98 protein-coding genes, 2 tRNA genes and 1 pseudogene (1 of these 101 running past the window's edge) are annotated in these 115,343 nt (G+C 71.0%); 45 read left to right on the forward strand and 56 right to left on the reverse strand.

Annotated features, from left to right (window positions below; translation table 11 throughout):
• Positions 1–584: 584 nt before the first annotated feature.
• From HHX41_RS40985 to HHX41_RS40995, 3 genes are all read left to right on the forward strand, one after another.
• Positions 585–2,132 carry a serine protease gene (locus tag HHX41_RS40985; RefSeq protein WP_259401328.1) on the forward strand — a complete coding sequence of 516 codons (1,548 nt, stop codon included), beginning with the start codon at positions 585–587 and terminating at the stop codon, positions 2,130–2,132.
• A gap of 624 nt (positions 2,133–2,756) precedes the next feature.
• Positions 2,757–4,328, forward strand: coding sequence for a serine protease (locus HHX41_RS40990; protein ID WP_259401329.1), 1,572 nt, complete (start codon positions 2,757–2,759; stop codon positions 4,326–4,328).
• Positions 4,329–4,529: 201 nt separating this feature from the next.
• Positions 4,530–6,110, forward strand: coding sequence for a serine protease (locus HHX41_RS40995; RefSeq protein WP_259401330.1), 1,581 nt, complete (start codon positions 4,530–4,532; stop codon positions 6,108–6,110).
• Positions 6,111–6,167: 57 nt separating this feature from the next.
• Here the strand turns inward: HHX41_RS40995 and HHX41_RS26190 are convergent, their stop codons facing one another.
• From HHX41_RS26190 to HHX41_RS26220, 7 genes are all read right to left on the reverse strand, one after another.
• The gene (locus HHX41_RS26190; RefSeq protein ID WP_182908125.1) at positions 6,168–7,973 is read right to left on the reverse strand and encodes an ABC-F family ATP-binding cassette domain-containing protein; all 1,806 of its coding nucleotides are present in this window, start codon (positions 7,971–7,973) and stop codon (positions 6,168–6,170) included.
• 12 nt (positions 7,974–7,985) lie between these two features.
• Positions 7,986–8,924 (reverse strand): 4-(cytidine 5'-diphospho)-2-C-methyl-D-erythritol kinase, encoded by a 939-nt coding sequence (locus HHX41_RS26195; RefSeq protein WP_182908126.1) that lies wholly within the window; start codon positions 8,922–8,924, stop codon positions 7,986–7,988.
• Between the two features lie 249 nt (positions 8,925–9,173).
• Complete coding sequence (locus HHX41_RS26200; RefSeq protein WP_182908127.1) at positions 9,174–10,685, reverse strand: serine protease; 1,512 nt, start codon at positions 10,683–10,685, stop codon at positions 9,174–9,176.
• 654 nt (positions 10,686–11,339) lie between these two features.
• Positions 11,340–12,194 (reverse strand): 16S rRNA (adenine(1518)-N(6)/adenine(1519)-N(6))-dimethyltransferase RsmA, encoded by an 855-nt coding sequence (gene rsmA, locus HHX41_RS26205; protein ID WP_211592242.1) that lies wholly within the window; start codon positions 12,192–12,194, stop codon positions 11,340–11,342.
• Between the two features lie 26 nt (positions 12,195–12,220).
• Entirely contained in the window at positions 12,221–13,078 is an 858-nt protein-coding gene (locus tag HHX41_RS26210) for a TatD family hydrolase (protein WP_182908128.1), read from the reverse strand.
• A 2-nt stretch (positions 13,079–13,080) separates the two neighbouring features.
• A complete protein-coding gene (gene metG / locus HHX41_RS26215; protein ID WP_182908129.1) occupies positions 13,081–14,667 on the reverse strand; it encodes a methionine--tRNA ligase in 1,587 nt (528 codons plus the stop codon).
• 55 nt (positions 14,668–14,722) lie between these two features.
• Entirely contained in the window at positions 14,723–15,961 is a 1,239-nt protein-coding gene (locus HHX41_RS26220; RefSeq protein WP_310742179.1) for a glycosyltransferase family 2 protein, read from the reverse strand.
• 396 nt (positions 15,962–16,357) lie between these two features.
• Between HHX41_RS26220 and HHX41_RS26225 the strand changes: the two genes are divergently transcribed.
• Positions 16,358–17,794 (forward strand): hypothetical protein, encoded by a 1,437-nt coding sequence (locus HHX41_RS26225; protein ID WP_310742180.1) that lies wholly within the window; start codon positions 16,358–16,360, stop codon positions 17,792–17,794.
• 32 nt (positions 17,795–17,826) lie between these two features.
• Here HHX41_RS26225 and rsmI read toward each other — a convergent pair whose 3' ends face one another.
• Positions 17,827–18,657: a 16S rRNA (cytidine(1402)-2'-O)-methyltransferase gene (rsmI, locus tag HHX41_RS26230; protein WP_182908131.1), complete on the reverse strand. Its 831-nt coding sequence runs from the start codon at positions 18,655–18,657 to the stop codon at positions 17,827–17,829.
• A gap of 106 nt (positions 18,658–18,763) precedes the next feature.
• Between rsmI and HHX41_RS26235 the strand changes: the two genes are divergently transcribed.
• Complete coding sequence (locus HHX41_RS26235) at positions 18,764–20,371, forward strand: phospholipid carrier-dependent glycosyltransferase (protein ID WP_182908132.1); 1,608 nt, start codon at positions 18,764–18,766, stop codon at positions 20,369–20,371.
• A gap of 103 nt (positions 20,372–20,474) precedes the next feature.
• Positions 20,475–21,827 (forward strand): hypothetical protein, encoded by a 1,353-nt coding sequence (locus HHX41_RS26240; RefSeq protein ID WP_182908133.1) that lies wholly within the window; start codon positions 20,475–20,477, stop codon positions 21,825–21,827.
• A gap of 54 nt (positions 21,828–21,881) precedes the next feature.
• Here the strand turns inward: HHX41_RS26240 and HHX41_RS26245 are convergent, their stop codons facing one another.
• Positions 21,882–22,733, reverse strand: a complete 852-nt coding sequence (locus HHX41_RS26245; RefSeq protein WP_182908134.1) for a cellulose binding domain-containing protein — start codon at positions 22,731–22,733, stop codon at positions 21,882–21,884.
• Positions 22,734–22,862: 129 nt separating this feature from the next.
• Positions 22,863–23,273: a VOC family protein gene (locus HHX41_RS26250; RefSeq protein ID WP_182908135.1), complete on the reverse strand. Its 411-nt coding sequence runs from the start codon at positions 23,271–23,273 to the stop codon at positions 22,863–22,865.
• Positions 23,274–23,356: 83 nt separating this feature from the next.
• Here HHX41_RS26250 and HHX41_RS26255 point away from each other — a divergent pair, with 83 nt between their 5' ends.
• Together HHX41_RS26255 and HHX41_RS26260 are read left to right on the forward strand one after the other, a co-directional pair.
• Positions 23,357–24,319 carry a YafY family protein gene (locus tag HHX41_RS26255; protein WP_182908245.1) on the forward strand — a complete coding sequence of 321 codons (963 nt, stop codon included), beginning with the start codon at positions 23,357–23,359 and terminating at the stop codon, positions 24,317–24,319.
• A gap of 4 nt (positions 24,320–24,323) precedes the next feature.
• Positions 24,324–25,241 carry an amidohydrolase family protein gene (locus HHX41_RS26260; protein WP_182908136.1) on the forward strand — a complete coding sequence of 306 codons (918 nt, stop codon included), beginning with the start codon at positions 24,324–24,326 and terminating at the stop codon, positions 25,239–25,241.
• On the opposite strand, the gene HHX41_RS26265 is transcribed toward HHX41_RS26260, so the two are convergent.
• The 10 genes from HHX41_RS26265 to galU form a co-directional block, all read right to left on the reverse strand.
• The gene (locus tag HHX41_RS26265) at positions 25,225–25,599 is read right to left on the reverse strand and encodes a VOC family protein (protein WP_182908137.1); all 375 of its coding nucleotides are present in this window, start codon (positions 25,597–25,599) and stop codon (positions 25,225–25,227) included. The genes HHX41_RS26260 and HHX41_RS26265 overlap by 17 nt on opposite strands.
• Positions 25,596–26,246 (reverse strand): TetR/AcrR family transcriptional regulator, encoded by a 651-nt coding sequence (locus HHX41_RS26270; protein ID WP_259401331.1) that lies wholly within the window; start codon positions 26,244–26,246, stop codon positions 25,596–25,598. The genes HHX41_RS26265 and HHX41_RS26270 overlap by 4 nt, the downstream gene beginning before the upstream one ends.
• Before the next feature lie 25 nt (positions 26,247–26,271).
• A complete protein-coding gene (locus tag HHX41_RS26275) occupies positions 26,272–27,705 on the reverse strand; it encodes a cell wall metabolism sensor histidine kinase WalK (protein ID WP_182908138.1) in 1,434 nt (477 codons plus the stop codon).
• 234 nt (positions 27,706–27,939) lie between these two features.
• A tRNA-Ala gene (locus tag HHX41_RS26280) sits at positions 27,940–28,016 on the reverse strand.
• Positions 28,017–28,066: 50 nt separating this feature from the next.
• Entirely contained in the window at positions 28,067–28,771 is a 705-nt protein-coding gene (locus HHX41_RS26285) for a hypothetical protein (RefSeq protein WP_182908139.1), read from the reverse strand.
• A gap of 370 nt (positions 28,772–29,141) precedes the next feature.
• On the reverse strand, positions 29,142–29,783 hold the full coding sequence (locus tag HHX41_RS26290; protein WP_079313233.1) for a GNAT family N-acetyltransferase: 642 nt from the start codon (positions 29,781–29,783) through the stop codon (positions 29,142–29,144).
• A 55-nt stretch (positions 29,784–29,838) separates the two neighbouring features.
• The gene (locus HHX41_RS26295; RefSeq protein WP_182908140.1) at positions 29,839–30,315 is read right to left on the reverse strand and encodes a molybdenum cofactor biosynthesis protein B; all 477 of its coding nucleotides are present in this window, start codon (positions 30,313–30,315) and stop codon (positions 29,839–29,841) included.
• Positions 30,316–30,318: 3 nt separating this feature from the next.
• Entirely contained in the window at positions 30,319–30,810 is a 492-nt protein-coding gene (gene moaC, locus HHX41_RS26300) for a cyclic pyranopterin monophosphate synthase MoaC (RefSeq protein WP_182908141.1), read from the reverse strand.
• Positions 30,807–31,991 (reverse strand): gephyrin-like molybdotransferase Glp, encoded by a 1,185-nt coding sequence (gene glp / locus HHX41_RS26305; RefSeq protein WP_169983523.1) that lies wholly within the window; start codon positions 31,989–31,991, stop codon positions 30,807–30,809. The genes moaC and glp overlap by 4 nt, the downstream gene beginning before the upstream one ends.
• A 4-nt stretch (positions 31,992–31,995) precedes the next feature.
• Positions 31,996–32,901, reverse strand: a complete 906-nt coding sequence (galU, locus tag HHX41_RS26310) for a UTP--glucose-1-phosphate uridylyltransferase GalU (RefSeq protein ID WP_169983524.1) — start codon at positions 32,899–32,901, stop codon at positions 31,996–31,998.
• A gap of 33 nt (positions 32,902–32,934) precedes the next feature.
• On the opposite strand from galU, the gene HHX41_RS26315 reads away from it, so the two are divergent.
• The 3 genes and pseudogenes from HHX41_RS26315 to HHX41_RS41970 all read left to right on the forward strand — a co-directional run.
• On the forward strand, positions 32,935–33,501 hold the full coding sequence (locus HHX41_RS26315; RefSeq protein WP_182908247.1) for a 5-formyltetrahydrofolate cyclo-ligase: 567 nt from the start codon (positions 32,935–32,937) through the stop codon (positions 33,499–33,501).
• Between the two features lie 33 nt (positions 33,502–33,534).
• Positions 33,535–35,040: a potassium/proton antiporter gene (locus tag HHX41_RS26320; protein ID WP_182908142.1), complete on the forward strand. Its 1,506-nt coding sequence runs from the start codon at positions 33,535–33,537 to the stop codon at positions 35,038–35,040.
• Between the two features lie 52 nt (positions 35,041–35,092).
• A pseudogene (locus tag HHX41_RS41970) lies at positions 35,093–35,314 on the forward strand (FmdB family zinc ribbon protein); the annotation flags it as partial.
• Positions 35,315–35,328: 14 nt separating this feature from the next.
• Here HHX41_RS41970 and HHX41_RS41975 read toward each other — a convergent pair.
• Complete coding sequence (locus tag HHX41_RS41975; RefSeq protein ID WP_310742198.1) at positions 35,329–35,502, reverse strand: hypothetical protein; 174 nt, start codon at positions 35,500–35,502, stop codon at positions 35,329–35,331.
• A gap of 75 nt (positions 35,503–35,577) precedes the next feature.
• Between HHX41_RS41975 and HHX41_RS26330 the strand changes: the two genes are divergently transcribed.
• The gene (locus HHX41_RS26330) at positions 35,578–36,381 is read left to right on the forward strand and encodes an S-methyl-5'-thioadenosine phosphorylase (protein WP_182908144.1); all 804 of its coding nucleotides are present in this window, start codon (positions 35,578–35,580) and stop codon (positions 36,379–36,381) included.
• 127 nt (positions 36,382–36,508) lie between these two features.
• Positions 36,509–37,117 carry an SAF domain-containing protein gene (locus HHX41_RS26335; protein ID WP_182908145.1) on the forward strand — a complete coding sequence of 203 codons (609 nt, stop codon included), beginning with the start codon at positions 36,509–36,511 and terminating at the stop codon, positions 37,115–37,117.
• A 24-nt stretch (positions 37,118–37,141) separates the two neighbouring features.
• On the opposite strand, the gene HHX41_RS26340 is transcribed toward HHX41_RS26335, so the two are convergent.
• Positions 37,142–38,266 carry a D-alanyl-D-alanine carboxypeptidase family protein gene (locus tag HHX41_RS26340; RefSeq protein WP_182908146.1) on the reverse strand — a complete coding sequence of 375 codons (1,125 nt, stop codon included), beginning with the start codon at positions 38,264–38,266 and terminating at the stop codon, positions 37,142–37,144.
• A gap of 130 nt (positions 38,267–38,396) precedes the next feature.
• Positions 38,397–38,984: a hypothetical protein gene (locus HHX41_RS26345; protein WP_182908147.1), complete on the reverse strand. Its 588-nt coding sequence runs from the start codon at positions 38,982–38,984 to the stop codon at positions 38,397–38,399.
• A gap of 158 nt (positions 38,985–39,142) precedes the next feature.
• Between HHX41_RS26345 and HHX41_RS26350 the strand changes: the two genes are divergently transcribed.
• A tRNA-Arg gene (locus HHX41_RS26350) sits at positions 39,143–39,215 on the forward strand.
• Positions 39,216–39,498: 283 nt separating this feature from the next.
• Positions 39,499–40,416, forward strand: coding sequence for an endonuclease/exonuclease/phosphatase family protein (locus HHX41_RS26355; RefSeq protein WP_310742181.1), 918 nt, complete (start codon positions 39,499–39,501; stop codon positions 40,414–40,416).
• A gap of 141 nt (positions 40,417–40,557) precedes the next feature.
• On the opposite strand, the gene HHX41_RS26360 is transcribed toward HHX41_RS26355, so the two are convergent.
• Positions 40,558–41,361 carry a helix-turn-helix domain-containing protein gene (locus tag HHX41_RS26360; protein ID WP_182908148.1) on the reverse strand — a complete coding sequence of 268 codons (804 nt, stop codon included), beginning with the start codon at positions 41,359–41,361 and terminating at the stop codon, positions 40,558–40,560.
• A gap of 116 nt (positions 41,362–41,477) precedes the next feature.
• Between HHX41_RS26360 and HHX41_RS26365 the strand changes: the two genes are divergently transcribed.
• From HHX41_RS26365 to HHX41_RS26380, 4 genes are all read left to right on the forward strand, one after another.
• The gene (locus tag HHX41_RS26365; protein ID WP_182908149.1) at positions 41,478–41,900 is read left to right on the forward strand and encodes a hypothetical protein; all 423 of its coding nucleotides are present in this window, start codon (positions 41,478–41,480) and stop codon (positions 41,898–41,900) included.
• 5 nt (positions 41,901–41,905) lie between these two features.
• A complete protein-coding gene (locus tag HHX41_RS26370) occupies positions 41,906–42,937 on the forward strand; it encodes an NAD(P)-dependent alcohol dehydrogenase (RefSeq protein WP_220504443.1) in 1,032 nt (343 codons plus the stop codon).
• Positions 42,938–43,173: 236 nt separating this feature from the next.
• Positions 43,174–44,010 carry a prolipoprotein diacylglyceryl transferase gene (lgt, locus tag HHX41_RS26375; protein WP_169986341.1) on the forward strand — a complete coding sequence of 279 codons (837 nt, stop codon included), beginning with the start codon at positions 43,174–43,176 and terminating at the stop codon, positions 44,008–44,010.
• Between the two features lie 331 nt (positions 44,011–44,341).
• Positions 44,342–45,766: a cellulase family glycosylhydrolase gene (locus tag HHX41_RS26380; RefSeq protein WP_182908151.1), complete on the forward strand. Its 1,425-nt coding sequence runs from the start codon at positions 44,342–44,344 to the stop codon at positions 45,764–45,766.
• A gap of 118 nt (positions 45,767–45,884) precedes the next feature.
• On the opposite strand, the gene HHX41_RS26385 is transcribed toward HHX41_RS26380, so the two are convergent.
• Positions 45,885–46,208: a hypothetical protein gene (locus HHX41_RS26385; RefSeq protein WP_182908152.1), complete on the reverse strand. Its 324-nt coding sequence runs from the start codon at positions 46,206–46,208 to the stop codon at positions 45,885–45,887.
• A 761-nt stretch (positions 46,209–46,969) separates the two neighbouring features.
• Here HHX41_RS26385 and HHX41_RS26390 point away from each other — a divergent pair.
• From HHX41_RS26390 to HHX41_RS26415, 6 genes are all read left to right on the forward strand, one after another.
• Complete coding sequence (locus tag HHX41_RS26390; protein ID WP_182908153.1) at positions 46,970–48,475, forward strand: endo-1,4-beta-xylanase; 1,506 nt, start codon at positions 46,970–46,972, stop codon at positions 48,473–48,475.
• Between the two features lie 491 nt (positions 48,476–48,966).
• Positions 48,967–50,892 (forward strand): BTAD domain-containing putative transcriptional regulator, encoded by a 1,926-nt coding sequence (locus HHX41_RS26395; RefSeq protein ID WP_182908154.1) that lies wholly within the window; start codon positions 48,967–48,969, stop codon positions 50,890–50,892.
• Between the two features lie 148 nt (positions 50,893–51,040).
• Positions 51,041–52,474, forward strand: coding sequence for an aspartate aminotransferase family protein (locus HHX41_RS26400; protein ID WP_182908155.1), 1,434 nt, complete (start codon positions 51,041–51,043; stop codon positions 52,472–52,474).
• Positions 52,456–53,496, forward strand: a complete 1,041-nt coding sequence (locus HHX41_RS26405; RefSeq protein WP_169986352.1) for an NAD-dependent epimerase/dehydratase family protein — start codon at positions 52,456–52,458, stop codon at positions 53,494–53,496. The genes HHX41_RS26400 and HHX41_RS26405 overlap by 19 nt, the downstream gene beginning before the upstream one ends.
• Positions 53,497–53,580: 84 nt before the next feature.
• Complete coding sequence (locus tag HHX41_RS26410) at positions 53,581–54,495, forward strand: UbiA prenyltransferase family protein (protein ID WP_182908156.1); 915 nt, start codon at positions 53,581–53,583, stop codon at positions 54,493–54,495.
• Positions 54,496–54,516: 21 nt separating this feature from the next.
• Complete coding sequence (locus HHX41_RS26415; protein WP_169986356.1) at positions 54,517–55,314, forward strand: BTAD domain-containing putative transcriptional regulator; 798 nt, start codon at positions 54,517–54,519, stop codon at positions 55,312–55,314.
• Here the strand turns inward: HHX41_RS26415 and HHX41_RS26420 are convergent.
• The 5 genes from HHX41_RS26420 to HHX41_RS41980 all read right to left on the reverse strand — a co-directional run bounded on the left by HHX41_RS26420 (position 55,295) and on the right by HHX41_RS41980 (position 60,305).
• Positions 55,295–56,455 (reverse strand): endonuclease/exonuclease/phosphatase family protein, encoded by a 1,161-nt coding sequence (locus HHX41_RS26420; RefSeq protein ID WP_182908157.1) that lies wholly within the window; start codon positions 56,453–56,455, stop codon positions 55,295–55,297. The two genes, HHX41_RS26415 and HHX41_RS26420, sit on opposite strands and share 20 nt — an antisense overlap.
• 64 nt (positions 56,456–56,519) lie before the next feature.
• Positions 56,520–57,560, reverse strand: coding sequence for a glycosyltransferase family A protein (locus HHX41_RS26425; RefSeq protein ID WP_182908158.1), 1,041 nt, complete (start codon positions 57,558–57,560; stop codon positions 56,520–56,522).
• Position 57,561: 1 nt separating this feature from the next.
• Positions 57,562–58,593, reverse strand: a complete 1,032-nt coding sequence (locus HHX41_RS26430; protein WP_182908159.1) for a glycosyltransferase family 2 protein — start codon at positions 58,591–58,593, stop codon at positions 57,562–57,564.
• Positions 58,590–59,291 (reverse strand): sulfotransferase family protein, encoded by a 702-nt coding sequence (locus tag HHX41_RS26435; RefSeq protein ID WP_182908160.1) that lies wholly within the window; start codon positions 59,289–59,291, stop codon positions 58,590–58,592. Before HHX41_RS26435 ends, HHX41_RS26430 begins: the two co-directional genes overlap by 4 nt.
• Before the next feature lie 6 nt (positions 59,292–59,297).
• Positions 59,298–60,305 carry a glycosyltransferase family A protein gene (locus tag HHX41_RS41980; protein WP_182908161.1) on the reverse strand — a complete coding sequence of 336 codons (1,008 nt, stop codon included), beginning with the start codon at positions 60,303–60,305 and terminating at the stop codon, positions 59,298–59,300.
• Between the two features lie 208 nt (positions 60,306–60,513).
• On the opposite strand from HHX41_RS41980, the gene HHX41_RS26445 reads away from it, so the two are divergent.
• From HHX41_RS26445 to HHX41_RS26470, 6 genes are all read left to right on the forward strand, one after another.
• Positions 60,514–61,725, forward strand: coding sequence for an endonuclease/exonuclease/phosphatase family protein (locus tag HHX41_RS26445; RefSeq protein ID WP_182908162.1), 1,212 nt, complete (start codon positions 60,514–60,516; stop codon positions 61,723–61,725).
• 57 nt (positions 61,726–61,782) lie between these two features.
• A complete protein-coding gene (locus tag HHX41_RS26450; protein ID WP_182908163.1) occupies positions 61,783–62,865 on the forward strand; it encodes a glycosyltransferase family A protein in 1,083 nt (360 codons plus the stop codon).
• Positions 62,862–63,857 carry a lysylphosphatidylglycerol synthase domain-containing protein gene (locus HHX41_RS26455; protein WP_182908164.1) on the forward strand — a complete coding sequence of 332 codons (996 nt, stop codon included), beginning with the start codon at positions 62,862–62,864 and terminating at the stop codon, positions 63,855–63,857. Before HHX41_RS26450 ends, HHX41_RS26455 begins: the two co-directional genes overlap by 4 nt.
• A 64-nt stretch (positions 63,858–63,921) precedes the next feature.
• Positions 63,922–64,818: a cellulose binding domain-containing protein gene (locus HHX41_RS26460; RefSeq protein WP_182908165.1), complete on the forward strand. Its 897-nt coding sequence runs from the start codon at positions 63,922–63,924 to the stop codon at positions 64,816–64,818.
• A 415-nt stretch (positions 64,819–65,233) separates the two neighbouring features.
• Positions 65,234–66,226, forward strand: coding sequence for a hypothetical protein (locus tag HHX41_RS26465; protein ID WP_182908166.1), 993 nt, complete (start codon positions 65,234–65,236; stop codon positions 66,224–66,226).
• A 154-nt stretch (positions 66,227–66,380) separates the two neighbouring features.
• Entirely contained in the window at positions 66,381–67,697 is a 1,317-nt protein-coding gene (locus tag HHX41_RS26470; protein ID WP_182908167.1) for an MATE family efflux transporter, read from the forward strand.
• A 242-nt stretch (positions 67,698–67,939) separates the two neighbouring features.
• Here the strand turns inward: HHX41_RS26470 and HHX41_RS26475 are convergent, their stop codons facing one another.
• The 8 genes from HHX41_RS26475 to HHX41_RS26510 all read right to left on the reverse strand — a co-directional run bounded on the left by HHX41_RS26475 (position 67,940) and on the right by HHX41_RS26510 (position 85,398).
• Positions 67,940–70,177: a hypothetical protein gene (locus tag HHX41_RS26475; RefSeq protein WP_182908168.1), complete on the reverse strand. Its 2,238-nt coding sequence runs from the start codon at positions 70,175–70,177 to the stop codon at positions 67,940–67,942.
• Between the two features lie 14 nt (positions 70,178–70,191).
• On the reverse strand, positions 70,192–79,548 hold the full coding sequence (locus HHX41_RS26480; RefSeq protein ID WP_182908169.1) for a calcium-binding protein: 9,357 nt from the start codon (positions 79,546–79,548) through the stop codon (positions 70,192–70,194).
• Between the two features lie 258 nt (positions 79,549–79,806).
• Positions 79,807–80,259, reverse strand: a complete 453-nt coding sequence (locus tag HHX41_RS26485) for a hypothetical protein (RefSeq protein WP_182908170.1) — start codon at positions 80,257–80,259, stop codon at positions 79,807–79,809.
• Between the two features lie 234 nt (positions 80,260–80,493).
• A complete protein-coding gene (locus HHX41_RS26490; RefSeq protein WP_182908171.1) occupies positions 80,494–81,411 on the reverse strand; it encodes a TIGR03619 family F420-dependent LLM class oxidoreductase in 918 nt (305 codons plus the stop codon).
• Between the two features lie 277 nt (positions 81,412–81,688).
• Positions 81,689–82,132, reverse strand: a complete 444-nt coding sequence (locus tag HHX41_RS26495; RefSeq protein WP_182908172.1) for an Lsr2 family protein — start codon at positions 82,130–82,132, stop codon at positions 81,689–81,691.
• Positions 82,133–82,160: 28 nt separating this feature from the next.
• On the reverse strand, positions 82,161–82,688 hold the full coding sequence (locus tag HHX41_RS26500) for a hypothetical protein (protein WP_182908173.1): 528 nt from the start codon (positions 82,686–82,688) through the stop codon (positions 82,161–82,163).
• A 126-nt stretch (positions 82,689–82,814) separates the two neighbouring features.
• Entirely contained in the window at positions 82,815–84,839 is a 2,025-nt protein-coding gene (locus HHX41_RS26505) for a hypothetical protein (RefSeq protein ID WP_182908174.1), read from the reverse strand.
• Between the two features lie 70 nt (positions 84,840–84,909).
• Positions 84,910–85,398, reverse strand: coding sequence for a nucleoside deaminase (locus HHX41_RS26510; RefSeq protein ID WP_182908175.1), 489 nt, complete (start codon positions 85,396–85,398; stop codon positions 84,910–84,912).
• 43 nt (positions 85,399–85,441) lie between these two features.
• Between HHX41_RS26510 and HHX41_RS26515 the strand changes: the two genes are divergently transcribed.
• Complete coding sequence (locus tag HHX41_RS26515) at positions 85,442–86,197, forward strand: DNA-formamidopyrimidine glycosylase family protein (RefSeq protein WP_182908176.1); 756 nt, start codon at positions 85,442–85,444, stop codon at positions 86,195–86,197.
• A 38-nt stretch (positions 86,198–86,235) separates the two neighbouring features.
• A complete protein-coding gene (locus HHX41_RS26520) occupies positions 86,236–87,303 on the forward strand; it encodes a spore photoproduct lyase family protein (protein WP_182908177.1) in 1,068 nt (355 codons plus the stop codon).
• 86 nt (positions 87,304–87,389) lie between these two features.
• Here HHX41_RS26520 and HHX41_RS26525 read toward each other — a convergent pair whose 3' ends face one another.
• Entirely contained in the window at positions 87,390–87,572 is a 183-nt protein-coding gene (locus tag HHX41_RS26525; RefSeq protein WP_182908178.1) for a TetR family transcriptional regulator, read from the reverse strand.
• On the opposite strand from HHX41_RS26525, the gene HHX41_RS26530 reads away from it, so the two are divergent.
• Entirely contained in the window at positions 87,493–88,257 is a 765-nt protein-coding gene (locus HHX41_RS26530; protein WP_310742182.1) for an SDR family NAD(P)-dependent oxidoreductase, read from the forward strand. The genes HHX41_RS26525 and HHX41_RS26530 overlap by 80 nt on opposite strands.
• Here the strand turns inward: HHX41_RS26530 and HHX41_RS26535 are convergent.
• Positions 88,232–88,924, reverse strand: a complete 693-nt coding sequence (locus HHX41_RS26535; RefSeq protein WP_182908180.1) for a glycerophosphodiester phosphodiesterase family protein — start codon at positions 88,922–88,924, stop codon at positions 88,232–88,234. The two genes, HHX41_RS26530 and HHX41_RS26535, sit on opposite strands and share 26 nt — an antisense overlap.
• 82 nt (positions 88,925–89,006) lie before the next feature.
• Positions 89,007–89,807 carry a trans-aconitate 2-methyltransferase gene (locus tag HHX41_RS26540; protein WP_182908181.1) on the reverse strand — a complete coding sequence of 267 codons (801 nt, stop codon included), beginning with the start codon at positions 89,805–89,807 and terminating at the stop codon, positions 89,007–89,009.
• Between the two features lie 75 nt (positions 89,808–89,882).
• On the opposite strand from HHX41_RS26540, the gene HHX41_RS26545 reads away from it, so the two are divergent.
• A complete protein-coding gene (locus HHX41_RS26545; RefSeq protein WP_182908182.1) occupies positions 89,883–90,476 on the forward strand; it encodes a TetR/AcrR family transcriptional regulator in 594 nt (197 codons plus the stop codon).
• A gap of 38 nt (positions 90,477–90,514) precedes the next feature.
• Here HHX41_RS26545 and HHX41_RS26550 read toward each other — a convergent pair whose 3' ends face one another.
• Positions 90,515–91,132 carry an HAD family hydrolase gene (locus tag HHX41_RS26550; RefSeq protein WP_182908183.1) on the reverse strand — a complete coding sequence of 206 codons (618 nt, stop codon included), beginning with the start codon at positions 91,130–91,132 and terminating at the stop codon, positions 90,515–90,517.
• Positions 91,133–91,187: 55 nt separating this feature from the next.
• The gene (locus HHX41_RS26555) at positions 91,188–92,141 is read right to left on the reverse strand and encodes a Gfo/Idh/MocA family protein (RefSeq protein ID WP_182908184.1); all 954 of its coding nucleotides are present in this window, start codon (positions 92,139–92,141) and stop codon (positions 91,188–91,190) included.
• Between the two features lie 194 nt (positions 92,142–92,335).
• Here HHX41_RS26555 and HHX41_RS26560 point away from each other — a divergent pair, with 194 nt between their 5' ends.
• The gene (locus HHX41_RS26560) at positions 92,336–92,905 is read left to right on the forward strand and encodes an Ohr family peroxiredoxin (protein ID WP_182908185.1); all 570 of its coding nucleotides are present in this window, start codon (positions 92,336–92,338) and stop codon (positions 92,903–92,905) included.
• An 85-nt stretch (positions 92,906–92,990) separates the two neighbouring features.
• Here the strand turns inward: HHX41_RS26560 and HHX41_RS26565 are convergent, their stop codons facing one another.
• The gene (locus tag HHX41_RS26565) at positions 92,991–93,749 is read right to left on the reverse strand and encodes a lytic polysaccharide monooxygenase (RefSeq protein WP_182908186.1); all 759 of its coding nucleotides are present in this window, start codon (positions 93,747–93,749) and stop codon (positions 92,991–92,993) included.
• A gap of 160 nt (positions 93,750–93,909) precedes the next feature.
• Positions 93,910–94,350 (reverse strand): hypothetical protein, encoded by a 441-nt coding sequence (locus tag HHX41_RS26570; RefSeq protein ID WP_182908187.1) that lies wholly within the window; start codon positions 94,348–94,350, stop codon positions 93,910–93,912.
• Between the two features lie 91 nt (positions 94,351–94,441).
• Between HHX41_RS26570 and HHX41_RS26575 the strand changes: the two genes are divergently transcribed.
• The 8 genes from HHX41_RS26575 to HHX41_RS26610 all read left to right on the forward strand — a co-directional run bounded on the left by HHX41_RS26575 (position 94,442) and on the right by HHX41_RS26610 (position 102,392).
• Entirely contained in the window at positions 94,442–94,849 is a 408-nt protein-coding gene (locus HHX41_RS26575) for a metalloregulator ArsR/SmtB family transcription factor (RefSeq protein WP_310742183.1), read from the forward strand.
• Entirely contained in the window at positions 94,842–95,969 is a 1,128-nt protein-coding gene (locus HHX41_RS26580; RefSeq protein ID WP_182908189.1) for a cation diffusion facilitator family transporter, read from the forward strand. The genes HHX41_RS26575 and HHX41_RS26580 overlap by 8 nt, the downstream gene beginning before the upstream one ends.
• A gap of 194 nt (positions 95,970–96,163) precedes the next feature.
• Positions 96,164–96,997: a glycosyltransferase gene (locus HHX41_RS26585; RefSeq protein WP_182908190.1), complete on the forward strand. Its 834-nt coding sequence runs from the start codon at positions 96,164–96,166 to the stop codon at positions 96,995–96,997.
• A complete protein-coding gene (locus HHX41_RS26590; protein ID WP_182908191.1) occupies positions 96,985–98,031 on the forward strand; it encodes a glycosyltransferase family 9 protein in 1,047 nt (348 codons plus the stop codon). Before HHX41_RS26585 ends, HHX41_RS26590 begins: the two co-directional genes overlap by 13 nt.
• A 63-nt stretch (positions 98,032–98,094) precedes the next feature.
• Positions 98,095–98,604: a hypothetical protein gene (locus HHX41_RS26595; RefSeq protein WP_182908192.1), complete on the forward strand. Its 510-nt coding sequence runs from the start codon at positions 98,095–98,097 to the stop codon at positions 98,602–98,604.
• Between the two features lie 254 nt (positions 98,605–98,858).
• Complete coding sequence (locus HHX41_RS26600; protein WP_182908193.1) at positions 98,859–99,317, forward strand: DUF6220 domain-containing protein; 459 nt, start codon at positions 98,859–98,861, stop codon at positions 99,315–99,317.
• Positions 99,314–101,446 carry a multicopper oxidase family protein gene (locus tag HHX41_RS26605; RefSeq protein WP_182908194.1) on the forward strand — a complete coding sequence of 711 codons (2,133 nt, stop codon included), beginning with the start codon at positions 99,314–99,316 and terminating at the stop codon, positions 101,444–101,446. Before HHX41_RS26600 ends, HHX41_RS26605 begins: the two co-directional genes overlap by 4 nt.
• A 175-nt stretch (positions 101,447–101,621) precedes the next feature.
• Entirely contained in the window at positions 101,622–102,392 is a 771-nt protein-coding gene (locus HHX41_RS26610) for a hypothetical protein (protein WP_182908195.1), read from the forward strand.
• A gap of 108 nt (positions 102,393–102,500) precedes the next feature.
• On the opposite strand, the gene HHX41_RS26615 is transcribed toward HHX41_RS26610, so the two are convergent.
• The 11 genes from HHX41_RS26615 to HHX41_RS26665 form a co-directional block, all read right to left on the reverse strand.
• Entirely contained in the window at positions 102,501–103,325 is an 825-nt protein-coding gene (locus tag HHX41_RS26615) for a GNAT family N-acetyltransferase (RefSeq protein WP_182908196.1), read from the reverse strand.
• Between the two features lie 125 nt (positions 103,326–103,450).
• A complete protein-coding gene (locus HHX41_RS26620; protein WP_169986426.1) occupies positions 103,451–104,308 on the reverse strand; it encodes a carbohydrate ABC transporter permease in 858 nt (285 codons plus the stop codon).
• Positions 104,305–105,231 carry a carbohydrate ABC transporter permease gene (locus tag HHX41_RS26625; RefSeq protein ID WP_169986428.1) on the reverse strand — a complete coding sequence of 309 codons (927 nt, stop codon included), beginning with the start codon at positions 105,229–105,231 and terminating at the stop codon, positions 104,305–104,307. Before HHX41_RS26625 ends, HHX41_RS26620 begins: the two co-directional genes overlap by 4 nt.
• A 7-nt stretch (positions 105,232–105,238) precedes the next feature.
• Positions 105,239–106,525, reverse strand: a complete 1,287-nt coding sequence (locus tag HHX41_RS26630) for an extracellular solute-binding protein (protein ID WP_182908197.1) — start codon at positions 106,523–106,525, stop codon at positions 105,239–105,241.
• Positions 106,526–106,885: 360 nt separating this feature from the next.
• Positions 106,886–107,485 (reverse strand): ATP/GTP-binding protein, encoded by a 600-nt coding sequence (locus tag HHX41_RS26635; RefSeq protein WP_169986433.1) that lies wholly within the window; start codon positions 107,483–107,485, stop codon positions 106,886–106,888.
• Positions 107,466–107,840, reverse strand: coding sequence for a DUF742 domain-containing protein (locus HHX41_RS26640; protein ID WP_169986435.1), 375 nt, complete (start codon positions 107,838–107,840; stop codon positions 107,466–107,468). The genes HHX41_RS26635 and HHX41_RS26640 overlap by 20 nt, the downstream gene beginning before the upstream one ends.
• Positions 107,837–108,259, reverse strand: a complete 423-nt coding sequence (locus HHX41_RS26645) for a roadblock/LC7 domain-containing protein (RefSeq protein WP_169986437.1) — start codon at positions 108,257–108,259, stop codon at positions 107,837–107,839. Before HHX41_RS26645 ends, HHX41_RS26640 begins: the two co-directional genes overlap by 4 nt.
• Positions 108,256–110,505, reverse strand: coding sequence for a nitrate- and nitrite sensing domain-containing protein (locus HHX41_RS26650; protein WP_310742196.1), 2,250 nt, complete (start codon positions 110,503–110,505; stop codon positions 108,256–108,258). Before HHX41_RS26650 ends, HHX41_RS26645 begins: the two co-directional genes overlap by 4 nt.
• Positions 110,506–110,775: 270 nt before the next feature.
• Positions 110,776–112,362 carry a prenyltransferase/squalene oxidase repeat-containing protein gene (locus HHX41_RS26655; protein ID WP_310742184.1) on the reverse strand — a complete coding sequence of 529 codons (1,587 nt, stop codon included), beginning with the start codon at positions 112,360–112,362 and terminating at the stop codon, positions 110,776–110,778.
• Positions 112,359–113,252, reverse strand: a complete 894-nt coding sequence (locus HHX41_RS26660) for a terpene synthase family protein (RefSeq protein ID WP_169986441.1) — start codon at positions 113,250–113,252, stop codon at positions 112,359–112,361. The genes HHX41_RS26655 and HHX41_RS26660 overlap by 4 nt, the downstream gene beginning before the upstream one ends.
• A gap of 17 nt (positions 113,253–113,269) precedes the next feature.
• The gene (locus HHX41_RS26665) at positions 113,270–114,634 is read right to left on the reverse strand and encodes a cytochrome P450 (RefSeq protein ID WP_182908199.1); all 1,365 of its coding nucleotides are present in this window, start codon (positions 114,632–114,634) and stop codon (positions 113,270–113,272) included.
• Positions 114,635–115,226: 592 nt separating this feature from the next.
• Between HHX41_RS26665 and HHX41_RS26670 the strand changes: the two genes are divergently transcribed.
• Positions 115,227–115,343, forward strand: partial view of a cellulose binding domain-containing protein gene (locus HHX41_RS26670; protein ID WP_182908200.1) — the 5' end (the start) only. Its footprint extends 987 nt past the window's final position; 117 of the gene's 1,104 nt are visible here — the first part of the coding sequence; it begins with the start codon at positions 115,227–115,229; the stop codon falls past the right edge of the window.

The raw sequence follows: 115,343 nt of genomic DNA on the forward strand, positions 1-115,343 counted from the left end.
CCAGCGTCTCCCCGTACTTCGACGGTGAGACCCTGGCCGTCTACCAGTACGCCGCGAAGTTCGCTTCCGGCAAGATCGTCTGAGACTCCCTCTGACGCTCTGACTGGACCACAGGAAAGGGCCCGGCTTCCAGCCGGGCCCTTTTCGCATGCCCGGACAGTCTCCGCGAGCCACCCGTCCCGACGGCGATGTCCGATCGACGCGGGTGAAACTGCGCGTGAAGGCGGTGCCTCTCGCTCCCGATCGTGACGCATCGACCTATGCGGAGGCGACCGAGGCGAAGGAAGAGTGACCGTTTTGACGGTATTGGAACCCTTCCTGGTTTCATCTAAAACTGTGATTTGCGTCACATTCAACATGAACCGTTCCATCACCCAAGGTGATCACCCATGGAACGGGCCATAGATGATCAGCCAAAACGCCACCGAGGCCTCTGAGCGCGGCCGCGCGTGGGGCTTGGCGGCCGGAGAACGAAGGCCGCGGAACCACTTACACCACCCTTATTCCTCCTATACCTTTCTCCTCGTTCCTTCACTGACGCATGGGGCGCAAGTGACGTCCCACGACAGACCAGGGAGAAATCCATGAAGCGCACTCTCGCCCTCGGCGGGATCGCGGCGGGCCTGCTGGCCGCTGCCGCCGTCGCCGCGCCGGCTCAGGCCGACTCGGACGTCGCCCCGCCGGTCAACCTCGCCAACACGAACTTCGCCGCCAAGCAGGTGGCGGCGTTCTGGTTCGGCGAGTCCCGGGCAAACCTGATCAACGCGACGCCGTACAACGTCGAGACCACGCTGCCCGCCAAGCACGTCTCGACCGGTGGCGCTTCCGCCGACAGCAAGGCCGGCGTTGTCGGCTCCAGCGGCGACCAGAAGCCCGCCACGGCGAACCTGAAGAACATCAACCTGCCGAAGACCACCGGCAAGGTGTTCTTCATCGGTGCGGACAACAAGCCGCACTGGTGCTCGGCGACCTCGGTCCAGAGCCAGTGGAAGAACCTGGTCGCGACCGCTGGTCACTGTGTCTACGACACGGTGAGCAACAAGGCCACGCTGGACAAGTGGGTCTTCATCCCCGGTTACTACGAGGGCAAGACCCCGTGGGGCATCTACGTGGGTAAGACCGCGTACACCCACTACGACTTCGACAACTACGAGGACGGCGACCGCAACTACGCGTTCGTCACCGTCTACAACGGTGTCCAGGTCACCGACGTGTCGGCCGACAAGGTCAGGAACTGGGTCAAGGACCGCTACTTCGACAACCGCGCGGACGCCGAGAAGGCTCGCAAGGACCTCGAGCTCAAGACCACCGGCTGGGCCGGCGAGATCGTGGCCTTCGGCCCGAACGACGTGAAGTACCCGTGGTCGGAGCGGTGGGACTGGGAGCTGGCCAGGCACGGCCAGGAGTCCCAGAAGGTCTACGTCCCGGTCACCGACTGGTGCACGTGGACCAAGCTCGACCCCGCGCAGGTCGGGCCGCTGGTTCGCGGCGGAAAGACGGACAACTCGTGGCACGGCAAGGCCGGCTACGAGGTCACCCGGATCTCCAAGGAAGAGTTCAAGAAGGCCACCGGCGCCTACGACGGCGACGCCGTCGTGGACGGTGTCTACTACTACGCCGAGAACAACGGCTGGTACAAGGCCAAGTTCTGGGTGAACATCGCCAAGAAGTTCAAGCTGACCGGCAAGATCGTGGACATCGCCCTCAAGGACGTCGGCACCCTGGGTGCCAACGTCGGCGGGCAGGGCCTGGCCTACAACCAGAAGATCGGTTCCGCGGTCTTCGTCTTCGGTTACCCGAGCGGGTCGCACCCCGACGGCAACTACGCCTTCACGGGCAAGACCCTCAAGTGGGCCTACGGCAAGACCTTCAAGGCGGCTGCTCCGGCTGTCAAGGCCGAGGAGCTGGTGGGCGTCAAGGCCTCCTTCACCGGCGAGGGCTCGATCGGTTCCTCGTGGATCTACCGCTACAGCAACACCAAGCGGCTCGGCTACCTCAACGGTGTGACCATCGGGGTCTCCGACACCGACGGCAACAAGCGCATCGACACCAGCGTCTCCCCGTACTTCGACGGTGAGACCCTGGCCGTCTACCAGTACGCCGCGAAGTTCGCTTCCGGCAAGATCGTCTGAGACTCCCTCTGACGTTCTAACTGGACCAAAGGAAAGGGCCCGGCTTCCAGCCGGGCCCTTTTCCTATTTTCGTCCCTTTTGCCGCATGACTATGCGGAAAGCGCAGTCACGAGAACGTCACCGAGCCCCCGAACGGCCCTGCCGGCGCCGTGCCACCCGCCCGCACAGAAGCGCCCGAGAACCCACCTCCCGGCCGGCCTCTCGCCTGCCACCCCGGCCCACGGCCCGCGCCCTGAGCACTCGTACTCCTCCCCTGCGGACCTGCCAGGATCCACCTCCCCCAGGCACGGTGCGGAGCGTCCCTCAGGGGCGCACGGCAGGAGCGAGCCCGACTTTGACGCGGCTCGACCTCCCCTCGGTTTCACCCACGCAGTGTGATTCGCATCACACAGATGCCTGAACCGTTCCATGACTGAGGGTGACAAAAACCGAACAAGGCCACCCTTGATCAGCGGAAATACGGTCAGCACCGCCAGATCGGAACCTCTAACTGTCATTGGTGCCTTACTGGCATACCTCATGAATCGCCTTACATACCCCTTCTTTCTCCTATAGCTTTTTCCTCGATCCTTCACTGACGCATGGGGCGCAAGTGGCGTCCCACGACAGACCTGGGAGAAATCCATGAAGCGCACCCTCGCTCTGGGCGGGATCGCGGCGGGCCTGCTGGCCGCCGCCGCCGTCGCCGCGCCGGCTCAGGCCGACTCGGACGTCGCCCCTCCGGTCAACCTGGCCAACACGAACTTCGCCGCCAAGCAGGTCGCGGCGTTCTGGTACGGCCAGGGCAAGGCCAACCTGATCAACGCGACGCCGTACAACGTCGAGACCACGCTGCCCACCAAGCACGTCTCCACGGGTGGCGCTTCGGCCGACAGCAAGGCCGGCGTCGTGGGCTCCAGCGGTGACCAGAAGGCCGCCACGGCGAACCTGAAGAACATCAACCTGCCGAAGACCACCGGCAAGGTGTTCTTCATCGGTGCGGACAACAAGCCGCACTGGTGCTCGGCGACCTCGGTGCAGAGCCAGTGGAAGAACCTGGTCGCCACCGCCGGTCACTGCGTCTACGACACGGTGAGCAACAAGGCCACCCTCGACAAGTGGGTCTTCATCCCCGGTTACTACCAGGGCAAGACCCCGTGGGGCATCTACGTGGGTAAGACCGCGTACACCCACTACGACTTCGACAACTACGAGGACGGCGACCGCAACTACGCGTTCGTCACCGTCTACAACGGTGTCCAGGTCACCGACGTGGCCGTCGACAAGGTCAAGAACTGGGTGGACAACCGCAAGTTCGAGACCAAGGCGGACGCGGAGAAGGCCCGCAAGGAGCTGGAGCTCAAGACCACCGGCTGGGCCGGCGAGATCAAGCCCGTCGTGGACTACCGCACGGTGGTTCGCAACCGGCACGACGAGTCCCAGAAGGAGTACGTCAACATCCTCTGGTGGGCGTACGCCCAGGGCTGGGGTGACAACTACACCACCCTCAGCAGCCCGTCCGAGCAGGACATCAAGGACATCGCGTCCAAGATCAACACCCAGCGCGGCGGCACCACGGAGTTCAAGGTGTCCCGGGGCACCGGCGTCACCGTGACCCGCGTCAGCAAGGAAGAGTTCAACGGCGCCAAGTACGGCGACGACGAGATTCGCGTCTCCGCGGACTACAAGACCGTGTACTTCGCCTACAACAACGGCTGGTACAAGGTCACCTTCTGGGTGAACTTCGACATCGACTACATCCTCAAGGGCAAGATCGTCGACATCGCCCTGAAGGACGTCGGCACCCTCGGCGCCAACGTCGGTGGCCAGGGCCTGGCCTACAACCAGAAGATCGGGACCTCGGTCTTCGTCTTCGGTTACCCGAGCGGGTCGCACCCCGACGGCAACTACGCCTTCACCGGCAAGACCCTCAAGTGGGCCTACGGCAAGACCTTCAAGGCCGCTGCCCCGGCGCTCAAGGCCGAGGAGCTCGTCGGCATCAAGTCCTCCTTCACCGGCGAGGGCTCGATCGGCTCGTCCTGGCTGTACCGCTACAGCAACACCAAGCGGCTCGGCTACCTCAACGGTGTGACCATCGCGGTCTCCGACACCGACGGCAACAAGCGCATCGACACCAGCGTCTCCCCGTACTTCGACGGTGAGACCCTGGCCGTCTACCAGTACGCCGCGAAGTTCGCTTCCGGCAAGATCGTCTGAGACTCCCTCTGACGCTCTGACTGGACCACAGGAAAGGGCCCGGCCTTGAGCCGGGCCCTTTTCTTATATCCCGGGACGGCTGTCACGCATCGCTCCAGTAACGGCCCTTACGTCCCACTGATCTTCTCCGATAACTTTATTTTCATCCTTTACTGACGCATGGGGCAAATGTCACGCCCCACGCCAGACCTGGGAGAACAAGTGAAGCGCACCCTCGCTATCGGCGGCGTGGCGGCCGGCCTGCTGGCTTCCGCACTCGTCGCCTCCCCCGCACAGGCGGAGAAGGTTCCGGTCGTGCCCCTGGCCGATACGAACTTCGCCGCCAAGCAGGTGGCCGCGTTCTGGTACGGCCAGAAGATGGCCAACCTGATCAACGCCACGCCGTACAACGTCGAGACCAAGGTCTCCTCCAAGGTCGTCGCCCACCTGCCGAAGGAGCCCGCCTCCGTCAAGGCGGGTGTCGTCGGGTCCAGCGGCGACCAGAAGCCCACCGGCACCTCGAAGAACGTCAACCTGCCCCGGTCCTCCGGCAAGGTGTTCTTCGTCGGCGCCGACAACAAGCCGCACTGGTGCTCCGCCACGGCCATCCAGAGCGGGCACAAGAACCTCGTGGCGACCGCCGGGCACTGTGTCTTCAGCACGGCGAAAGAGAAGGCCACGATGAACAAGTGGGTCTTCGTCCCCGGCTACTACCAGGGCAAGACTCCGTGGGGCATCTACGTCGGCAAGACGGCCTTCACCCACTTCGACTACGAGGTCTACGCCGACGGCGACTACGACTACGCGTTCGTCGCCGTCTACAACGGTGTCCAGGTCACCGACGTGAAGACCGACAGCGTCAAGAACTGGGTCGACAAGCGGGTCTTCAAGACCCTGGCCGAGGCCGAGAAGGCGCAGCAGGACGTCGAGATCAAGCAGACCGGCTGGGCCGGCAAGATCGTGCCGTTCGTGTCGAAGCCCGAGACGGTCGTCAGGGACAAGAAGAACAAGGAATACCAGCAGACGTGGATCGACGTCTGCAGCTGGGCGCACTGGCAGAACCTCCAGGCGCCGGCTCTCACCGCCGAGAACAAGGCCCCCGTGACCAAGGACGCCGTGGAGATCCTGAACAAGGGCCGCGGTCAGACGACGGACTTCAAGACCGCGCCCGGCACCGGGATCAAGGTCACCCGCGTCTCGCTGACCGAGTACAACTCGGCCAAGGACGAGGTGAAGATCGGCGACGTCGTGTTCCGCGTCTCGGAGGACGGCAAGAGCGTCTACTTCATCTACGACAACGGCTACTACAAGGTCAACTTCTGGGCCAAGTACGACCTGGACTACAAGCTGACCGGCAAGATCGTGGACATCACGCTGAAGGACGTCGGCCGCCTTGGCGACAACGTCCCCGGCCAGGGCCTCGCCTACAACCAGAAGGTCGGCCAGCCGACCTTCGTGTTCGGCTACCCGAGCGGGTCGCACCCGGACGGCAACTACGCCTTCACCGGCAAGACCCTCAAGTACAGCTACGGCAAGACCTTCCCCGCCGTGGCGCCGTCCATCAAGGGCGAGGCCCTGCAGGGCATCAAGTCGTCCTTCACGGGTGAGGGCGCCCTCGGCTCCGGCTGGCTGTTCAAGTACGACAACAACAAGCGGTTCGGCTACCTGAACGGCGTCACCATCGGCGTCTCGGACACCGACGGCAACGACCGGTACGACACCAGCATCTCGCCGTACTTCGACGGCGAGACCCTGGGCGTCTACAAGGTCGCCGCGGCCACCGCGTCCGGCAAGATCGTCTAGTCGCCGATCGCATGCGAAGGGCCCGGCAGCCTGCCGGGCCCTTTCCTTTTCATCCGCCTACTGGTCGAGACGTTCGGCGAGCGTCATCCACTCCAGCTCGGCCGCCTCCTTCTGCGCGGCGATGTCGCGCAGCTCGGCGTCGAGCTTGGCCAGGCGCTCGAAGTCGCTCGCCGCCTCCGCCATCTCGGCGTGCAGCTTCGCCTCGCGCTCGCCGAACTTGTCGATCTGCCGTTCCAGCCGGTTGAGCTCCTTCTGCAGCTCGCGCAGCTCCTTGGCGGACAGCCCACCGGCCTGCACCGGCTGACTGTCCGGCGGCGCCAGCTCGGGAGCGCCGGCGCCGGAGGCCGCGCGGGCCGACAGGGCCTGGCCCGCCGCGCGGCGCTCCAGGTATTCGTCCACTCCGCCCGGCAGCATCGACAGCGTGCCGTCTCCGAGGAGCGCGACGCAGCGGTCGGCCACCCTCTCCAGGAAGTACCGGTCGTGGCTGACCAGCACGAGCGTTCCCGGCCACGCGTCGAGCAGGTCCTCCAGCTCGGTGAGCGTCTCGATGTCGAGGTCGTTGGTCGGCTCGTCGAGCAGCAGCACGTTCGGCTCATCCATGATCAGCCGTAGGAGCTGCAGCCGCCGGCGCTCGCCGCCGGACAGGTCGCCGACGACCTTCCACTGCGCCTCGCCCCGGAAGCCGAGACGTTCCAGCAGCTGGGAGGCCGACCACTCCTTCTTGCCCACCTGGACGTACTTGCGGATCTCCTCGACCGTCTCCAGCACCCGCCGCGTGGGGTCCAGCTCGACGAGCTCCTGCGACAGGTGCGCGAGCCGCACGGTCCTGCCGCGTACGACGCGGCCGGAGTCGGGCTCGACCGTGCCGGACAGCAGGCGCAGCACCGACGACTTGCCCGAGCCGTTGACCCCGATCAGGCCGATCCGGTCCCCCGGCCCGAACTGGTACGTGCAGCGGTCGAGCACCAGCGGACCCGATCCCGGGCCACCGGCGTGGAGCGTCACGTCCTCCAGGTCCGCGACGGTCTTGCCGAGCCGCGCCGAGGCGAAGTTGAGCAACTCGACCGTCTCCCGCGGCGGCGGCTCGTTGGCGATGAGCGCCTCGGCGGCGTTGATCCGGAACTTGGGCTTGGAGGTCCGGGCCGGCGGTCCGCGCCGCAGCCACGCGATCTCCTTGCGCATGAGGTTCTGCCGGCGGTCCTCCGCGGCCTGCGCGATCCGCGCCCGCTCGGCCTTGGCCAGCACGTACGCCGCGTAGCCGCCCTCGTATCGCTCGACCGAGCCGTCGACGACCTCCCACGTGCGGGTGGAGACCGCGTCGAGGAACCACCGGTCGTGGGTGACCACCAGCAGCGCGGACTTGCGCTGGACGAGATGCCCGGCGAGCCAGGCGATGGCCTCGATGTCGAGGTGGTTGGTGGGCTCGTCGAGGATCAGCAGGTCGTGCTCTTCGACCAGCAGCCGCGCCAGTGCCGTACGGCGGCGCTCACCGCCGGACAGCGCGCCGGCGGGAGCCGCGAGGTCGATGTCGCCGAGCAGGTTGGCGAGGATCTCCCTGATCGCGGGATCGCCGGCCCACTCGTGCTCGGCCCGTCCGGCCAGCACGATGTCCTTCACGGCCGTGTCCGGATCGAACTGGTCACGCTGGGAGAGCGTGCCGACGCGCAGGCCGCGCGTATGCGTGACGCGGCCGCTGTCGGGCTTCAGCGTTCCCGCGATGATCGAGATGAGCGTGGTCTTGCCACCGCCGTTGCGGCCGACGACGCCGATCCGGTCGCCCTGCTCGAGCCCGAGCGAGATGTCGGCGAGCAGCGGCTTGGGCCCGAAGGCGTGGGAGACGGACTCCAGATTGACCAGATTCATGGCCTGTAAAGCTTATCCGGCCCCCGCACCGGCAACGGTCGCGCCGGGGACGGGACCATGCGCGGTGACGACGGCCCGGCAGCCGTCGACGTCCGTGATCAGGCCGGCCAGCTCGTGCGCGTGCTCGGCCGACTCGGCCAGGAACGCGCAGGTGGGGCCGGATCCGGAGACGAGCGCGCCGAGCGCGCCGCGCTCACGCCCGGCGGCGAGCGTGTCCGCGAGCGAGGGACGCAGCGCCAGCGCCGCGGGCTGAAGGTCGTTGGCCAGCGCCTGTCCCAGCGCCTTCGCGTCGCCCCGGCGCAGGGCGTCGAGCAGCGACTCGCTCACCGCGGGACGCGGTGCGGCCACTCCCGCCTCCTCGCGCAGCCGGTCGCACTCGCCGTACACCCTCGGGGTCGACAGGCCGCCGTCGGCGAGCGCGAAGACCCAGTGGAAGACCCCCGCGGTCTCCAGCGGCGCGAGCCGCTCGCCGCGTCCGGTGCCCACGGCGGTGCCGCCGAGCAGCGCGAACGGCACGTCGCTGCCGATGTCGGCGGCGATCTCCATCAGGTCCTCGACCGGCAGCCCGAGGCCCCACAGCTCGTTGCAGGCGACCAGGGCCGCGGCGGCGTCGGCGCTCCCCCCGGCCATGCCGCCCGCCACGGGAATCGACTTGCGGATCAGCAGATCGGCCCGGTACGTACGGCCCGCCCGCCCGGCCAGCGCCATGGCGGCCCGGACGGCGAGGTTGTCGTCGCTCACCGGAACCTCGCCGGTGTGGTCCCCCTCGACCCTGACCCTGAGCGGGGCGGCGGTGACGTCCCCGTCCGCCGGCTCGGCGGCGGTGACCTCGTCGAACAGCGAGACCGCGTGGAAGACGTTCACCAGGTCGTGGTAGCCGTCCTCGCGCAGCGGGCCGACCGCGAGCTGGAGGTTGACCTTCGCCGGCACGCGCACCGTGATCGCGCTCATCGCCCGCTCCCCCGCTCGTGTCGTCCTCGCGTGTGACGTCCTGGTGCGTGACGTCCTGGTTGTGGGCGACGGGCGAGGCCACGTCGTCTGTGCCTGACCATGGGACCCGAGCTTAGCGGCACCCGCCCATGGGGACATCGCACGGATTTCCGCTGGTCATCGGTTGGTCATCCGGGCCCGTACATGCGGAAAGGGCCCGGCTGGACGCCGAGCCCTTCCCTCAGTTCACCCGATGGCCGCGGGAGAACCTCAGACGATCTTGCCGGAAGCGAACTTCGCGGCGTACTTGTAGACCGCCAGGGTCTCACCGTCGAAGTACGGGGAGACGCTGGTGTCGATGCGCTTGTTGCCGTCGGTGTCGGAGACCGCGATGGTCACACCGTTCAGGTAACCGAGACGCTTGGTGCTGCTGTAGCGGTAGAGCCACGAGGAACCGATCGAGCCCTGGCCGGTGAAGGAGGACTTGATGCCGACGAGCTCCTCGGCCTTCATGGCCGGGGCGGCCGCCTTGAAGGTCTTGCCGTAGCTCCACTTGAGGGTCTTACCGGTGAAGGCGTAGCTGCCGTCCGGGTGCGACCCGCTCGGGTAACCGAACACGAAGACGTTCGTGCCGATCTTCTGGTTGTAGGCCAGGCCCTGACCACCGACGTTGGCGCCGAGGGTGCCGACGTCCTTGAGGGCGATGTCGACCAGCTTGCCCTTGAGCTTGTAGTCGACGTCGAAGTTGCCCCAGAAGGTGGCCTTGTACCAGGCGTTGTCCTTGGCGAAGTAGTAGGCCTTGCCGTCGGACGACCAGCCGCCGGCGCCGAACTCCCGCTTGGAGACCCGGTTGACGACGACGCCCCACGTCTTGTCCGAGTAGGTGGAGGTGCCGTACTTCTCAGCCTGCTCCGCCAGGGTCTTCTTGGCCGAGTCGATGGTGTTCGGGTCGACCGCGATCTGGGCGACGCTGGCCTCGACCTTCTTCGAGTCCGGGGTGCGCAGCGGCACCTTGTGGGCCCAGTCGATCCGGCTGACGATCTTGCCCGCGAAGCCGGTGCTCTTGAGCTCCAGCTCCTTGCGGGCCTTCTCCGCCTCGGCCAGGGTCTCGAAGTTGCGGTTGTCGACCCAGTTCTTGACCTTGTCGGTCTTGACGTCGGTGACCTGGACGCCGTTGTAGACCGTCACGAACGCGTAGTCGCGGTCGCCGTCCTCGTAGTTGTCGAAGTCGTAGTGGGTGTACGCGGTCTTACCCACGTAGATGCCCCACGGGGTCTTGCCCTGGTAGTAACCCGGGATGAAGACCCACTTGTCGAGGGTGGCCTTGTTGCTCACCGTGTCGTAGACACAGTGACCAGCGGTCGCGACCAGGTTCTTGTACTGGCTCTGCACCGAGGTCGCCGAGCACCAGTGCGGCTTCTTGTCGGCGCCGATGAAGAACACCTTGCCGGTGGTCTTCGGCAGGTTGACGTTCTTCGACGTGCCGGTGGACGCCTTCTTGTCACCGCTGGAGCCGACGACGCCGGCCTTGCTGTCAGCGGAGGCACCGCCGGTCGACACGTGCTTGGTGGGCAGCGTGGTCTCGACGTTGTACGGCGTGGCGTTGACGAGGTTGGCCTTGCTCTGGCCGTACCAGAACGCGGCGACCTGCTTGGCGGCGAAGTTCGTGTTGGCCAGGTTGACCGGCGGGGCGACGTCGGTGTCGGCCTGGGCCGGGGTGGCGACAGCAGCGGCGGCCAGCATGCCGACCGCGATGCCGCCGAGGGTGAGGGTGCGCTTCAACTTACTACTCCCTGGTCTGATCGTCGGGCGCCGATTGCGCCCCATCCGTCAGTAAAGGACGGGTAAGAAGCTATCCGAGGTTTTGCCAGTTGTGACCCCGTCTAGTGGTTTCAGTCTGATCAGCTGGTCAAGATCGAACCCCTGGCCGCCGCTCGAATCGCCCTGCGCGCCGTCACGTTTTCGCTGATCACGGAGGCCGCCGTCGCGACGTCGTCACTCAACGTCACTGATCCACGCACGCCACCAATGTGACCCAAATCACATTAATCTGATGGAACGAGATGGCTAGTTGATCACGTCAAAATCGGTCCGACAGAGCACCCGCGGGCCCCGGCGCGCGTATGCCCGGGACTCCGTCCAGCGCGCCCCGCCCGGAGCCCAGCCGCGCGGTCAGGGCCGCGGTCAGGGCCGCGCGGAACACGGCCACAGGGGTCCTGGGCGCTCACCCGCGCCACAGCGGGCCGAGGCCGGCGACCAGATCGCGTTCGCCGCGGCGATCACGGGTGGGCCATGACCGGGACATCGCGACGGCCACCGAACAGCCCTCGCCGCTCACCCCGCAATGGCCCGGCCGCTGATAGAGGTCGCCGCCCGGCGCTCACGGCCTCACGGCGCGCTCCAGAAGATCCGCACGCCCTGGGAGATTCGCGCGGCCTAGGCGATCGCGGCGGCCCGCTGCTCGGCGATGCGCGCGAAGTCCTCGATCCGCAGCTGCTCCCCGCGCGCGGAGGGGTCGATCCCCGCTCCGACCAGAGCCTTCTCGGCGGCGGCCGGCGTGCCGGCCCAGGAGGCGAGCGCGGCGCGCAGCGTCTTGCGGCGCTGCGCGAAGGCCGCGTCGACGGCGGCGAAGACCTCCTGGCGGGTCACCGTCGTCGCCGGCGGCTCCCGCCGTACGAGCGAGACGAGTCCGGAGTCGACGTTCGGCGCGGGCCAGAAGACGTTGCGCCCGACCGGTCCGGCCCGGCGCACGTCGGCGTACCAAGCCGCCTTCACCGAGGGAACCCCGTAGATGCGCGACCCCGGCGACGCGGCGAGCCGGTCGGCGACCTCCGACTGCACCATCACCAGCCCGCGCCGCAGCGACGGCAGCACCTCGAGCAGGTGCAGCACGACCGGCACGGACACGTTGTACGGCAGGTTGGCCACGAGCACGGTCGGCTCGGCCCCGAGGTCGGCGGGCCCGACCTTGAGCGCGTCGGCGTGCACCACCTTCAGCCGGTCGGCCACCTCGGGGGCCCGCTGCGCGACGGTCAGCGGCAACTGCTCCGCCAGCACCGGGTCGATCTCCACCGCGACGACCTCGGCGACCTCCGGGAGCAGGGCGAGGGTGAGCGAGCCGAGCCCCGGGCCGACCTCGATCGCCACGTCTTCCGGGGTGACCTCGGCGAGCCGGACGATCCGGCGGACGGTGCCGCCGTCGATCACGAAGTTCTGCCCCAGCTTCTTCGTCGGCCGGAGGTTCAGCTTCTCCGCCAGCACACGCACTTCGACCGGCCCGAGCAGACTCATGGCTCCAGTGTGGGGCATCGGCGCGACTACCAGGCGCCGAAAACGGTCTCGCCGTTGGCCGTGATCCGGGCGGCGAGGTCGGCGACGTCCATGCTCTTGACCTCCGCGAGGCAGCGGAGCGTGAGCGGGATCAGGTAGGGCGCGTTGGGCTTGCCCCGGTGCGGCGTCGGCGGCAGGTAGGGCGCGTCGGTCTCGACCAGCATCAGCTCGGGCGGGGCCACCACCGCCGCCTCCCGCAGATATCCGGCGTTCTTGTACGTCACCGGGCCGGAGAACGACATGAAGTAACCGGCGTCGACGCACCGCTTGGCCATCTCGGCGTCACCGGAGAAGCTGTGGAAGACCACCACGTCGGGGGCGCCCTGGTCGGCGAGCACGGCGAGCACGTCGTCGTGCGCGTCGCGGTCGTGGATGACCAGCGCCCTGCCGGTCCGCTTGGCGATCTCGATGTGCGCGCGGAAGCTCGCGTGCTGGTCGTCCTTGGACGCCCAGTCGCGGAAGTAGTCGAGACCGGTCTCCCCCACCGCCCGCACGTGCGGCAGCCGCGCGAGATCCTCGATTTCGGCGAGGACCTCGGGTGTGGCGGCGTGCGCCTCGTTCGGGTGGATGGCCACCGCCGCGTAGACGTCCCGGTGCTCACCGGCCACCGCGGCGTTCCACCGCGAGGACGGCAGGTCGTAGCCGACCGTCACCAGGCGCGTCACGCCGACCGACTTCGCCTCGCCGAGGATCGACTCGACGCTCGCCCCGGCCGCCTGGGCCGCCAGCGCGACCGGGTCGCCCGAGGACGCCTGCCGGTTGCCGACCATGATGTCCAGGTGGCAGTGGCTGTCGAACACCTCACCCGGCAACGCCTCGGGCTTCACGGGACGCTCGCGCGACATGGTCAGGCGGTCTCCAGCCTCGGGAAGAGGATCTCGCCCTTGACGACCTGGGCGCCGGCGGGCAGCTTGCCCCAGGTGGCGACTTCGGCGATCCGCTGGTCCGCGAGCGCGCCGAGGTGCGGCTCCGCCCCGAGGGACGCCCACAGCTTCTCGCTGGTGGCGGGCATGACCGGGTGCAGCAGCACCGCGATCGCGCGCAGCGACTCGGCCGCCGTGTAGAGGATCGTCGCGAGGCGCGCCTGCCCCTCCGGCGAGTCGTCCTTGGCCACCTTCCACGGCGCCTGGTCGCTCAGGTAGCCGTTGACCTGCTTGACGAAGTCGAAGATGGCGCCGATGCCGCCGGCGAAGTCGAGGTTGTCGCCGATCATCGTGTCCGCATGGGTCGCCGCGGCGGCGAGGCCGTCCGCGACCGCCTGCTCGGCCGGACCCGCGTCCTTGGCCTCGGGCAGCACTCCGTCGAAGTACTTGCCGATCATCGCCGCGACCCGGGACGCCAGGTTGCCGAAGTCGTTGGCGAGCTCGGAGGTGTAGCGGGCGGAGAAGTCCTCCCAGGAGAACGAGCCGTCCTGGCCGAACGGGATCGCCCGCAGGAAGTAGTAGCGGTAGGCGTCCACGCCGAAGTGGCTCGTCAGGTCGCGCGGCGAGATGCCGGTGAGGTTGGACTTGCTCATCTTCTCGCCGCCGACCATCAGCCAGCCGTTGGCGTAGACCTTGCGCGGCAGCGGCAGGTCGTTCGCCATCAGCATGGCCGGCCAGATCGCCGCGTGGAACCGGAGGATGTCCTTGCCGACCAGATGGACGTTCGCCGGCCAGGTGGCGTCGAACTTCGCCTGGTCGGAGCCGTACCCGACGGCCGTGGCGTAGTTGAGCAGCGCGTCGATCCACACGTAGATGACGTGCTTGGGGTCCCAGGGGATCGGGACGCCCCAGTCGAACGTCGAGCGGGAGATCGACAGGTCCTGCAGGCCCTGCTTCACCAGCTGCACGATCTCGTTGCGGGCCGAAGCGGGCTGGATGAAGTCCGGGTTCTGCTCGTAGTGCTCGAGCAGGCGCGGGCCGTACGCGGAGAGCCTGAAGAAGTAGTTCTCCTCCTTCAGCCACTCGACCGGGCGCTTGTGGATCGGGCACAGGTCGCCCTCGAGCAGATCGCCGGGCGACTTGTACTCCTCGCACCCGACGCAGTAGGGGCCCTCGTACTCGCCCCTGTAGATCTCGCCCTTGTCGTACAGGTCCTGCACGAACTCCTGGACGCGGTCGGTGTGGCGCGGCTCGGTGGTGCGGATGAAGTCGTCGTTGGCGATCTGGAGGTGCTCCCAGAGCGGCTTCCAGGAGTCCTCGACGAGCTTGTCGCACCACTCCTGGGGCGTCACGCCGTTCGCCTCGGCCGTACGCATGATCTTCTGACCGTGCTCGTCCGTGCCGGTGAGGTACCACACCTTCTCGCCCCGCTGGCGGTGCCAGCGGGTGAGCACGTCGCCCGCGACGGTCGTGTAGGCGTGGCCCAGGTGCGGGGCGTCGTTGACGTAGTAGATCGGCGTCGTCACGTAGAACGCCGACTCCCCTGATGCAGTCGTTCCTGTAGCCGCCATGTGCGAATCCTATCGGCCCCGGGGAGGTGACTCCCCGGGATAAAACCGTGGTGTGTCAGGCCACGGACTCGCGGCCGGCGGTCTCGGACTCGCGGCTGACGGCCTCGGCGGCCTCCTCGGCGGCGGACGCCGCGATGTCGACCGGATTCTCCCGCGTACGGCGGATGCCGAGGATGCTGATGAACAGCGACGCGAAGATCGTCTGGAAGCTCATGACGAACGCGGTCGCCGAGGGCACGACGAGGCGCAGCGACTCGGCCGGGATCAGCTCGCCGAAGCCGCGGCCGCCCCAATGGGCGAGCGAGGCCACCAGGCCGACCAGACCGGCCACGGCCAGGGCGCCACCCGCGAGCAGGCCCTTCTCCAGCGTGACGACGTCCACCAGCCTGCGGATGCGCCGGTCCTCGGGGAGGAAGCCCTCCTCGGCCGCGTACACCTTGGTGAACAGCGCGAACAGCACGGCCTGGAATCCGCTGATCACCATCGCGGACGCGCCGACCAGCGTGTCGACGTCGAAGGCGAGCTTGCCGATGTAGACCGGGCCGAACGTCAGCGCGGCCCCGACGACGAGGCCGAGGCTCATGAGCACCAGGCCCGGAATGAAGAACAGCCAGCGCGGGCTGTACAGCAGGAGGAAGCGCAGGTGGCGCCAGCCGTCCCGCCAGGAGCGCAGGTGCGGCGGGCGGGAGCGGCCGTCGGGCGACAGGGTGGTCGGCACCTCGCGGACGTCGAGCCCCTGCAGGGTCGCCTTCACGACCATCTCGGAGGCGAACTCCATGCCGCCGGTCTGCAGCCCCAGCCGCAGGATGGAGTCGCGGCGGAAGCCCCGCAGGCCGCAGTGGAAGTCGCCGATCGCGCTGGGGAAGAACAGCCGGCCGACGAACGACAGGACCGGGTTGCCCAGGTAGCGGTGCAGCGGGGGCATGGCCCCCGGAGCGATGCCGCCGCGGAACCGGTTGCCCATGACCAGCTCGGCGCCGTCCCGGAGCTGCTCGACGAAGGGCATCAGGTTCGTGAAGTCATAGGAGTCGTCGGCGTCGCCCATGATGACGTACTTGCCGCGCGCGGCGCGGATTCCGCCGATCAGGGCGTTGCCGTAGCCCTTCTCGTCAATGTGGACAACCCGGGCGCCCGCATCGCGGGCCAGTTGTTGCGAGCCGTCGGTGCTTCCGTTGTCGGCGATGACCACCTCGCCGTCGATCCCGTTCTCGCGCATGCACGTGAGAGCCTTGCGAACACAGATCTCCACGGTCTCGGCCTCATTGAGGCATGGCATGACAACGGTAAGTTCCACGTCGCAACTCCTCGCATATGACGGCAGGACACCAATGATGCCCGCTTCCCAGTAGCGTCCGAGTCAAGTCCGCGAAACGGCTGGCATTCTGTAACCGTGACTCCACCCACCGCTGGAGCGGCGGGCTTCCCGCGCCGCCGGCCGAGCGGCGACGCAGAGGACGAGCCCGGCCCGGACAATTCCCATCGCGCCGGCCACGTCGATGTGTACGGCATGCCCGCAGGTCACGCGCCGGATTTCGGCGCGGGCGGCGGAGTTCTCCTTCGCCCCATGCCCGCGGGTTTTCCGTGGCAGGCGCCGACAATCGAGGGGAGGAAGCGCGGAAACACCGGCCGGCCGACGCGGGCCGTGCCCTCCGCGCGACTTTGAATGGTCGCGATCGCTGATCCTCCCTCCGTGGACGCCTCCCCCGCCGGCGGCTGGGGCCGTACGGTCGCCTTGCTGCGCCGGCACCGGGTCTTCGCGGTCGCGCTCGGCGTCGCCTTCGTGCTGCGGATCGTCACGATGCTGGGCTTCGGCCCGGCCATGTGGTTCAACGACTCCTACGACTACGTGTCGGTGGCGCTGCGCCCGCGTCCGCACCCGATCCGCCCGGACGGGTACAGCTTCTGGCTGCTGCTGCTCAAGCCGTTCCACAGTTTCTCGCTGGTGGTGTTTACCCAGCACCTCATGGGCCTGGCGACGGCGTTCCTTATCTATGCGCTGCTGACCAGAAGATTTGGGATTCCAGGCTGGGGGGCGACGCTCGCCGCCGCCCCCGTGATGTTCGACGCCTACCAGATCCAGCTCGAACAGCTGATCATGTCGGACACCATGTTCATCCTGCTCGTGGTGGGCGTGGTGACGCTCGTGCTGTGGCGGGAGCGGCTGACCTGGCGCGGCGGCACCGTGGTCGGGCTGCTGCTCGCGCTGACGGCGCTGACCCGGAGCATCGGCCTGCCCATCCTCGCCCTGGTCGTGGCGTACCTGGTGATCAAACGGGCGGGCTGGAAGCCGATCGTCGCCATGGTCACCGCGTGCGCGCTGCCCGTGCTCGCGTACATGGGCTGGTTCAAGGCGGTGAACGGCCAGTTCGCGATGACCAACAGCGACGGGGTGATCCTCTACATGAGGACGTCGCTGTTCGCCGACTGCCACAAGATGAACATCGACGAGCGCCGCGAGCTGGAGCTGGCGCTGCTGTGCATCAACGTCGCGCCCAAGGACCGCGGCCTGTCCGCGCAGGCGTATCTGTGGTGGGACGACCAGAACCAGCTCCACGTCTTCGGCTCGGGCATGAAGTTCACCCCGGAGATCAACGCCAACGCGAGCACGTTCGCGAAGAGGGCGATCCTGTCCCAGCCGGGTGACTACCTGGCCGCGGTGGCCAAGGACTTCTTCCGCGCCTTCCAGTGGGGCCGCCCCCGGTTCCCGGACGCCAAGACCTTCCTGCAGTACGAGTTCGACAACGAGTACACCCGCAAGCTGCCCAAGTGGAGCTCCTACCACAGCACCACGGACAAGGACGCCGAGGCGTACGAGAACGGCCCGGCCGCGACGCACGTGGTCTCGCCGTGGTCGGACATCATGATCGGATACCAGACGGTCGTACGGCTGCCGGGCCTCGTGCTGGGCCTGCTGCTGCTGGCCGGCCTGTACGGCGTGGCGCGCCGCTGGCGCGACCTCGGCGGGCCCGCGCTGCTGCCCTGGCTGGGGGCGGCGGGCCTGATCCTGGCCCCGGCGGCGACCGCCGAGTTCGACTACCGCTATCTGCTGCCCGCGGCGCCGCTCGCCTGCCTCGCCGCCGCCCTCACCGCGCGTGATCTTGTAGTTGGCCGCAGGAGTGGCCGCTGACCCGGGCCACATCGGCGGGACGAACTACAAGGTCACGGCGAGGGGGTGGCGTGGACGGCGTTGTAGAGGTCGCGTTTGGGGACGCCGGCGGACTTGGCCACGTCGGCGATGGCCTGCTTGCGCGGCACGCCCGCGCCCTCACGCCTGGCCACCTCCTCGACCAGTTCCTCGATGCTCGGCGCGGCCTCCTCGGCGGTCCGTCCCGCCACCACCAGCGTGATCTCGCCCCTGACCTCGCCGGCCGCCCAATCGGCCAGCTCGCCGAGGCCCCCGCGCCGCACCTCCTCGTACGTCTTGGTGAGCTCCCGGCAGACGGCGGCGGGCCGCTGGGCCCCGAATGCCTCCGCCATCGCCTCCAGCGTCGCGTGCAGGCGGTGCGGCGCCTCGAAGAACACCATCGTGCGCTCCTCGGCCGCCAGCGCCGCCAGGCGCCTGGCCCGCTCCCCGGGCTTGCGCGGCGGGAACCCCTCGAAGCAGAACCGGTCGCTCGGCAGGCCGGAGACGGCGAGGGCGGTCGTCACCGCCGACGGGCCGGGCAGCGCCGTCACGGGCAGGCCGGCCTCGACCGCGAGGCGGGTGAGCCGGTATCCGGGGTCGGAGACGCCCGGCATCCCGGCGTCGGTGATCACGACCACGGTCCGCCCCTCGCGCAGCGCCTCCAGCAACTCGGCGGCCCGCGCGCTCTCGTTGGCGTCGTAGTAGGACACCACGCGGCCCCCGATGACGATCTCCAGGTCGGCGGCGAGCCGCCGCAGCCTGCGGGTGTCCTCCGCCGCGATCACGTCGGCGGCGGCGAGCAGGTCGCGCAGCCGTGGGGACGCGTCTTTGGGCTGGCCGATCGGGGCCGCGGCGAGAACGAGCACCCGTCCACCCTATGACCGGTGTGAAACATTCATCGCCGAAAGGCCTGTTGCCGCAATCCTCACGTGAGTCGTGTCCATGACGGGGACACACCAGTAATCTGTCGGCGTGACCGTGACCGACCATTCCCACAAGGCGTTCGAGCAGCCGGAAGAGGGAGCGCAGGACGAGGCTCCCACGGTGTCCCTGCGCGACCGGCTGGTGCCGCCCATGCCCGGCAGCGGCATGTGGGGCTGGCTCGGCCCCATCCTGGTCGCCCTGTTCGGCGGCTTCCTGCGGTTCTACCGGCTGGGCACGCCCCACTCGGTCGTCTTCGACGAGACGTACTACGCCAAGGACGCCTTCGCGACCATCAAGTACGGCGTCGAGCGGCAGTTCGTGGAGGGCGCGGACAAGCTCCTGCTCGCCGGCAACGAGAACATCTTCAAGCAGTGCGGCACGGTGGGCGAGTGCGCGTCCTACGTGGTGCACCCGCCGGTCGGCAAGTGGTTGATCGGCCTCGGCGAGCTGATCTTCGGCGCGAACCCCTTCGGCTGGCGCTTCGCCGCCGCGCTGCTCGGCTCGCTGTCCATCCTGATCCTCGCCCGCACGGCCCGCAGGATGACCCGCTCGACGCTGCTCGGCTGCGTGGCCGGCCTGCTGCTGTCCCTCGACGCCCTCCACTTCGTGCTGTCCCGTACGGCGCTGCTGGACATCTTCCTGATGTTCTGGGTGCTCGCCGGGTTCGCCTGCCTGGTGGCCGACCGCGACTGGTTCCGCAGCCGCCTGGCCGACTGGCACGAGGCGGGATCGCCGGCCGGCGGGGCGCGGCTGGGCCTGCGGCCCTGGCGCCTGGCCGCCGGGCTGTGCCTGGGCGCGGCCATGGCCACCAAGTGGACCGGCGGCCTCTACATCGCCGCTTTCGCGATCATGTCGCTGCTGTGGGACGCGGGCGCCCGGCGGGCCGTCGGGACCGGCCGGCCGTACGGCACGGTCGTCCGCCGCGACCTGCCGCTCGCCGCGGCGTGGATGGCGGTCGTCCCGGTCGTCACCTACATCGTCTCGTTCACGGGATGGTTCGTCACCGACAAGGGGTACGGCCGCAACTGGGACCAGGCCACCGCGAACGGGCCGGTCTTCTTCGTCATCGACTCGTTCCGGTCGTGGTTCGACTACCAGAAGCAGGTGCTCACCTTCCACACCGGCCTGGAGACGAGCCACCCGTACCAGTCCGAGCCCTGGCAGTGGCCGCTGCTGCTGCGCCCGGTGGCGTTCTTCTACGAGTCGCCGAAGAACTGCGGCGCCGCCTCCTGCTCCTGGGCGGTCCTCGGGACCGGGACGCCGATCATCTGGTTCGCCGGCGCCATCGCGCTGATCGGCATGATCGCCTGGTACGTCGCGACCCGCGACTGGCGCGCCGGCGCGGTGCTGCTCGGCTACGCCGCCGGGTGGCTGCCCTGGTTCTACTTCGCCATCGCGGACAACCGGACGATGTTCATGTTCTACGCGATGCCGATGGTGCCGTTCATGATCTTGGCGCTCGTGCTGGTCTGCGGGCTGATCATCGGGAGAGAGAGCCCGGCCCGGCCCAACCGGCGCGTGGTCGGCTCGGCCGTGGTCGGCGCGTTCGTGCTCCTGGCCCTGGTCAACTTCGGCTGGCTCTATCCCGTCATCGCCGCCGAGGTCATCCCCTACGACTCCTGGCACGCGAGGATGCTGTTCGACCGGTGGATCTGAGACCCCCGTATCGTTGGGCGCATAGCGTTGCGCTCAGAGGGGGTGGTCGCGAGTGATACCGGGTCGTCGTCAACGATGGGGTCGATACGGCAGACTGCGGGTCATGCCCGCACCTGACGTCGCCGCGCTCCTCGCCCAGCTGGAGCGCTCCGATCCGGACATCGCCGAGCCCGCCCGCGTCGCGGTCGAGTGGCTCGCCGGTGGCGAGGCGCTGGAGACCATCAGCCAGTTCGACGTGTGCGAGTTCCTCTGGTACACGCTGCCGATCAAGGTGCCGGGCGACCAGGCGACCATCGCGCGCGCCCTCGGCGTGCTGCTGAGGCTCGCCGGCATGGAGCGCTACGCCGCCCTGTGCGACTCCCCCGCCACCGCCCGGATCCTGCTGACGTACGCCAGGGAGGGCGAGGAGGCCGGGGCCGCGGCCTACCACCGGGAGCTGGAGGCCACCGGCGTGGTCCCCCCGGACATCGCCGAGCTGTCGTGGAGCTCGATCATGGGGCCGGAGGAGCTCGGGGCGCACGTCGCCTGCGCGGCCGCCCTGGAGCTGGCCATCGTCGCCGGAGACCCGGTGGACCGCGAGGAGCTGACCCGCCGCTGGCTCACCACCCCCCGTCCCGAGCTGGGCGGCGACTGCTGGCTGCACCGGGTCCACGGCGAGCGGCTGAACCGCTGGGTGCTCGGGCGCGGCACCGCCCGCCGCGAGCTCGCCCAGCCCTTCGAGGTGCGGCTGCACGCGCCGATCGCGGCTCCGGACGAGCCACACCTGGAACCGCTGCGCTGGCTGCTCGGCCTGGCCCGCACGGGGGTCCGCCTCACCGAGCGGCTCAACGTCGGGCGGGCCGTGGCCGTCGAGGCGGCCGGCCGGTTCGGCTGGGCGGATCGGACGGTGCGCGGCGAGAACGACGTACCGGCCCTCACCGAACTACGGCAGATCGCCGTGGACGACCTCGGGGCGCTGCGGCGCAGCGGGCGGAGGCTGGTGCTCACCACCACGGGCAGGAACCTGCTGGACGACCGCGCCGCCCTGTGGGAGGCGGCCACGACCACGTTGCTCGTCCCCGCCCCCGGAGAGCACGACTTCGAGGTCTCCATCCGCGAGTCGGCGCTGATGATCCTGGTGGACGGCGGCGTGGTGCGGGACGACGAGCTGCGCGACCGGGTCGCCGAGGTGGTCAACGGCGAGGGCTGGCGCACGACGGACGGCGGCCGGGTCGGCGGCGCCGACCTCACCGGCCCGCTCGCCCGGCTCCGCCACCGCCTCGACGCCCTGGGCCTGGGGGCCGCGACCCACACACCCGAGGCCGCGTCCCAGGAGCCCGGGGCGGCGGGACGGGAACCCGTGCGGCGTGCCGGGGGCGCGGAGACCTGGGGGCTCACGACCGCCGGGCGCCGCGCCGCGCTGGCCGCGCTGCGCGCCCAGGCGCTGCGCCCCCGGCAGTACGCCGGCCTCGGCTGAACCGGCCGGGCCCCCGCGTGCTGTACGGGGACGCCCCCGACGCGGTTGAGGGCCTCAGCTGGTGACGATCTTCCTGGTGCAGGGCTCGCCGTTGAGATGCCACTGCACGGGGTTGGAGTCGCCCCCGGAGTAGGAGCCGTTGAAGCCGAGGTGCACCGTCTGATGGGGACCGATGTCGGTAGCCCAGGAGGGGGCCGCCGCCGTCACCTCGGAACCGGTCTGGGACCAGGTGGCGGACCATCCCGAGGTCACCGCCTGGCCGGGGTCGGTGAAGAGGAACGTGAGCCGCCAGTCCCTTACGGGCGTCGTGCTCGTGTTGGTGACCTCGATGGTCGCGGTCATCCCGCCCGTCCAGGTGACGGGCCGGTACACCACCTGGCAGTGGATCGTCTGCGGGAAGGACGGCGACGCCGACGGCGAGGCGATGATGTCGTTGTAGATCCTCACGGTCACGGATCCCGACGCGGGTGAGACTGCCCCCTCTGTGTCCACGGCCACGACGTGCAGCACGCGGTCCTCGTATGCGACACCGCTGGGCGGCCAGCCCAGGGCGAAGGAGCCACCGGTGGCGTTGGGCCCGAAGGTCGCTTTGAGGGAGGTGACGCCGCCCCGCGTCTCCTGCACGCGGTAACAGGCGATGCCGTCCTCGTCGGTGGCAGGCGCCCAGCGCAGGCTGACCGTGTTCAGGAACACGTTGACGATCTCCGGCGTCCCCGGCGCGGTCGGCGGCGTGCCCGACGGCGACGTGCTCGGCTCGCACGGGATGGGCGTGGGCGGCGGCGGCGCCGTCGTGAGGGCGTAGGCCGTGGCCCCCGACTCGGTCTCGACCACCGCCGGTACGACGAGCGCGGCGGCCGCCAGGAGCACCGCCGTCATCCAGGCGCTCATCTCCGTCTTCGATCTCATCGTCGACGCTCCTCGTCTCGGTCGACAGCCCCGGTGACGGTGATCGTCTGCGCCGGACGGCGGCCGGTCAACGGACGCCGGCATGGCAGGCCCTACGCGCCTGGTAGGCCGCGCACGGCTCTGCAACTTTCATCCGCGGCCTCCGAGCACCTCCAGGTAGTGGGCGTTGTACATGATCCCCAGGACGTTGCCGAACGGGTCGGTCACCGAGGCGGTCACGAAGCCCGGGCCGCGCTCCGTCGGCGCCTCGTGCTGCTTCGCGCCCATCGACAGCAGTCTGCCGAGGCTCGCCGCCACGTCGTCGACGTGCCAGTAGACGACGGCCCCGGCCGGTTCGGTGGCCGGGTGCGGCGCGTAACGCCGGTCGATGAAACCGAGTTCGTGCTGGTGGTCACCGAGGCGGAACTCGGCGTAGGCGAGCCGCCCGTCCGGCCCCCGGCGCTCGAAGTAGGCCTCCACGCCGAGCACCTCCGCGTACCACCTCGTCGCCTCCTCGACGTCGTCGGCCCAGAAACTCACGGTCGTCAGTCCACGCAACATCGGTTGCTCCCTTCGTCGATGACGTGAACGTTAGAAGGCATTGAGGAACGTGCCGTTCCTCAATGAACGGGATACTGCTCGGCATGCTGGAAACCTCCGTACGGCTGCTTCGGCTGCTGGCGCTGCTCCAGACCCGGCCCGGCTGGTCGGGCGCCGATCTGGCGGACCGGCTCGGCGTGACCACGAGGACCGTGCGCAACGACGTCGAACGGCTGCGCCACCTGGGGTACGAGATCCGCTCGACCACCGGCGCGGCCGGCGGATACCGGCTGGGAGCGGGGTCCTCCCTGCCCCCGCTGCTGCTCGACGACGAGGAGGTCGTCGCGGTGGTCGTCAGCCTGCAGGCCGCCGCGGGCAGCACCGTGACCGGCATCGAGGAGACCTCGCTGCGCGCGCTCACCAAGCTCCAGCGGATGCTGCCGTCCCGGCTGCGCCACCGGATCGAGGCCGTGCGCGCCGCGACGGTCGCGGTGCCGGGGCACGGTCCCACGGTGGACCCGGAGACGCTGACCTCGATCGCCGCGGCCATCCGCGACCACGAGACGCTGCGCTTCGACTACCTCGACCACCGGGGGCACGAGGGGCGCCGCACGGCCGAGCCGCACCGGCTCGTCTTCACCGGGCGGCGCTGGTATCTGCTGGCCTGGGACGTCGACCGCCGCGACTGGCGGACCTTCCGCGCCGACCGGGTGCGGCCGCGCGTCCCGAACGGCCCCCGGTTCACCCCGCGCGAACCGCCCGAGGGCGACGCCGCCGCCCACGTCGTACGCGGGACAGGCTCGGCCGCCTGGAGGCACCGGGCCGTCGTACGGCTGCACGCCCCCGTCGACGTCATGGGCGCGCGGCTCACCGCCGCGGCCGGGCTGCTGCGTGCCGACGGGGCGGACGCCTGCGTGCTGGAGACCGGCGGCGACTCACTGCACAACCTGACGACCTTCCTCACCTCGCTCGACGTGCCCTTCACCGTGCTCGACCCGCCCGGCCTGCGCGCCCACCTGCGTACGCTCGCCGGGCGCTACCTGGCCGCGGGGGCGGATAACGTGTGAGGTCATGCCGGACGAGACGATCGCCAAGGAAGACGACATCCGGAGCGTGAACGCGTTCTGGCGGAGCCTGGGCCTGCCCGGCCTCGTCGACGTGCACACCCATTTCATGCCGCACCGCGTCCTGACCAAGGTGTGGGCCTACTTCGACTCCGCCGGGCCGCTGGTCGGCCGGGCCTGGCCCATCACGTACCGGCTGCCCGAGGACGACCGCGTCGAACGGCTCAGGGCCTTCGGCGTGCGGGCGTTCACCTCCATGCTCTATCCCCACAAGCCCGGCATGGCCGAGTGGCTGAACGACTGGGCCGCCGGCTTCGCCGCCCGGGTCCCCGGCTGCCTGCACACGGCGACGTTCTTCCCCGAGCCCGGCGCCTCGCGGTACGTCGCGCGGGCGATCGAGGCGGGCGCCCGGGTGTTCAAGGCGCATCTCCAGGTCGGCGCGTACGACCCGAACGACCCGCTGCTCGACGGGGTCTGGGGGCTGCTGGAGGACCACGGCGTCCCGGTGGTCACGCACTGCGGGTCGGGCCCGGTTCCCGGGCCCCACACCGGGCCGGAACCGATCGCGGCCCTGCTCTCCCGGTATCCCCGGCTGCGGCTCGTGATCGCCCACATGGGCACTCCCGAGTACGCCGAGTTCCTCGCGCTGGCCCTGCGTCATCCGTCGGTCTGCCTGGACACGACGATGGCCTTCACCCGCTTCACCGAGGAGACCGCGCCCTTCCCCCGGGATGCCGTGCCGCTCCTGCTGGATCTTCAGGACCGCGTCCTGCTCGGCACCGACTTCCCCAACATCCCCTACCCGTACGCCGAGGCGCTGTCGGCCCTGGCCGACCTGGACCTCGGGGACGGGTGGCTGCGCGCCGTCTGCCACGACAACGCCGCCGGGGTCTTCGGCCTCCGGTCGGTCACGCCGGGGACATGACCTCGTAGAGGTTGCGCGCCGCGTCGACGAAGAACAGCCCGCGCGGACACAGCGGATGGTCGATCCGGCCGTTGTCGGGCTCGGCAGGATCGTTGCCGTAGGGCACCCCGGCCTCCCGCAGGCGGGCCAGGATCCCGTCGAACGTGACCGGGTCCACGTCGAAGGCCAGATGCACGCCGACGGGGTCCGCCACGGTCATGAAGTCCAGGGTCAGCGTGTCGTTCACCCGTACGGGCGCGAAGTGGCCGTCCCGTCCGGCGGGCGGGAGCTCCGGCAGACCCATGACCGAGGCGAAGAACCGGGCCGCCTCGCGGTTGTCCACGGCGGGGACGATGGTGTGGTTGAGCGTGACGGTCATGCCGCGCTCTCCCGGCTCTTGAGGGTGCCGTGCAGGAGGATGTCGACGAGTTCCTCCGGGGACGGCCCCTGGGAACGGGTGAAGAGCATCCCCAGGAAGACCGAGGCGATCTTCTCGGGTTCCAGGCGCAGCGCCGAGCGGTCGGGTTCGATCAGTTCGACGATCGCCTCCCGGGTCGCCTTCATCGAGGCCTCCCTGCTTCCCGGGGACGGCTGGTCACCTTCCCGGTCACCTTCGCGGTCGCCTTCGCGGGCACCGTCCCGATCGCCGCGGCCTCGCTCGCGGCGGTGACCGGTACCGTGCAGGGCCCCGATCACGGTCCCCATGCGTCCCAGGTGGGCGCGCAGTGCCTCGGCCGCCTGTGTCAGCCGATCGGGAAGCGGTTCGTCGAGGGAGATCGAGGCCAGCTCGCGCAGCACGTGGCCGGGGTTCATCGCCTCGGTCAGGCACGCGTCGAGCAGTTCGTCCTTGTCGCCGAAGGCCCGGAAGACGGTGCCCTCGCCGATGCCGGCGGCCCGGGCGATCTGACCGGTGGTGACTGCGGCGCCGTGCTCGGCGACCAGCGGAAGCGCCGCGGCGACGATCATCGCCCGGCGCTGCTCGGTGCTCATCGCCGGCGCGCGCCGGCGTGTGGGGGAATCTGTCATGCCTCCGACAGTACGGAGTGAGTACTCACTCCGTCAATGGATTTGTGGGAAGGCTGTCGTCGGCCGGAGCCGCCGCCGTGGCGGGAACGGCCGTGAGGCGCAGGACGAAGCGGGCGCCGACGGGGCTGTCCTCGATTCCCAGGCTGCCTCCGTGGGTCTCCGCGATCTGCCTGGCTATCGCTAGACCCAGCCCCGCGCCCCCCGCGTCCCTGCTGCGCGCCGCGTCCAGCCGGATGAACCGGTCGAACACCAACTCGCGCTTGTCCCGGTCGATGCCCGGCCCGTCGTCGACCACTTCCAGCACGGCCGCGCCGTGATCCTCGCCGGGTTCGTGCCGTACGGACACGGTGATCGTCGTCTTGGCGTGCCGTTCGGCGTTGTCGAGGAGGTTGGTCAGCAGCCGAGCGAGACCCACCCTGTCGCCGACCACGACGACCCCCGGCTCGAGCGCGCACTCGACACGCTTGGCCGGGTGACGGCGGTTGCGCAGCTCCGCGGACACGAGCTCGGCCAGATCGAGCCTGCACTGCTCGCCGCACACGCCGTGATCCAGCCGATCGAGGGTCAGCAGGTCGTGCACGATCGCCTGCAGCCGGTCGAGGCTGGGCAGGAGGACCGAACCCAGCTCGGGCACGCTGGTCTCCTCCGGCGCGAGAAGGCCGTCCTCCACCTCGGCACGCATGGCGGCTATCGGGGTGCGCAGATCGTGGGAGGCGTTGGAGACGAACTGACGCTGGTGCCGCAGCGCGCTCTGCACCTGCTGCAGCGCGCCGTCCAACCGGCTCAGCGTGCGGTTGACGCTGTCGGCCATCGCCCGGATCTCGTCATTTGTGGGCGGCACCGGCACCCGGCGGCCGGGGCAGTTTCCGTTGATCTCGTCCAGCTCCGTGCGAATGGCGTTCACCGGTCTGAGCGATGCCCGCACGTTCCGGAAGCCGACATAGGTGATGGCCGCGGCCAGCGCCGCCGCACTCGCCCCCACCAGCCCGGCCAGCCAGGTATCGACCCAGGGCGGCACCACCGGGGAGGCGCTGTAGACCATCCATCTCTCGCCCATGCGGTGCGCCCACTGCGCCACGACGATGTTGCATTCGGCGGCCGGGAAGTCGCCGCCGCACACGACGCAGGTGGTGCTGTTCCTGGTGTCCGGCGGAACGAAGCGCGCCATTCTCGGCTTGCCCTGCATCTTCGTGGTCGACGCGACCACGCGGCCGGACGGGTCGACCACCTGGAGATCGCGGGACTTGTATTCGACGAGAGGGTAGGTCAGTTGCCCCCGCTCGAGCTCGACGGCCACCCGGCCACCCGCTGCCGCGACCTCCCTGGTGACGGTGTCGCTGGCGTAACGATGAAAGCCCATCATGACGGACGTGGCCAGCAGCGCGCACAGCAGGATGGCCGTCGCCCCGGTGAACAGGGTGATCCGGCGCGTGATGGAGAAGCGGTCGTGCAGGCGCATCCTCCCCCCTCCTGGCCAGTGGACCACATGAGGCGGAAAGAGCCGGAAAAGAAGTAGCCGTCCGAACCCGACAGGTCGCCACGGTCCCATCCGTATGTCCGGCGGAACACCAAGGGTTCCCCGGCTCTCGTCCTCGTACGCTCACGACGGCGGGGTGGGACACGCGTGGCCGCTCAGACGGTCGCGCGGAGAAGCAGAGAGGCCGGTCCCGCTGGGCGGAACCGGCCTCTGTCGTGGTGGAGCTATGGGGATTTGAACCCCAGACCCCTTCGATGCGAACGAAGTGCGCTACCGGACTGCGCTATAGCCCCAACGACCTCGACTAGATTAGCAAACTCTGCGGGGTGTTCGCGCCACCGAATCAGTCTCCTGCCGCGCGGCGTCCGTCGGCGTACTGGTCGAAGACCTGGACGCGCCTGCGCGCCTCGAACTTGATGATCTCCGCCTCGCGGGCCAGCGCGGCCAGAGCGCGGCGGCGTTCCCGCTGGCGGCGCAGGTGCTCGGCCCGCGCCTGGGCGGCCTTCTCCCGCTGCTCCCTGTCCACGCGTACGGCCACGCGCAGCACGGCGAGGTAGCCGACGATGAGCACGCCCGAGGGCGCGACGGCCCACCAGGGCATCACGCGGACGGCCGCGGTGACCACGGAGGCCAGCACGAGCAGGATGCTCCACAGGAGCCGCCGCCGGCGCCGGGCGAGGATCCGGGCGCGGCGGTGGGCGGCGACGCGGCGGGCCCGCGCGTGCCGCTCCGCCGCGACCTGCTCCGCCGTGACGGTCTCGGCCTGGTCCGCGGTGACGATCTCGGCGCCCGGCGCGACCTCTGCGGAGGCCACGGCCGGCGGTGTGACGACCGTGTCGGCGTCGCCGCCGGCGTCGTCGGAGCCGGCCTCCGAGAAGTCCTCGGCGGAGACGGCGGGGTCGGCGGCGGGCGGCTCGGACAGCGTGGACGCCTCCGCCTGCTCCTCGAACAGGTCGTCGTCGATGTGCCGGTCCCTACGCAGCCACATGGGCAGCAGGACGCTGAGCCACATGACGACGATGGCGAGGTAGAGGACGGCGCTACCCATGCGCCCACCCCCACACCCCCGGACGAAGGGCATGGTGAACACGTCCGTGGACCTGTGTCGGCGGAGAGGTGTTCACGTCACGCACCGTAGGACTGCGTGTCACTGAATGACGAGCATTCGGTCCGGTGTGTCGCGAGATCGTCAAAGCTCTTCATGTAATTCGATCCCGTGCGAGCGCGTGATCCTCACAGGCCAGACCCGTCATCGCGAGGACGGGCCACCCGGGTGCGATGGACGGAGCCTGCGTGCATGCGGACGTCTCCCGTGAGGCGGTTTCACCTTTCGTCAGGCAGCATCACAGCGCACGCTGGTGATCGGTTTGCTCTTCGATTGCAGCGGCGCCCGCCCAGGAGTGCCGGGGCGAATCCGCCTAGCCGGGGCTGGACTCGCTGCGGCGGGCGGCGGAGTTCATCGTTCGGCGCCACTGGACGAGCAGTCCGCGCGGCACGTCCTCGACGGTCAGCGCGTAACAGATGTGATCGCGCCACGCGCCGTCGATGTGCAGTTGACGCCGGCGGATGCCCTCCTCGCGGAACCCGAGCTTCTCCACGACCCTGCGGCTGGCGTGGTTCTCCGGCCGGATGTTGGCCTCCAGACGGTGTAAACCGGTCGTGAAGAAGCAGTGGTCGACGGCCATGGCGAGCGCGGTCGGAATGATGCCCCGCCCCGCCAGCGCGCCGTCGACCCAGTAGCCCACCTGTGCCGAGCGGGCCGACCCCCACACGATCGCCCCCACGGTGAGCTGCCCGGCGAACCGTCCCTCGTACGTGACGACCCAGGGCATGGCCATCCCCTGGCGGGCCTCGCGGCGCAGCGTGCCGACCATCGAGACGTACGGCCCGAGGCCGGTGCGGAACAGCGGGGTCTCGGGGTTGCTCGGTTCCCAGGGACGCAGCCATTCGGCGTTGCGCAGCCGGGTGTCGCGCCAGTCACGGACGTCACGCAGGCGCAGCGGCCGCAGCCCGACGGGCCCCTCGGCCATGGACGCCGGCCAGCCGCGAAGTCGATCCATTCGTCAATCATCCACCGGAACACGGTCAACGCGCCACGCGGGACGCCTCGCGTCCTCAGCGCGCATGGTCGCCGCCGTGCATCTGGTCGACGACATGAGCCAGGATCGGGGTCAGCACGGCCATGCCGTCCCGTACGCCGCCGGAGGAGCCGGGCAGGTTGACCACCAGCGTCCTGCCCGCCTGCCCGGCGAGACCGCGGGACAGGATCGACGTCGGCACCTTCTCCCTGTTGACCTGGCGTACGGCCTCGGCGATGCCCGGGATCTCCCGGTCCAGCACCCGGGCGGTCATCTCCGGAGTGAGGTCGAGAGGCGTCACCCCGGTCCCGCCCGTGGTGACGATCACGTCGTAGCCCGCGGCGACGCCCTCGCGCAGCGCGGCCTCGACGGCGTCCCCGTCGGGGACCACCTGGGGCCCGTCCACCCGGTCGCAGCCCGCCTCCGTCAGGAGGGAGGCCAGCAGCGGCCCGGAGCGGTCCTCGTAGACGCCCGCCGACGCCCTGTTGGAGACGGTCACCACCAACGCGCGCACGCCTTACTCCTGTCCGGAACGGGTCCAGTGGCCCTTCTTGCCGCCCGTCTTCTCCTCCACCCGGACGTCGGTGATCACCGCCGCCGGATCGACCGCCTTCACCATGTCCACCAGAGCGAGCGCCGCGACGGTGACGGCCGTGAGCGCCTCCATCTCGACGCCCGTCCTGTCGGCCGTACGGACCCGGGCGGTGATCTCCACCCCCTCGTCCACGACGGCCAGGTCGACCTTCACCCCGGTCAGGGCGATCGGATGGCACAGCGGCACGAGATCGGGGGTGCGCTTGGCGCCCATGATCCCGGCGATCCGCGCCACGCCGAGCGCGTCGCCCTTCGGCACGTCCCCCGCGCGCAGCACGGCCACCGCCTCGGGCGACAGCAGCACCCGGCCCGTCGCGACGGAGGTACGCGCGCTCACGTCCTTCTCGGAGACGTCCACCATCCGGGCGGCGCCCGACTCGTCCACGTGAGTCAGCTTCGCAGTGCCGTCATTCACAGGGGTATCACCTCCACCTCGGTGCCCTCGGGCAGCGAGGTCACGTCCTCGGGCACCACGATCAGCGCGTTCGCCCCGGCCAGCGCCGCGAGCTGGTGCGAGCCCTGCCTGGTCACCGGCGCGACGCTCTCGCCGGTCAGCATGGCCCGCAGGTACGACCGCTTCCCGGCGGGAGAGCGCAGCGGCGCGGTGACGGTCGCGCGTACGGTCGCGGGCGGCCCGGCCGGGAGGCCCTGCATCACCCGCAGGGCCGGCTTCACGAAGAGGACGAACGAGACGAACGACGAGACCGGGTTGCCCGGCAGCGTGAAGATCGGCACCCGGTCCGGCCCCACGACGCCGAAGCCCTGCGGCATGCCCGGCTGCATGGCGACCTTCTCGAAGGTGACCGTGCCCAGCGGCGACAGTGCCTCCTTGACCGGCTCGTATGCCCCCATCGAGACGCCGCCGCTGGTGATCACGGCGTCGGCCCGCAGGAGCTGGGCGTCCAGGGTGTCCAGGAACTCCTTGGGGTCGTCGGTCACCGAACCGGCCCGGAACCCCTCCGCCCCCGCCTCGCGCACGGCCGCGGCCAGCATGAAGCTGTTGGACTCCCAGATCCGCCCGGCGCCCAGCGGGGTGCCGGGCTCGGCGAGCTCGGCACCCGTGGACAGCACGACGACCCTCGGCCGGGGCCGCACCCGCACCCGGCGGCGGCCGACCCCGGCGAGGATGCCGATCTGGGCGGGCCCGATCCTGGTTCCCTCGCGGAGCACCACGTCGCCCGCCAGGACGTCCTCGCCCGCCCGCCGGATCGCGTTGCCGAGCGGGGCCGGCCTGTCGATCCGTACGCGGGCGGTGCCGCCGTCGGTCCACTCCACCGGGACGACGGCGTCGGCGCCCGCGGGCATGGGCGCGCCGGTCATGATGCGGGTGACCAGGCCGGGGCCGAGGGCGTTCAGCCCGCCGTCGCCGGCCGCCACGTCCCCGATCACGGGCAGCGTGACGGGCGCGGCGGCCACGTCCTCGGCCCGTACGGCGTAGCCGTCCATCGCCGAGTTGTCGAACGGCGGCAACGGGACGGGCGAGGCGACGTCCTCGGCCAGCACGGCACCGAGGGCGGCGTCGATCTCGACCTCGAGCGGCGCGAGCGGACGCACCGCCGCGAGGATGTCGGCGAGATGGCGGTCGACGGGCTTCATCGGCTCACTGTCCGGACTTGTCGAGGAACTCCCGCAGCCACGGCATGAACTCGGGGGCGAGGTCGTCCCGGTTCGCGGCGAACTGCACCACGGTCTGCAGATACTCCAGCTTGTTGCCGGTGTCGTAGCGACGGCCGCGGAACAGCACGCCGTGCACCGGACCGCCCTCCTCCGGGCCCGTCGAGGCCAGCGTACGCAGGGCGTCGGTGAGCTGGATCTCGCCGCCGCGCCCGGGCGGGGTCCGCTCCAGCACACCGAACACGGCCGGGTCGATCACGTAGCGGCCGATGATGGCCCAGTTCGAGGGCGCCTCGTCGGCCGGGGGCTTCTCCACGAGGTCGGTGACGCGGACGACGTCGTCCTCGTCGGTCGGCTCGATGGCGGCGGCGCCGTACAGGGAGACGTGCTCGCGCGGCACCTCCATCAGCGCGACGACGCTGCCGCCGTAGGTCGCGCGCACCTCGATCATGCGCCTGAGCAGCGGGTCACGCGGGTCGATGAGGTCGTCGCCGAGCAGGCAGGCGAACGGCTCGTGGCCGACGTGCTGCTTGGCGCACAGGACGGCGTGGCCGAGGCCCTTGGGCTCCCCCTGCCGCACGTAGTGCATGGTGGCGAGGTCGACGGGCTCCTTCACCTGGTTGAGCCGCTCTTCGTCGCCCTTGGCGCGAAGAGCGTCCTCAAGCTCGTACGCTACGTCGAAGTGGTCCTCGATCGAGCGCTTGTTGCGGCCGGTCACCATGAGGACGTCCAGCAGTCCGGCGGAGACGGCCTCCTCCACCACGTACTGGATGGCCGGCTTGTCGACGATGGGCAACATCTCCTTGGGGGTCGCCTTCGTCGCGGGAAGGAAGCGGGTGCCGAGACCCGCGGCGGGCACGACGGCTTTGGTCACGGGATCGAAGTCAGCCATGAGTAGACACTAACGGAGCGGTCTTTGGACAAGATGAACCTGCGTCGGCGTATCCTTCGCGGCCGATCGGAACTCGATGCCAGGACGCTGCGCGAGTCGTCGGCGTCCATCCGGGAGTTACTCCTCGACCAGCCGTGGGTGCAGATGGCGGGCCTGGTGGCCTGCTACTGGTCGACCGGCACCGAGCCGTCCACACAGGGGCTGATCCTGGCCCTGTGGAAGCACGGCGCCACGGTGATCCTGCCGGTCCAGCGCCCGGACGGCGACCTCGACTGGGCGGTGTACGACGGCCCCGACTCGCTGGCGCCCGGCCCCAACGGGATCATGGAGCCCGTGGACGTCCGGCGCGGCGTCGACGCGATCCGCACCGCCGCGCTGGTCATTGCGCCGGCCCTGGCGGTGGACCGGGTCACCGGCGTACGGCTCGGCCGCGGCGGCGGGTTCTACGACCGCGCGCTCGCCCGCGTCGGGCCGAACGTGCCGACGGTGGCGCTCCTGCACGAGGGCGAGTTGATGGAAGGGGTTCCGGCCGAGCCGCATGACCAGCGCGTACGCTTCGCCGCCCTCCCGAGTGGAATCGCCCGTTTGGTACAAATGTGACAAGATTGACGTGACGGACGGCGAAGGGAGCGGGTGGGTCTGAACGTCTGGCTGCTCCTGTCCGCCGTCGTCGTCATCGCGGCCATCGCGTCCGTACGGATCGCGCATCGCACCGGCCTTCCCACGCTGCTCCTCTATCTCGGCCTCGGACTGCTGCTCGGTGAGGGCGGCATCGTCGGCATCAACTTCGACAACGCCCAGACGGCCCAGCAACTCGGCATGGTCGCGCTCGCCGTGATCCTCGCCGAGGGTGGTCTCACCACCAACTGGAACCACGTACGCGCCGCCGTGCCGACAGCGCTCGTGCTCGCCACGGCCGGGATCGCGGTCAGCGTCGTCGTGCTCGCGGCGAGCGTCGCGGTCCTGCTCGGCATGGAGTGGCGGATGGCGCTGCTGCTCGGCGCGTTCCTGGCGTCGACCGACGCGGCGGCCGTGTTCTCCGTGCTGAGACGGCTGCCGCTGCCGCCCCGGCTCGCCGGGATCCTGGAGGCCGAGTCGGGCTTCAACGACGCCCCGACCGTCATCCTCGTGATCATGCTGAGCGCGGGCTCGTCGCTCACCCTCTCGCTGCCGCACGTCCTGCTGGACACCACCGTCGAACTGGTCATCGGCGCGGCCGTCGGTCTCGCCGTGGGCCCGGCGGGGGTGTACGCGCTGCGCCGGGTCGCCCTGCCCGCCTCCGGCCTCTACCCGATCGCGGTGCTGGCGCTCGCGTTCGTCACCTACAGCGGGGCGACCCTGCTGCACGGCAGCGGGTTCCTCGCGGTCTACCTGACGACGCTGATCCTGGGCAACGCCAAGCTCCCCCACCGCGCCGCCACGCGCGGCTTCGCGGAGGGCGCCGCCTGGCTCGCCCAGATCGGGCTGTTCGTCATGCTCGGCATGCTCGCGGATCCGCGCGAACTGCCGGGCGTGCTCGTCCCGGCCCTGGTGTCGGGCCTGCTGCTGGTCCTGCTCGCCCGGCCGGCGTCCGTGCTGGTGTCCGCGGCGATCGCGCGGCTCCTGCGCCTCGGTTCGCTGACGTGGCGCGAGCAGGTGTTCCTGTCGTGGGCGGGGCTGCGCGGCGCGGTGCCCATCGTGCTGGCCGCGATCCCCTGGGCCGCCGGCCTGCCGGGAGCGAAGGGCCTGTTCAACGACGTCTTCATCATCGTCATCGTGTTCACGATCCTGCAGGGGCCCACGCTGCCGTACCTCGCCCGGGTGCTCGGCCTGGCGGCGGAGGGCGAGGCCCGCGACCTCGACGTGGAGGCCGCGCCGCTGGAGGAGTTGAACGCCGACCTGCTGCAGGTCCGCATCCCGTCCGGCTCGCTCATGCACGGCGTGGAGATCTTCGAGCTCCGGCTGCCCGCGAACACCATGGTCACGCTCGTCGTACGGAAGGGGCAGTCGTTCGTGCCCACGCAGACGACCCGGCTGCTGGCGGGCGACCAGCTTCTCGTGGTCACCACGGCCGCCCAGCGGGAGACGGTCGAACGCCGCCTGCGCGCCGTGAGCCGCCGCGGCAAGCTCGCCGGTTGGTACGGCGAACGCGGCAACTGAACGGGGCTGTCCAACGGGCCTTGAGCGAAAGGGACGCCCCGGGGCAATAAACATGGCTGGAGTGGCGTTTGCGCTTGTTGGTTGCGTACGATTAGCAATCGACCCGGTCGAGTGCCAGTCTCAGGAGGAGCGAGTGCCTACCTACCAGTACGCCTGTACCGCTTGCGGTGAGCAGCTGGAGGCCGTCCAGAAGTTCTCTGACGACCCGCTCACGGAGTGCCCGGCCTGCCAGGGCAAGCTGCGCAAGGTCTTCTCCGCCGTTGGCATCGTGTTCAAGGGCTCCGGCTTCTACCGGACCGACAGCCGTTCGTCGAGCACGTCGTCGACTCCGGCCGCCACCACGCCGTCCTCCTCCACGAAGTCGTCCGGCGACTCGGGCAAGAAGGAGGCCGCCGCGGCCTCCACGAGCTCGTCGAGCTCGTCGAGCACCTCCTCGTCCAGCACGTCGTCGTCCGGCTCCACCGCCGCCGCCTGAGGTTATCCACAGGGGTCGGTGGGACGCGCCGGGTGGGCGGCGGCGTTCGCTAGTGTCGGCCCATGGTCAATCGCGCAGACATCGGGGTCATCGGCGGTTCGGGGTTCTACTCGCTGCTGGAGGACGCCGAAGAGATCGACGTGACGACGCCGTACGGCCCGCCGAGTGACTCGATCACCGTGGGCCGCATCGGCGAGCGGACCGTCGCGTTCGTCCCCCGGCACGGCCGCGGCCACACTTTTCCTCCCCACCACATCCCCTATCGGGCGAACATGTGGGCTCTGCGGTCCCTCGGCGTCCGCCAGGTGCTCGCGCCCAGCGCGGTCGGGTCCCTGCGCCCGGAGATCGGCCCGGGCGCCCTCGTGATCCCCGACCAGCTCGTGGACCGCACCCAGGGCCGCGAGCAGACCTACTACGACAGCGGGGCCGTCCACGTGTCGTTCTCCGACCCGTACTGCCCCGTGGGCAGGGCCGCCGCCGTCGCGACGGCGCGCGAGACGGACTGGGGCACGGTCGACGGCGGCACCCTGGTCGTGGTCCAGGGGCCCCGCTTCTCCACCCGGGCCGAGTCGAAGTGGTTCGCGAGCGCGGGGTGGTCGATCATCGGCATGACCGGGCACCCCGAGGCCGTCCTCGCCCGTGAGCTCGCCCTCTGCTACACGACGCTCGCCCTCGTGACCGACCACGACGCCGGCGTGGAGGCCGGTGAGGGGGTCACCCACGAAGAGGTCCTGGCCTTCTTCGCCGCCAACGTCGAGCGGATGCGCGCTCTGGTCGGCCAGGTCGTCGAGGCCCTGCCGGAGGAGCGCGCCTGCCCCTGCGGCAGCGCGCTCGACGGCGTCAAACTGCCGATCGAGCTTCCCTGAGACCACCGATGCGTGCCACGACCCGTCGGCGGCGGCCCTCCGCCCATCGGCTCCTCCTGATCGCGCCCGGCCGACGGTGTGAGGCCGCTCGTGGAACAGCCGGAGCCCGTTTCGGGGCGGTGCGGCCATGCGCGACGTGAGGCGCCTGGCGGTGCGGCGTCGCCGTCCGATCGCCGCCGTCCTCGCCGGTCTGGCGGTGGCCTGCGTGCTGCTGGCCGTCCGGACCCCTGACGGGGTGGAGGTCCTCGCCGCCGCCCGGGACCTCCCCGGAGGCCGGCTGGCCCCCTCCGACGTCATGGTCGTACGGCTGCCGCCCGACGCGGTGCCCGCCGGGGCGTACGTGCCCGGCACCCCGGTGACGGGCCGCGTGGTCGCCGGTGCGCTGCGCCGGGGTGAGCCGCTCACCGACGCGCGCCTGCTCGGCCCCGGCCTGTTCCGCCAGGCCCTTGCCGGGCAGGCGCCCGCCGGACAGGTGGTCGCGACGCCGATACGGATCGCCGATCCCGACGCCGCCCGGCTGCTGTCCCCGGGTGACGTGATCGACGTCCTCGCGGCCTTCGAGGACGGGCCCTTCCAGGCCCGGGTCATCGCCCAGGAGGCGCGGGTGATCGCACGACCGCCCGGCCGTACGGACGGCGGGGCGCTGCTCGTGCTCGCCACGACCCCCGGCCAGGCCGCGCAACTCGCCCAGGCCCAGGCGCAGGGCAGGCTCTTCGTCACCATCCACCCGCGCTGAGACCCGGCCGTCAGCGCGTGCTCGTCACAGGAGTGAGCCGAGCTTGGGGTCGTACTCCCAGTGCCAGGGCTCGAAGGGGCTGCTGTAAGCCCAGGCGGGGTGGAACCAGCCGAACCGCTTGCCGTTGGCCTCCAGCCAGTTGAACTGCGCCGAACGGAAGTTCTGCACTCCGCCGCACAGGTCGACGGCGAGCCCCAGCCCGTGGTTGCTCTTACCGGGAGTGGCCGCGAAACCGGGCCGCCGGTAGTAGACCGACTGCTGCTCGCTGAGGCTGCGGTAGCTGTCGGAGATGCAGATCGAGGTGCCGAACCGCTTCTTGTAGGCGATGTTGAGATCGGCGAAGGCGATCGCCGCGTCCGCCCGCAGCGTCTCCCCATCCTGCGGCAGGGGGCACAGGATGTTCTTGGGCAGCAGGCCGTTCGGGTACTGCTCCGCCTGGGTGATCCTGGTGGGGTCGCATCCCCCCGCCCCCTGTGTCCCGTCGCCGATCTTCACGCCGAGCTTGATCAGCGCTCTGGTCAGCGATCGGACCAGAGTGGACGAGCGCTTGCGCAGAGCGGTCACCTGGGCGCTCAGCTGCGCCTCCTGCAGAAGGCTCGCCGCCCGGAGCTCCTGGGCCTCCTGGGCGAGCTGCTGCTGCCGCTCCAGCAATTTGATCGCGTCGCCGAGCACGTTGTTCCGCCCGGCGACCAGGTGATCGAGGTCGGCGATCCTCCGGAGCGTGTCCGTGCCGTTTCCCACCCTGAAGAACGGGCTGAGCCCGTCGACGGACGGGTCCTGATACAGCGACGACGCCAGGTCGGACAGCGGTTTACGCATCTTGTTGAGCTCCGCCGTGGCCTGCTGGAGGCTTTCGAGCTTGGCCACCAGCTCCTTCTCCACGGCGCCGAACTTCTTCTGGCGCGCCACCAGCGCCCTGTTCGCGTCCTCGATGGACTTGTACGCCTTCTGGGCCTCTCGCCGCAGCTCGGTCAGCGAGGTGGGCTCCTTGCCGAGCTCACCGGTCCAGGCGGTCGCGGTCGTCGAATCTCTCGCGGTGACCGTGGCGTCTGCCGAGGCGGCCGTGGCCGTGTCGTACGGCGCGGAGACGGCCAGCGAAGTCATCACCGTGGCGACCGCGATCAGCCTGGCTGATCGAGGAGATGACACGATCGACTCCCCCGTTTTGCGAACTCGTGACCTGGGTCAGGGACGCACGTTACTACAGCGCCCTGTGTGCCCGAGCCCCGGTTCGCATAAGCGCTATCGACCGGTCACGTCGCATTTGCGCGTTTCCAGCTCATCGCCCGCCTTCCGGGTGAGCCTCTTGTTCCCGGCAGAGCTCCCACAACCATGTGTCCCGCCACTCGGGCGCGCACCTGAAGGTCGTCTCCTCGCGAGGTTCCGGCTTCGCCTCCGCCGGACGCCGCACCACCGGGGCATCCCTGGGGACGACCTCACGCACGGGCCGGACGATCGGAAGGATCCGTACGATCCCCCCGTAGAGACGCGCTGGACCAGTCGGCTCGGGCACCGGAGTCGGATCCAGCAGGGGCTCCCGCACCGCCCCCGCCATCGGAACCACGGCGATCCTCCGGGCTTCCGGGGCGTCCCCAGCGGGCGGCACGGTCGGCCGCGCGCCGGGCATCCCGGCGGGCACCCGGTCTCCCGCGGTCGCGGCGGGCGCTCCGGCACGCCCCTCACGCGCCGTCCCGGCCGGTTCCGCCCGTACGGCCGCGTCCGATGCGGAATCGCTGCGCGCCCGCTCCCCGTAGCCGGTGAAGTCGGCCATGAGCATGCCCGAGGCCAGGATCGCCGGCGCGATCAGCGCCACGACGAGCACCGCCGATCGCAGCCCGCGCGCGGCTCCACGTCGCGTTACGGTCACGGCCAGCGACGGTAACCGCCCCACCCACGCCGCCGTACGGGGACTTGCCATGCCTTTACCGCAGGTCAGCCTGCCGGTGACCGGGGAACTCGAAACGACACCCCCGGTGGAGGCGCGAGCGGGCCCAACCTTTCGCTAGGCTTACTGATGCACATCATGCCTCCGTAGCTCAGGGGATAGAGCACCGCTCTCCTAAAGCGGGTGCCGCAGGTTCGAATCCTGCCGGGGGCACTCACCAAATCTTCGGCACAGGCGCCTGCCTCCGGCAGGTGCCTGTTTTCGTTTCCGGGAAGTTCCTCTGCCATCTCCGCGACTCCTTCGATCGTTTCGTAGTCCAGAGTGATTCGGATCAACGCCACCCCAAGGCGGACGTCATAGCGGATCTCCAGGCGGAAGGCTGTGAACAGCTCGCGCTGGAGCTCTTCGGGCAGCTCAGCGAGCTTCGCCTGGAGCATCGGGATCTTGCGGAGCAGATCGGATTGGTGGTCACGAGCGGGCCTGCGAAGATCGCCGCGTGCCGATCTTCCGTGTCGCCCTGGTCACCGTCGCGGTGCTGACCGCCGCCGTCCTGGCCTTCCCTCAGTTGATGCCGAACGGGATCGGTAATCTCGGCAGCCTGGTCGAGACGTTCCTGCCGTGGCTCGCGCTGGCCGTTCCCGCGCTGCTCGGCCTGGCCTGGTGGCGGCGCTCCGCGGCGGGTGCGCTGGCCGCGCTGCTGCCGGTCGCCGCCTGGTTCGCCCAGTTCGGCGCACACCTACTACCCCGAGGAGAACAGCCACATCACCTGGTCGCCGTGCAGCACAACGTCAGTGACGAAAACACCGACCCGGCCGGGACGGCGCGCACGCTGATCGCGGCCCGGCCGGATGTGATCGGCCTGGAGGAACTCCTGCCGGCAGCCCTGCCGGCCTGGGAGGCCGCGCTGCACGCCGAGTACCCGTATCGGACGGTGCACGGCACCGTCGGCCTCTGGTCCCGCTTCCCTCTCACCGAGACGGCCACGGTGGACATCCGCCCGCACGACGTCGGCCCGGACTGGAACCGCGGGCTGCGCGCCGTCGCCCGCACCCCGCACGGCGACCTCGCCGTCTACGTCGCCCACCTGCCCTCGGTACGCATCGGTGCAGGGGGATTCGACGCCGTACGCCGCGACGAAAGCGCCCACCGGCTCGGCGCGGTGCTGGCCGCCGAACCGCTCGACCGCATCCTTCTGCTGGGCGACCTCAACAGCACCGTCGACGACCGCGGGCTGCGCCCGGTCCTCTCGCTGATGGCAGCCCCACCCCGCGATTTCGCCTTCAGTTGGCCGGCCCGCGCCCCGCTGGCACGTATCGACCAGATCCTGACCCGCGCGATGACGGTGACCGAGATCCACCCGCTGCCGAGAACGGGCAGCGACCACCTGCCGATCACCGCCCACATCCGCCTCTGACCGATACGGCAGGTCGCACCTGAGCGCCGCCGACATCGCACTGGGCTAAAGCACGCAGCAGGAAGTCCACTTCTCGGCAGAGCCAGACGGGTCCCGCACTCGGATCTCCGACGCCCGCCCAGCGGCGTCAGCGGATGGTGTTCACCACGTGACAAGCTCGGCCAGTGCGGCGCCGGTCGCTTCGTCGGCCGGTAGGAATGCTTCCAGTCGCAGTTCGGCGATGGTGACGTCGGTGGCGGTACCGAAGTGGGTGAGTGTGGTGATGAGCCGGAGTTCCCGGCTGTCCGGGTCGCTCGTGCGGAGTTGCAGCGGCACCGCGAAGCCGAGGTGATGTGGCGGCAGGTGCCGTGGACGCGGTGGCGCCAGGTCGACAAGTTCCGCGGCGAGGCGGCGGAGCCGGTCGCTCGGGTTACGCAGGCTCTCGGCTTGGACGCGGTGGATGATGTGCCATGCCCACTCGTCGAGGTTGACGATGCGCGGCGCGAGACCTCGTGGATGCAGCAGGACCTTGGGGACGCTCACCGGTGGGGCGAGCAGGTCCGGGTCGACGTCGCGAGTGATCACGTGGAACCCGGCGTTGGCCGAGATGAGGTCGCCGTGCCGGTCGACGATCACAGCCGGGTACGGCAGGTGGCCGTGGAGGACGCGATCAAGGGCGGTCCGGACTGGCGCCAACTGGGGGTCGTCCAGGTCGGTATGTGGGTACGCGGGCGCGAATCCCGCGGCGAGGAGCAGTTCGTTGCGTTCGCGGATCGGCACCTCCAGCGACTCGGCCAGCCGTATGATCATCGACCGGCCAGGGGTCGAGCGTCCGCTCTCGATGAAGCTGACGTGCCGTTGCGTGGTGCCGGCGCGCACCGCCAGTTCGAGTTGGCTGACGCGTCGGCGGGTGCGCCACGTGCGCAACGCGCCCGCGAGTCCGCCGCTCGCCGATTCGCTGATCATTCCTCCTGTGTACCGGGTTCAGTGCCGGCAGGCGATTCCCTGCGGGGAATTGTGGCGGCTCGCCGGGCGCAGCACAGTCGTGGTCGCAAACGACTATCCACGACCAAAGGATCACCATGGCCGACATCGACCTGAAGGACCTCACAGACCGCTACGTCGCCGTGTGGAGTGAACCCGACCCGGAACGTCGCCGCGCCGCCATCCGCGCACTGTGGTCCCCCGACGCGGTCCACGTCCTGCAGCCCCCTCAGGAGATGCGCCAGGCAGCTGAAGGGCTGGGGTTCGATCGTCTCGTCCTGGAGGCGCGCGGCCATGACGCACTGGAGGTGCGGGTGACGCGAGCCTACGAAGAATTCGTCGCCCCGGGCACCTTCGTTTTCCGGCCCTGCGGCGATGCCGAACAGCTCCACGACGTGGTCAAGTTCCACTGGGAGATGGTGGCTCGTGCCGGTGGCGATGTGACCGGTATCGGGCTGGAGATCCTCATGCTCGGCGCGGGCGGTCGCATCGTCAGCGACTACCAGTTCATCGAGGGATGACCGCGATGACGGCGGCACTGCCATCGTCCGTCCGGAGCTACCACGTCAACAGCGGCGACGGCATCGATGGGCTGTCGCTGCGGACCCGCCAACCGCGCACGCCGGGCGTCGGCGAGGTGGCGGTCATGGTCCACGCCGTCTCGCTCAGCTTCCGCGATCTGCTGGTGCTGCGCGGGCAGTACGTGCTGCCGGTGAAGCCGGACGTCATCCCTGTTTCCGACGGTGCCGGGCAGGTCGTCGCCGTGGGACCGGGTGTCCAGCGGGTGCGTCCGGGCGACCGGGTCACGGCCACGGTGTTCCCACAGTGGCTGGACGGCCCCCTGCAGCCGTCATCCCTGCCACAACTGGGAGGCTCCCTCGACGGCATGCTCACCGAACTCGCCGTCATGCCGGAGCAGGCCCTCGTCCCCATCCCCGAGCACCTTTCCTACGCCGAGGCAGCGACGTTGCCGTGTGCCGCGGTCACGGCGTGGAACTCGCTGACCGGGGACGGTCCTGGGATCCGGCCAGGGCACACGGTGCTGACCACCGGATCGGGCGGCGTATCGCTGTTCGCGGTACAACTGGGCAAGCTGCTCGGCGCGAAGGTGATCGCCACGACCGGCCAGGCGGACAAGGAGCAGCGCCTTCGTGAGCTGGGCGCCGACGAGGTCGTCAACTACCGTGCCGTTCCCGACTGGCACACCGCGGTCCGCGACATCACCGGCGGTCGCGGCGTCGACCGGGTAGTCGACACCGCCGGAACCCTGGAACAGTCGCTGAAGTCGCTTGCCATCAACGGGCACGTCGCCTTCGTGGGGTCCGTTTCCGGTAATTGGCCTCCCCTCGACCCTCGCCTGTTGTTCGGTGTCGCCGGGACGGTCCGGGCGTTGGCCGTCGGCAGCTACGCGCAGTTCACCCGGCTGAACGAGATCATCGCCGCGCACCGGCTTCGGCCCGTCATCGACCGGGTGTTCCCGTTCGAGGAAGCCGGCGCGGCGCTCCGCTACTACGAATCGACCAACCAGTTCGGAAAGGTCGTCATCGGAATCCGATAACCGGCGTGCGTGGCGGCGCAATCCGCCACGCACGCGCCGCCGGGCGCTCCGTTGCCGTCGAACAACCGGTTCGCCGCCCGGTACGACGCCTCGCTCAGCGCCGTGAAGCTCGCAGTCGGGATTTCGAGGACCAAGGGCCGCAACTCGCGGTTTTCTCCGAATTCTCTGAAACCTGATTTTTTGCGGTCAGGTCACGAAGGCGCCCTGCCGGCCTCGCGTTGACTAGCCTCACCGGCATGCCCCTTGCCTCGATACCCAGCCCTTCCGAAGGGGTCTGGTATCTCGGATTCATCCCGATCCGGGCCTACGCATTGTGCTTCGTCGTCGCGATCGTCTTCGGCACCTGGCTCAGCGAACGCCGCTGGCGCGCCCGCGGCGGCGAGAAGAGCGCGATCAGCGACATCGCGGTTCCCGGAGTGATTTTCGGCCTGATCGGCGCCCGTCTCTACCACGTCATCACCGACTGGCAGACCTACTTCGGCCCGCGCGCGATCAAGGAGCCGTACCGGGCGCTGTTCATCTGGGAAGGCGGGCTCAGCATCTGGGGCGCGGTCGCCCTGGGAGGCGTGGGTGTGTGGCTGGCCTGCCGCCGCCGGGGGCTGCCTCTGGGCGCCGTGGCCGACGCGATCGCGCCCGGCCTCGCGTTCGGGCAGGCCATCGCCCGGTGGGGCAACTGGTTCAACCAGGAGCTGTACGGCGGGCCGACGACGCTGCCGTGGGGCCTGGAGATCGACCAGGCGCACGGCGGCGAGCCGGGCGTGCTCTACCACCCGACGTTCCTGTACGAGTCGCTGTGGGACGCGGCTCTCGGTTTCGGACTGATCCTGGCCGGCAGGCGGTTCACGCTGCGCCACGGCCGCCTGTTCGCCCTCTACGTCGCCGGCTACACGTTCGGGCGTTTCTGGATCGAAGGGCTGCGGGTCGACCCGGTGGGCGGAGTGGATCACGCGGTGACGCTCCTGGGGCTGCGGATCAACCAGTGGACCTCGATCGCGCTGTTCGCCGGCGCGCTGGTCTACCTCTGGATGACCCGTAACAAGGAAGACGAACGGATCCCGGCACCGGCCCCCTGATCGCCGTATCCGCCCGTCCTTGCGGGAAGCAGGAGGGCTGAAACATTCATCGCCGTTGTGACGGCCGGTCTTCCCCATGCTTCCGCGAAGCGCCTGTTCGAACGGCATTCCACGCGGCGAGGCGAGAACAGGGCAAACCCTCACCTCGTTGACTCGCCCCTCCTCGCCGGGATTGGCTCACCGCGGCAGAGCACCATCCGCGGACATCGGCGTCGCGAAACGTCAGCGCCAGGACACCGCTCCGCGCCGGCGCCGGTCCTCAACTGGTGTTCCACCAGGGCGTATTCGTCGCCCCGAGGAAACGTCACATCTCGGAAAGTGGAAAACATCTATGCGACAAGTCAGCTCTTTGCGCCGCCGGTTGAGCCTGTCGGCCGCCGCCGTCGCCGCGCTGGTGGCGGCCGGTACCGGTGTGGCCGGCACGCACGCCGCGTCGGCCGCCGCGGCCGGGTGCCAGGTCAGCTACACGGTCACCAACCAGTGGCAAGGCGGCTTCGGCGCGAGCGTCAGCGTCCGCAACCTCGGTGACCCGATCAACGGCTGGAAGCTGACCTGGTCGTTCCCCGCCGGGCAGACCATCACCCAGCTGTGGAACGGCACCCACACCCAGTCCGGCTCCCAGGTCACGGTGACCAACCTCTCCTACAACGGCGGCCTCCCCACCGGAGGCAGCACGGAATTCGGGTTCAACGGCAGCTGGAACGGCTCCAACCCGGTCCCGTCCAGCTTCGCCCTGAACGGCGTGACCTGCACCGGCGGCGTCACGTCCGCCAGCCCGTCTCCCTCTCCTTCGTCCTCTCCCACGCGCTCGCCCTCGCCCTCGCCCTCGCCGAGCCCCAGCGTCACGCCGGGCACCGGCACTCCCGTCGAACGGCACGGCCAGCTGCACGTCTGCGGCACCACCATGTGCGACAAGAACAACGCGAAGGTCCAGCTTCGCGGCGTGAGCAGCATGTGGCTCAACTGGGAGACCGCGCCGTACGCCGAGAACCTGTCCGCGCTGAAGTGGATGCGGGACAACTGGAACCTGCAGGTGTTCCGGGCCGCGATGGGCGTGGAGCCGGCCGGCGCCTACCTGAGCGACCCGAACAAGGCCCGCTCGCAGGTGGAAACGATCATCAACAACGCCGTCGCCGCCGGGGTGTACGTGATCGTGGACTTCCACGCGCATGAGGCCCACAAGGAGCAGGCGCAGGCGGTGGCGTTCTTCTCCGACCTGGCCAAGCGCTACGGTCACCTGCCCAACGTCATCTGGGAGGACTGGAACGAGCCGCTGCAGCTCAGCTGGACCGGCGTGCTGAAGCCGTACCACCAGGCGGTCGTGTCCGCGATCCGCGCCGCCGACCCGGACAACATCATCGTGCTGGGCACCCCGACCTGGTCGCAGGACGTGGACACCGCGGCGACCAGCCCGGTCTCCGGCACCAACCTGATGTACACGCTGCACTTCTACTCGTGCACGCACGGCGCCTCCCTGCGCGCCAAGGGCGACGCGGCGATCAGGGCGGGACTGCCGCTGTTCGTCACCGAGTGGGGCGCGAGCAACGCGGACGGCGGCCTCGACGGCAGGGTCTGCCTCGACGAGGCGCAGACCTGGATCAACTGGATGAAGGCGAACGGCATCTCCTGGGCCGCCTGGAAGCTCGACGTCGGCACCGACTCCACCAACATCCTCTCCCCCGGCGCGCCGGTCACCGGGGGGTGGAACAACTACCTGCACGGCCACGCACCGTTCGTCGTCGCCAACATGAAGTAAGGCGACGTTCCCCCAACGCTGTCGGCCCCGCCCTCACAGGCGGGGCCGATCGGCACGTGTCACGGCTGCCCGCGGTGGACAACGGATCTCGCCCGCTTGTGACCGCTGAGGTGTGGGCTCAGTGCAGGGTCTCCGCTATCCACCGGACGATGCCCGTGAACTCGGTGACGGCGCTCACCAGATCGTTCTCGGCGGTCGGCCGATCGGTCTGGGGGTCGTAACCTTCCAGCCCGGTCTCCTCCTCGACCACGCGCGCGAGCCGGTACGCCTTGGTCAGTACGGCGACCGCCTCCTCGGCGGCGTAGTGATACGGGATGAAGACCTGGGCGGACTCCCCGTCGTAGTCGAGCTGGAAGGCGTGCGGCCCCTGCGGGCGGAGCGTGAGACCGGACGGGAACTCCTCCACGTCGACCGGCCCCATCTCCTCTGCGGCCCGTCGCACGATGCGATCCCACGCGGCACGATGACCGGCGGTCAGCGCACACCCTCAGCGGCCGGATGCCCGGGAGCGCGAACCCTGCCGCGCAGCCCACGGCGGCGAAGACCGGTAGAGCGGGCCGGTTGGTGGCACGGCCCGGCGGACTCGCGCCGGCATCGGCAGCGGACCGAGGACATGGTGCCTGTCCGGGTCACGCGGCCTCCGGTCGCCGCAGTCCTACGTTCAATGATTGTTAACGTTCACATTTCACATGTCGTTCACAGTCGCCTCTCCCTCGGATGGGTGGAGGTGGTGGTGGCCGGAGCAAATCCGAGGCCGGGATGCGCTGTCAAGTGGCCCGCCGCCCGCCGGGCCGGCCCACATGGGTGCGATGCGCCCATCTGGGCATCGAGATCACCGTCGCCGGACGCTCGTCGCATCAAGTTGAAAGTTTCATCGTTCACGACCTCGGCCGACACCGGCCCAGCCCTTGTCACGGGCCCGCAACAACGACGCCCTCGAAAAGATTTCGTGCTCTGGACATGTACGAGACCTCCTCGTGAGACGAAGATGCCGAAACTTTTCTAAATAGTCTTGACACATTTCGGCGCGATTCCCACACTGAGTCCCCAAGGCGGTCCCCCTGCCCGGTGGTGGTGCACTGCAGGGGGCCCGCGCTTACGACGCCCTCGTGGTGTGCGTTCCCGACGACGGAGCGCGGCGTCGATTCCACGGGATCCCCCGTGTGTCCCCCTATTCGTTCGTTCAGCCATGGAGGCTCAGGCATGGGCGCAAACGCCTTACCCCCGTCTGGAAGCCCGCGTTCCGTCAACAACTGGCGCCGGGCCCTGGTCGCCGGCGCGATCGGCGTGCTCGGCGCGGCCTCGGCACTGGTGACAGTGTCGGTTCCCGCCGACGCGGCGGCCAGCACGCTGGCCGCGGCGGCCCAGCAGAGCGGCCGCTACTTCGGCACCGCCATCGCCTCGGGCAAACTCGGTGACGGGACCTACACCGGCATCGCGAACCGTGAGTTCGACATGATCACGGCCGAGAACGAGATGAAGATCGACGCGACCGAGCCGAACCAGAACCAGTTCAACTTCACCAACGCCGACCGCATCTACAACTGGGCGACCCAGAACGGCAAGAAGATGCGCGGCCACACCCTGGCCTGGCACTCCCAGCAGCCCGACTGGATGCGGAACATGTCCGGCAATTCGCTGCGCCAGGCGATGATCAACCACATCAACGGCGTCCTGAACCACTACAAGGGCAAGATCCCCTACTGGGACGTGGTCAACGAGGCCTACGACGACAACAACGGCGGCCGCCGCGACTCCAACCTCCAGCGCACCGGCAACGACTGGATCGAGGTCGCCTTCCGCACCGCGCGCGCCGCCGACCCGTCCGCCAAGCTCTGCTACAACGACTACAACATCGACAACTGGACCTGGGCCAAGACGCAGGGCGTCTACAACATGGTCAAGGACTTCAAGCAGCGCGGCGTGCCGATCGACTGCGTCGGCCTGCAGTCGCACTTCAACAGCCAGAGCCCGTACAACAGCAACTACCGCACCACCATCTCCCAGTTCGCCGCCCTCGGCGTGGACGTGGCCATCACCGAGCTGGACATCCAGGGCGGGTCGGCCTCGACCTACGCCAGCGTCGTCAACGACTGTCTGGCCGTGTCCCGCTGCGTCGGCATCACCGTGTGGGGCGTGCGTGACAGCGACTCCTGGCTCGGCGCGAACACCAGCCCGCTGCTGTTCGACGGCAACGGCAACAAGAAGGCCGCGTACACCTCGGTGCTGAACGCCCTCAACGCCGCCTCGCCGAACCCCCCCACCTCGCCCAGCCCCGGCACGTCGCCCAGCCCGGGCACCTCGCCCACTCCCGGTGGCGGCAACGGCAGCGGACCGATCCGCGGTGTCGCCTCCGGGCGATGCCTGGACGTGCCGAACGCGAGCACCTCGGACGGCACCGCCCTGCAGATCTGGGACTGCAACGGCCAGACCAACCAGACCTGGAGCTCCACCTCTGCCGGTGAGATCCGCGTGTACGGCAACAAGTGCCTCGACGCGGCCGGCACCGGCAACGGCGCCAAGATCCAGATCTACTCCTGCTGGGGCGGCGACAACCAGAAGTGGCGCGTCAACTCCGACGGCAGCATCCAGGGCGTCCAGTCCGGGCTGTGCCTCGACGCCGTCGGCGCCGGCACCGGCAACGGCACCCAGCTCCAGCTCTACTCCTGCCACGGCGGCAACAACCAGAAGTGGACCTGGAACCGATAACCAGGCCCTGACGGGCGAGCCGACCCGGCACGTCACCTGGTCCACGGCCCGCCACGCCGGCCCCTGCCGGCGTGGCGGACGACCCGACGATCCGGATCGATCTCACCCCTGACATCTCCCCGGCCTCCGGTGCGGCGCGATCCGCCGCACCGGAGGCCGTGTCATTGCCAGGAACCCGGCCCGCATTGCTCCACCCGGCCCGAGTCGAATTAAACGCCGGCTCTTTCCCGGCGCCGGCACCGCAGTCGACCCCTAGAATGCGGGCCGATCCCCGCGCCGATATGAATAAGGAAAGCCCGTAACACCACATGCCCACATACTGCTCACACAATTCCGGCGGGCCCGGAATTCGTACGACGTAATAGCATTATTCCTTTTACGTGAGTACCGCCCGCAGGCCGATTCTCTCGATCATAGTTCCCAACAAATCAGCCTTTATCGGCATTTGTACGGTTCCTGTCGGTGAACGTCGGGCACTGCAGGGTGATCACATGGATTTCAAGATCCTCGGACCGATCGAAGTCCGTACCTCCCACGGGACGCCGATCCCGCTCGGGCGGCGCAAACAGCGGGTTCTGCTCGCCGCCCTGCTGCTCAACGCCGGCAGGGCAATCCCGAGCAAACGGATGCTCGACTGGCTGTGGGGCGAACGGGCTCCCGCCGCCGCCGAGTCGAACCTGTACACCTACATCTCCGCGCTGCGCAGGGTGCTCGGCACCCCGTCCCGCATCGAGGCGGGCTGTAACGGGTACGTGCTGCGGGTCACGCCCGGCGAGATCGACGTGACGTTGTTCGAGGACCTTGCCGAGCAGGGCCTGCGCGCGCTGTCCGAGGGGCGGCACGACACCGCGCTCGAACGGCTGACCCGGGCCCTCGGCCTGTGGCGCGGCGAGTCCGTCCTGGAGGGGTTGCCCCTGCCCGCACCGCTGCGCGGCGAGGCGGCGCGCCTGGAGCGGCTGAGGGCCGTCGTCGTGGACGCCTCGCTGGAGGCCCGGCTCGCGCTCGGCCGGCACGGCGAGATGCTCGCCGATCTGGAGACCCTCACCAGCAGGGACCCGTTGAACGAGCGCCTCCGGGCGCACCTCATGCTGGCCCTGTACCGCTCCGGACGCCGGGCGGACGCGCTGGCGGCGTACCAGCGCGCGCGGGGGGTGCTCGCCGCCGAGCTCGGCATCGACCCCGGCCCGGACCTGCGGCGCATGCACCAGCGCATCCTCGCGGACGACCCCGCCCTGGCGCCGCCCGAGGCGAGCGCCGCCCTCAGATCCCCCGCCCCGGCCGAGCTGCCCATCGACTGCCGGGCCTTCACCGGCAGGACCGCCGAGATCGCCCGCCTGCGGGCGGCGCTGACCTCGGCCGGCCCGGGCGCGGTCGCGGTCTCGGCGATCACGGGCGCGGCGGGAGCGGGCAAGTCCGCGCTGGCCGTACACGTCGCCCACCAGGTCGCGGACCACTTCCCGGACGGGCAGCTCTACGTGGACCTGCACGGCTGCACACCGGACGTCGCACCGCTGAACCCCGCCGACGTGCTGGCCCGCCTGCTGCGCTCCCTCGGCGACGACAGGGCCGTCCGGCCCGACGTGGACGAGGTGGCGGCGCGGTTCCGTTCGCTGACCGGCGGCAGGCACCTGCTGCTCCTGCTCGACAACGCCTGCGACGCCGCGCAGGTTCGCCCGCTGTTGCCGGCGAGTCCCACCTGCCGGGTGCTGATCACGGCCCGCAGGACGCTCACCTCGTTGGACGCCGTGTCGCATTTTCCCCTCGGCGTCATGACCGAGGACGAGACCTGCATGCTGCTCGGGCGCCTGATCGGGCCGGAACGCGTCGCCGCCGACCCGCGGGCGGCGCGCGCCATCGTGCGGCTGTGCGGAGGGCTGCCGCTGGCGGTCCGGATCGCCGCCGCCCGGCTGATCGCCCGGCCGGGCCTGTCGCTGCGCGCCCTGGCGGACCGGCTCGCGGTGGAGGACCACCGCCTGTCCGAACTCCAGACCGACGACCGGGCCGTGCGGCCGTGCTTCATGACGAGCTACCGGAGGCTCGATCCCGAGTCCTCCCGCATGTTCCGGCTGCTCAGCCTGGCCGGCGGCTCTGCCGTCAGCGTCGCGGCCGCCGCGGCCCTGGCCGACCGCACGGAGCCGCGCACCGCCGACCTGCTGGACCGCCTCGCCGACGCGCACCTTCTCGAGGCGTGTGACCAGGACTGGTACGGCATGCACGACCTGCTCCGCCTGTTCGCGCGCGAGCGGGCCCGGGAGGAGGAGACCGAGGAGGACCAGGCGCAGGCCGTGCGGCGGTTGCTGCGCAGCATCTGGTCGTCGTCCGGCCCGCCGGCCCGCGGCGACCGCGAGCGGCTGAGACCGGTGAGTCACCCGGCCCACGGGAAATCCTCCGCGGGAACCCTGAGATCCGACCGATAATTCGCGGCGGCCGATTCCGGCCGCTTTTTCTTTCCGTCGTCCCGCTCCTCAACGCCGACCTACACGCGTTCGTATGGGGCGGGGTGTGGTCGCTTTCACCACCATTGACCACGTGCAATTTCCTAGCACGTAAGGGGATGGGCGTAACGTGTCTGAACTGATCGGCCTCGACGCGTGTGAGAACCTCACCGTGAAACAGGTCCAGGACCTGTACAAGAAGTACGTCAGCCGCAGTCAGGTCAATCTCATGACCTCCTTCGGCTTCGGCCGGGAACTCGTCGAGCGCGCGGAGGGCGCCTGGATCTGGACCCGCGACGGGCGAAAGGTCCTCGACGTCACCGGCGGGGTCGGGGTGCTCAACCACGGCCACAACCACCCCCGCATCCTGGAGGCGCGGCGCCGGTTCGCCGAGCGGCGGCGCATGGAGGTGCACAAGGCGTTCTTCTCGCCGTACGTGGCCGCGCTGAGCCACAACATGGCCGAAGTGCTGCCGGGCGACCTGAACATCTCCTACTTCCCGAACTCGGGCGCGGAGGCCAACGAGGGCGCCGTCAAGTTGGCGTACAAGTACCACGAGGGGCGGCGCAACACGATCCTGCGCTCCGACATCAGCTTCCACGGCAAGACCCTCGGCGCGGGGAGCCTGACGGGCTCGGCCGAGAACTCCTTCCGCTTCCCCGGCCTTCCGGGCATCGCCGTGTACCCCTACGGCGACGTCGCGGCCGTCCGCGAGCTGATCGAGAACGCCCGAACCCCGGACGGGAAGTGCGACGTCTACGCGATCATGGCCGAGCCGTACAGCGCGTCGAGCATGCGCTGCTGGTCCGAGGCGGACCTGTACGAGTTGCGACGGCTCTGCGACGCGAACGACATCATGCTCATCTTCGATGAGGTCTACACGGGATGGGGCAAGACGGGCAGCCTCTTCTACTTCATGCGCTACCCCGACCTGCTGCCCGACATCCTCGTGTACTCCAAGTCGCTCGGCGGCGGGAAGGCGTCGATCTCCGGATACACCGCGCGTGAGCCGATCTTCCGCAAGGCGTACGACCGCCTCTCCGACGTCATCCTGCACAGCACGACCTACTACGGGTTCGGCGAGGAGACCGTCACCGCCATCGAGGCGATCAACATCGCCATCGAGGAGGACTACCCCGCCAGGGCGCGGCAGATCGAGCGTGTCCTGGGACCCGGCCTGGAGAACATCGCCAAGCGCCATCCCGACGTGGTCGGCCGCGTGAGCGGCGTGGGCGCGCTGTGGGGGGTGTTCCTCGGCGGCGGCCCCAGGGTGCTCGACCTGGCCGGCAAGCTCGCGCCCGGCTTCTCCCACGATCCGCGGTTCCGCACCAAGTTGATCACTCTCTCGGTGATCGCGGACCTCTACCGCGAGCACGGGATCGTCTCCTACTACAGCCCGAACGCCGACAATCCCCTCGTCGTCGCGCCGACCCTCGTCATCGAACCCGAAGAGGTCGAATTCTTCCTGGAGAGCCTCGACAAGACGCTGTCCAAGGGCCTGCCGCGGCTGCTCAGCCGGTTCGTACGAGAGAAGGTGGGGTCGCGGTGGTCCAGCGGGTCGTAGTCACCGGCAGCGCCGGAATGCTCGGCGGCAACCTGGCCCGCCGGCTCGTCATGGATGGACACGACGTGCTCGGGGTGGACCTGCGCCCGCAGGCCGACCCGCTGCTCGCGGCGCGGCACCGGTGCGGCGACGTACGCGACCTGGGGCTGTTGCGCGGGGCGATGACCGGGGCGGACGTGGTCGTCCACTGCGCCGGCGCGCTGCCGAGCTACCCCGCCGAGCAGATCCACGACCTGATCGTCGGGGGCACCCACACCGTCCTGGAGGCGGCGCGCCTGGCCGGCGTGGAGCGGATGGTCCACATCTCCTCCACGGCCGTGTACGGGCTGCCGACGCTCGTGCCCACGCCCGAGGATCACCCGCGCGAGCCCGTCGACCCCTACACGAGGGCGAAGGCCGAGGCGGAGGAACTGGCCGAGAAGTACCGCGCCGGGGGGATGTGCCTGCCCATCCTGCGCCCCAAGACCTTCCTCGGCCCCGGCCGGATGGGCCTGTTCGCGATGCTCTTCGAATGGGCCGAGGAGGGGCGCAACTTCCCCGTCCTCGGCAGGGGCGACAAGCGCGTGCAGATGTTCGCCGTCGAGGACCTGGTGGACGCCATCGTCGGCGTCCTCGACGCGCCGGCCGACGTCGCCAACGACACCTACAACCTGGCGGCCGCCGAGTTCGGCACGCTGCGCGAGGACTTCCAGGCGGTGCTCGACGCGGCCGGCCACGGCAGGCGGGTCGTCTCGGTGCCCGCCGGCCCGGCCCTGGCCGGGCTCCGGCTGCTGGAACGCACCCGGCTGTCCCCGGTGTACGGACGGCTGGTGCGCAAGCTGCTCGCCGACTCCTACGTCAGCATCGACAAGGCCCGTGAACGGCTCGGTTTCCGTCCGCGGCTGTCCAACCGGGACGCCATCCTCCGTACGTACGCGTGGTGGCGGGAACAGCGCGCGGCCGGGTCGGCGCGCGGCGCGGGCCAGACGAGCCGCGACGCGTGGCGGCAGGGCGCGCTGGCGCTGGCGAAAGTCTTCTTCTGAGCTGACGGGGAGAGCATGCGCGTCGTCGAATCGGCAGACCTTCCAGACAGCCCGGAGCGTCCGCAACAGGCGCAGGACCGGGTCGTGCGGACCCGGACCCGCCTGGTCGCGGACCTCGCCGGCCTGATCCGCCCGTCCCACGCGGCCAAGGCGATCCTCCTCGTCCCCGTGGCGCTCATCGGCGCACCCTCCTACGGCCTGGCCGAGGTGGCGGGCGTCGTCTCGGCCACGGTGGCCTTCATGGTCGCCTCGGCCGCCGTCTACATCGGCAACGACATCGCCGACCGGCACCGCGACCGGCACCATCCCGTCAAGCGCCACCGCCCCATCGCGGCCGGCCGGGTGGGTGTGCTGACCGCGGGCGCCTGCTGCGCCGTCCTGCTGGCGCTGCTCGCCGTGATCGTCGCCCAGGCCCCGGCGTCGTACTGGCCGGTGCTGGTGTATCTCCTGCTCAACGTCGCCTACAGCCGCTTCCTCAAGCACCTGCCGCTCATCGACGTGGGGACGGTGGCGGCCGGCTTCGTCCTGCGCGTCGTGCAGGGGTTCGAGGTGACCGGAGGCCGGGCGCCCGCCTGGCTGCTGATCACGGTGTTCTCGATGTCCCTGCTGCTGCTGCTCGGCAAGCGCCGCCAGGAGCTGCTGCACGGCGGATCCGTACACCGGCCCGCGCTGCGCGGCTACTCGATGGAGCTGACCAACTGGCTGCTCCAGATCGCCTCCGTGCTCGCCCTCGTCTCCGGCCTGATGTACCTGCGTGACGAGGGCCCGTTCGGACCCCAGCACGGTCAGACGGCGATGATGCTGTCCACGCCGTTCGCGCTGTTCGCGCTCTTCCGATATCTGCAGATCCAGCTGATGGACAAGGAGGGCGGTGACCCGGTCCGCATCCTGCTGCGCGACCGCGTCATGGTCGCGAACTCGATGGTGTGGGCCACGACCCTGGGTGTGACGCTCGTGCTCGTCCACCACCCGTCCCTGGCGGCCGCCCTCTCGTTGTGAGAGCGACATGGAAGGAAGCCGATGGACGTCCGCTTGTTGGGACCGGTCGAGGTGACCCTGGACGGCCGCCGCGTCCCCCTGGGACCACCCCAGCGGCACGCGGTGCTGGCCGCCCTGGCGGTCGACGCCGACCGCCCCGTGTCGCTCCGTACGATGATCGAGCGGGTCTGGGACGACCCGCCGGACCGGGCGACCGACTCGGTGTACGCCCACATAGCCCGGCTGCGGCAGGCGCTGACCGGGACCGGGGTCGCCATCGAGCGCCGCGGCGGCGGGTACGCGCTCGAGGTCGACCCCGAGCGGGTGGACGCCCATCGGTTCCGCCGGCTGACCAGGCAGGCGCAGAACGCCCGTGACGACGCCGTACGGGCCGCGCTGCTGGCCGAGGCCATGGAGCTGTGGCGCGGCGCGCCGCTGACCGGCGTTCCGGGCGACTGGGCCGCCCGCATGCGGTACAGCATCGAGCAGCAGTTCGTCGGCGCCCTCGCCACCTGGGCCCAGGCGCACCTGCGCCAGGGCCGCCCCGACATGGTGGTCGCCGAGCTCACCCCGCTGGTGCCGCACTACCCGCTCGCGGAGCCCCTCGCGAACATGCTGATGCGCGGCCTGTGGGCCCTCGGCCGCACCGCGGAGGCGGTGGCCCTGTACGCCCGTCTTCGCGGGTATCTCGCCGACCGCCTGGGCGTCGAGCCGGGGCCCGAGCTGCGCGCGCTGCACCTGCGGATGCTGCGCGGCGACGCGGAACCGCTCGTGCGGACGGGCCTGCGGGCTCAGCCGCGCGACCTGCTGCTGGCCCAGGTCACCGAGTCAGTGAGATGACCAGACGCTGGCCGCTGTGGTCGGACTGGCCCTGCGAGGGGACCAGCCGATACTCGTGTACGGCGACCTCCGGGGTGGTGAACGCCCAGTCGATCCGCCACAGGGGCCACCGGTCGTCCCAGGTGGCGGGGTAGAGCGAGTCGATCGCGGGGGCGGCGTCGGTCAGCCGCTGCGGCAGCAGGCGCAGGATGCCCATGGCCGGGGAGGCGTTGAAGTCCCCGGCCAGGAAGGCCGGCAGCGGGTTCGCCCGGACGTCGGCCGCGAGCGCGCGGAGGTTGGCCTTGCGCGCCTCGTGCTGGGTGCGGTTGAGGCGGCGGGGGTCCAGGCCCGGCGGCGACGAGTCGACGGGCGTGTTGATGTGCGTGTTGTAGAACGAGACGGTCCTGCCGCCGACGCGCAGGTCCGTGCGCAGCGTCTTCACCGTGTGGAAGCCGGGCCAGCCGGAGCCGGGCGGCACGGGCGTGTCCCGGCCGTCCTCCAGCCACGGGCGCAGGTCGAGGCCGCGCTGCGCGACGATCGGGAAGCGCGACAGCGTCACCAGCTCGCCCACGGTGGCGACGTGGTAGCCGGGGAACTCGCGGCGCAGCCTGTCGAGGTCGTTCACCCGGATCGGCCGGGAGTCGGCGCCGAAGTAGACGTACTCCTGCAGCAGGAGCACGTCGGCGTGCTGGGCCCGCAGATAGCGGTAGAAACCGTCGACGTCCCGCCGGGGCGTGCCGGTGGGCGGGGGCATCGGCTGTCCGCCCACCGCCGGCTGGTCCCAATACCAGGTGTTCCAGGAGAACACGCTGATCGCGTCCGGCGGAGCCGGAGTTGCGCGGTGCCACAGCGAGGCGAGGTTGAGCCCACCGGCGCCCCCGCCCAGCACCAGTGACACCAGAGCCATCGCGACGGCCGTACGGCGCGCGCGGCGCGCCACCGCGACCGCCGCGAGCAGCACGACGGGAACGGCCGCGAACGCCAGCGGGGGGACGAGCTCGGGGACCTGCCACCACCAGACCCGGCCCGACAGCGCGCGGTGCAGCCCGGCGAACATCAGCCAGGCCGCCGCCGCCGGCATCACCACCGGGATTCTCCGGCGGGCCCTCGGCGTGCCCAGGGATCCGCCGGGTCGCGTCGCGACCCGCGTGCCGTCGGTCATGCGCCGCGCCCCGTCCTGTGTCGATCTGCTTCGGGGCGCGGCGGTGCGAGCGCGGCGAGCGCCGTCACATGGCCTCCCCGAGGGCCGAGGAGCGCATGGGCAGGTCGGGGTCGTAGAGCCGGCGGAACCTCGCCGAGCACAGCCAGCGCGCGGCCCCGGCCGCCACGCCGGCCGCGATGGTCACGTTCACCAGGAAGTGCACGGCGCCGAAGTAGAGCAGGAACAGCGGGCCGCGCCTGCGCAGCACGAAGCGGTACATGCCGAGGTCGGCCGCGACCGACACGGCCAGGGCGAGGGCCGGGAGCGCGGCGCCGGCCGCCCCGAGCGGCACCGCCACCGGTATCGCGGCCAGCGCCGCCAGCGCGGCGAGGCTGCCGCCGGCCCTGTTGGAGGTCTCGAACCCGCGGGCGAACCGCCGCCGCCGCGCGTACAGCGGCACCCGGGCACGGCCACGCCGGTACAGCTTGCGCAGCAGGCCGGGCAACTCGTGGTCGTGGTCGTGCCGCGAGCGGATCGCCGACGTGAGCACCATCCCGTATCGCTGGGTGAGGCGGTGGCCGTAGTCGACCTCCTCGGTCTCGCGCAGCCGGGTGTTGAACGGCCCGATCTCGTCGAACACGCGGCGGGGCATCGCCATCAGCGCCGAGAACAGGAACGAGATGGGCCCCTCGGAGCTCGCCGTCCAGTAGTAGTACTGCAGAGCGCGGTATTCCTCGACGAGGCTGTGACGGACCAGCGGCTCGGGGTCATGGATGCTGCACACCGCCCCCAGCCGCGGATCGGCGGCGAGCATGCCCACGGCGACCTCGACGGCGTCGGGGTAGGCGGCCACGTCGGAGTCCACGAACACCAGGATTTCACCACGGGCGTGCGCGGCGCCCAGGTTTCGCGCCGCCGCCACCCCCATGTTGTGTTCCGTACGGACGACTCGGACGCCGAGCCGCCGCGCGACCTCGACCGAGTCGTCGGTGCTGCCGTCGTCCACCACGATCAGCTCGATCGGCCGGTAGGTCTGCGCCTGCATCGCCCGCAGGCACAGCTCCAGGGAGGCGGCGTAGTTGTAGTTGGGCACGATCACGGACACCAGGGGCGAGTGTTCGGTCATGTCACGCCTCCACCGACGCGGAGCGGGCGGGGATGTCGTAGGTACGCCGGAACCGGCTGGACAGCGCACACTGGGCGACGCCGGCGAACACCGCCACCGCGACGGTCACGTTCACCAGGAAGTGCACCGCGGCGAAATAGAGGGTGAACCGGATGCCGGCGTAGCCCAGGACGAAGCGGTACATGCCGAGGTCCGCCGCGATCGACGCGGCCAGCAGCGCGACCGGCGCCATCAGCCAGACCGGCCCGAGCAGCATCGGCAGCGGCGCGCAGAGCACGGCGAACAGGGCGGCGAGCGAGCCCCAGCCGCGGCTGCTCTGGGCCGGGCCGCCGTTGAAGTCCGGGCGGCGCAGGTACAGCGGGATGTGCAGGCGGGCGCGGTGGAAGAACTTCGACAGCACCACGCCGAGCCTGTCGTCGTGGTCGTGCCTGCCCCTGATCCGGTTGTCCAGCACGATGCGGTACCGCTGCGTGACCCGGTGGCCGTACTCCGCGTTCTCGCTGTGCCGCAGCGCGGGGTTGAGCGGGCCCACCTCGCGGAAGACCTCCGCCCGCATGGCGAACAGCGCGGAGTAGATCGTGGTGATCTCGCCCTCGTCGCCGGAGATCCAGTAGTGCAGCTGGAGGCTGCGATACCGCTCCACCCGGCTGTCCGGGATCAGCGGCTCCGGGTCGTAGGTGCCGCACACCACTCCCAGGGTGGGGTCGGAGGTGAGCAGGTCCACCGTGTGCTCGACCACGTCCTCGGCCAGGGCGAGGTCGGAGTCGAGGAAGAACAGCACGTCCCCGCGCGCGTACTGCACGCCGAGGTTGCGCGCCGCCGGAGCGCCGATGTTGATCTCGGTCTCCACGACCCGCACCCCGTGCCGGTGCGCGATCTCCACCGAGTCGTCGGTGCTGCGGTCGTCGACGACGATCACTTCGATGTGCGGATAGGTCTGCCGCTCCAGGGCGCTCAGGCACAGGTCGAGCGTGCGGGCGTAGTTGTAGTTCGGCACGATGACCGAGACCAGCGGGCGTACCTGCGACGTCATCGATGTCCTCCTCGCCTCGTACGGCGCAGCAGCAACGGCAGGGGCCGGCTGAGGCCGCTCCTGGTGAAGTCCGTGGCGCCGTTCACCCGGGGGAACGGCTCGTCCGGAACCGGGACCCCGAGGAACTCGCACAGTGGGTTCCAGCCGTCGGCGGCGTCGAAGACGAGCAGCCGCTCGGCCGGGATGGCGGCGATCACCCTGGCCGCGTGCTCCTCGAACAGCCGGATGGCCCGTTCGGGTTCGCGGTCGGCGGGTGTCGCGAAGGTCCGCGCGTCGAGGGTCGTGTCGACCATCCTGACGAACGCGGCGAGGTCGGTGCGGAGCAGCGACGACAGCAGGACGGCGGCCCGGCCCGGCAGCGAATTTATGCGCCGCCGCTGAGCGAACAGCGTCCGCCGCATGCTCTCCAGCCAGCGGTCCGGGTCGCGTGTGGTGAGGATGACCTTGGCCTTCGGGTAGTACTCGGCGAGCTGCCGCCAGTAGATCGAGGTCGGGCCGTCCACGCACGACTCGTAGCCGACGAGCAGATGGTCCCAGTCCACCTCGCGGGCCGTGGCGGCGGCGAGCCAGCTTCTGATCTGCCAGGGGTGGGTGAACACGTCCACCATGTGGTGGCACGGCCCGAAGCCGAGCCGTTCCAGCGCCGTCTTGAGGGAGAGCGTTCCCGTCCGGCCGAAGCCGGTTCCGATGACCTGCATCGCCGGTCAGTCCTGGGCCGCGAGCATCTGGGCGGGCTTCTCCAGGCGGGACAGCGCGAGACGCTGCAGGACGCCCACCGCTCCGCCGAGGGCGCCGGTGAAGGTGACAGCGAGGTGCACGCCGGAGAAGTAGACGCCGAACGCGGCCCCCCGCCGGGCGAAGGCGAAGCGGTGGGTGCCGGCGTCCAGGGCCGCGGCGGCGACGACGAGCGCGGGTGACACGAGTGCCCCGGCCCGGCCCGCCACCATGGGCAGGGCGAGCGCCGGGACCGCGGCGAGCAGCAGGACGCCGCCGACCGCGCGGGGCACCGAGTCACCGGGCGTCTCGCCCTGCTGCCAGTCCAGGGCGCTCAGGCGGGCGCGGCGGAACACCTTGCGCAGGATCGTCCGTACGGTCGGGTCGTGGTCCTTCCTGCCGCGGATCGCGTCGCTCAGCTTCACCTGGTGGGACCGCGTCACCCGGATGCGGTAGTCGGAGGAGACGGTCTCGCGCAGGCGGGGGTCGAAGGGACCGACCTCGGCGAACACCTTGGCCGGGACGGCGAGCACGGACGCGTGCAGCTCCAGGGTGGGCCGGTGGGCGGGCATCCACCAGCGGTGCATCTGCACGGCGCGATACTGGGAGGCCAGGCTCTGGGACACCAGCGACTCGGGCCGCAGGACGCCGCCCAGCGCGCCGATCTCCGGGTGGGACTCCAGTATCCGCACCGCGTTCTCCACGGCGTCGGGGTCGAGCGCGATGTCGGCGTCGAGGAAGAACAGGATGTCTCCGGTGGCGTGCTCGGCGCCGAGGTTGCGCGCGGGGGTCGGGCCGCCGTTGACGTGGGTGCGCACCACCGCGGCGCCCTTCGCCTCGGCCACCCGTGCCGCGTCCTCGGTGCCGCAGTCGTCCACCACGATGACCTCGATGTGCGGATAGGTCTGCTCCTTCACCGCGTCGAGGCAGAGTCGCAGTACGTCGGACCGGTTGTAGCTGGGGATGATCACCGAGACGAGCGGGTGCTCCTGACTCATGATGTGCTCCAGAGGCCGGAGGTCGTCGGTTTCGAAACGTGCATGTCAGACCTCGTGTTCGGCCCACGCTAGGCACGGCGGCTTGTCCCAATCTTGTCGCGTACGTGCGGGCCGGCCGCGCCTCCCGCCGTCGGCGGCCGACAAGGATGCGACAAGGAGCGCTCAGTACGTTCGACGCCGGTCCACCCACCGAGGATGGTGTCGATTGATGAGCGATCGGGACGCCCTGGTCGAGGAGCAGTCCATCACCGCCCCGCCCGAGCCGGCGGCGAGCTGGGCGGCAAGCGTCCGCCGTTTCGTGCGTCCCCGGCGTCGCTGGTGCCTGGGCACCAGGCTGGTCGTGACCGCCACGGTGGCGTGGCTGCTCTTCGTGGTCTGCCACCTGCTGGCGAGCGGGCGGACGTCGCTGTGGGCGCCGCTCGAGCTGATCCCGCCGCTGCTGTTCCTGGCGGTCCCCGCGTTGCTGATGGTCGTGGCGCCACTGGCCCGGCCGGTCCGCTGGCGGATCATGTCGCTGCTGGTGGTCGCCGCGGTGCTCGGCGCCGGGCGGAGCGGGGTCAACTACGCCGCCCTCTGGTACACCCCGCCGCCCGCGCGCCCCGGAGCCATCACCGTCGTCGCCTGGAACACCGAGTTCTGGGACCAGGACCTGCGCGGCTCCGACCGCACCGGGTTCTCACCCGGGTTCTACGACTACCTCCACAAGCTGGACGCCGACGTCTACCTGCTGACGGAATACCTGCATATGGACGTGCGCCCGGCGCAGCGCTGGACGGGTGACCTGGCGCTACGCATCGACAAGCTGGCGGAGCTGCGCCGCGAGTTCCCCGGCTACCACGTCGCGGTCTCCGGCGAGCAGATCACGCTCTCGCGGTTCCCCATCACCGGGCACCGCGGCCTCGACATGCGCCCGTGGTTGCCGGCCGACCAGAAGGAGATCCCCGAAGTCCTCCGGCACTGGCCGGAGGGGTACACGGTCGAGACGCTGCGCACCGACATCGACGTGAACGGCACCGTCGTCTCCTTCTACGACGCGCAGGTCTCCCAGCCCCCGCTCGAATGGCGGCTGTACGACGCCGAGTCCCGCGACGTCAACCGGAGCAAGACTCTCCGGCGTGAGGCGAGCTACCACGCCATCAGCGCGGACATCGCGGCCAACCCCAACCCCGTGGTGCTCGCCGGCGACCTGAACACCTCCCCGGCCATGGGCATCCGCCGCCTGCTCCCCGAAGGGCTGGTCGACTGGACGCCCGCGCTCTCGTCCCTCTACCCGGCGACCTACCTTGCGGGGACCGCCGAGCTGTGGCGGATCGACTGGCTCTACACCACCCCCGACGTGACGGTGCACGACTACGAGCTGCCCGGCGCCGAGGGGCAGTCCGATCACCGGGCCCAGCGCATGCTCATGTCGGTGTCCTGACCGGCGCGGGCCCCGCAGACGACCCTGCCGACGACCTGACCGACGAGAGGAACGGACATGCCTGACGAGCCGATGTGGCGTGATGACGTCGCGGTCATCGTGCCGAACTACAACAAGAGGAAGACCCTGCGCGCCTGCCTGGAGTCGGTGTACGCGCAGACCTACCGCCCCGCCGAGGTCATCGTCGTCGACGACGTCAGCACCGACGGCTCGCTGGAGATAGCGCGGGACTTCCCGTGCACGATCGTCGAGTCGCCGTACAACGGGGGGCCCGCGGTGGCCCGCAACCTCGGGGTGGCGAGGAGCTCGGCACCGCTGCTGTTCTTCGTCGACTCCGACACGGCCCTCGCGCCGGACGCGATCCGCAACGCGGTCCAGGCGTACCGGAACACTCCGGACTGCGGCATGGTGCAGGGCATCTACGACGCCGATCCGCTGTACGACGACGGCCCGGTCGAGCGCTACCGGGTGCTGTGCGAGCACTACGAGCGCAGCCAGACCACGGCGACGTTCCTGTCCTGCACGCTGATCCCGCGCCATGTCTTCGAGGAGGCGGGACGGCTCGACGAGCGGCTGCGCGACGGCGAGGACTTCGAGTTCGGCACGCGTGTCCCGGCCCGCTACCGGCTGGTGGTGAGCACCTCGGTGGTGACGAAGGCCGACGACGAGGACCGGTTCTGGGGATGCCTCGTGGAGCGGTTCGTCCGGTCCACCACGCTACCGGTGATCATGGTGCGCGCCCGGCGGCTGCGCGACGAGGGGAAGGTGGGCTTCCAGCTCAACATGATCGGAACGGGCCAGCACAAACGACGCAAGCCCCCCAGCATCTCCTCGGCGTCCGCCACGGTCACCTTCCTCACCCTGCCGCTCGCGCTGGTCAGCCCCTGGATGCTGGCCGTGCCGGCGGCGACGCTCGGGGTGTTCCTGTGGAAGAACCGCAGATTCATCGGGTTCGCCCGCCGTCACGGGGGCGCCCGCTTCGCCTCGTGGGTCGCCTGGATGCAGCTCTGCTTCCACACCGCGTTCTTCCTCGGCGCCTGCGTGGGGCTCGTACGCGTCGCCTACGAACTGGGCCGCAGACAGGGAGAGCCGGTCAGGACGGGCCTGTCCCCGGTGCCGTCGAGCGGTGCGCCCGAGTGAGGGCGATCAGGCTCCCCCGGCTGCCGCGCCCGGTCCGGCGGGCGCTGGTGGCCGCCTTCGTCCTCGTCGCCGTGGGCGCGATCGCGCTGACACTGAGCCGGCTGGACTGGGGCGTGGTGGCCGTCCTGTTCGCCCGGCGCGACGCCGGGCAGATCGGTCTCCTGCTGGGCGGCGCGCTGCTGGCGAGCATGGCGGGACTGTCGTTCGGGTTCCTCGCCTGGCGTGTCGTGCTGCTGGAGAGCGGCCCCCCGGTCAGCGAGCCGCGGGTGGTGCGGATCTTCTTCGTCGGCTTCCTGTCCAAGTACGTCCCCGGGCGGGTGCCCGGCATGATCGCGATCACCAAGGTGGCCACGGCCAACGGCGTCGGCTTCGGCCGGCTGATGAGCACGGCCGCGCTCGTCATGAGCCTGGTGCTGCTGAGCGGGTTCACGGTCGGGCTGCTCGCGGGCGTGCAGATGCTGGGCGCCCGGGCGGCGTGGCTCGCGGGCGCCGCCGTGCTGATCGTGCTCGTCCTGGTGCGCCCGCAGATCGTCAACCGGGGCTCGGCGCTGCTGCTGCGACTGCTGCGCCGTCCCTCGGCGGCCCAGGCCGTCTCGGTCCGGGGAGTGCGGCTCGCGGTCGCCTGGCAGAGTCTGTCCTGGGTGGTCACCGGGCTGCACCTGTGGCCCCTGGCCATCGCGGTGGGCGCGCCCCCGTCGCGCTCGCTCGCCCTGTGCGTCGGCGCGTTCACGCTCGCCACGACGATCGGCATCGCCAGCGTGTTCATCCCCGACGGCATCGGCGTCCGCGAGGCGGTGCTGGCGGCCGCGCTGGCCCTGGTGCTCCCCGCCCCCGCCGCCGCGGTGGTGGCCCTGGCGAGCCGCCTGGTCTCCACCGTCAGCGAGGTCGTCCTCGGCGCGGCCGCCCTCACGGCCGCCGAATATTTCATCCGCCGCAAGCCGCGGAGTTTCTCTGGACTCCAAACTATTGACGGCGAATCCGCTGGTGTGTGAGCCTTCCCTTTCAGATTTCCATGCACACGGGAGAAGGACGGTCAGGGTCCCCGCCTGATCGTGCATGGCCGCGCCCAACTGGGGCCAGGACTGGCAGTACGTCATGCGCGACAACGGCCAGACGATCCTGGACGCCGACAGCCGGCACAACACCGTGCTGTCGATCCACATGTACGCCGTGTTCAACACCGCCGCGAGCATCGTCGACTATCTCAACCGGTTCCAGGCCAAGGGGTGGCCGCTGGTCATCGGCGAGTTCGGCTGGCGGTTCAACTCGGGCGAGGTGGACCACGAGACGATTCTGTCCGAGGCGCAGGCGCGTGGCCTCGGCTGGATCGCCTGGTCCTGGAGCGGGAACAGCGACCCGATCCTGGACATGACGGTCGCCTTCGACCCGAAGCAGCTCACCACCTTCGGCACGAGGATCTTCAACGGCGCCAACGGCATCAAGGCGACGGCCAAGGAGGCGTCGATCTACAGCGGCAGCAGCCCCTCGCCGTCGCCCAGCGCCTCACCGTCGAAGTCGCCTTCGCAGAGCCCGTCACCGTCCCCTTCGCCGTCTCCGTCCCCTTCGCCGTCTCCGTCTCCGTCTCCGTCGAAGTCCCCCTCGCCGTCGCCTTCGCCGTCTCCTTCGCCGACTGCGAGCGTCTCTCCCGGGCCCGGCGGCTGCTCGGCCACCTACCAGGTGGTCGGCCAGTGGGGCGGCGGTTTCCAGGCCGAGGTCAAGGTCACCGCGGGCGGCTCGGCGATCAGGGGCTGGACGGTGACGTGGACCTTCGCCAACGGCCAGACCGTCACCAACGCTTGGAACGCGACGGTCAGCAGCAGCGGGGCGAGCGTGACCGCCCGCAACATGAGCTACAACGGCAGCCTCGGCGCCGGGGCCGGCACGACCTTCGGGTTCCTCGGGTCGTGGAACGGTGGCAACAGCGTCCCCACGCTGTCCTGCACCGCGAGCTGACCGGGTGAACAGTGCGGGCCGGGCGCGGCGTGCGCCCGGCCCGCGACCGTGAGGTGCGACATGGCCCCACCCACCGTGCTGGGCCTCGGATGGCCGGAGAATCTGAAATCAGTCGATCCCCCCACGACCTGCCGGAAGGCGACCGGGTCGTCCTCATGGCGCGGATTGCCCCGAATGGAGTCGGTGGATATGGGGAAGGTCTCCACAATCCCTCGGAAGTGACACGGTTTGGCAACGAATTCGCCGGTCGCTCCCGTCGGATGTCGGGGCAGAGCGCTCCGATACGGCCGCCGCCGCTCGGCGGAGGCCATCGGATCGACGATACGGAGGAACGGTGATGCCGACCAACCCCCACCACCCGAAGACAGGACTGTGGTCCCGATCGGGTGGGCCACGCCGGCGCATCTCCCCACCCATGATCCTCGCGACCGCGTTCGTGCTGACCGCGGCGGGCGGCGCCGGGGCGTCGGCGGCCTCCGCCGCCACGCCCGTCAATCCGCCGCCCGAGACGTCGGAGCCCGTCGTGACGGCCACCGTGACGATCACGCCGACGGCGGGCCCGGCGGAGACGGCCACCGGCTCCCCCGCGGCGACCCCCACCACCGAGGTCCCCCTGGTGGGCCCGTTCCTCGGCGCGCTGCACGGCGAGGTGGTCGTGCCCACCAAGGACGGATGCGGCACCGTCACCGTCTTCACCCAGACCGGGCAGGCCATCGCGGTGGCGGAGGACTCGATCACCGTCCGCAGCCAGGACGGCTTCGAGCGGTCGTACGCGATCGCCGACTCCACGCGGGTGTTCACCGGGCGCCGCGGCGGCGAGCTCCGGCAGGACGCCTGGATCTCGGTGGTCGCGGCCGCACAGCCCGCCCCGCCTCCGACCGATACGCCGACGCCGCCCGACAGCACTCCCACCCCGCCCGAGGGGACGCCGACCCCGCCCGAAAGCACCCCGACGCCGCCGTCGGAGAGCACGCCGACTCCTCCGGAGAGCACGCCGACGCCGCCCGAAGGCACTCCGGCTCCCTCCGAGGGCACGCTCACACCACCCGCGGACTCCCCCACTCCTCTTCCGGGCGGGACGGACTCCGTTCCTCCGCCGATCGAGGAGACGACGCCCGCCGCCCCGCAGGGGGAGACGGCGGCGGCCGCCTACGTCTTCGACCTCTCGCGGCCGAGCAAGCGGCTGTGGTACCTGGGCAAGAGCACGCCGTACTCCCCGCAGTGGCGCTCCGGGAAGCCCGTCTGGCGCACCCCCAAGCCCTGCCCGACGCCGACGCTCACCCCCACCGAGCCGCCGGCCGCCACGCCCGAGCCGACCGCGACCCCCACGGAGACCACGGCTCCCACCACGGCTCCCAGCCCTGAGCCGACGCCTTCGGACACCCCGACCCCGAGTCCCGCATCCTGATCCCGTGCCGGCCGGCCCTCGCATCACCAGCGGGGGCCGGCCTTTCTCCACCTCGCCCGGCGATACTTGTTGCAAATAATTCGCAACTGCAAGAAGATCTCAATAAGCACGGCCGCGAGGTCCAGCGCACTGGGCCCTTTTCCTGAGGACGTCCATGGGTGAGCAGGGGGATGGGGCCGGGTCGCCGCTGCGCCAGATACTCGCGCTCGCCGTGCCCGCGCTCGGGGTCCTGGCCGCCGAGCCGCTCTACCTGCTCGTCAACACGGCCGTGGTCGGCCGTCTCGGCGCGGTGCCGCTCGCGGGGCTGTCGGTCGGCGGGATCGTGCTGGCGCAGATCGCCTCGCAGATGACGTTCCTGTCCTTCGGCACGACCGCACGTGCGGCCCGGCTCTACGGCGCCGGCCGCCGGGCCGACGCCGTGGCCGAGGGTGTGCAGGCGACCTGGCTCGGCGCGGTCGTGGGCCTGGTGATCATCCTGGCGGGACAACTGCTCGCCGCACCGGTCGCCGGCCTGCTCGCCGGTGAGGGCCCGGTCGCCGGCGCCGCGGTGAGCTGGCTGCGGATCGCCCTCCTCGGCGCGCCGCTGATCCTGGTCACGATGGCCGGGAACGGATGGATGCGCGGCGTCCAGGACATGCGGCGCCCGCTGCGCTACGTGCTCTTCGGCAACGGTATCTCCGCGGTGCTCTGCCCGGTGCTGGTGTACGGGCTCGGCTGGGGGATCAACGGCTCCGCGATCGCCAACGTGGTCGCGCAGCTGATCTCCGCGAGCCTGTTCGTACGGGCGCTGGCGGCCGAGGGCGTGCCGCTCGCTCCGGTTCCTGCCGCGATCCGCGCGCAGCTCGGCATGGCGCGTGACCTGGTGGTGCTCGGCCTGGCCTTCCAGACGTGCTGGGTGTCGGCGACCGCGGTCGCCGCCCGCACCTCCGCCGCGGCGGCCGGCGCCCACCAGGTGGTGTTCCAGCTGTGGATGTTCCTGGCCTTCGTCCTGGACGCGCTGGCCATCGCCGCCCAGGCGCTGGTCGGGGCCGCGCTCGGCGCGGACGACGCGGCGCGGGCGCGCCGCCTCGCCTGGCGGGTGACCAGCTGCGGGCTGGTCTTCGGGACCCTGCTCGGCGTGGTGTTCGCGGCGCTGGCCGGGCCCCTGCCCCACGTGTTCACCACCGACGCCACGGTGCTGGCCGAGATGCCGCAGGCGTGGTGGTTCTTCGTCGTCCTGCAGCCGATCGGCGGCGTCGTGTTCGCCTTGGACGGAGTGCTGCTCGGCGCCGGCGACGCGGCCTACCTGCGCACCGCGACGGTGACCGGGGCGGTGCTGGGGTTCCTGCCGGTGGTCTGGGCTTCGCTCAGATTCGGCTGGGGACTGGTGGGCATCTGGTCGGGGTTGTCGGCCTTCCTCCTGATCCGGATGGTCGCTTCGCTGGCCAGACTGCGGTCCGGCCGCTGGGCGGTGCTCGGCGCCGCGCGCTGACCCCGCCGCGCCGCCAACGGCGTCCGGTACTGGCCGTTGCAGGACCTGCGTGTGCACTTCGAGCAGACGCAGCGCGAGGTCGGCCAGGACCCGCAGGACGCGATCGGCCGGCTCTGCGGCGACGCCCGCCGCCTCCGTGAAAACCACTACGCAGCGGCCCAACCTGCAGGAGATGCGAGACAGCGCGCGGCGGCCCTCCCCGAGGATGAGGGGGAAGGCCGCCGCCCGGGCCGCGGTACCGATCAGGTGTGGGTGAGGAGGAGGTTCCCCTCGCCGCTCTTCCTGATCACGATGACCGCGTAGACGCCGGTCACCTTCGGGTCCGCGATGGTGATCCGCTCGGCCTTGTTCGGCCCGCCGCTCGCCGAGCGCCGCGCGGCGGATCGCGGCAGACCCCATCGGCCGGCGTCCGGCGCCATGACGAAGAGGTCGATGTCCTGGCCGTTCCGGGGGACGACGTTGATCGTCGAGGGCACGCCCTTCTCGATCCAGGTCGTACGGATCTCCACCAGACGGTCGGCGCCCATGCCGAACTCCACGGGCGTGCCCTTCTCCAGGTCGCCGTCGGGCGCCTCCGCCGCCTCCGTCACGAACTCCTGGTAGTCGGTGTCGGAGGTCACGGCGACGGTGAAGAGCTGGTCCTGCGGGGTGGGCTGCACGGCCACGAAGTCCGGGCCCGAGCTGCCCCACTCGGAACTGGTGACCGCGTCGTTCGGAGCGCCGACGGGCGTCACCCGCATGTCGACGTCCGCGCCGCCGGCCCCCGAGGTGGCCGTGGCCACCACGGACCAGCTGCCGGCGGTGGTGAGGAAGTCCTGCGTGAACGGCAGGTTGGCGGGCCGGTACGCCGCTTTCCTGTCGTCGAGGATCTCGGAGTAGTCGGGGAGCACGGTGTTGTGGAACAGGACCTCGTCCGCGGCGGGCCGGTCCCGTGCCTCCAACTGGCCGAGGAACTGGTGGATGTCGTCCGCCGGCGCCTTCCTGAAGGCGGTCACCATGGCCACGGGGCCCAGGCTGGAGGTGTCCCAGTACTTCTCGTTCCGCGCTCCGGAGTCCCCGAGGTCGACGAGGACACCGGCCACCCTGCCCTCGACCGCGTCCGTGTCGCCTCCGCTCGGCCAGCCCTCGGTGAACCACCGCGGGCTCTCCAGGTCGATCGCGGCGTCGGTGCCCCAGCGATAGTGGGTGTCGTCGTAGGCCTGGATCGCCACCCAGTCGGCCCACCCCTCTGCCCAGGCGCACCCCGGAGTGGTGATCTTCTGAGCCCAGTGGTCCCGGCAGGGGGGGCCGGCGGGCGGCATGCCGTTGTAGGTGTAGTCCATGATGAAGTGCCCCAGCTCGTGGGCGACCGTCATCTTCCTGAGCTGGGCCACCGCGCCCAGGTGGACCTCGAAACGGCCCGTGCAGTCGGCGTTCGGGCCGGGACAGTAGTAGGACCCGCCGGCCTGGTCGGGCGCCCACACGATCCGCACGGACTGGCAGTTCGCCTCGCCGGGCTTCCAGCACTCGTTCCCGGGCACGCCGAGCCAGCCCGTGTACGCCTTCCAGGTCTCGTACGCCGAGGTGAAGACGCGGAACGCGCCCTCGAGCGGGCTGCCGCGCCCGGACTCGTAGTCGATGGTCGTCAGCGTGCCCGCGGGCACGTCCCAGGTCACCTCGCTCACCCCGCTGTAGGAGTCCCCGGTGGCCGTTCGCACCACGTCCCACTCGGAGCTGATGGAGCTGACCTCGATGTAGACGTCCTGCGCGCCGCCGTCCTGGTCGACACCGGGGAAGCAGATCTTGTAGTCGCCCGCGTCGTCGGTCAGCGTCCAGCCGAGATTGTCGGGGCCCTTCGCGTCGGTGTCCCACGCCTCCACGAGCGTCCTGGGCACACCCCTGACCGTGCCGTCCTCCGCCTGGACGTGCTTGACGCGCCCCTGTACGCAGGTGTCCCCGGCGAGGGACTTCGTCGCGGCCGGCATCCGCGCCTCGCGTACGGGGAGGTCGCGCGGCAGGCCGAAGATCGACGACCGCTCCCCGATCGTGAGGTAGGCGAGCCCCTCGCTGCCCGGGCCCGGCCGCCCGTCGCGGGCCTGGACGCGGATCGAGGCGGGCCCGGGAGCCACCGCGGCGACCACCCCTTCGTACCGGACGGCCTTGCCGCGCCGGGCCCGTTCCGTACGGCTCGCGCGGTCCACGGGGCTGCGGCCGATCGTCGCCGCCCGGCGGTCGAGCCCGGCGGGCGGGCGCACCCAGCGCAGGGTCTCCGGCAGCTCGATGACGGTCGTGGCGTCCGGCAGGTCCTCCTTCGCGGTGACCTCCACCGTGAGCGTCGCGGTCTGTCCCACGGCGGGGGCGTGGTCGAGCCTGACGCTGACGGTGAAGCAGTGGCCCGGATCGCACGAGGGCGGGTTCGCGGGGGCCGCGTGCGCGGCGGGCACCGGGGCCGCGGCCAGTCCGGTGGCGACCAGGGCGGCCGCCATCAATCGGCGTAACATCCTGTTTCTCCTGATCAGCCCGCGCAGGCCACGGGCGAGTCGAAGTGTCCGGGTGAGGTGGGGTACGGCGAGCCGTTGTCATTGGCGGGGATCGCCAGCTCACGCTCGGCCGAGGGGTCGCCCTGGACACGGCCCGCCCCGGAGCCCCAGGCCACCTTGGCGAGGAAGTCGCGCATCGCGGGCGAGTGCTGGCGGACGATGTTGTGCCCGCCGTTGGCCGGACCACAGTGGGTGTACAGGTTGAACGAGCCGTTCCAGTCGATCATCTTGTCGCCCGGGTTGGGCCCGTTCGCGGTGCGGTCGCCCTGCAGCACGTCCCGGCCCTCGCCGCCGTACTGCCAGTCGACGCCCTGGTGGTGCTGGTCGTCGGCGGCGGACGCGTTGTCCTTGCCGGTCATCCGGAACCACAGGCAGGGGTCGACGACGGTGGTGAGCGTCCCCTCGGGCATGCGGCCGGGGGCGCAGTCGTCCGGGTAGGAGCCGCGCGGGTTGTAGTCGAGCAGGTCCGCCCCGGCGCCGCCGAAGACGTGGTCGACGAACCGGTCGCCCGTGCCCCGGGCGGCCGGGTCGAACGCGCCGCCGCTGAGGCAGTCGGCGGTCGCCGCGTCCAGGACGGGGTCGCAGCCCTTGCCACCCCAGATGACGTCCGCGCCGTCGTCGCCGAAGACCTCGTCGCCGCCGCTGTCGCCGTTGATCAGGTCGTGGCCCGCGCCGCCGTGCATGCTGTCGCGCCCCGGCCCGCCGCGCATGCGGTCGTCGCCGCCCGTGGCGAAGCCGTCGTGCGGCATGGCCGCGGTGACCCAGGTGTCGCCGTCCGCGTCGTGCAGCAGGTCCGTACGGCGGTCGTAGGAGCCGGCCGGGAAGCCCCGGTAGGTCTCCTTCGGCGGGGCGTTGAGGCTGACGGTGAAGCCGAGCCGCTGGGCGTCGCCCGCGTCGATGCGCTCGTTCACCACGCCGCCGCGGTCGCCCAGCATGGCGTCCTCGCCCGCGCCGCCGTCCATCTCGTCGTCGCCGAGCTCGCCGAACAGGTCGTCGTCGCCCGCGCCGCCGTACAGGCGGTCGTCGCCGTCCTGTCCCCACAGCCCGTCGTCGCCCTCGTCGCCGTACAGGCGGTCGGCGCCGAAGGCCCCGGCCGGTTCGCACGTCGGCTGGGCCTGCGTGCAGAACCGGGTGGAGCCGCCGGGCAGCGCCGGGTCGTGCGTACGGCTGCGCGTGGCGTCCGCGGGCGCCTGGCCCGCCGCGTAGCGCTCGGTGTAGACCCGCTCGGTGTTCCCGGTCAGCGTGCGGACGAGCGAGCCGTTGTCGCCGAGCAGCACGTCGGCCGCGCCGCCGCCCTCCATCGCGTCGCCCTTGTCGGCCGCGCCCGGCGTGGCCGAACCGCCGATCAGGTCGTCCTGGCCGGGAGTGGCGTCGTCGCCCTCCAGCTCGGCGGGCTCACTCGCGGCTCCCTTCCATCCGGGGTCGCCGAGCGGCTTGCTCTCGGTCTGGGAGGACTCGGCCGACAGCGGGAGATCGCCGCGGATCTGGTCGGCGCCGCCGCCGCCCTCGGCGTAGTCGCCCTGGCCGCCGCCGGAGATGTAGTCGTCGCCGTCCTGTCCCCACAGCACGTCGACGCCCGAACCGCCGGATACGCGGTCCTCGCCCGAGCCTCCGCTCAGGAGCGTGACCGCCCGCGGGGTCATCGGCGCGCCGGCCGAGCCGAGGCGGACCGTGACCCGGGACGGAGTGCCGGCCAGGGTCACCACCGCGTTGTCGCCCGTGACGACGTCGTCGCCGGGGCCGCCGAACAGCGCGTCGTCGGCGTCGTCGGCCGCGACGTGCGAGCCGCCCACGAGGTCGTCGTCGCCCCGGTCGCCCTCGACCCAGTCGACGCCCGCGCCGCCCTCGGCGTAGTCGTCGCCGTCCTGGCCGCGGAGCCGGTCGGCGCCGCCCTGGCCGAAGATCACGTCGTTGCCCGCGCCGCCGTCGGCGACGTCCGCGCCGGAGCCGCCCGCGAGCAACTCCACCCGGTGGGTGTGCGACTGGCCGGGCCGTACGGCGACGGGGGTGGCCGTGCCGGACGTGCTCAGGACGGCGTTGTCACCGGCGATCACGTCCGGTCCGTCCCCGCCGAGCAGGGTGTCGCCCGCGTCGGGGTGCGGCCCGGAGCCGCCGCCGGCCAGCTCGTCCTCCCCGGCCTCGCCGAAGACCCGGTCGGCGCCGTTGCCGCCCTCCAGGTGGTCGTCACCGGCGTCGCCGTGCACCTCGTCGGCCCCGATCCCGCCGAAGGCGGTGTCGTCGCCGTCGCCGCCGTGGATCACGTCGGGCCCGCCGGCCTTCTCCGGCGTCCCGTCGAGGTCGGACGAGCCGGTGGCGTCGCCGTTGTCGCCGACCAGGCGGTCGGCTCCGGCGTCGCCGTAGAGCGTGTCGCCCGCGTCGTCCCTGCCCGCCGTACGGCTGCCGCCGACGAGCAGGTCGTCACCGAGGCCGCCGAACGCGGTGTCCTCGCCGGCCTCACCCACGACCACGTCGTCCTGGGCGCCGCCGTACAGGGTGTCGTCGCCCGGACCGCCGGTCACCTCGTCGGCTCCGTCGTCGCCGTAGGCGATGTCGTCGCCCGAACCGCCGCTGACGTCGTCGTCGCCCGCGCCGCCGTACAGGGTGTCGTCGCCCTTCTCGCCGCAGACGCGGTCCTGACCGCCGCCCGCCTCGACCCGGTCGGCTCCCCCGCCGGCCGAGACGGTCTCCCTGCCGGAGCCGCCGAGGACGAGGTCGCGACCGTCGCCGTCCGCGCCGGCATCCGTGCAGGGCTCGTCGCGCAGCCGGTCGCCGAAGATCGTGGCGCCGCCGTCACCGCCCACGACGTGGTCGTCACCGTCACCGCCGACCAGCAGCTTGACCGAGGGCTGCACGCCCGCGGGCAGCGGCAGATGACGCACCCGCCTGGCCGGGCCGTAGTCGTCGCGGCCCTCGGCCTCGCTCACCTCGGACGGCTCGGCGATCACCCAGTCGTCGCCGGGGCCGCCGAAGATCTCGTCCTTGCCGTGGCCGCCCGCGAGGACGTCCTCGCCACCGCCGCCGAGGATCCGTACGGTCTCGCCGGGACGGGAGTGGCCGGCGACCAGATCCACCGCCTGGCTTCCGTACACCTTGTCGGCGCCCGCGCCGGTGTCGACGTAGTTCGGCCCCGAGTCGGCCGGTCCCCGCGCGTCGGGCCCGAACTCCTCCCGCGGCCCGGTGTGGATCTCGTCGGCGGCCGAGCCCCCGGTGAGGGTGTCGCTGCCGGGCCCGCCGACCAGCAGGCTCGGCTGGGCGCGGTAGCGGGGCGACGGGTCGGTCTCGGCGAGAGGGCTGTCGGAGGCGACGCCGATGGTGTCGTCTCCGCCGTTGCCCCACAGCCGGTTCGCGCCGAGCCCGGCGGCGATCCGGTCGTCTCCGTCGCCCGGGCCGTCGTCCGGCGCGCCGGGCAGGCCGTCGGCGGTCCAGTCGGCCACCTCGGCCGTGCCGACCTTCCGGACGGCGGGGGTGAGGCGGCCGTCGCCGGCCGCCCAGCCACCCGCGCCGCCGATCGTCAGGTAGTCGTCGCCGGGGCCGCCGGCCACGATCGGGGCCCGCCCGCCCTGCTCGTCGTAGGAGTCGGCGCTGGTGATCTGGTCGTCACCCTTGCCGCCGTCGATCACGTTCTTTCCGGAGCCGGCGAGGATCATGTCGTCGCCCTCGCCGCCGAAGGCGACGATCTTCCGGTCGAACGGGAACGGCGCGCCGGAGTCGTCGGCGTACCCCTGGAAGACGAGCTTGAGGCCGCCCTTGGCGCCGCGGCCGTCGGCCAGCACCCGGTCGAGGCCCGCCGCGTGGTGCTCCTCGCGGACGCCGAGGGCGTTGACCACGAATCCCTCGTCGCCGGGGAGCTGGCTGACCGTCCACTGCTCGGCGTCGTCACTCGGCTTGGCCGTGCTGCCGCCCCTGGCCGCGCGCATCGGGCCGATGTGCAGCACCAGCGCCTCACCGCTGACCGTGGCCAGCTTGGGCGGGGCCTCGTCGCACTTCGGCTTGGCCGAGAAGTCGAGCAGCGTGGCCTCGACGATCGTCCAGTCGAACCGCTTCTTGAAGATCGAGAGGCCGATCTCCACCCAGGCCTTGAGATAGACCTTGAGCTTGCCTTCCATGGTGAACAGGCACAACGGGTTGCGCAGCAGGATCCCCGCGAACTCGAAGAACCTGAACTTGCCGTCGTTGGTCGGGTCGGCCCAGAGCATCGAGATGCCCAGGGCGATTCCTCCGCTCACACCCGCCTTGACGAGCAGCAGGTCGACTCCGGCTCCCGCTTCCAGCGTTCCGTACAGGCTGATCGCCGGCAGGGGACGGCCCCGCTCGTCGGTGGTCTTCAGGTAGAGGCTGTCGAGGATCTGGAGGTCGGCCTTGCCCTGCTCGATGGCCTTGCGGATGCCGTAGGTGTCGAAGCCCGCCCTGATCCGCGCCTCGACCCCGGCGGTGCCGGAGATGACGACCATGATGGGCGGCGGCGCGTAGACCGGGCCGAACGACTGGCTGTAGGTGAAGCCGAGGCGCAGCGGACCGGAGTCGAAGGCGACCAGCTCGACGTCCTTGCCCATGAGCAGGCTGAAGATCGACCGCCCGGCGTTGTCGAGCACGGGGAAGCTGAAACCGGCCTTGCCGGACTGCTGCATCGGGCCCTGCGCGTCCGCGGCGGCCTTCGTGGCGGTGACGGCCTTGGCCTTGTCGCACGTCCTGGCGCCCTGGTCGAGCGCCGCCAGCAGGTCGTCGGTCCTGGGCGCCACGTCCGCGATCAGCGAGTCCGCCACGTCCGGCGAGTTCTCCGTGGTGAGGGCCCTGTCACCGGCCACGGTGAAGCTGCCGATGGGGATGTGCAGCTCGCCGCGGCAGTCGGGCAGCGAGGTCACCAGCTTGGTGATCTCGATCATCCGCTCGATGAACTGGGTCGTGCTGTTGCCGCCCAGGGTGTTGAACTTCTTGGCGATCGTCATCAGGTTCACGTCGCCGCCGCCGGCGGCCCGGCTGAGGTCCGAGAGCACGGGGATGGGCGCGTAGAGCTGGTCGACGACCGGCCGCACCGGGTCGGTGACCCGCTTGACCTGCGTCACCACCGGCCCGAGGACCGTACGGAAGAAGTCGCCGGCCTCCAGGTTCACGTCGGTGAATGCGATGGACAGGTTCGCGGGGTCGGGCGAGCCGCCCTTCGTGAGGTCCCACGCCAGGTGGAAGTCGCCGAACAGCCCGGGCAGCATCGGCGATCCGGGCGTCACGGTGAAACGCCAGTCGACGGCCGCGTTAGCGTGCAGCGACGTCTCCACCAGGTCGGAGGCGTCGGCGAGCTGCTGGAGCCCGATCTTGCCGACCGGCTTGAGTCCGACGGTGAACGTGCCCGCGAACAGGTCGGGAGACTGCGGCGAGCGGTTCTTCACCGTGACGTCCAGGATGGACAGCTTGGCGTTGATCTCGTCGGGCAGCGACACGTTCACGCCCACGGTGGCCTGCGGCCGCTTGTCGGGTGTCGCGTCGATGTAGAAGCCGTTGACGCGGTCGAGGCCCACGGTCACGTCCACGTGCCAGCCGAACTCGGCCCGCACGCCCTTGCCCGGGCCCTGACGCAGCGCGAGACCGGGGACGCCGATGTCCAGCTGCCGCTCCAGGGCCGCGCAGCCCTCCACGCAGCCCTGCCGCGGGTCGACCGTGCCCTTGCCGATGCTCATCGTGAACTTCACGCCGGTCAGCTCGGTGCCCTTGGCCGTGTCGCAGGCGGTGGGGTCCGCGGGCTCCGGCGCCTGCACGCAGGTGATCAGCGGTTGCACGCCGGGGCCGACCTTGGGGGCGAGCTCGGCGTTGTACCACTCGCGCAGGTCCTTGCCGGTGGGCACCCGGCCGCCGTTCGGCAGCTTGGCGACGGCCGCCTTGATCTCCTGGCGCTTGACGCCGACGAAGTCGGCACCCTGCTGCAGGTCGTCGCCGACCAGGGGCAGCCTGCCGCCGTAGGAGGCCGTGCGCAGGCCGGCCTCCAGCGCGGTGAGGTAGCGGTCGATGCCGTCGCCCAGGTTGGTCCAGTCGAGCTCCAGCCCCGCGGGCAGGGTGGAGAAGTCGAACTCGGGCACCTCCAGCCGGTCGACGTCGCCCGGCAGCTTCTTCGTCAGGTCGAACATCTCGGCCAGCGGAGCGGCTCTGGGCAGGCGCAGGACGAGCGCGTGCCTGCCGTCCGCCGTGATCGGGCTGCCGTTCACGTAGGCGGGCAGCACCGCGCACAGCGCGAGGTCGGTCTCGTCGCGCCGGGGGTCGCGGTCGCAGGTGACCGGGTCCGTCGTCTCGTTGAGCGCCAGGTCGAGCCCGGCGAAGAAGTCGGCCGGCGGCACGGCGTCCTGCGGCTCGCCGTCGTACCGGAGGGTCACGCCGTACGCGAGCCTGGCCTGCATCGGGTCGTCGTCCGCCTTACCGACGGAGACGGGCAGCGGGCCGATGTTCGCCTTGATCGTGCCGTCGAGCCGGGCGTCCGCCTCCAGGTCGAGACCGGAGTCGGTGTCGACGAGCAGGTCGCGGGCGAGATCGAAGTCGCGCTTGAGCGCCACCCGCAGCCCCAGCCGGATCTGCCCGCCGACGGAGGCGTCGAGCGTGCCGGAACCGGAGGCGGCGACCAGGCTGCTGTCCCCGAAGGAGAAGCGCAGCGGCTCCTTCAGCGCCGCCTTCTTGTCGTACGCCAGCGACAGGCGCAGCGCGCCGTCCTCGTAGCCGATGCGGACCTGGCCGCCCAGCGCCTTGTTCAGCTCGGCCACCAGCGCCTGCACGGTGTCCGGCGGGGCCGCGGTCAGCCGGTCGATCGCGTCCCTGAGCGGCGAACGCAGCGCGTACGCCGTGCCCGGCTCGGGACGGACCTGGCCGAACTTCGCGGTGAACGCCATGGTGTGCTGGCCGCATACGGCCCCGACGGTCATCACGCGGGTGCCGATCACGACGCCGCGCCCGATGTGCGCCTGGGTGAACGTCCGCGACGGGTCGGTGACGAAGCCGTTCTCGGTGCCGCAGGCGCCGTCGCCGTACACGACGCCGGGGCCGGAGCCCATCTCGTCGGCGGCGACGAGGTCGGACAGCGAGCGGCCGAGGAGCGGCAGCTTCGCCGTCATCGCCGTGCCGACCGGTCCGTTGGGCGTGACGTGGTCGAGATAGGTGGCCAGCGCGCCCAGCGACTTGACCAGCGCGCCGAACAGCGCCTGCGGGTTGTCGGGATCGAAGGCGAAGTCCTTGACCCTGCCGATCTGGTCGAAGCCGCGGAAGACCACGGTGCCGGGCGTACGGACGTCCGGCATCTGCACGTCGCCGGTGACCTTGCCGCCGAAGAAGTCGGCCAGCCCGGGGACGCCGAGGGTCAGCCTGGCCGTGGCCGTGGCGTCCACCTGGGTGGTGAGGACGTCCGCGGGGTCGCTCGCCAGACGTTCGAACAGCCGCGTCAGCGGCACGTCCCCGGCGTCCTTGAGCGCGACCTTCACCACGTCGCCGCCGGACCTGCTGCTCATGGACAGGTCGCCGGTGAGCCGTACGCCGAGGTAGCCGACGACGGCGTCCACGTTGACCGAGGTGAGGACCGACACGCGGGCGCCGAACAGGTCACGGCCGGTACGCAGCATGATCCGGTCGGCGGGCCGGGGCAGCTCGGTGACCACGGTGGCGCTGCCGTCGGGGTTGGTGTGCTTGTAGGGGCACGCCTTCTGCTGCCCGTCCGGGCGGGTGGCGCACGCCTGGCCGGTGGCCGGGTCGCTCAGGTCGAGCACGACCGTGGCGGCGGCGTGGTAGCCGCGCATCACCCCGGCGACCGAGGTGGTCGCGTTGGCCTGGGCGAGGCCCGCGCGGGCCTTGAAGGTGTCGCCGAAGGTGACCTGGCCGATCATAGGGTCGGCGGCGGCGATCCGGTAGGCGGTCCCGGCCGCGGGCACGCCTCCGCGCCAGCCGTCGCCGGTCAGCGTGACGACGTCGGCGGTGTTGTCGGCCACCATGCCGGTCGACGTGCCCGCGGTGATCGTGCGGCCGGCGAACTCTCCGGGCGTCCACTTCTGGCCGGCGTGCCTGAGCGTCGTGGCCGTGTAGGTGACGCCGGCGCCCGTGCCGCTGTTCGCCTGCCCGCCGGGGTTGAGCGGCTCGGGTGCGGGGTTGACCGCGCGGTCGATCACGAGCGTGAAGGCGATCTTCTTGGTGGCGTCGTCGTAGCCCGCGTCGGCGACCTTGATGATCGCGCCGCCGGGCAGGCCGCGTGCCCTGCCGAGCGCGGCGAACATGTCCTGGATCGAGGTGAAGGTGGGCTGACCGGTGTCGCGGTCGACGCTGTCGGCGACGAACTTGTCGATCGCCTCGGAGACGCGGACGGCGTCGGCCAGGGAACCCCGCATGAACGGCAGGTCCAGATCGCCCTGGTCGCCCCAGCGGGCCCGCTGCACCGCGGTGATCGCGCCGGACAGATGCGTCAGCCCGTCGAGCAGGTCCTTCGGCGTGAGCGTCTGGAAGCGGTTCAGCCGGTCGAGGTCGGACTGGCCGACGCTCACCTGCGGGCCGCCCGTGGCGAGGTCGGGCCAGCTCACGTCGACGGTCGCGGTGGCGCCCTCGACCTGGGCGCCGGCGAACGGCTGCGCGGTGACCGCGAGCCTGGCGGTCGCCGAGCCCTTCCTGGAGAAGGTGAACAGCCCGGCCGCCGCGCCGTCCGCGCCCAGCTCCCGCAGGTCGAGCCTGCCGTCGCCGTCCGGGTCGGCGGCGGTGGAGGTGAACGTGGAGGTGAAGGAGAGCGACGAGCCCGCGGCCAGGTCGACGCCGAGGATGCCGAAGGCGGCGGTCGGTTTGGCCCCCGCCGCCAGCCGCCCGTCGGCCTGCACCGTCACCGCGGCGTCCTTGCCCAGCCAGGCCGTCTTGGTGGCGGGGTCGTAGGCGAAGGGCAGCTTCGCGCCGAGCTTCAGCGTGACGTCCACGCCCCCGGAGGTCGCGAGCGCGACCCTGGGCTGCGTGCTGCTGACGGAGACCGGGCGGTCGGCGACCGTCCTGGTCACCTCCAGGGTCAGGTCGAGGTGCCTGACGCCGCCCTGCGTGCTCGCCTTGGCCAGCAACCGGCCGGCACGCGGACCGGACAACGGATACTCGTCCTCGAGATCGGACAGGCTGGTCAGGTTCTTGAGCCGGTCGTACACCGCGACGTCGAACAGGTCGCCCAGGCCCAGGCCGTCCTTCCCGCCGGGGACCAGGCCGGCGAGGGGTAACTGCTCGCCCATCGGGCCGAGCGCCGCCATGCCCCTGCCGACGGCGGCGAAGCGCTCGACCGCGGACACGAGCGCGGCGGTCTCCGCGTCCGGTTGCGCGGCCGCGGACGCGGCCTGGGGCAGGCCTGTCACCAGGCCTGACATCATTCCCACAACGCACAGCGCGCTGATCAATCGCCGCCTTGACACCGGACCCCCAGAACCGACGGATTGCATACCGACGGTCTGTTCTAGTGACGGCGACTTGTGATCCGGTTGGATCCGACTTCAGCAGGACGTGAGCGCGTCCGGGGCAGATGCCCCTCCACGTACGTCGCGTGGACGCGGAGGGGCACGCCGAGGCGTGCGGCCGCCGCTCCGGCTTCCCGCCGGACCGCGGTCGCGGGGCCCCTAGTTGTAGCAGTAATCGTTCCAGTAGCGGTTGGCCCAGAAGCAGTTCTCCCACCAGCAGTCGTCCCAGTAGGGCGTGTTCCAGGCGCAGTTGTACGAGTAGCCGTCGACGGGGCCGGCGACGAGGTTGTTCGAGACGTTGTTGAAGGTGTTGTTGACACCGTTGTCGAGATAGTTCGCCGATGCGCCGGCGCACGCGTTGCCACACGTTTCGCGGCAGCGGTTGTCACACGGGTTCGTACAGGTGTTACACGGGTTGTTGTACAGATTATTGCGGGTGTTGTCGAAGGTGTTGTTGAATCCGTTCGTGAACTCGTTTTCCGTCGGAGTGGCATAACCCGAGCCCGTTGGGGCGGTCACCGCGCCCGCCGCCGTGGCGCCCGCGACGAGGGCGCCACCGCCGAGCGCGGTGGAAAGTGCGAGTCCGGCGATGACCTTCTTGAGCTTGGGCATTCCATGTCCCCCTCTAAAGGCTCAACTGCCTAATTTGTGCGACACGCCGAAGAATGCCGCTTAATGACCGTTAAGTGGCCATTGCCCCGCGACGTCATGTTTTCCAGGCCGGACAAGCGATAAACGGTGATTGAGGGTGTTTAACGGCTTATTGGTGGATAAGGGACGTGACTCAGACACTTATGCCGCCTTTATCCCTTAATGTCCGATTTCGACGGATGGTCGGCCGGGGCCTCAGCCCGCGCGCACCATGGTGACGAGCGCGTTCGCCACGTCGAGGAACTGGTCCCGCGAGGAGGTCGTCGTCTGCAGGTCGACGAACGCCTCGTGCGCCCCGGCCTCGGCGAGGGTCAGCAGGTAGTCGGCGACCTGCCGCACCGTTCCCGCGTGCGGCACCTGGTCGGCGGGCGCCGGTGAGTCCGTGATCGCCGGATTGACGCGCACCACCATGCGCAGGACGGACGGGTCCCGGCCCGCGCCGGACGCCGCCCGCAGCGCCATGTCCCACAGGGCGGTCAGGTACGGCATGGGCATGGCCGCGCTCAGCCAGCCGTCGGCCCGCCGGCCGACCCTCTCCAGCGCCCCGGGGGTGTAACCGGCCAGCAGGATCGGAGGGCGCGGCCGCTGGCAGGGCTTGAGGTCGATGTGCGACGGCGGCACCGTCCAGAGCGCGCCCTTGTGCTCGACCACCTCGCCCGTCCAGACGGCCTCCATCAGGTCGAGCGTCTCCTCCAGCCGCTCTCCCCTGCCCCGCCAGGGCACCCCGGTCGCGGTGTACTCGTCGCGCAGCCAGCCGAGGCCGATGCCGACGTCCAGCCGTCCGTTGCTGAGCAGGTCGAGCGAGGTCAGCGTACGAGCGAGCAGGACGGGCGGCTGCCACAGCGCGTTGAGCGTGCTGGTCCCCAGCCGGATCTCGCGTGTGCTGACCGCGGCCAGCGTCAGCGCGGTGAGCGGGTCGAAGAACGTCCCGAAGGCCGGGGGGACCGTCCCGTCTCCTCCCGGATACGGGTCGCTGGGGGCCAGCGGCAGCAGGATGCGGTCGCCCGCCCACAGGCTGTCGTAGCCCATCGCCTCGATATCCGCGCTCGCCTGCCGCATGAAGTCCGGGTCGGCGAACGCGCCGTACTGGGGAACCGTGTATCCGAGCCGCATGAGTGTCTCCTCGCACTTCGCCGTAGCGGAATCGCCCTGTTCGGGCGTCGGCGGAGACGCTAGAAAGGCCCGCTTGCGGAAAACTTGGACAGGCCGGGTCCAAGGAGCATCCCAGAGCTGGCGTTACCGGGGGCCGGGGGTCGAAACCGGCGATGCGAGGGTTTCCGCGCGCCGCTTGCCGGCGGCGCACGTCGTACGGTCGCCCGGCCCGGACGCCTGTCGCGGCGGCCGGGCCGGGCGGAGTCCGCTCCGAGGCGTCCGTTTGCGAGGCGTCCGTTCAGACGCCGGCCGTCGCCTCCGCGTGCGCGGTGGCCGTCTCCGCGGATTCCTCCGCGGACTGTCCGTCGGGGTCCTCGGACCCGGCGTCCGGGGCGGCGTCGGGGTGCGCCGCGATGAACCGCTCGATGACCTCGTCGGCCATCTTCCCGCGCGGGGGCACGTCCAGCCCCTGCTCGCGGGCCCACTCGCGGACGTCCGTCAGCGTGTGACCCCGCAGGCGCGGGGAGGTGTCGGCGGCCTTCTTGGACCGCGACGCCTGCTTCACCTCACGGGCGTTCTCCAGCACTTCCTCGATGAACGCCAGAGCCTCGCTCAGCCGCTGCTGGTTCGCGTCGGACAGGTCGATGGCGAAGGTCCGGTTCAGCAGCGGGAACTCCCGTCGCGCCACATCGTCGCCCTCGGAGTGGTCGAGGTCGTCAACCAGAATCACCTTCTGCGCCACGTGCAGCCCTTCCAGGGTGGATCTCCGTCTATCTGGACCGTGGCATCTTACTGGTGCTCTCCTCACCGGCCCGCCTTCCCCGGTTCCTCGCCCCGAGCACGAGCGCCACCGCGGCCACGCCGTACGCGACCGTCGTGAGCAGGGCGGGCAGGAAGTCGCCCGGACCGGAGAAATCGGGCTGGCTGCCCGCGCTGATGTCCGCCACGGTCACCGCGTGCGGGAACTCGTCGATCGCCATCACCAGGTTGACGACCGTCATGACGCCGAGCAGTGCCGCGACGACCCACCTCGTCCGTCGCAGGTGCCGGTGGAGGACGGCCACCACCAGGACGAGCATCGGCAGATACCACGCGACCATCGCGTCCACGCCGTACAACGGTCGCGCGGCGACTCCGACGAAGAGCCCCAGGAAGGAGAGAATCGCCTGGTAGCCGAGGTGTCCGCCCCCCGCCGAGACGGGGAGGATCACGGGCACCGCCGAGGCGGACACCGCCAGGACCAGCCACGGCCATACTCGGCGGACCTTCGCCTCACGCGGCGGATGGTGCTCGGACACCGCCGAAGTATCCCAGGACCGATCACTCCGCGCCGTGGACGCCCCTGCCGGAGACGATCGGACCGTCCCGACGACCGGCACCTCGCCGAGGGGGCCTGCGCTGAGGAAGGCCCTGACTGCTTCGCCTCAGCGTTTACGCCTGCGTCCCGCCGTACGCCCCCGGGCGCCGGGACGCGAGCCGGGCACCAACCTCAACGGATGGGACCGCGCGCGCAAGCTGTCGAGGACCAGCCTGCGCAGTTCCTCCATGCTCTCCTCGGCGGGGTGGCCGGAGCCGGCCATCGCCTCGACGAGGGCGAGCGCGTTCGGCCCCGCCATGGCGCGCAAGTGCTCCAGCACCTTCTCCGGGCCCGCGATCTCCAGCAGGCCGAGCACACCCTCCGTCGTCACCAGCAGATGCTCGTCGGCGCCGAGTCCACCGCTATCGGAGAGCTCCAGCAGGACGAGGGGGCCCAGCACCGGGTCCGTACGCAGGCCGGGCAGCATCGGCCGCAGGTCCGGACGGATCTCGGCCAGGAGGGAGAGCATCGCGGCCGCCCGGGTGCGGAAGGAACAGGCGCGGACCGCGTCCACCAGCGGCCCGCAATCCCCGTTGTGCGCCGCGAGCCAGCCGTCCAGCTCCTGCGCGGCGGCGTCCGGCGGGTAGTGCTGCATGAGCACCCCCAGCAGCTCGGCGGCCGGAGCGTCCACCAGCTCGCCGATCAAGGGGGCGTCCCTGCCCTCGGCCAGCATCCGATCCCGCACGGCCCTCGCGCCGAGCGGCGTCAGCCGTACGAGGAGGCCTGGCTCGGCGAGCCGCCGCAGCAGCCTGGCCCGCGCCTCGGCGGACAGCGGAAGCCCGCCACCAGTGAGATCGTCGCCGGGGAGATCACCGTCGTCGACGAGATCACCGTCTTCGGGGAGATCGCCGGTGAGGTCGCTGGAGTACAGCTCGTCGGCCACGCCGTGGCTCAGCTCCACGGCGCCGAGCTCGGCCAGCGGCTCCAGCGCCCGCGCCAGCTCCTCCCCGACCCGATGGCGCCACGTCTCCTCCGGCACGCGGTCGGACGGAACGTAGTCCTGGCAGACCAGCCAGACCAACTCCTCCAGCCGGGCCACCGGCATCGGCCTCGCCATGCCGTACGCGCTGTTGAGCACGTCGGGCATGAGGTCGCCGAACACGGACGACAGCAGCGTCAGCGACGCGGGCATGTCGCGGCCCAGTTCGAAGTACGCCTCGAACGCCCGCGTCCACAGCTTCTCCGGGTCACGCAGCAGCGGCGCGGCCTTGGCGACGCGGAGCAGGCGACCGCCGGTCACCCGGACGAGCCGAGCGCGCTTCGCCCAGGCGAGCATGAGGCCGACGCCCGGCAGTTCGGCCGCGCTGCGGACCTCGGCGTCCTGCTCGCCGGTGCCGAGCAGCCCGGCCAGCTCCCGGGCGTCGGCTCTCCGCAGATGACCGGCCTCGGTGAGCGTCCGGCCCTCGGCTCCCGCCCAGTCGGCCAGGGCCGTCAGCCGGCGTACGACCTCGCTGCGCGCCGCCGCCTCGGCGAGCTCGCGTGCGGGCGGCAGGACCAGCGGGGGCTGCGGGAAGGCCCGCTGCTCGTCCAGGTGCGGCCGGGCGAACCTGGCCTCGATCACCCTGTCGAGCGCCTCGGCGTCGTACGGCAGCCGGCCCGCCTCGACGTCGTGGGGCAATCTCTCCAGCGCCCTGCGGTCGGTCAGGTCGACACCGTTGTCGAGCGCCGTCTGCGCCCAGAACTTCGCGAGGCCCATGCGCGCGGGGTCGTCGAGCGCCGCCGGATAGTCCGCGACGGCGGTTCGCACCGCCCGCTCCAGCTCCGCCGGGGTCGCGCCACGGGGGTCGCGCAGCCCCTTCGCGGCGACGTAACGCAGCAGGGTCAGCAGGCTCTCCGGCGCCGCGTCCAGCTCGTCCCGGGTTGCGGTGACGTATCGCGGGATCCACTCCAGCAGGAACCTGCGCACCTGCGCCTCGTCCCAGTAGCCGAGCCGGCCGTCCACGCTACGGTGGCGGGAGTCCAGGGCCGCCTCCAGCACCAGCGGGTCCGCGGCCATGCCGCGCTCGCCCGCCCAGACGAGGCAGCGGCGGACCAGCAGGTCCTTGGCCGCCTCGAACTCCTCGTCCTCATGCGGCTCGAACCAGGTACGCATCAGTCCCCCTCACCCATGACCATGCAGCGGAGGGTATCCGTAGGTGCGCGGGAAGCACCGGGAAACGGCCTCAGGAGCCGGTGTGGAGGCGGCGGTGCAGCGCGCGAACCTCGTCGGCCAGCGCGGGCACGGGCCCGGCCACCCGCACACCGGGCGCGACGTCGTTGACCGGGAGTGTCCGCACCGGCGGGGGCGGCACGTCCCACTCGGCCAGCCACCGCGCGAGCTGCGCCGACGACGCGACGTAGACGATCCGCCCGAGTCCCACCCACCCGTGCGCCGCCGCGCACATCGGGCAGTGCTCGCCGGAGGTGTAGACGGTGGCCTTCGCGCGTTCCTCCGGCGTCATGTTCGCCGCGGCCCAGCGCGCCAGCTCGAACTCCGGGTGCCGCGTGTGATCGCCGCCCGCCACCCGGTTGCGGTCCTCGGCCAGCACCTCGCCGTCGCCGGAGACGAGCACCGAGCCGAACGGCTCGTCGTCCGCCTCAAGTGCTTCCTTCGCCAGCTCCACACAGCGGCGCAGGTGCCGCAACTCCTCAGACGTCGGCTCGTAAGTCATGATCCGAACGGTATCTCCGGACGGGACGGGTAGGGCGAGGGGCATGCCGGAGGGGCATTTGGTCCATCGCTACGCGGACGAGCAGCACGAGGCGCTCGCCGGCCGGGTGGTCAGGGCCACCAGCCCGCAGGGCAGGTTCGACGCCGGGCCGTACGACGGCAGGGTCGTCGAGGGCGTGGAGGCGCTCGGCAAGCACCTGCTCTACCGGCTGGAGGGCGCCCCGCCGATCCACGTGCACCTCGGCATGCAGGGCCTCTTCCTGCGGTACGACGACCCGGCGGCCCCGCCCCGCAAGGGCACCCGGCTGCGGCTGGCGACCGGCGAGGCGGCGTTCGACCTGATCGCGCCCGCCCGCTGCGAGCCGATGGACGAGCGGGCGCTGGCGGCGCTGCGGGCCGCGACCGGCCCCGACCCCCTGCGTGGTGACATCGACAGAACCGAGGCCGTACGACGCCTGCTCGCGGCCCACGTCCCGGTCGGCGCGGCCGTGCTCGACCAGGGCGTGTGGTCGGGGGTCGGCAACGCCTGGCGGGCCGAGCTGCTCTTCCTCACCGGCCTCGACCCCGGCGCCCGCGACATCGGCGCCGAGGCCGCCGGGCGGCTCTGGGACGCCGCCGTGCGCTACCTCGCGCTGGGGCGCGACGCCGGGCAGGTGGTCAGCGACCCGGACGCGCCGGACGAGCGGTGGGTCTACAAACGTGAGCGCTGCCGCCGCTGCGGGACCGCCGTGCGGACCTGGACCCTGGCCTCGAGGACGGCATACGCGTGCCCCGCCGACCAGCACCTGAATGCCCTCTGACCTGGGAAGTCGTTCCATTACCGAGTTGTTATATCCAGGTGAACGAAGGCCAGAGACTGCTGGACATCCGCCGCATCTACGTCGAGCCCGCAGCCGCCGAACTGCCGCGCGGCAAGGAGATCCTGGAGCGGTTCCCCGAGGCCGAGCGCATCGAGATCGAGGCCCACCACCGCATCCCCGAGCTGTACGGGGACGAGGCGAACGTGGCCCGCTGGGTCAGGATCAAGACCGAGGCGCTGGTCCTCGGCGTCAAGAAGTCGCTCACCGCGCGGCCCAACGGCCGGTCGAGCGACTTCATCGCGCCCTCCACCGCCAACGGCTGCGCCATGGCCTGCGCGTACTGCTACGTGCCGCGCCGCAAGGGCTACAGCAACCCGATCACCGTGTTCGCCAACATCGACAAGATCACGGGATATCTCGCCAGGCACGCCGGGCGCCAGGGCGTCAAGCCCGAGCCGAACCAGGTGGACCCGCACGCCTGGGTCTACGACATCGGCGAGAACTCCGACTGCTCGGTGGACGCGACCGTCTCCGACAACGTGCGCGACCTCGTCGACCTCTTCCGCGACCTGCCGAACGCCAAGGCGAGCTTCGCCACCAAGTACGTCAACCGCGACCTGCTCGGCTGGGACCCGCGGGGCCGTACGCGCGTCCGCTTCAGCCTGATGCCGGCCGCCGACGCCAAGCTGCTGGACATCCGCACCTCGCCCGTCGCCGGCCGGATCGCGGCGATCGACGACTTCGTCGAGGCGGGATACGAGGTGCACGTCAACTTCAGCCCGGTGGTCGTGCGCGACGGCTGGCTGGAGGACTGGGCCGAGCTGCTCGGGCAGCTCGACGACGCGCTGAGCCCGGCGGCCCGCGCCCAGCTCGCCGCCGAGGTCATCTTCCTCACGCACAACGACCGGCTGCACGAGGTCAACCTCGGCTGGCATCCCAAGGCCGAGGAGGTGCTGTGGCGTCCCGACCTCCAGCAGCCGAAGCGCTCGCAGACCGGCGGCTGGAACGTCCGCTACAAGACCGGCCACAAGGGCCGCTACGTCACCGCGCTCACCGACCTGATCGCCGGCAAGCTCCCGTACTGCACCGTCCGCTACGCCTTCTGACCGCCGCCCGGCAGCGAGAGCGCGTACGGCGAGCTCCACCCACCGCACCCGGGCGCGCTCCGGCGTCCCGGCGCCCGGTGATGTGGTCAGGAGCAGGGCGACGTCGTCGACCGTGACGTCGGGCCGCAGCGTACGGTCCCGGTGGGCGGCGGCGACCAGGTCGTTCTTGGTGGAAAGTGCCGGTAGAGCGTGCCCACGGCCACCCCGGCCGCCGCCGCGATGTCGTCCATCCCGGCCTCCGGCTTGAACGCATGGACCCACGAGGACATCCCCGGCCAGCGGGGCCGGACGGCCGTGGTGACCGGCGCCAACACCGGCATCGGGTTCGAGACGGCCAAGGCGCTGGCCCTGCGCGGCGCGACGGTCGTGCTCGCCTGCCGTGACCTCGCCAAGGCCGAGACGGCGGCCGGCGGGATCCGCCGCGACGCGCCGCGGGCAACCGTCGACGTGGTGCGCCTGGACCTGCTGCTGACCGTGCCCGGGTCCCGCGTGGTGACGGTCAGCAGCATCGGCCACCGGTTCGGCCGCATCGACACCGACGCCCCCGACTCGGGCGCGGGCGCCTACGCCCGGTCGAAGCTCGCCAACCTGCTGTTCGCCTACGAACTGCAGCGGCGGCTGCGGGCGTCCGGAGCGCCCACCGCGGCGCTGGCCGCACATCCGGGAGGCGCCGCGACGGAGGTGTTCCGCTACTCCTCGCCGTGGTTCCGGGTGCCGAACCTGCTGATCGCCCGGCTGTTCGGGCGGACTCCGGCCATGGGCGCGCTGCCCACCCTGCGCGCGGCGACCGATCATGAGGCCGTCGGCGGCGACTACTACGGTCCGGGCGGCCTGTTCGAGATCCGTGGACATCCCGAGCGGGTCAGGGCGGCCGCCCGCGCGCACGACAGCGGTCTGGGGCAGCGCCTGTGGGAGGTCTCCCAGCGGCTCACCTCCGTGACCTACCCCGTCTGAGCGCCGCCGTCATCTCGAGAGTTTCTCGTACGGCGTCCGGTCTGTCGGTGATGACGCCGTCCACACCCGCGCCGATCAGGCGGCGTACGGCGCCGGGGTCGTCCACGGTCCAGGCGAGGACCTTCATGCGCAGCCGGTGGACGCGCCGGACGTACTCCGCCGTGACGCCGGCGTACGGCGGGTCGACCTGGTCGGCGAACCGGGCCAGGCCGGGCAGGTCCCGGGCGGGCGGTGTGCCGAGCAGGCCGATCGGCACCCGGGGCATCAGGCGGTGGAAGCGGCGCATCGAGTCCCAGTCGAACGACTGCACGACGATCCGGCCGTGCCAGGCCGGGTCGCGCCCGATCTCCTCGGCCACCCGGGCCTCGATGCCGGGGTAGCGCCGGGGCTCCTTGATTTCCAGCAAGAGCCCGAGGCCGCTGCCGCGCATCGCGCGCAGCGCCTCGCCGAGCGTGGGCACCGCCTCCCCCGCGTACCGCGGTGAGAACCACGAGCCGGCGTCCAGCCTGCGGATCTCGGCCAGCGTGAGATCGCCGACCCGCCAGGGCGACCGGCCCGGGAAGACCTTCCCCGCGTCGGTCGTACGTCCGAGCTCAGGACGAGTCGCCGGCGCATGGTTCTCCTTCGAATCGAGAGCGTCTCCGATTCGAAGCTGACCGCGAGTCATTACTACAAGTTGATTCCTCGGTGGCGGCCGGGTGCCGGCTCGGTGAGCATCATCCCGTCTCCGGACATCCCGCCCGTGATGCTCACCCGCGTGCCGCGGTGACCACCACCGTGACGTAGGACACCGTGAAGCCGCCGCCCATCGCGTCGATGGCGTCCCCCACGCCCGCCAGCACCTCCGCGAGCGTGTCCTGTGGAAGCCGGGTGAGGACGCCGGACGTGGGCATCTGGTCCAGCCACTCGTCGCGGGTGTAGAACCGCTGCCAGTCGTACCGCCACTCCTCGGGATCGCCGAAGGCGCCCGCCTTCCCGATCCCGTCGGCGGCCTTGGCGAACAACGGCCGGTATCCGTCGAGCGCCGGCCCCGCCGGCCGGTCCTGCGCGGGGAAACCGGGCAGCACCCGTCGATAGACCGCGGCGGGGGCCTCCGCCACGGCCGGTGGGAGCTCGAAGACGTGCCAGAACGCCGCCAGCCGGCCGCCCGGGCGCAGCACCTCGGCCGCTTTGACCGCCCCGGCGACCGGATCGACCCAATGCCAGGCCGTCCCGGCGACGACCGCGTCGAACGTACGGCCCGCCGGTTCCCAGGCCTCGAAGGTCGACACCTCGACCTCGATCCCGTCGCGGCGCGCGAAGTCCGCCATCCGCGCGTCGGGTTCGACGCCGAGGACCGTGCACCCGGCCTCCCGGAACTGCCGGGTTGCGATGCCGGTGCCGCAGCCGACGTCGAGGAACTCGCGCCCGGGGCTCGCGGCGATGATCTGCTCCACCATCGCGGCGGGATAGGGGGGCCGGGTCCGGTCGTAGCGTTCGGGGTCCACGCCGAACGACTCCGCCATTCCCCTGGCCTTGTGCGGTTCGTTCTCGGGAAGTGTAGTGGGCATGCGCCCACTATGAGTGGGCGCATGCCCACTCGTCAAACCGGATACAGTCGACGAACGGACGAGAGGAACGGAACGGTGCCGACGGGGGTTGCCCTCCACAACGCGCGGGAGCAGTTGTTCGCGGCCGCGGAGCGCGTCCTGCTCAGGGACGGGCCGAGCGCGCTGACCAGCCGGGCGGTCACCACCGAGGCGGGCTGCGCCAAGGGCGTCCTGCACCGGCACTTCGCCGATTTCGACGCCTTCCTCGCCGAGCTCGTGCTCGACGGCATCGCCAGGGTCGACGCCCAGGCCGCCGCCCTGCGTCAGGCCGCCGGGACCGGCACCGTCGCCGGCAACCTCACCGGCGTGCTGACGGACCTGTTCGGGTCGGTCGCCGTCGCGGTCGTCGGTCTGATCATCTCCCGGGACGGGCTACGTGCCCGGCTGCGCGAGGCCAGGCCGGGCCCCGGCCTTCCGCTCCTGACGGAGGCAGCGGCCATGCTCGCCGCCTACCTGACGGCCGAGCGCGATCTGGGCCGCATCACGGCGGACGCCGACGTCGACACGCTCGCCCCCACGCTGCTCGGCGCCTCGCACCTGCTGTTCGCCGACCGGGACGGCGGCCCGCCGCGGGCCGACGCCGTCCACAGGATGGTGACCACCGTCGTCTCCGGCGTCGTACGCGACTGATCCGCGCGCACCGGAGACCTCCACCAGGGGCGGCCGGGTCAGCCGAGCAGCGGCGCGAGCGCCGTCTCCAGGCCGGGCGCGCCGGTGAAGAGGACGGCCGTCATGCCCAGTGCCCTGGCCGCCTCGACGTTCTCCGCCCGGTCGTCGACGAAGAGGCAGCGCCCGGCCGGGACGCCCGCGCGCTCGGCGGCGATCTCGTAGATGCGGGGGTCGGGCTTGGCCACCCCGGTCAGGGCGCTGCTGACCACCTCGTCGGCGAAGTGCGCCAGCCCCAGCCAGGCGAGGTCGTCCTCCAGGCTCAGCGTCGCGTTGGTCACCAGCACGACGGGCACGTGCGCCTGGGCCCGGCGCAGCAGGCCGAGCACCTCCTCGTCCGCCCGGGCCGGCGCCTTGACGAACGCCGTGACCAGCGCGCGGGCCCGCTCCGGCGGCGTCTGGAGGGCCAGTGCGGCCTCGGCCGCCTCCGTCCACTGCTCGACGGTGATCCGCCCGAGCAGCGCCGGCCGGCCCGCATCGGGCGCGAAGAAGACCTTCATGGTGGTCCCCTCGCCCAGACCGGCGGCGCGCTCCAGCTCGGTCAGCTCGGTGTGGTCGAAGAAACGGATGACGCCGTCGAGGTCGCACAGCACCGCGTCGTACGGCCGGGGGTTCGCCATCGCCCATGCATACCACGGGTGGCCGCCTCCCGGATGGGTCGGATCGGCGGCGGGGTCAGCGCAGCATGTCGAGGGCGCGGGCGGTGCCGAGGGAGTCGTCGGCCGCCGTGTGCCGGGGCTCGGCCTCCCCGCGCAGCACCTCGTGGATGTGCCGGATGCCCCAGGAGAACGCGGTCCCCCCGCCCGGCTCGTGCCGTTCGACCAGGCGGCCCGCACGCCACACCTCGAGCCCGTCGTGCGGCTCGGGGTGGAACGGGTTGGTCAGCCGGATCTCCCCGCCGGTGCCGACCAGGCGGGTGTACGTCGTGAACGGCAGGTCGAAGCCGCAGCTCATCATCAGGCGGCCGGTGCCGAACTCCAGGACCCCGGCGGTCTCGATGTCCACGCCCGCCTCGCCCTTGACGACGACGGCGTGGCCGGCGACGGCGTCACCGCCGAACAGTAACTGCGCGAGCCGCACCGGGTAGCAGCCCACGTCGTAGAGCGCGCCACCGCCGAGTGCCGGGTCGAGCCGGATGTTCACGGTGCCCTCCATCGTGAAATGGAAGGTCGACCAGATCTCCCGCAGGTCGCCGATCGCGCCCTCGGCGAGCAGGTCGCGCAGCCGCGCCGTCTGGGGGTGGAAGGGGAAGACGAACGCCTCCCAGAGCGGCCGGGCCGACCGGCGTGCGACCTCGATGACGTCGCCGGCCTCGGCGGGGGTGAGGCACAGCGGCTTCTCGCACAGGACCGCCTTGCCCGCCTCCAGGGCGGCGATCGTCCACGGCGCGTGCAGGGCGTTCGGCAGCGGGACGTAGACCGCGTCGATGCTCGGGTCCTCGATGACGGCCTCGTAGCCGCGTACGGCCCGGTCGACGCCGTTCCGCGCGGCGAACTCCTCGGCACGGGACAGGTCGCGGCCCGCCACAACGGCGGCCGTACCCCCGCCGGCCTCACGCAACGCGGGCAGGAACGCCCGCGCGGCGATGCCCGCCGTTCCGAGGACGCCCCATCGGACAGCCCCACTCATACCGAACCCACCCCTCGCCGCCATGACAGAGATTTCACCGTTTGCTGGGGAATGCCTGCCGGGACCGTAGCACAGGGACACTGAGCCGCCGCTGATGGGAACTTTTGCCTCCGAGGTCCGGTATCGGGCCGCTCAGGGGGTACGTGACGGCCGATCCCGACCGGGGCGCGACGTGAGCGGACGAGGGATGCGCTATGAGCGAGGAAATACGGCGATTCACCCATCTGCCGAGCGATCGGGCGCCCGGGCCCGACTACTCGGGGCCTGGAGTCGAGGCGGAGCTGACCGGGGAATTACCCGGAGACCACTCCACAGACCGGCCCGGACGGCAGGCGGCCCGCGAGGGCGGCGAATCCTACCACGACCTGTACACGGCCCGGGCCTCCTCCGCCCTCGGCAAGGTGGCGTCGGACGACGGCATGCTCGACGTCCGCATCAAGGCACCCGGGGAGCTCGGCGGGCCGGGCGGGGCGACCAACCCCGAGCAGCTGCTCGCCGCGGCCTACGCCTCCTGCTTCCACAACTCGCTCACCCTGGTGGCCGGCCGGCAGGGCGTCCGGACCGCCGACGCCACCGTGGACACGGCCGTCACGCTGCGCAAGCGGGGCACCGCCGACGACTACACGATCGCCACGGACCTGACCGTACGCCTGCCGGGGGTCGAGCCCGAGGCGGCCCGCAGGCTGGTGGAGCAGGCTCACGGCGAGTGCCCCTACTCGCGGGCCTTCATGCAGGGCGCCGAGGTGCACCTCCACGTCGCCTGACCCGCGACGCCCGGGCCGAGGCGTCCGGGCCGGGCCCTCCGGAGCGGACCCGCGGCCGCGCGCACCACGGGTCCGCCCGCTCATCTCAGATCCTCTGCCACAGCGCGGGGACGTTCGGCGGCTCCCAGCCCACGAGCGCCGTGTGGGCCTGCCTGCACTGGTACGTCGCCCCGCCGTAGGTGACCCGGTCGCCCACCTTGTACGCCGTCCCGGCGGCCCAGGTGCCGCCGGGAACCGTCGGAGTGGGCGTGGGGGTGCGCGTCGGCGTGGGAGACGGGCTCGGAGTACGCGTCGGCGTCGGGGACGGAGTGGGCGTGGGGCTGGGCGTCCCGCCCCCGCCGACCTGAAGGTCGACGCAGGCGTAGAACGCGTTGGCGGTGTCGGCCACGTTCCAGATCGCGAGGACCTTCTGCCGGCCCGTCCGTCCGTTCAGGTTCACGGTGTGGCTGACGGTGGCGGGAGGCTGGCGTCCCTGGTCGTCGAAGACGGCGACCCGCGTGCCTCCGATGTAGTACTCCCACGTGCTGGTGGCGTGGCGGGCGGTCAGCGACCAGGTGAAGGTGACGGTGTTGCCGACGCTGGTGGCCGGCCATGGCCTGCTCTCGTCGTCGAGCTGGGCGAATCGGGCGTTGCCGCCGCTGCAGCTGCGCAGCCCCTTCGGCCCTTCCACGCTCTGGGGCTCGTAGACGATGTCGCCGCAGTTGGGGACGCGGCCCTGGGCGCACATCGCCTGGCGGCTCGGGGGCGACGAGATGTAGCCGTGCGCCTGAGCCGGTGAGGCGACGAACACCGTGGCGCCGATGGCGATCGTCGCCGTCGCGAGGAAGGTCAGCGTTCTTCGCATGTGTGCTCCTCACTGCTGGGGGGTGGCGCAAATATAAAAGAAAGTTTCCTAACAGTGAAGGCCCAATGACTGCCCTTGTCAGACGTCGGCGGCGGGATCGTTCCAGCCGTGAACCTCCGCTCGGCCCCTGCTCCTCAGGGAGCAGGGGCCGAGCGGGACGTCACGCCGGTCGCCCGTCCGGGGTGCCCACCTGAGCGAGCGACCAGCCGCTGACGTCTTCGAGACGGATCCTCCAGGTCGCTCCGGCACCGCCCGCCGGGCGGTCGCCGGTGAAGGCGTCGACGAGGTGGAGGTAGTCCGGAAGGTCCTGCTCCGAGCCGGAGTCGAAGTCGCCGGCGAGCGCGGCGGCACGGTGGCGCTCGCGGCGCTCCTTCGCGCTCTCGGCGATGCGCATGAAGAAGCCTTCGGGGCCCTGGCCCGCGGGTATCTCCTCGGCGTGTGACCGGCGGATCTGTTCGATCACCGCGTCGGCGTACTCCTCCGGGGAGACGAGATGGCCGGTGATGACCGTGCCGTTCACGGCGAGGGCGACGCCCATTCGCTCCTTCGCCATGGACACGGCGAAGACCAGGGCCCGCAGTACTGGATCGGTGGTGCTCATGCGCCGATCTTGTCATCCGCCGGACGACGGCCGTACGGGCCACCGGGTGGGAGGCGTTGACATGCGTCAGGCGTCGCCTACACTCTCACACGTGAACGATCGTTCAAGTGTTGTGGATCTCGTGACGGCCGACTCCTGTGCGCTGCCGGTGGTGGACGCCGGCCGGGTGGAGACCGTCAGAAGGGCAATGCCGGCCGCTGAGACGGTGGAGGACCTGGCGCAGATCTTCGGGCTGCTGGCCGATCCCGGGCGGTTGCGGCTGATCGCGGCGCTGCTGGAGGGCGGCGAGATGTGCGTGTGCGATCTCGCCGCGGCGACCGGCCACAGCATGTCCGCCGCGTCCCACGCCCTGCGCCTGCTGCGGGTCCACAACGTGGTGAAGGTGCGGCGTGCGGGAAGGATGGCCTACTACCGCCTCGCGGACTCGCACGTGCGACTGCTGTTCGACCTGGCGATCACGCACATCGGACATGAGGAGAAGGACCGGGACGATGGGTGAGACCGGGAAGGACGCGAGCCATGAGCACGCGCGCGAGCACGGTCATGGTCATGGTCATGGGCACGGGCACGGGCACGCGGTGAGCGCCGAGGCCGACCGGCGTCTGCTGACCGGCGCGCTGGCGCTCATCGTCGGCTTCATGGCGGTCGAGGTCGTCATCGGCGTCATCGCGCATTCCCTGGCCCTGATCAGCGATGCCGGGCACATGCTCACCGACGCCATCGCCATCGCCTTCGCGATCGTGGCCATGCGGATCGCCGCCCGCCCGCCGCAGGGCGGCTTCACCTATGGCCTCAAACGCGCCGAGATCATCAGCGCCCAGATCAACGGGATCACGCTGCTGCTGCTCAGCGTCTACTTCGTCTACGAGGGCGTACGCAGGCTGATCGAGCCCCCCGAGGTCGAAGGCGCGTACGTCGTCGCCACCGGCATCGCCGGGATCGCGGTGAACCTGGCCGCGACCTGGCTGCTGAACAAGGCCAACCGCGCCAGCCTCAATGTCGAGGGCGCCTTCCAGCACATCCTCAACGACCTGTTCGCCTTCATCGCCACCACCGCCGCCGGCGCGGTGATCTGGGCGACCGGCTGGGGCCGGGCCGACGCCCTGGCCGCCCTCGTCGTGGCCGCCCTGATGCTCAAGGCCGGATGGGGCCTGGTGCGCGAGTCCGGCCGGGTCTTCATGGAGGCGGCTCCGGCCGGCATGAACCCCGCCGAGATCGGCCGTAAGGCCGCCGCCCTGGAACACGTCGTCGAGGTGCACGACCTGCACATCTGGGAGGTCACCAGCGGCTATCCCGCCATGTCCGCGCACATCCTCGTCGCCCCCGGCGCCGACTGCCACGCCGTACGGCAGGCGGCGCAGCGGATGGTCCACGACGAGTACGGCATCGACCACACCACCCTGCAGGTCGACCACGCCCCGCCGGAGCTCCTCGCGATCGGCGAGTCGTCCCCCGAGGCCGCCGAACCGCACTGCGCGGACGCGCACGGCCCCGCGCACACGAACGGGCGGTGGCGGCCCGCGGAGGAAGCGGCGCAGGAGCGGCGCGCGGCCGGTTGCGCCGGCCGCCGGTACATCAGGTTCCCCAGCCCCGGACGCCTCTCCGACCGCCGTTCCTGACGTCGCCCCTCCCCGTCATCGGCGGGTGGCCGGACACGACCGACCACGTTGCGTCGAGCCGCCGCTCTTCAGCCGGGGCGGGGCGAGCGACGGCGGGGCACGGCCACCGAGGCGCGCGCGGAGGAGAAGGACACGGCCGGCGTGGGCGGCTGACGGCGCTGTTTGCCGGATCACCCCAGGGGTATCACGCGCGCATGTTCGCCCCGTCTGACCTGGATGTACTCGTGCCCACGAAGGACCGCCCGGGCGCGCTGGGCGTGACGTTGGCGGGCCTCGCGGCGCAGACCGTGGCCGGGTTCCGCGTCGTGATCTCCGATCAGTCGGACGCGCCGGTCGCCGACGACCCGCTGGTGGCGGCGCAGCTGCGGATCCTCGGCCACCGGGACAGGCCGGCGGCCGTCCACCACCACCTGCCCCCGCGGGGCATGGCGGAACAACGCGCGTTCCTGCTCGACCGGGCCGAGCGGCGGCTGGCGCTCTACATCGACGACGACGTCTGGCTGGAGCCGGAGGCGATCGAGGTCCTGCTGTCTGCGATGAGCGATCTGCGCTGCGGCTTCGTCGGCTACGCCCTGCACGGCCTGTCCTACCGCGACGACGTACGCCCCGCCGAGCTGGCGCCGTACGAGGAGTGGACGGACGGCGTGCGGCCCGAGCGGGTGCGCCGGGAGTCGCCGGCCTGGCGGCGCCACACCCTGCACAACGCCTCGAACCCGCTGCACCTCGCGCGCGAGCACCTGGGCGTCCCGGGCCCCGGGGAGTGGCGGCCGTACAAGGTGGCCTGGATCGGCGGCTGCGTGCTGTACGACCGGGAACGGCTGCTGGAGTGCGGCGGCTTCGACTTCTGGCGGTCGGTGCCGCCCCGGCACGCGGGGGAGGACGTCGCGGCGCAGCTGCGCGTCATGGAGAGGTACGGCGGCGCGGGCCTGCTGCCGAGCCGGGCCTACCACCTGGAGTTGCCCACGACGGTCACCGACCGCAGCGCCGAGTGCTACGACTACGTGTTCGAGACGGCATGGGCGCGCTGATCGAGGGCGTGCGCCGCATCGCGGTGCTGCGGGCCAACGCCCTGGGCGACCTGGTCCTCGCCATGCCCGCCCTGGAGGCGCTCCGCCGGGCCTACCCGCAGGCCCGGCTGACCCTCCTCGGCATCCCCTGGCACGCCGGGTTCCTGGACGGCAGGCCGGGTCCGGTCGACGACGTCGTCGCCCTGCCGCCGATCTCCGGGGTCTCGTCGGCGGAGAGCGGGCACGAGGCGCCGCAGAGCCTGTTCGAGGAGCTGCGCGAGCACCGGTTCGACCTCGCCGTGCAGATCCACGGCGGCGGGCGCAACTCCAACCCCTTCGTCAGGGCGATCGGCGCCCGCGTGACGGCCGGCCTGTGCGCGCCCGACGCCGTACGGCTCGACCTGTGCGTGCCGTACGTCTACTACCAGCACGAGACGTTGCGCTATCTGGAGGTCGCCGCGCTGGTCGGCGGGACGGCCGAGGTGTACGAGCCCAGGATCGCCGTGACCGGCGCCGACCGCGCCGAACTCGCCCGCGTGTACGGCGAGCCGCCCCGCGGCCTGGTCGCGCTGCATCCCGGGGCGAGCGACCCCCGGCGGCGCTGGCCGGCGCGCGCCTTCGCGGAGGCGGCCGACCGGCTCGGCCGCCCGGTCGTGATCACCGGCATCGAGAAGGAGCGGGAGGTGGTCGAGGAGGTCGCGGCGGCGATGCGGCGGCCCGCGCTCACGGCGGTCGGCACGCTGAGCGTCGGCGGCCTCGCCGCGCTGTACGAGCGGTGCGACCTGGTCGTCTCCAACGACACCGGCCCCCGCCACCTCGCCGCGGCGGTCGGGACGGCCACCGTCGGCATCTACTGGTCCGGCAACCTGATCAACGCGGGGCCTCTCACCCGCGCCCTGCACCGGCCGTTGATCTCCTGGACCGCGCGCTGCCCGGTCTGCGGCGTCAGCGGGCACGATCCCCGGGCGGGGCGGTGCCCGCACGACGAGTCGTGGGTGGCCGAGGTCCCGGTCGACGACGTGGTCGAACAGGCCGGAGACCTGCTCCGGAGCTGATCGTGCGGGGAGACCAGCGGACGACAAGGATCTTCCAAGTCGGGGACCCTAGGGTCGGCGGACATGAGCAAGAACCTCGTCATCGGCCTGCTGGCCGCCGCCTTCGCCATGGGCCTGCCGACCGCTTCCGCCCACGCCGCCACGAGTTACACCAGCACGAGCCGCACCAGCACGACTCAGACCACCGCGGCCCAGACCACCGCCGCGGCGCCGCCGATCCACTGGGGTCCGGTGCAGTCCCGGTCCGGCCACCACGGCTACGCCAAGGCCGACGTGTGGACCACCCGTTTCACCGCGGAGACGTTCGTCGTCTCGGGCACGCTGTACGACCGCGACACGCACAGCGGGCACTGCGCCTACGTCCGGGCCCGCTTCCACTACGTCGGCGGCGGCACCGGGTGGGCCCGGCCGCAGACGACCTGCGCGTCCCGCGGTTCCTTCCGGCTGTCGTCCGACGGCCAGATCAAGCGGGTGGACGTCAAGGTCTGCGTGCTCGACCGGCCGCGCCGTACGACCCTGAAGTGCTACGCCGACGCCATCACCCCGGCCATCATCGCCAACTGGCCGCAGTGACCGTACTCCCCTCGCGGTAGCGGCGTGCGGCGCTGATCCCCGGGCGGTAGGCCCGACAGCCTCCGGGCGTGGGACGACGCGGACGGGCCCCGGCGGCCACCATCGAGACACCGCCAGGGGACGGACGGCGCGCAGGCCCGCGTACTCCCCCAGCGGTAGCCGACGTGTCTCTCGGTGAGGGACGCGCCACCGGCCCGCGTGGGACACGATCCCCGTGATCCCCCGCAATCCGCTAACCGTAGGGAGCAAAGAAAGTGCGCAAGGTCTACGCCGCTCTAGCGGGACTGCTGCTCGCCGCCGCCGTCGTGCAGATGTACCTCGCGGCCGTCGGCGCGTTCGACAAGCCGCAGGACGACTCCTCGTTCGCTCTGCACACCATGAACGGCATGATGGTCATCCCGGTGCTGTCGCTGGTGGCCACCGCCGCCGCGGCGGCCGCGAGGGCGCCGGGGCGCCAGATCGGGCTGACCGTCCTGCCCCTCGGCCTGGTGATCGTGCAGTCACTGATCGTCGCGATCGGCGGGCTGTTCGACGACAGCACCGGCAACACCACGCCCCTTTCCCTGGCGATCCTCGGCCTGCACGCCGTCAACGGCATGGCGGTGATCGGCGCCTGCGAGCTCGTGTTCCGCCGGGCGCGACGGCTCGCCTGGCCCAAGCCCGAGCCACGGTCGCAGGACGCCGCGGAGGGCAGTGCGGTCCCCGCATCATGACGACCGACCGGCTCATGGCGCTCGACCTGCTCGTCTCGGTCCTGACCGCGGCGGCGTGGGTGAGCGCGGGCGTGGCCGCCGCGGCCCGCCGTACGAGGACGACCGCGGCCCTGTTCGCCGTGGCCCTGGTCGCGTCCCTGGCCCGGGTCTGGTCCGTCCTCGCGCTGGCCGGCTCCGGCTGGTGGTTCGTGCAGGAGAAGGTCACCGTCGCCCTGCCGCTTCTCTTCGCGGCGGCGGCCGTCGCCACCGCGCTCGCCGGGCCGCGCGTCCTGCGCGCCGCCCGGCGACCGGGCCCACCATCGGGCGCGGTCCCGCACGGCGTGAGGACGCCGGCGGTGGTGGTCCCGCTGCTCGGCGCCGGATACGCGGCGGCGGCCGGGCTCGTGCAGACCTTCCTGGTCGGATATCCGGCGGACCCCGGCACCGCTCTCCTCCTCCTGGCCGTCGTCGCGGGGGCCGTCCTGGTGACGTGGAGGGCGTCCGGCGCGAGCGTCCCCGGCCTGCGTACGGCGACGGCGGCGACCGCCGTGGCCGCCGTGCTCGGGGTGACGCTCACGTTCGTCCCGGCCACGGAGGGGACCGCCGCAGCCGCGGAGGGGGCGGCTTCGGCGGGAGCCGGTGCGGCGGGGGCCGCCGGCTCCGAGACGCCCTCCGCTCACGGGGACCACCCGGCATCCGCGGACCACTCCGTCTCGGGGCCGAGCTCCGAGGGCCACTCCGTCTCGGGGGCGTCGGCCTCCGTGGCGGGAGGGCCGGTTCGCCCGGTGACGGCCCTGCGCGGCCCGGCCGTGCCACCGCCGGGCGGCGCCGTGCGCCGGTTCACGCTGACGGCCCGTACGGCGACCGTCACTCTGTCGTCGGGCCGGAAGGTGGCCGCGTGGACCTTCGACGGCCGGGTCCCCGGGCCGCCGATCACCGCCGTCCAGGGCGACCTTGTCGAGGTGCGGCTGCGGAACGCGGACATCGCGTCGGGGGTGACGCTGCACTGGCACGGCTACGACGTGCCTTCGGGCGAGGACGGCGTGCCCGGCCTCACCCAGGAGGCCGTGCCGCCCGGCGGGGAGTTCGTCTACCGCTTCGTCGCGGCCCAGGCGGGGACGTACTGGTACCACACCCACGAGGTGTCCGACCTCGGCGTACGGATGGGGCTCTACGGCACGCTCGTCGTCACGCCGGAGGGGGCCGCCGCCACCGGGGTGGACCTCACGCTGCCCGTGCACACCTTCGCCGGCACGACGGTGACGGGCGACCACGACCAGCCCCTGGTCCGGCAGGTCGCGCCCGGCACGCCCGTACGGCTGCGCCTGATCAACACCGACAACACGCCGCACCGGTTCACATTGGCGGGCACGCCCTACCGGCTGGTGGCCGTGGACGGGACGGATCTCACCGGGCCGGGCACGCTCGGAAGGGCCGGCCTGCGGCTCGCCGCGGGCGGCCGCTACGACCTCGCGTTCACGATGCCCGCAGGCCCCGTCGTCCTGCGGACCGACGACCGCTCCGACGCCGTACGGCTCACCCCCGGACCGTCCGGCACCGGCGAGGGCGCGGCGGGCACGAGGACGGGCGACGGGGGCACGGGCGACGGGGGCACGGGCGACGGAACCGGCGGCGGGAGCACGACCACGGCTCCCACCGGTGACTGGCCGGAACTCGACCTCACCCGGTACGGCACTCCCGCCCCCACGCCGTACACGCTGCGGAGCCGCTTCGACCGGGACTTCACGCTCGTCCTCGACCGGGGGTTCGCGCTCGCCGGCGGAAAGCCGGCCTACGCGCACACGGTGAACGGCCTCGCCTTCCCCGACATCCCCACGGAGGTGGTCAGGGAGGGCGACCTGGTCCGGCTCACCGTGGTCAACCGCGGCCGGGACACCCACCCCTGGCACCTCCACGGTCATCGGGTGCTCGTGCTCTCGCGTGACGGCCGCTCCCCCACCGGCAGCCCGCTGTGGCTCGACACCTTCGACGTACGGCCGGGCGAGGTGTGGGAGGTGGCCTTCCGCGCCACCAATCCCGGGCTGTGGATGAACCACTGCCACAACCTCAGCCACGCCGACCTGGGGATGATGCTGCACCTGGCGTACGAGGGGGTGACCACGCCCTTCCACGGCGCGCACGGCGGATGAAGCCGGCGGCGGGAAGCGCGATCGCCCCCTTTTCCCTGGTGTGTCGGGTAAAAAATCCGGGCGCGAATTCAACCGAGGTGTAAACGCAGGGTAATCAGATCAGAACTTCGGGTGAGCACCACTGGCCCGGGTCCCCCCGGCCGGGCGTGGGCGATGCCGACCGAAGGGAGAGATCGTGAAAGTCGCCGGAAGCATCGTTACCGCGCTGGCGGCGTGGGCCGCCACGGGGTGGATCCTCGCAGGCCACCCCGCACCGGCGGTCGCGGGCCCGGCCGGTTCCGCCGTGGCGGACCGCGCCGGCGCGGCCGCCGGGACCCGGGCGGCCCGGGCCGCCGCGGACGCCGGGGGCCGCCACATGCCGGGGATCGCGCCCCGCCCGGCGTCGGATGTCCCGGGACGTCCCGCCCCGGGCCTCCCGGCGGTCCGGCCACCCGGTCCCGGTGAACCCACCACCTCGGGACCGTTCGGGCAGATCGTGCACGAAAGCAGGCGGGGGCCCGGTGTCGTGTGCACCTACCGGCTCCGGGGCGTGCACAGGGGAGGCTTCCTCAACGTCCGTGATGGCGCCGGAATACGCCACACCCCCGTCGCCAAACTGCGACCGGCCGACGGAGGCTTCTCGGGAGCCTGCACCGCCACCAACGGCTGGATCGCGGTGAAGACCGCCGGCGGGGCGTCGGGCTTCGCCGCCGCCCGCTACCTCCACAGGCTCGACCTCGGCGGGCGGCCCTCGCTTTCGTGCATCTACCGCCTCCGGCACGTGCGCAAGGGCAGCTTCCTCAACGTCCGCGAGGGCGCCGGCGTCCACCACGCCCCCGTGGGCAGGCTGCGACCGGCCGACGGGAACATCGCCGGAGCCTGCGAGGCCACCCGCGGCTGGCTGGCCGTCGACACCGTCGCCGGCATTCCCGGATGGGCCTCCGCCCACTATCTGCGGAGGCTGTGACCCCGACCGGCGGGCTCCGTCCTGCCGCGTCCCCCCGGCCGCTGTCCTCGTCCCCGGTGTCCCCCTGGCCGGGGACGGGGGCCGCCGGCCCGCCGCCCCGGCTCCGGTCTAGCCGAGGTCGGGATGCGGGGTGTAGCAGTCGAGCCGCATGAAGTCATCGCTGGTCATCAGCGTGTCCATGTCGCCGATGTGCCAGCCCGCCTCCAGCAGCAGGGGCAGCAGCGGATGCGTGCCGGGCACCGCCAGGTGCACCCGCCCGGCCTGGGGATGCGCGTTCACCGCCTCCAGCACGATGTCGGCGCAGTCCTGGGGGGTCACACCCCCGGCAGGCCCGATGACGACCCTGTCTCCGGCCACCCTGGCGAACGCGTAGCCCGCCCCGCTGACGTGCAGGGTCACGCCGGGCAGGCCGGCGTACCACGTCAGCGTCGCGGTCCGGTCCCCGCCGGAGACGTGAGCGTCCATGGCCGCCGCCGCGCGGACGTCCGCATCCCCCGGCGCCGCCGGCCCGCTCTCCCGCGACGCGGGCCGGCCGCCGAGCGGCCCCCGCTTGAGGTACAGCAGCGGGCAGCGCGGGCGCATCCCGTTCCTGACGTACAGCGCGAAGGCCCTCTTGTCGTCGGACGCGAAGGTGACCTTGGGTGTGTCGCGCGGCAGCAGGTGGGACAGGATCGCGCGGCCCAGCCCCGACGACTGGTGGTCCGGGAGGACGAACAGGTCGCCGAGGTGCGTGACCGTCCCCCGGCGCAACGTGCCGCCGAAGCCCGCGATCGTGCCGTCCACCTCGCCGACGAGCAGCGCGCCGAACTCGCGTTCGGCGTCCACGAAGTCCGGCCGCTCCGGCCACGCGCCCAGGAGGCGGTAGTGGTCGGCGACGGCCCGAAGTCCGGGCATGTCGGCGTCGGCCGCGGCACGGACGATCGGTTCCGCCATCGGTGCTCCCCCCTGCGCGTTCTCCCCTCGTCCGTTCACCTTAGGGCGCGTTCATCCCCCAGTTCCCGGCCGGGGCGGCCGAACCGGGACGTGGCCGGGCGGAGCAGGTGGAGGACGCGTGCGGATCAGCCCTTGACGGCCCCCGCGGTCAGGCCGCTGACGAGCTGGCGCTCGGCCACGGCGTAGAAGCCGAGGGCGGGCAGCATCGCGACCACGATGTAGGCCATGACCCGCGCGATGTCCGTCGCGTACTGCCCCTGGAACTGCTGGACGCCCAGCGGGATGGTGAAGAGACTGTCGTCGCTGAACACCACGAGTGGCAGCATGAACTGGTTCCAGCTGTTGACGACCGCCAGCACGGAGACCGTGGCGATCGCGGGCCGGGCCATCGGCAGCAGGATCCGCCAGAAGAAGCCGAATGACGTGCACCCGTCGAGGATCGCCGCCTCCTCGATCTCCCCCGGGATGGCCCGGAAGAAGCCACGAAGGATGATGATCGTCATCGGCATGCCGAAGGCCGCCTGCGGGAGGATCACGCCGAGCGGGTTGTCGAGCAGCCCGAACATCCGCAGCAGCACGAACAGCGGCAGGATCGCCACCGCGAACGGGAACATGAGCCCGGCGGCGAACATCGTGAACAGCGCCTCGCGCCCCCGGAAGGCGAACCGCGCGAACACGAAGGCCGCCATCGCGGACACCGCGACGACCACGAGCGTGGTCAGCACCGCGATGTACGTGCTGTTCCAGAGCATGCGCCAGAACGACGCGGAAGCCAGCACGCTCGTGTAGTTCTCCGGCATCCACGGGTCGGGCAGGCCCAGCGGGTTGCTCGACAGCTGCCGGGTGGTCTTGAAGCCGCCGAGCACGCCGTACAGCAGCGGGATGCCGACGAACAGCGCCGTGATCACGACGATCGCGTGCAGGGACAGGCTGCGCAGCGGACCGCCCGACGTCGGAGACTGCTTGTGACGGTTCGCGCTCATCGCTGGTCCCTCAGCACGGTGCTCGCTCCTTCGAGGTCGCGGCGCATGACGTATCTCTGGTAGAAGAGCGCGAACACGAGGCTGATGAAGAACATCACCACGCTGATCGCACTCGCGTAGCCGACCTGGAAGCGTTTGAAGCCGAACTGGAACATCGTGACGGCCATGGTCTCGGAGGAGTGCGACGGGCCTCCACCGGTGATGATCCAGACCAGGTCGAACAGCTGGATCGCACCGATGACCGACAGGAACACGCTGATGCGGATCGTCGGGCCGAGCAGCGGCAGCGTGACGTAGCGGAAGGTCTTCCAGCCCGTCGCGCCGTCGATCTGGGCGGCCTCGGTGAGCTCCCGCGGGATGCCCTGGCGTCCGGCGATGTACAGAATCATGTGGAAACCGAAGTATTTCCAGGTCATGACGATGAACACCGACATCATGACCGTCGACGGGTCGGCGAACCAGTCGAGCGGGTCGACTCCGAACCAGCCGAGGATGTAGTTGGCCAGGCCGTCGGTGGGCGACAGGATCATCATGAACAGAACCGCGGTGATCGCCTCGGACAGCACGTACGGGGCGAAGAACAACAGGCGGAAGAACGCCCTGCCGTGGATCTTCTGGTTGAGCAGCATGGCGATGCCCAGCGAGAGGGGAAGCTGGATCGCCACCGACAGGATGATCAGCAGCAGGCCGCGCCACAGGTCACCCAGGAAGACCTCGTCCGCCAGCACACGGGTGAAGTTGGCCATGCCGACGAAGTCCGTCGGCAGCCCGCGCATGCCGTTCCACTTGAAGACGCTCGCGTAGAAGGCGAGCAGGATCGGCGCCACGACGAGCCCGAAGAAGAGCACGAGGGCGGGGAGCAGGAACAGGAGGATCGTGGTGAACCCCCGGAGCCTGAGGCTCCGGGGTCTCGTCGTCTTCACGCGGCAGTTACTCCGACTTCGCCGTTTCCGTGATGGCCTGCGCCACCTGCTCGGGCGTCTTGGTCCCGGCGATCAGCTGGGCCACGGAGTCGTTGACCTCCTGGCCGACGGCCGGCGGGTACGCCTGGTCGAGGTAGAGCTGGAACCCGGTGGCCCCGGCGAGGTTCTTCGCCACCACGCTCAGGTTCGGGTCCGTGACCGCGTCCTCCTCGCCCTTCAGCACCGGGAGCAGGCCGCCGGTTGCGACGGCCTTGCGGTGCTCGGTGCTCTCGGTGAGGAACTTCAGGAACTCGATCGCCTCGGGCGGAGCCTCCGACCCGATCGCGAAGCCGCCGCCGCCGCCGAAGGCGTCGGTGACCGCGCCCTTGCCGCCGTCCACGGCCGGGAAGGGGAAGAAGCCGAGGTCGTCGCCCAGGCCCTTGCCGGCGTCGTTCTGGACCGCGGGCGCCCACTGGCCCATCAGCTCCATCGCGGCCTTGCCGTCACCCATGGTCGCGGCCTGACCGCCCGGGTCGCCGTACGTCGCGCCCAGGTAGCCCTTCTGGAACGGCTGGAGAGCGGCCAGTTCCTTCAGCTTCTGCCCCGCCTCCACGAAGGCCGGACCGGTGAAGTCCTTGCTCTCGCCCGCCTGCTTGAGGGCGTCGAGGCCACCGATGCGCATGGAGAGGTACGCCCAGTAGTAGTGGCCGGGCCACTTGTCCTTGCCGGCGAGGGCGATCGGGGTGACTCCCGCCGCCTTCAGCTTCTTGACGTCGTCGACGAACTCCGACCAGGTCCCCGGGGGCTCGGCGATCCCGGCCTTCTTGAACAGCGCCTTGTTGTACCAGAAGCCCACCATGCCGATGTCGTCCGGGATGGCGTACGTCTTGCCCTCGACCTGGTAGGCCGACAGCGCGGCGTCGGTGAAGGTGCCGATCCAGTCACCGGTGTCGGCGCTCAGGTCCTTGACCAGGCCCGCGTCGACCTGCTGGCCGAGCACGCCGCCGCCCCAGGTCTGGAAGATGTCCGGCGCCTTGCCGGACTGCGTGAGCGTCGTCAGCTTCGCCTTGAACGCCTCGTTCTCGTAGGGAACGCTCTTGATGGTGATGTTCGGGTGCTTGGCCTGGAAGTCCTTGATCGCCTGAGCGCCGTAGCTCTTCAGGGGGTCCGTGGTCCAGATGTTCCAGAACTCGACGGTCACCTTGCCGCCGGCTGAGCTCTTGCTCTCGCCGGCGTCGTTCCCGGTACTACCACATCCCCCGAGGACCAGTGCTGACGCCGCCAGGAGCGCCGCACCTCGCCGACTCAACTTCACGGTGGTTTCCCTTCTGGATTCCGACCGAAACTTTCGGCTTGCGCCCGATAGTTTCGCGATGTGGCGTACGTTACAGTGGGGTAAGGCTCAGATCAACGGCTGTTGTCCACCTGTTACGCATGGTCGGCGGCGATGGACAAGACGATCGGCTCATGGCGCCCAAAAGGGATGAATAGGCAGTAATCAGGCGGCATTAACGGACAGCCGAAACCAGGGCGGGGCCCAGCCGGGGAATGGGCGACGCGCGGAGGCGTGTACGAAAACACCGCTCGCCACGAAACGTAAACTCGCGCACAGCAGTCATAAGCCATGCACGCGGAGGAACCCGGACGTTGCCGGGTGAGGATGCGACGAAAAACGTCAGCGGGCGGTGGCGGTGGGACGCTTTCCGTAGGCGTGCTTGACGAGCTCGATCAGGACTTCCTTGCCCGATTCCCGCTTGCGCGCGTCGCACAGCATGATCGGCACGTCCCCGCCGAGGTTGAGGGCGAGCTTGACCTCGTCCAAATCGAAGACCGGGGCGCCCTCGAAGCAGTTGACCGCGACGACGAAGGGCGTGCCGCGCCGCTCGAAGTAGTCGACGGAGGGGAAGCAGTCGGCGAGCCTGCGGGTGTCGGCCAGCACGACCGCGCCGAGCGCTCCCCGGGCGAGCTCGTCCCAGACGAACCAGAACCGCTCCTGGCCGGGGGTGCCGAAGAGATAGAGGACGAAGTCCTGCCCGATGCTGATCCGGCCGAAGTCCATGGCCACCGTGGTGGTGGACTTCGCCTCGACCCCGGACAGGTCGTCCACGCCGACGCTGCGGTCGGTCAGCGTCTCCTCCGTGCGCAGCGGCCGGATCTCCGACACCGCGCCGACCATCGTCGTCTTGCCCACCCCGAAACCCCCGGCGATCAGCAACTTGATCGCCGTGGGCATCTTCGGGGGGGCCTGCGGCGAATCAGAGCGCCCGAAGGCCATCGAGCACCGCCTTGTACATCCGCTCGTCGAGCACGTCCGTCTCCGGTTGGGGCTGCTGCACGGCCAAGAAACCCCGGTCGAACAGGTCGCCGAGGAGGACCCGGACGATCCCGGCCGGCAGGTCCAGATGGGCCGCGATCTCCGCGACCGACAGCGGCCTGCGGCACAGCCGCACGATCGCCTGGTGCTCGGGGTCCAGTCCGATCTCCGTCCCCGTGGTGGGCCGGATCGTCACCGCGAGCGAGATGAGGTCGAAGCGGTCCTGCGCCTCCGTACGGCCGCGTGCGATCACGTACGGCCGGATGGTCGGCGCGTCGAGTAAGCGCTCCTCGTCCGGGTGCCATCCGGCGTTCACAGGCGGACCTCGCTCCCCGTCGTGGTGCGGGCGGGCGAGGTGAGGTACTGCCCGACGCGCGCGACGAGCATGGCCATCTCGTAGGCCACCAGGCCGACGTCGGCGTCTCCCGTGCAGAGCACGGCCAGGCAGGCGCCCTTGCCCGCCACGGTCACGAGCAGGTAGGCCGACTTCATCTCCACGATGGTCTGCCGTACGGGCCCGCCCTGGAAGCGCTCGCCGACACCGCGCGCGAGGCTCTGCAGGCCGGAGGCGACGGCGGACAGGTGCTCGGCGTCCTCCACGCGCAGGCCCTGCGAGCCGGCCAGCAGCAGGCCGTCGTTGGACAGCACGATGCCGTGCTCCACCTCACGGATCCGTGCGACGAGGTCGTCGAGCAGCCACGCGAGGTCCGCGGAGGCCCCGGTCTTCTGCGTCACAGGTTGTCCTCCTCTTCGCCGAGCAGCTTCGCGGCCTCGGACCTGCCGCGCCTCGTCCCCGACTGGAACGAGCCCATGATCTTACGGATGTCGTCGGGCGAGCGGTCCTCGTCGTCCGCCCCGGTCTCGCGCCTCGGCTCCTCGGCGAGCGCGGGGGCGAGGTTCGCCTGCGGCACCCGGAACGGCAGCCCCGACGGGGTGAACCCGCCGGTGGACGCGAGCGAGTCCGGCTCGGCACCGCCGGAGGGTGGCCCGCTCGGCACGGGCCTGGGCGGCTCGGGAGCCCTCGGCACGGGAACCACCTCCTGCACTGGTCCGGGAACCGCGTCGGGCACGCCCACCAGGGCGATCTTCCGAGCAGCGGGCTCCCGCCGTCCGAGACCGTGACCGGTCTCCTCCTCCGGCGCGTCGTTCTCGCCCTCGATGACGAGGTCGCGGGGCAGCAGCACGACCGCGGTCGTGCCGCCGTACGGCGACGCCTTGAGCGACACCCTGATGCCGTGCCGCTCGGCCAGGCGGCTGACGACGTACAGCCCGAGCCTGGCGGTGCTCGACAGGTTGAACTCGGGCGGGTCGGCGATCCGCTGGTTGGTCGCCTCCAGGTCCTCGGCGCTCATCCCGAGGCCGCGGTCCTCGATCTCGATCGCGTACCCGCTGGCCACCGCCTGGCCGCCCACCTGCACCATGGTGTACGGCGGGGAGAACGACACCGCGTTCTCGATCAGCTCGGCGAGCAGGTGGATGACGTCGCCCACCGCGCGTCCGATAAGCGCGGTCTCCCCCATCGGCATCACGGTGACGCGGGTGTAGTCCTCGACCTCCGCCAGCGCGCCGCGCACGACGTCGACCATCGGCACCGAGCGCCGCCACGCGCGGGCGGGGGACGCCCCGGACAGGACGATGAGGTTCTCCGCGTTGCGCCGCATGCGGGTGGCGAGGTGGTCGATGCGGAACAGGTCCTTCAGCTCGGCCGGGTCCGACTCGCGCCGCTCCATCACGTCGAGCAGCGTGAGCTGGCGGTGCACGAGCGACTGCGTCCGCCGGGCGAGGCTGAGCAGGATGTCGCGGATGCTCTGCCGGAGCTGGGCCTCCTCGACGGCGGTGCGGATCGCGGTCTCCTGCACGGTGTTGAACGCCGCACCCACCTGGCCGATGACGTCGGGCCCGAAGTCGAGCGGCGGCGCCTCGGCCTTGACGTCGACCTTCTCGCCCTGGGCGAGCCGGGAGACCACCCCGGGCAGCCGCTCGTTGGCCAGCTCGAGCGCGGCCTCGCGCAGCTTCTCCAGCTGGCGCACCAGCGCCCGGGCCGTGGTGACCGACAGGACGATCGACGCGATGACCGCCACGAGGCCGAGCACACCCGCCAGCACCAGCCGGATGATGACGCCGGCGGCGACGGGGGTCGCCCGGTCGATCATCTTCTCGCCCGCGCCGCTGACCACGTCGTGCAGCTGGGTCAGGACGGCCGACGTCGCCGACTGCCACTGCTCTCCGCCGACGGGCACGCGCAGGCCGGGCCGGCCCTGCTGCGCGACCAGATCCTCCAGGCTGTGGAGCCGGGCGAGCGCGGCGCTCTTCTGCAGCCGCTGGTAGACGTCGGGAAGCGGCTCCTCCAGGTCGGCCTGCGCGAGGTCCATCACGTTGCGCTCGGCGCCGACGAGCTGGGTGAACTGGGCGACCTCCGCCTGGCCGAACCTGCCCGTCGCGATGACGCCGGCCAAAAGCGCGTCTTCACGCGAGATAAGTTCCCGTGCCCAGTTGAGGCTGATAAGTGTCCGCGTGTCTTTCGCGAGCTCGTCGTCGTCGAGCGTGGCGAGCGAATAGTAGGTCTGGAAGAGGGAGTCGATGGGGTCGTTGTAGGCCTCGATGGCCCTGTTCCGGTCCACCTGGCGCGCGTCCACCGCGTGCCGCGCGGAACCGAGCTGGTCGAGCTGCCGGAACGTGCGGTCGATCCGTCTCCGGAGTTCGTCGGTCGCCGCGAACCGCATGATGTCGGTCCTCGTGAGCCTGCGGAACTCGCCCGCGGCGGCGTCCGTACGGCCGCGCTGCACGGCGAGGTCGGCGGACGGGACCAGCGCCGGGTTCACCAGGCGGGAGACCGACAGGCGCCGCTCCTTCTGCAGCTCCAGCAACAGGGACTCACTCGGCTGGGCGACGTTGCTGTCGTAGACCGCCACCCACGCGAGGTTGAGACCGTCCCGCACGGTCACCCACGCGGCGAAGACCCACAGGGCCGCAAGCGACACGAGCAAGGCCGTGACTTTGGTCCGCACGCGCGAGTTGCGGAAGCGCATAACACCCACCAAGGGACATATGAAGAGCCGTCATAGCGCGTTTCCCGGCGATTAACCAGAAGCTCATCGCTAGGGCGGCGGACATCGCCCAACATTTTATAGCCGCGCCACGCCCCGCCACCCTAGCAATGGACAGAAAATCGCTCAAGGCCGCATTATGTACGCCATTTGGGGCAAATGTACGAATGTATGCCTATATAGCGTGATCAAGCGACCCGTTGATCATAGTTGACGCTGCCTGCCGACAACAAGTCGACTGGACTGTGCGAGGTGCAGGGCGGCGAGGATCGCGGCTCTGACCACCGCACCCGGTAGGTAGAGGTCCTTGTCGTGCCACAGCGGCGGATCGTCGGCCTCGCCCGCTCCGAGTAGGTAGTCGTACCCTCTGGCTGCAGCCTCCGCGACGAGCCCGTCCTCCCCGGTAAGCAGCAGCAGTTGCATGGCGTAGGCCGTCTCCTCCCGGGTGCCGCCCCAGCGGCCCCAGGATCCGTCGGCCCGCTGGGTCTCCAGCACCCATCGCACGGCCCGCCGTACGGAGGACGCACAGCCGGCGCCGCCGAAGGCGTCCAGCGCCAGCGCGCAGGAGACGGTCGCGTAGTAGGGCGAGGCGTGCCAGCGGTCGTCCCACCAGCCCTCCGGCCGCTGGCGCTCGCGGAGCCAGGCCCCGATCGCGTCCATGTCGGACCGGTAGCGCTCGGCGGCCTCCGGCCGCACCGCCGCGTACTGCCCCAGCGCGTCGAGCACGTGGGCGTTCACGCTGACCGACGACCCCTCCTCCCCCTGCCAGGTGCAGAAGTGGGTGTCCGTGCGGAAGGCCCACAGGCTGTCCGGCTCGTACGGCATGCCGAGGAGCGCGAGGGCGTACAGGGCGACCGACGTGGTGTCGGCGTCCGGCGGCAGACCGGCGCCGGCGGGCGTGCCGACCGGCTGGATCGCGGCCCGCAGGTCCGCCAGCATCTCCGGCGGCACCTCGAAGGGGATCCCCGCGCGGGCGAGCCAGCTCAGCACCCAGCCGCGCTCGAAGACCGTGATCGGAAGGCCCACCGGGACCGGCCCGCCGTACCGTCGCGCGACCGCCTCCAGGTGCTGCCTGGCCGCGGTGCCCGGATCCGGCAGCGCACGGCCGCCGAGCCAGGCGGCGGTGGCGGCCGGGGACGCGCCGACGGTGCCGATCGAGGTCGGCTGGACGCCCGGGGCCCCGTGGGCGGCGGGACCGGCCGTCTCCAGCGCGTGCATGAGCTTCTGCGGCAGTTCCGCGCCCGAGCCGACCCTCGACCTGACCGCGGCGAGCGTGTGGTCGTTCATGCCCGGGGGCAGCCGCAGCCTCGGGCGTCCGGCGAGATGCGGCACATCCCGGTCGGCCAGCGTGTCCAGGTGCGCGTTGACCAGCTCGACCAGCGCGGGCACGATCAGCTCGATCGCCGGCATGTCGGGGAACAGCGGCGCGGCGCCCCGCGGCGGCCAGCCGAGCAGCCAGTCCAGCCCTCGGCCGGCCGCCCGCGAGAGCGTCTCCCGATCGGGGTCCCCCCGCGACAGCGCGCACAAGAGCGCCTCGGTCGCGCTCAACGTGGGGACGAGGGCGTACCCGTCCGGCCCGCCCCAGCGGCCGTCGGGCCGCTGGCCGTCCAGCAGGAACCGCACCCGTTCCGCGTGGCCCACCAGCCACGGCGCCAGGCTCACCAGCCGCCCGGTCTCGTACACGGAGGGGGAGACCGTGCCCCACGGCCGGACCATGAGATCGGCGACCAGTTCGGCGGCCGCGGCCGCCACGTCGATCGCCTTGGGGAAAGTCAGGCCGCCGACGCTCACAGCCCGCCCCAGTAGTCGGTGATCCCGTAGAAGCCCATGCTGTACCCGATCTGCCTTTCCAGATAGACCACCTCGTCCGGGCAGACGTCGCGCAGCGGCTCCAGGAGCTCGCCGCACCCGTCCACCAGGACGCCGACGCGTTCGGCGATCTCCTCCCGGCCCGAGCAGAGCATCCGCGCGTTGAGATCGCCCCAGGCGAGGTCCCGCTCGTACGTGGCCAGGTCGTTGAGCAGGCGGAGGACGCGCTGCACCTGGCCGCTCGCGGTCCGCAGCTCCTCGAGCCGGCCGAGCGCGGCCGGGTCTCCGCCCCGGATCCAGTGGGACACGTTGACGAAGGACGAGCCGAAGTTGTCCGCGTTGTCGAGGTACTCGTCCAGGGTCGGCAGCGGCGTCCCCTCGCGGGCGGCCGTCTTCCAGTCCCACTCCCGCGCCATGGCCGACAGCATGCGCCGCAGCTCCTCCCGCCAGACGGTCTCCAGCCCGGTGAACGCGGGCGCCGCGGCGAGCTCGTCCCGGAGCTCGGCGAGGAATCGGCCCAGGGGGAAGTCCCGCGGCGGCGGTGCGCCGTCCGCCACGTCCAGGCACCCGCGGACGAGGCGGTCCACCTCGTCCCGTGACTTCGCCACGTAGTCGAGCAGCCAGTCGAGCGCGAAGATCCACAGCGCCGTACGGCTCGCGACGCGCAACCGGTCCGCGCTCGCCCACGGCGCCCCGAACGCGTTCGCCTGCGCGACCGCGCTGAACAGCGCCGAGTCGAACGGCCGCGCCGGGAAGAGGCCGGGGTAGGCGTCCCGGCACTCGCGCAGATCCCGCTGGAGCTCGGCGGACACGGCGGCGGCGGCACCGCACTCCCTCGCCGCCCGGAGCTCGTCTCCTGTCGGCTTCGTCATGTGCATGGATGTCCCGGTCAGGTACGACGGATGGGGCGCAGGGTGATCTCGACCCGCTGGCGCGGCCGCAGCGAGGCCCCCATCTGGGGCGTCGCCACCTCCGGGCTGCAGGAGAGGATCTCGTAGCGGCTGAGGATGCCCGCGATGATCAGCTGGGCCTCGAGCATGAAGACGTGCATGCCGAGACACTGATGAGGGCCCCCGCCGAACGGGAAGTACGCGTACCTGTGCCGGCCCGTGGACCGGCGCCCGGAGAAGCGGCCGGGGTCGAACTCCTCCGGCCGCTCCCAGAACGCCTCCATGCGGTGGGTGATGAACGGGCTGACGACGATCGTCTCGCCCTTCTTGAGCAGCACTCCCCCGAGGGGCTCCGGCTCGACGACCATGCGGGGGAACAGCCAGCCCACGGGGAACAGCCGCAGGAGTTCCTGCACGACCTGCTTCGTGTACGGCAGGTCCGCCAGGTGGGCGGGTCGTACGGGTCCGTTCCCGACCACGAGGCCGATCTCCTGCCGCAACCTCGCGGCCACCTCGGGATGCGCCCCCAGGAGGGGCCACAGCCAGGTGAGCGCGCCCGCCGTGGTCTCGGTGGCGGTGGCCAGCATGGCGACCAGGTTGTCGCGCACCCATCGAGCGCTCGGTCCGCCGCCGGCGTCCCCGGCCCGGCACAGGACCGAGACGATGTCGTCGCCGTCATCGGGCCTGTCCCTGTGCCTGTCCACAAGCGGAACCACGACCTCGTCGATCGTCCGCAGGGCGTTCCTGAAGGCGCGGTCTCCCGGGAGCGGGACGCGGTAGGGGACGAACGGCAGCAGGTAGCGGAAGATGACGGACGTGCCGACCGCGTCGAAGGCCGGGGCGAGCCGCTCGGCATCGGCCATGTCGATCTTGTCGCCGAAGAAGATCCGCATCACGACCCTGTTGACGATCCGCGCCATCGCCGCGGAGACGTCGATCGGGAGGCCTGACTCGGCGGGTGGGGCGAGCTCGCCGATCCCCTCGCCGACCGCCTCCGCCATGCGGTCCGCGAGCGTTTCCACGTTCTTGGCGGTGAACACGGGCTGCAGAACCTTGCGGCTCTGCTCCCACGCGGGGCCGTCGGACATGACGCTCTCCCCGAAGAGCCGGTGCAGCGGCTTCCAGAGGACGCCGTCACGCCGGTAGTTCACGGAGTTGCCGCGCAGGACGTGCTGCAGGTGATCGGGGTGTGTGATCAGGTACGGCCGGAAGGGACCCAGGTTCACCCTGACGACGTCGCCACCGGACTCCCGGCCGATCTCGAGGACGGCGCCGACCGGATCGCGGAGGATCGCGGGAAGTACCTGCCGGAGGGGAAGAGTTCTCGCTTGTCGGATCGGGTTCGCGTCAACATCGATCGGCATTCCGGCTTGCTCCCCACCTGACGATCACGCCGTTCGCGAAGTATCACATGATCCACGCCGATTGATCAATGTTGCGGCGAGTGACAATTTTGTCCTGTGAGGCGAGAGATGCTCCGATGGCGCATTTTGCCCGCATAGTGACGTGTGACACGTTTTGGGGGCGTGAAAAAAGGGAAGGGCCGGACCTCGCGGCCCGGCCCTCCTCAGGACGTGTCGTCAGGAGTGACTGGTCACCAGCAGCGCGAGGCCCACAAGGATGACGATGGGAATCAGCCACACCACGACCTCGCCGAGGAACTCCTTGTACATGGGGACCGATCCTCCCGGTGACGTGCGAAAAGTAGACCGACGTGCAGCATATTCGGTCGTGCGGCCAGGGGGAACCCGGCGTCGCCGCGGGCGATGAACGAGGGGCGGCTGCGCCCCGGAGTATCCAGTGAGGCCGGCCGGCGACGCGACCGCCGACCGGCTGATTCATGGGATGAAACGTACATACATCCCCGCTGGTCAGGGCATTTGCGGCGTCTCGACCCTGGGCCGGGCGGCGGACCGCTCTCTACCATCGCGCCGGACAGCACGAGGGAGAGACGCGATGTCGAAGAGAAGTGCGGTGATGGCGGCCCTGCTCCTGGTGCTCGGGCTGCTCGTCGCCCGGCCCGCCGAGGCGGCCACGGTGCGGATCATGCCCTTGGGCGACTCGATCACCGGA

Origin of the sequence: Microbispora sp. H13382, assembly GCF_014161445.1 — a bacterium.
Taxonomy (GTDB): Bacteria; Actinomycetota; Actinomycetes; order Streptosporangiales; family Streptosporangiaceae; genus Microbispora.

Coding starts and splice junctions, on each gene's coding strand:
- glp (WP_169983523.1), bottom strand. CDS start 31,991: ATGAAGCCCGTCGACCGCCATCTCGCCGACATCCTCGCGGCGGTGCGT.
- HHX41_RS26665 (WP_182908199.1), bottom strand. CDS start 114,634: ATGCCGATCGATGTTGACGCGAACCCGATCCGACAAGCGAGAACTCTT.
- HHX41_RS26415 (WP_169986356.1), top strand. CDS start 54,517: ATGGACGTCCGCTTGTTGGGACCGGTCGAGGTGACCCTGGACGGCCGC.
- HHX41_RS26570 (WP_182908187.1), bottom strand. CDS start 94,350: ATGAGCACCACCGATCCAGTACTGCGGGCCCTGGTCTTCGCCGTGTCC.
- HHX41_RS26365 (WP_182908149.1), top strand. CDS start 41,478: ATGGCCGACATCGACCTGAAGGACCTCACAGACCGCTACGTCGCCGTG.
- metG (WP_182908129.1), bottom strand. CDS start 14,667: ATGGCGGCTACAGGAACGACTGCATCAGGGGAGTCGGCGTTCTACGTG.
- HHX41_RS26660 (WP_169986441.1), bottom strand. CDS start 113,252: ATGACGAAGCCGACAGGAGACGAGCTCCGGGCGGCGAGGGAGTGCGGT.
- HHX41_RS26525 (WP_182908178.1), bottom strand. CDS start 87,572: ATGTCCTCGTGGGTCCATGCGTTCAAGCCGGAGGCCGGGATGGACGAC.
- HHX41_RS26420 (WP_182908157.1), bottom strand. CDS start 56,455: ATGACCGACGGCACGCGGGTCGCGACGCGACCCGGCGGATCCCTGGGC.
- HHX41_RS26460 (WP_182908165.1), top strand. CDS start 63,922: ATGGCCGCGCCCAACTGGGGCCAGGACTGGCAGTACGTCATGCGCGAC.
- HHX41_RS26490 (WP_182908171.1), bottom strand. CDS start 81,411: ATGCGGCTCGGATACACGGTTCCCCAGTACGGCGCGTTCGCCGACCCG.
- HHX41_RS26620 (WP_169986426.1), bottom strand. CDS start 104,308: ATGAGCGCGAACCGTCACAAGCAGTCTCCGACGTCGGGCGGTCCGCTG.
- HHX41_RS26635 (WP_169986433.1), bottom strand. CDS start 107,485: ATGGCCTTCGGGCGCTCTGATTCGCCGCAGGCCCCCCCGAAGATGCCC.
- HHX41_RS26425 (WP_182908158.1), bottom strand. CDS start 57,560: ATGACCGAACACTCGCCCCTGGTGTCCGTGATCGTGCCCAACTACAAC.
- HHX41_RS26390 (WP_182908153.1), top strand. CDS start 46,970: ATGGGCGCAAACGCCTTACCCCCGTCTGGAAGCCCGCGTTCCGTCAAC.
- HHX41_RS26435 (WP_182908160.1), bottom strand. CDS start 59,291: ATGCAGGTCATCGGAACCGGCTTCGGCCGGACGGGAACGCTCTCCCTC.
- HHX41_RS26240 (WP_182908133.1), top strand. CDS start 20,475: ATGCCCGCACCTGACGTCGCCGCGCTCCTCGCCCAGCTGGAGCGCTCC.
- HHX41_RS26565 (WP_182908186.1), bottom strand. CDS start 93,749: ATGCGAAGAACGCTGACCTTCCTCGCGACGGCGACGATCGCCATCGGC.
- HHX41_RS26550 (WP_182908183.1), bottom strand. CDS start 91,132: ATGGCGAACCCCCGGCCGTACGACGCGGTGCTGTGCGACCTCGACGGC.
- HHX41_RS26330 (WP_182908144.1), top strand. CDS start 35,578: ATGGTCAATCGCGCAGACATCGGGGTCATCGGCGGTTCGGGGTTCTAC.
- HHX41_RS26535 (WP_182908180.1), bottom strand. CDS start 88,924: ATGACTCGCGGTCAGCTTCGAATCGGAGACGCTCTCGATTCGAAGGAG.
- HHX41_RS26465 (WP_182908166.1), top strand. CDS start 65,234: ATGATCCTCGCGACCGCGTTCGTGCTGACCGCGGCGGGCGGCGCCGGG.
- HHX41_RS26450 (WP_182908163.1), top strand. CDS start 61,783: ATGCCTGACGAGCCGATGTGGCGTGATGACGTCGCGGTCATCGTGCCG.
- HHX41_RS26395 (WP_182908154.1), top strand. CDS start 48,967: ATGGATTTCAAGATCCTCGGACCGATCGAAGTCCGTACCTCCCACGGG.
- HHX41_RS26250 (WP_182908135.1), bottom strand. CDS start 23,273: ATGTTGCGTGGACTGACGACCGTGAGTTTCTGGGCCGACGACGTCGAG.
- HHX41_RS26275 (WP_182908138.1), bottom strand. CDS start 27,705: ATGCGCCTGCACGACCGCTTCTCCATCACGCGCCGGATCACCCTGTTC.
- HHX41_RS26290 (WP_079313233.1), bottom strand. CDS start 29,783: ATGGATCGACTTCGCGGCTGGCCGGCGTCCATGGCCGAGGGGCCCGTC.
- HHX41_RS26510 (WP_182908175.1), bottom strand. CDS start 85,398: ATGACTTACGAGCCGACGTCTGAGGAGTTGCGGCACCTGCGCCGCTGT.
- HHX41_RS26265 (WP_182908137.1), bottom strand. CDS start 25,599: ATGACCGTCACGCTCAACCACACCATCGTCCCCGCCGTGGACAACCGC.
- HHX41_RS26315 (WP_182908247.1), top strand. CDS start 32,935: ATGAACCTGCGTCGGCGTATCCTTCGCGGCCGATCGGAACTCGATGCC.
- HHX41_RS26555 (WP_182908184.1), bottom strand. CDS start 92,141: ATGAGTGGGGCTGTCCGATGGGGCGTCCTCGGAACGGCGGGCATCGCC.
- HHX41_RS41980 (WP_182908161.1), bottom strand. CDS start 60,305: ATGAGTCAGGAGCACCCGCTCGTCTCGGTGATCATCCCCAGCTACAAC.
- HHX41_RS26585 (WP_182908190.1), top strand. CDS start 96,164: ATGTTCGCCCCGTCTGACCTGGATGTACTCGTGCCCACGAAGGACCGC.
- HHX41_RS26595 (WP_182908192.1), top strand. CDS start 98,095: ATGAGCAAGAACCTCGTCATCGGCCTGCTGGCCGCCGCCTTCGCCATG.
- HHX41_RS26580 (WP_182908189.1), top strand. CDS start 94,842: ATGGGTGAGACCGGGAAGGACGCGAGCCATGAGCACGCGCGCGAGCAC.
- HHX41_RS26485 (WP_182908170.1), bottom strand. CDS start 80,259: ATGCCCAAGCTCAAGAAGGTCATCGCCGGACTCGCACTTTCCACCGCG.
- rsmA (WP_211592242.1), bottom strand. CDS start 12,194: ATGAGTCTGCTCGGGCCGGTCGAAGTGCGTGTGCTGGCGGAGAAGCTG.
- HHX41_RS26475 (WP_182908168.1), bottom strand. CDS start 70,177: ATGTTACGCCGATTGATGGCGGCCGCCCTGGTCGCCACCGGACTGGCC.
- HHX41_RS26515 (WP_182908176.1), top strand. CDS start 85,442: ATGCCGGAGGGGCATTTGGTCCATCGCTACGCGGACGAGCAGCACGAG.
- HHX41_RS26540 (WP_182908181.1), bottom strand. CDS start 89,807: ATGCCCACTACACTTCCCGAGAACGAACCGCACAAGGCCAGGGGAATG.
- HHX41_RS26255 (WP_182908245.1), top strand. CDS start 23,357: ATGCTGGAAACCTCCGTACGGCTGCTTCGGCTGCTGGCGCTGCTCCAG.
- HHX41_RS26560 (WP_182908185.1), top strand. CDS start 92,336: ATGAGCGAGGAAATACGGCGATTCACCCATCTGCCGAGCGATCGGGCG.
- HHX41_RS26470 (WP_182908167.1), top strand. CDS start 66,381: ATGGGTGAGCAGGGGGATGGGGCCGGGTCGCCGCTGCGCCAGATACTC.
- HHX41_RS26615 (WP_182908196.1), bottom strand. CDS start 103,325: ATGGCGGAACCGATCGTCCGTGCCGCGGCCGACGCCGACATGCCCGGA.
- HHX41_RS26430 (WP_182908159.1), bottom strand. CDS start 58,593: ATGACGTCGCAGGTACGCCCGCTGGTCTCGGTCATCGTGCCGAACTAC.
- HHX41_RS26380 (WP_182908151.1), top strand. CDS start 44,342: ATGCGACAAGTCAGCTCTTTGCGCCGCCGGTTGAGCCTGTCGGCCGCC.
- HHX41_RS26505 (WP_182908174.1), bottom strand. CDS start 84,839: ATGCGTACCTGGTTCGAGCCGCATGAGGACGAGGAGTTCGAGGCGGCC.
- HHX41_RS26445 (WP_182908162.1), top strand. CDS start 60,514: ATGAGCGATCGGGACGCCCTGGTCGAGGAGCAGTCCATCACCGCCCCG.
- HHX41_RS26260 (WP_182908136.1), top strand. CDS start 24,324: ATGCCGGACGAGACGATCGCCAAGGAAGACGACATCCGGAGCGTGAAC.
- HHX41_RS26590 (WP_182908191.1), top strand. CDS start 96,985: ATGGGCGCGCTGATCGAGGGCGTGCGCCGCATCGCGGTGCTGCGGGCC.
- HHX41_RS26605 (WP_182908194.1), top strand. CDS start 99,314: ATGACGACCGACCGGCTCATGGCGCTCGACCTGCTCGTCTCGGTCCTG.
- HHX41_RS26335 (WP_182908145.1), top strand. CDS start 36,509: ATGCGCGACGTGAGGCGCCTGGCGGTGCGGCGTCGCCGTCCGATCGCC.
- HHX41_RS40990 (WP_259401329.1), top strand. CDS start 2,757: ATGAAGCGCACCCTCGCTCTGGGCGGGATCGCGGCGGGCCTGCTGGCC.
- HHX41_RS26195 (WP_182908126.1), bottom strand. CDS start 8,924: ATGAGCGCGATCACGGTGCGCGTGCCGGCGAAGGTCAACCTCCAGCTC.
- lgt (WP_169986341.1), top strand. CDS start 43,174: ATGCCCCTTGCCTCGATACCCAGCCCTTCCGAAGGGGTCTGGTATCTC.
- HHX41_RS26210 (WP_182908128.1), bottom strand. CDS start 13,078: ATGTCGCGCGAGCGTCCCGTGAAGCCCGAGGCGTTGCCGGGTGAGGTG.
- HHX41_RS40985 (WP_259401328.1), top strand. CDS start 585: ATGAAGCGCACTCTCGCCCTCGGCGGGATCGCGGCGGGCCTGCTGGCC.
- HHX41_RS26270 (WP_259401331.1), bottom strand. CDS start 26,246: ATGACAGATTCCCCCACACGCCGGCGCGCGCCGGCGATGAGCACCGAG.
- galU (WP_169983524.1), bottom strand. CDS start 32,901: ATGGCTGACTTCGATCCCGTGACCAAAGCCGTCGTGCCCGCCGCGGGT.
- HHX41_RS26190 (WP_182908125.1), bottom strand. CDS start 7,973: ATGAATCTGGTCAATCTGGAGTCCGTCTCCCACGCCTTCGGGCCCAAG.
- HHX41_RS26370 (WP_220504443.1), top strand. CDS start 41,906: ATGACGGCGGCACTGCCATCGTCCGTCCGGAGCTACCACGTCAACAGC.
- HHX41_RS26285 (WP_182908139.1), bottom strand. CDS start 28,771: ATGGGTAGCGCCGTCCTCTACCTCGCCATCGTCGTCATGTGGCTCAGC.
- HHX41_RS26360 (WP_182908148.1), bottom strand. CDS start 41,361: ATGATCAGCGAATCGGCGAGCGGCGGACTCGCGGGCGCGTTGCGCACG.
- HHX41_RS26245 (WP_182908134.1), bottom strand. CDS start 22,733: ATGAGATCGAAGACGGAGATGAGCGCCTGGATGACGGCGGTGCTCCTG.